The organism is Pantoea folii (assembly GCF_056678875.1).
Genome location: NZ_JBWXON010000011.1, coordinates 1 through 114269 on the forward strand (window position 1 = coordinate 1; position 114269 = coordinate 114269).

Here is a 114269-nt window from a genome sequence, read left to right on the forward strand (position 1 = left end):
TCCCTGAGAGATTACGGATTCTTGCAGAACTGCCGGATCGTTCAACCGATCATTTTTGTCTTAACTGATCGGCATTACGCGCAAGCGGCCTTTTTTATTGCCTGAACACCGCCCTTCACCCGACCATTCAATACCCTTACTGCGATCGCGGTTGCAATCAATTCTCTGCAGGTTCATACTATTGTTATATTATAACATTACATGAGAGTGCAGCTATGAAAGCCAATATCCATCCGCAATACCGTCCCGTGGTGTTCCATGACACCTCTGTCGATGAGTATTTCAAAATCGGTTCCACCATTAAAACCGAACGCACCATTGAGTTCGAAGGTGAAGTGCTGCCGTACGTGACGCTGGATGTCTCGTCTAAATCCCACGTCCACTACACCGGCAAGCAAAAAGATCTCACCAAAGAAGGCAGCGCCGCACGCTTCAACAAGCGTTTCGGCAGCTTCCTGACGCGCGGCAATTAATCAGGAGTTAACGCATGCAGGTTTTAAGTTCATTACGGTCTGCCAAGACCCGTCATAAGGATTGCAAAGTCGTGCGTCGTAAAGGTCGCATTTACGTGATCTGCAAAACGAATCCGCGCTTTAAGGCGGTTCAGGGAAGAAAAAAGAAAAGGTAGGAAAGTGTCGTGATAATTGGCCGGGATGCTCCCCGGCCTTTTTTTTACTTCATGCTCTGCAACATGATATCGACGTTGTGCTTGAAGGCAGCCACATAAGTCGCAGCAGGACCGTTCGCTTCGGACAACGCTTCAGGATAGAGTTCACCACCTGGCTGTGCGCCGGTTTCGCTGGCAATCTGTTTCACCAAACGCGGATCGGTCTGATTCTCCATGAAGTAAGTCTTGATGTGCTCAGCCTTCAGCTGCTTGATAATCGATGCCACATCGCTGGCACTGGCTTCGGCTTCCGTGGAGAAACCGACTGGCGCAAGGAAACTCACACCGTAACGCTGGCCAAAGTAACCAAAGGCATCATGGCTGGTCAGCACTTTACGTTTGCTCTTCGGCACTGCAGCGAATTCTGTTTTCGCCCAGCTATCCAGTTTTTCCAACTGCTGAATGTAGCTTTCACCGCTCTTGCGGATATCCGCCGCATCTTCCGGGTCGGCTTTAATCAGCGCATTCATCACGTTGGTGGCATAAATCACGCCATTGTGCATGCTATTCCACGCGTGTGGGTCAGTCACGGTTTTGCCGTCTTCTTCCATTTTGCGTGTGTTGACGCCGTTGGAGGCGACCACAATCGTGCCTTTATAACCGGAGGCGCTGATCAGGCGATCCATCCACCCTTCCATCCCCAAACCACTCACAAATACCACATTGGCTTTAGCCAATGCCTGGCTATCCTGTGGCGTCGGTTCGAAGGTATGAGGATCGCCGTTAGGCTGCACCAGCGACTTCACGTTAACGTGATCGCCGCCCACTTGCTTAACGATATCCGCCAGCACGGTGAAACTCGCTACCACATCCACGGTTTTCGCCATGGTCAGTGGGCTAATCAACATGGCGCCAATCGCCAGACTCAACGGTAACTTCTTCATTCGTATCCCCTAATTGTATAGTTATCGACGGCGCAACAGGCCGCCACACGGTCCTGTTAAAACAGAAAGCAAAAACAGTACGGCCGCACTCAGCACCACCGCCGGTCCGGCTGGCAGTGAGAAGTGCCAGGAAAGAATTAAACCTACCAGCGCGGCGATCATCGCCAGCAGCATGGCGATGCCGAGCATGCAGGCGAGATGGCGACTCCAGAAACGCGCGCTGGTCGCCGGTAACATCATCAATCCCACCGACATCAACGTGCCGAGCACCTGAAAACCCGCCACCAGATTCAGCACGACCAACATCAGGAAGATGCCGTGGACGATCGGCGCGCTCCACTTGCCTTGCGCACGCAGAAAATCCGGGTCGAACGCATCGATCACCAGCGGACGGAAAATCACTGCCAGCATCAGCAAAGTGAAAGCCGCGATGCCGCCCACCAGCAGGATGGCCGCGTTATCGACGGCCAGCAGTGAACCGAACAGCACGTGCAGCAGATCGACGCTCGATCCGCGCAATGACACCAGCGTCACGCCCAGCGCCAGCGAGCCGAGATAAAAGCCAGAGAAACTGGCGTCCTCTTTTAAGGGGGTGTATCGACTGACGGCACCAGAAAGCAGCGCAACGGCTAACCCCGCAATCAATCCGCCGATGCCCATCGCCACCAGCGATAAGCCGGAAACCAGATAGCCAATCGCCGCGCCAGGCAGCACCGCGTGGGAGAGCGCATCGCCCACCAGACTCATACGACGCAGTGAAAGGAATACACCCAGCGGCGTGGCGCTCAGCGCTAATGCCACACAAGCCACTAATGCACGGCGCATAAAACCAAATTCGATAAACGGTTGAATCAATGTCACGAAGCCACCCTGCGCAGCAGTGGAGTTTGAGCGGAGTCAGCATCATCAAGTGACAACACATCTTTGAAGTAACGCGCGACCAGTGGGCGATCGTGCAACACCACTAATAAGGTGGTGCCCGCCTGCTGCTGCTGCTCAAGGATTGACATCAACAGCGTGACGGTTTGCGTATCGATGCCATTAAAGGGTTCATCCAGCAGCCAGACTTTACTTTGCTGCAGCATCAGGCGCGCAAACAGCACCCGCTGCAACTGGCCGCCGGAAAGCATTGAAGGCTGCGCATCGGCGAAATCACGCATCTGCACGGCATCCAGTGCGGCATCGATCTCCTGTCGCATCGCACGATTGATGCCACCAAACCAGCCGCAGCGCGGCCAGCATCCCATCGCAACCAGCTCATAAACGGTAAGCGGGAAACGGGTTTCTAGCTCACTACGCTGCGGTAACCAGCCAAGCGCCTTAGGCGAAATCTTTAATTCGCAAGTCCCTGCAATCGGCGGCAACAGACCGGCGATGGTTTTCAGTAGCGTGGATTTTCCGGTGCCGTTCGCGCCGATTAATGCCGTCATGCTGCCTGCCGCCAGTTCTCCGGTAACTATCGGCGTCACTGCTTGTCCCTGATAGCCGCCCTGCAAGCGCTTGAAATGCATCATTTCTGCATTCCCCAATAGATAGCGAGCGCCAGGAACGCGATAAGCAGCAGCGCGACCAGCAGGCGGCCGCTAAGTGAAAGGAGTAAACCACTGTGATTCATGGAGGGAGACCAAAACGTTATAACATAACAATTATACTACCTGATTTTCCCCGCGCGATACCCGAGAGAAAGTGTTTCAAAAGTTAACCATTTGGCGCTTACTCTATGGCTATCACTGGATCTGAAGCGATTGAGCGATAAATCCCATCGCAACGATTACGTATTCTGCACAGAGTTAACTTGCAATATTTGGCCAGAACCCCAATGATAGATTCATCCTCCTTTTTTACCGGAAGCGAAATGCAGTCTATTATTCATTGTGATATTGCTGTGGATGAGGACGATTGCGAGAAGTTGCAGGCTATTATCCAGGGGAATATTCTCAAAATAGCCGAAGCCCTGGCAGGTGATTTACAGTGGTATTCTCAAAACGCGCAATTAGTTCCCGACAGTTTTAAGATTATTTCCATTCAACCGCACGATAACAATCGATTTAAAATGCTTTACGATTTTAAGTGGGATTTATTTAATCCTTGCCTGGATTTAAATGAAACATCTACCCAGCATGAAGAGGTTTTGTTCCAGATAGTACCGGGCGCACTGGTGTTTTCAGTGATAGACAATACCCGCCCCTCGCCAGCTGACGAATTGTAATATTTGGTAATCGAGGTGAGCAAAGCTAATGAATGTGGATTATATTTAAAGAGTCGCTGAATTCTTAATATTCGTGATCGCTTCCTGATAGCTTTTCCAAATCTCGCCGCGCTGCGGTCACTGTGCAAGCTCTGGAGGGGAAAAAGATGGACGAATACTCACCAAAACGGCATGATATTGCCCAGCTTAAATTCCTGTGTGAGAACCTGTTTGACGAAAGTATGGCGACACTGACTGACAGCCATCACGGCTGGGTGAATGACCCTACTGCGGAAAGCAATTTACAGCTCAACGATTTGATTGAGCATATCGCGTCTTTCACGATGAATTACAAAATTAAGCACGTTGAAGATGAAGCGCTGATTACGCAAATCGATGAATATCTTGACGATACCTTTATGCTGTTTAGCAGTTATGGAATCAATACTCAGGATCTTCAACGGTGGCAACGTTCAGCAAGACGCTTATTTAATCTGTTTGCCGAAGAGTGCGCTTTTCTCCAACAACCCAGCCATTCCTTTTAGCATCAGAGTGAGACCGGTTTATTTATGAGCAACCAAGCCTTAACCAAAACAGACTATTTGATGCGACTGCGTCGTTGTCGCTCAATTGACACCCTTGAACGGGTGATTGAAAAGAACAAGTACGAATTATCTGACAACGAACTCGCGGTATTTTATTCTGCTGCCGATCATCGTCTCGCTGAACTGACGATGAATAAGCTTTACGACAAAGTACCGGTTTCTGTCTGGAAGTTCGTCCGCTAACTATTTTTACCCGCTGTTCGTTACGCCATCTTTTCCCTTCAGGGAATGATTCACAGGCAAAGGAGTGCCAGCGTTTCGCTGTGTACTGATTTCTTGAGGATTTTTTCTGGGAGTAGAAATGGTGGAGGCCCTGCCAGCTACATCCCGGCACACGCGTCGCCTGCTGCGGCTGCTTCCTTCCGGACCTGACCGAGTTCACAAGTTAGCGTTGCGGGAGAACCAACAGGGCCCCCATTGACGAGCTCTCTTTCGAGAGCGCAGGCATTATCAAGTAACCCCCTGGCAATTGCAAGCGCAGGCCGGGTGACCGTTGTTTTCTTGAACAGCTTGCCAGTAAAACCCTGATTCTCGCCCTCCCGGCATGTTAAAGTCGCCATTTATTCGCTGAATCCGGTGCGTGTATGAATGACACAAGCAATTTCTCCGAGCGCGTCTGGCAAATCATTGCCGCGATCCCCAGAGGCAAAGTCACCACCTACGGCGATATCGCCCTTCTTGCCGGTTCACCGCGCGCAGCCCGACAAGTCGGCGGCGTATTACGTCGCTTACCCGAGGGCAGCAAATTACCGTGGTTCCGCGTCATCAATCGCCATGGCCGCATTTCTCTGCAGGGCGATGATCTCTTCCGCCAGCGCGATGCGCTGGAAGCCGAAGGCATCGAAGTCAGTGATGCCGGTGAGATTGAATTAGAGAAGTATCGCTGGGAGTACTAAGCGCCCCCCTGCTGAGGTGCGGGCAGGCAACACTGTGGAGTAAAGCATCCCCGCCAAAGATGAAAGTGACGAGTAATCAGAGGCAGTCCGCTAATTCCATGGAACAACTCGCCCCAACACACCCATGCTGAGGTGCGGGTAGGCAACACTGTGGAGTAAAGCGTCACACGCCAGGGATGGCGTGTGCCGAGCGATCAGGGACGAGACAGCGACTTTACGCAACAGTGTTGCCTACCCGCACACTCCCCCGTCCCAGTTTTTTACATGCTTCCCAGGCAGTGCGCCCAGACTAGCACCGAGTGATTTTCACATACTCGTCGGCGCAGGCACCGAAGCAGAAGGCACCACCTGCGTTGGCGACGTTGACGGCACCGTTGTCGCCGCGCCTGGCGTGGTCTGCATCGCCATATTGGTCACAGGTACCAACAGCAGTTCCGCTTTCGTACCGCCCTGATTGATCACCGGCTTCACAGTATCGGTAATGAACGCCAGTTTGCCGTCAATAGCGATAGCCGCACTTAACAGAATACGCGCATTCGGCTGAATATCGGCCGGGTTAAACGGCAGCACAAACTGGAACGGCGCCTGTTTCCCTTCAGTGCGCACCACATGCTGCGCCAGCACTTTCGATGGTGCATCGGCCAGTGAAGCGTCGGACAGCGTAACGGTCAGCACCGCATCCGGCGGCAACGCAATGCGCTGACGAATGTACACCGAACCACTAACATTAGGCTGCGTAATCGCGGCCTGCTGTCCTGCAACCGCGGAGCCCAGCGTTGGGGTGGCTACCGGCTTACTGTGATCGGCACAGCCAGCCAATGCTGCCGCCAGCGTCACACCGCTAATAACATGCCAGAGTTTCATCGATGTCGTCTCCTTATGAACACTATGATTGTCGGCGGACAAATTGTTGGGTAGCTTTTCAACCGCCGAATGCCCTTAATTCTGGCACAAAAAACCGGATTGCGCCCAAAAGCGCTGCCAGCTCGCTGAAATCACGGCAAAATCATTGACGGAAACTGGTCGGATCTTTCACACTGACGCGATTGCCCCCCAGAGGAATCTGCTATGAGCCAGGCACTGCAAAACCTGCTTAATTTACTCGATCTCGAAAAACTCGAAGAAGGCCTGTTTCGCGGCCAAAGTGAAGATCTCGGCCTGCGCCAGGTGTTTGGCGGCCAGGTCGTCGGTCAGGCGTTATACGCAGCAAAACAAACCGTGCCGGAACAGCGCATCATCCACTCGTTCCACAGCTACTTCCTGCGTCCTGGTGATAGCGAAAAAGCCATCATTTACGATGTCGAAACCCTGCGCGATGGCAAAAGCTTCAGCGCGCGTCGTGTCAGCGCGGTGCAAAATGGTCACCCCATTTTCTACATGACAGCCTCATTCCAGGCACCCGAAAGCGGATTTGAGCACCAGAACCGCATGCCGTCGGTGCCAGGCCCGGACAATCTCCCCTCGGAGCAGGACCTGGCACAAAAACTGGCAGCCCATTTGCCGCTCAAACTCAAAGAAAAGTTTCTCGCTGAACGTCCACTGGATATCCGGCCGGTGCAAATCCATAACCCGCTCAAGGGCCGTGTTGATGAGCCGATGCGCCAGGTGTGGATTCGTGCCAACGGCAAGCTGCCGGACGATCGCCGCATTCATCAATACCTGCTGGGTTACGCCTCGGATCTCAACTTCCTGCCTGTGGCACTACAGCCGCACGGTAAAGGATTTTTAGAGCCTGACATGCAGGTGGCGACGATTGACCACTCCATGTGGTTCCACCGCCCGTTCGACCTCTCAGAGTGGTTGCTATACAGCGTGGTGAGCACCTCAGCTTCAGGTGCACGTGGGTTTGTACGTGGGGAGTTCTACACGCAGGATGGGACACTGGTCGCAACCACCGTTCAGGAAGGCGTCATGCGCCAACGCGACGCATAAAAAAAGGGGCGATATTATCGCCCCCTCGTCTTTTTATAATTTTAGCGCACTGCTCTTCTACTGCGCATTTCTTACTGGTTGTAAGCGTTCTCGCCGTGGCTGTTCACATCCAGACCTTCACGTTCCTGATCTTCTGGAACACGCAGGCCAACGATCATATCCGCCAGTTTGAAGCCGATGAAGGCGACAACACCTGACCAGACAATGGTCACGCCGCAGCTGAACAGCTGAACCCAAACCTGATGGCCCATGGTCACGCCTTCTGCGTAGCCCACGCCGCCCAGTGAAGAGGAGGCGAACACACCGGTCAGAATACAACCCAGGATACCGCACACGCCGTGCACACCGAACACATCACACGGGTCATCCACACGCAGCCATTTCTTCAGGGTGGTCACACCCCAGATACCTGCCAGGCCACCGGCCAGACCGATAATCAGCGCGCCGCCGACACCGACATAACCACAAGCCGGGGTGATAGCAACCAAACCGGCGATAAAGCCAGAACACGCACCCAGCAGAGAAGGTTTGCCACGCATTGCCCACTCACCGAACACCCATGACAGCACCGCACCTGCAGTCGCCACAACAGTATTCAGGAAAGCCAATGCTGCGATTTCGTTAGCTGAAGAAGCAGAACCGGCGTTGAAACCGAACCAGCCCACATACAGAATCGCAGTACCGGTGAAGACCATTGGCAGGTTGTGCGGCTTGAACGCTTCTTTACCGAAGCCAGCACGTTTGCCCACCAGATAAGCACCCACCAGACCCGCAACGGCTGCGTTGATATGAACAACGGTACCGCCAGCGAAGTCCAGCGCGCCGTCTTGCGCCAGCAGACCGCCAGCCCACACCATGTGTGCGATTGGCAGATAAGAGAGCGTCAACCAGACCACCACAAAAATCAGTACTGCTGAGAAGCGAATACGTTCAGCAATCGCGCCCACAATCAGGCCCACGGTGATACAGGCGAAGGAAGCCTGGAACGCGACGTGAATATACTGATAGAAGCTGCCCATCACCGCTTTCAGCTCGATATTTTTCAGCATCGCCCACTGGAAGTTACCGAAGAAGGCGTTGCCCTCGCTGAAGGCCAGTGAATAACCGTAAATCACCCACAGCACGCAGACTAATGCGAAAGTCACGGCAACCTGGGTCAGCATCGACAGGACGTTTTTGCCGCGAATCAAACCGCCGTAAAACAGGGCGATGCCCGGAATCGTCATAAACAGTACCAGAGCGGTACAGATCATCATAAAGGCGTTATCCGCTTTGTCCGCAACGGCAGGTGCTGCCGCCATGGCCAGAGACGGTAACAGTGCCAGGCTGGTGAGGCCCAACTTAGTCATCATTTTATTCATTTCTTTCCATCCCATCACAATTCAGAGCCCCAGTTACAGTGCTGCTTCGTCGGTCTCGCCGGTACGAATACGAATAACGCGCTGCAGTTCTGCGACGAAGATTTTGCCGTCGCCAATTTTGCCGGTGTAAGCGGCTTTGCTGATGACATCCACCACTTCATCGAGTTGATCGTCCGCAATCGCGATATCAATTTTAACTTTTGGCAGGAAGTTCACGCTGTACTCGGCACCGCGGTAAAGCTCTGCGTGACCTTTCTGGCGACCAAACCCCTTCACTTCGGTAACAGTCAGTCCCTGAATGCCAATGGAGGATAAGGCTTCACGCACGTCCTCCAGCTTAAATGGTTTGATTACCACGGTAACCAGCTTCATACGTTCCCCTCCAGATAATAAATTGAGTGAGTCTCGCGGACACGAGGAGATATAAGCAAACGCTGTGCCACAAATTAAAAAAGGGGAGAAGTCAGCGGCATAGACGCGCTGTATCGCGCTTCGTTATGTGATGGGTAGCTCAGTTTGGGGATAGGGCAAAAGAAAGGTGTTGCAATATTGCACTCCTTTGGTGCTTCAAGCCTCAAAGGAGTGCATCAATACAGAACAATCCGATAAATCTGCGCAAAAAAGGTGCAATTCACCCTTCTGCTTGTGCGGGGATGCTCGCCGCGAGTTCATCACCCGCCTGCTGCAGCTGATACATCTGCCAGTAACGACCCTGTTGAGCCAGCAACTGCGCATGCGTGCCGCGCTCGGCAACCTGACCACGGTGCAATACCAAAATCTGATCCGCTTCGGTGATGGTAGAAAGACGGTGTGCAATCACCACCAGCGTGCTGTGCTGGCGTAGTGCACGCAGCGCATGCTGAATCGCTTGCTCGGTGCCGGAATCGATATTGGCGGTCGCTTCGTCAAGAATCAAAATCTGTGGCAGCGAAACCAGCACCCGCGCCAGCGCCAGTAACTGTTTTTGCCCGACCGACAAATTGTTGCCCTGCTCACCCAATCGCGTGTGGATGCCCTCCGACATTGAGCGAGCCAGCGGAGCGAGCTGCACCTTTTCCAGTGCCTGCCACACCTGCTCTTCCGGGATGTCACGCCCGAGCCGCACGTTGGCTAACAGGGTATCCGCCAGCACCACCGGATCCTGCTGCACCATCGCGACGCTTTGCCGCAACGCTTCATGCGTCAGCTGCGGTAAAGGGCGACCATCCAGCTCGATGCTACCGCGTGTCACCGGGTAATATCCCATCAGTAAATTCGCCAGCGTACTTTTGCCACTGCCTGTATGCCCCACCAGCGCCACAAAACCGCGCGCCGGCACTTCGAGGCTGATATGGCTCAGTACATCCCGATTGTCGCGGTAGGCAAAACTGACATCGTGCAAGGTAATACGCCCTGAGGCCAACGGCAGGTTATCCGTGCCGTATCCCTGTTGAGTGGCATCCATCAGTTCGAAGATACGCTCGCCGGAAACCACCGCCTGCTGCAGCATCGATTGCTGCGTGGTGAGCTCAATCAACGGTTCATTCAGGCGTCCCAGATAGGTAATGAAGGCGTAAAGCACGCCAACCTCAAACACACCGGGTGTGGCAAAGCTGAACAGCATCAGCAGCCCGCAGAGAATCATCGTCGAAAACAGACTTAGCAACGGACGCAGCAGGAAGCCATCCAGCCGCAAGGTTTCCATGCGCGCCAGATAGTGTGAGCGGCTGGCCTCGCCCATGCGTTCACCAAAGCGCGCCTGCTGGCGAAACTGCTGGATCACGCTCATGCCGTTGATCACTTCATTGAAACCATTATTGATATCCGCCAGATAGCTACGCACACGACGTGCAATCGGCGTGCTGTAACGCTGATAAATCAGCATCACCGTGAGTACCAGCGGGAAGATGACAATCGCCACCAGCGCCATGCGCCAGTCGAGCGAGAACATCGCCACCAGCATTGCGCCAATCAGTGCCGCACTGCGCAGCACGGTGGCTACCACCGTGACGTAGAGATCTTTAATCACTTCAGTATCATTGGTGACGCGCGAGATAATCTGCCCCACCGGCTGGGTATCAAAGGCGCTAAGCGGCTGACGCAGTGCTGCGTTCATCACGTCCACGCGTAACTGTTGCACCACACCAATCGCCGCGCGATTAAACAGCAGCGCCTGGAAATAGTGCAAACCTGCAGCCAGCAGTTGCAGCAAAATAAAGCACACCAGCAGCCCGATGGCGATGGCCCAAGGCATTTGGTGTTTCGCCACCAAATTATCAATGAAGTAGCTCACCAGCACCGGGCCGGTGACTTCCGCCGCCGCCGCGATCCACAGCATGCCAACCGCCACCCACAACGATTTTCGCCAGGGTTTACCGTATGACAGCAGGCGTTTCAGGGTTGGCCACAAACGTTGCGATTTAGCCATGATTCGCCTCCTCTGCGATTTCATCTTCATCCAGCGCCGCTTCGAGTTGCTGATAGCGGTACATATCGCGATACCATCCCTCTTTCGCTAGCAGGCTGTCATGATCGCCGCGCTGAGTCACCGCACCTTGTTGCAGCACCAGAATTTCACTGGCCTCGGTCAACGCCGATAAACGATGCGCACTGATGATCAATGTGCGGCCTTTGCCCCACTGCCGCAGGTTGTGCAGGATTTCATGCTCTGTGCGACCGTCCACCGCGGATAGTGCATCGTCGAGGATCAGGATTTCCGCATTCAGCAACAGCGCGCGGGCAATGGCAATACGCTGTTTTTGACCGCCAGAAAGCATCACACCGCGCTCACCCACTTCAGTGTCATATCCCTGCGGCAGACGCAGAATGTCATCGTGTACACAGGCCATGCGCGCCACACGCTCAATTTCTTCCTGAGACGCATTCGGACGCCCCAGTGCCAGGTTATTGGCCACGGTATCGGAGAACAAAAATGGCGTCTGGCTCACCACCGCCAGCCGACTGCGCCAGCTATCAAGTCGCAGCTGCGTGAGCGGCAGGTTATGGTAGCGAATGTCACCCTGGTCGATGTCGAAATGACGTTGAATCAGACTCAACAGCGTGCTTTTACCACAGCCGGTTGGACCGCACAGCCCCAGCATTTGCCCTGGTTTCAGTTGAAAATTAACATGGCTCAGCGCCGCGCCTGCGTTGGCGGGATAATGGAATTCACGAATAGCGACCTGTAAATCTCCAGCGTCGGCGGGCAGGACTTTCTGCCCATCCTCCACCGCCGGCGCTTCCGCCAACAGCGCGCGAATGCGGCTCCATGCCGCGCTCCCACGTTCAACGATGTTGATCATCCACGCCAGCGCCAGCATCGGCCAAATCATCAGTCCCAGATACATCACGAAGCTGGTGAGCTGACCCAGCGTCAAACTACCGTGCCACACCATCCAGCCACCACCCGCAATCGCCAGCAGGTTAGAGAAACCCACGGCGATATAAATGATGGGATCGAAACGTGCATCAACTCGCGCAACATGCAGGTTTTTCTTGCCGGTGTCGCGCGCAATGTCAGCAAACTGTTGCGATTGATGATCCTCCAGGCCAAAGGCTTTGATCATGCGAATGCTGGTGAGGCTCTCCTGTGTTTGGTCGTTCAGGCTGGAGAAGGCGGCCTGCGCCACTTTGAAGCGCTGGTGCAGACGAGAACCATCTTTCTGAATGGCAATCGCCATCAGCGGCATCGGGATCAACGCCAGCAGCGTCAATTCCCAGCTGATTTGCACGCTCATCACCACCAGCACCACTAAGCCCATCACCAGCGAATCCACCAGCGTCAGGACGCCTTCACCGGCGGCAAACACTACGCGATCGACATCATTGGTGGCGCGTGCAATCAAATCACCAGTGCGATGGCGCAAGTAGAACGCCGGATGCTGGCGACTCAGCTGGCGATAGAAATCTTCGCGTAATTCAACCGCGAGCTGGTAGGACGCACCGAACAGCAGCACGCGCCAGACATAGCGCAGCAGATAGACGATGACTGCCGTCACCAGCATCACGCCGATCCACATGAAAATTTTGCCGCTGCTTAAAGTGTGTTGCGTCACGCCATCAACAATCACGCCGACCACATGCGGCGGCAGCAGTTGCAATAACGCAATCACAATCAGCAAGCTGACGGCCCCCAGATATCGCCGCCACTCGCGCAGGAAATACCAACTTAATTGGCTGAATAATCGCACAAGACGCTCTCTTTATGTGCCCGTTCAGGGCGCTACCGGCAACGCGGTGGTGTATTTAATCTCTTCCATGGCGAAACTGGAGGTCACATCAATCAGGCCTGGCACGCCATTCACCAGACGTTTATAAAATGCATCGTAACTTTTCATATCGGCCACCTGGATGCGCAGCAGATAATCGTACTCTCCGGCCATGCGATAGAATGCCATCACTTCAGGCATCTGCTGCACCACGGCAACAAATTGCTGAAACCAGTCGCTGCTGTGCTGTTGTGTTTTAACAAACATGAAAGCGGTGAGAGAAAGGCCCATCTTCTCCCCATCCAGCAAAGCCACGCGCGCACGAATAATGCCATCATCTTCCAGCTTTTTCAGGCGTTTCCAGCACGGCGTGGTAGTGAGATTCACCGCATCCGCCAAGGCCTGCAGTGATAACGTGCAATCCTGTTGCAGTATCGCCAGCAAAGTGCGGTCAGTTTTATCTAGCATTCGGCGCTCCGGGAGAAAAATTTTCTCTTATTCGGGCATTATACCCGGATTAAAGCAACCTTATTTTCCTGCCAGTGCCTTACACTGTGCACAATAATGATTACGGATTCGTCACATGCAAACGCCCTGGGTTCGCCATGCCATCAATGAAATTAACGCCGATTTTCAACGCTCTGCGGATACGCATCTTATTCGCTTTGCGCTGGAGGATTTTCCGGGCATCAGCTTTTACCTCAAAGATGAAAGCACCCATCCGAGTGGCAGCCTGAAGCATCGCCTGGCGCGGTCGCTGTTCCTGTATGGGTTGGCCAATGGCTGGATCCGCGAAAATACGCCTATCATTGAGGCGTCATCCGGTAGCACGGCGGTGTCAGAAGCCTATTTTGCGCGTTTGTTGGGTCTGCCATTTATTGCCGTGATGCCCGCCAGCACGGCGAAACGCAAAATTGAAATGATCCGTTTTTACGGCGGCGAGTGCCATTTCGTTGCCGATCCTTGTCAGCTATATAGCGAATCGGAACGTCTGGCGCGTGAACTCAACGGTCATTTTATGGATCAGTTCACCTATGCCGAGCGCGCGACTGACTGGCGCGGCAACAACAACATCGCAGAAAGTATTTTCCGTCAGATGGCGCATGAGCCTTTCCCGGTGCCGCATACCGTGGTGATGAGCGCGGGAACCGGCGGGACTTCGGCCACACTGGGCCGCTATATCCGTTATCAAGGGCACGATACGCGTCTGCTGGTGGTGGATCCGCAGCACTCCGTGTTCTTTGATTTCTGGCATAGTCGTGACAGCGCGCTGCGCAGCGATCGCGGCAGCATGATTGAAGGCATCGGACGTCCGCGTGTGGAGCCGTCGTTTTTACCGGATGTGATCGACGAAATGATCAAAGTACCCGATGGCGCGACAGTGGCTGCGATGCTTCATCTGGAGAAAATTCTGGGTCGTCGCCCTGGCGCTTCAACCGGCACCAACTTCTGGGGCATGCTGCAGGTGGCGAAACGCATGCGGGAAAATGGCGAGCAAGGTTCGCTGGTGACACTACTGTGCGACAGTGGTGAGCGTTATCCGGACACCTATTACAACCCAGAGTGGGTCGCGCAGCATATCGGGGATATTCAGCCGTGGCTGCGTGAGTTTTACCCTAAATAATTCGAATTGCAGGAAGGCGGCAAACGAGAGCATCCCGATGAGCTTACTGGAGTAAGTGATTCGGGTAAACGAGTGCAGCCAACGCACCTGCAATTCGAAGTATGACGGGTATGCAATAAAAAACCGGACATCCTGTCCGGTTCACTGTAAGCCTCAGCATTCGGGGGAATAATCGAGGTGTGGTGTGGTCATCCAGTGATTTAAGTAATGAGACACCGCCTGTGTCTCGCAATGTCCAATAATCGGTAAGTGCGGCAGCGACGATTTCAATTGATGCATGGCGTTGCCCATGATGAACCCGCTGCCAACGCGCTCCAGCATTTCGCGATCATTCATCGCATCACCAAACGCCATACAATCCGCCATTGATAGCGACAGATGCTGGCACAGATGCGCCAGCGCCGCGCCTTTGTGGCAGTCCAGCGGCAGAACTTCCAGACAATCCCATGCGGAAAAACAGATATTGGCGCGCTCGCCCAGGGCTTGCTGCAACTCTACTTTTAACGCCTGCAGCATCTCATGCGGCGCAATAAAGCAAATTTTGGTCACCTCATGCGCCGACATCTGACGCAAATCGCGCAGCTGATAATGGAAGCCGCTCATCACGTGTGCTTCCAATGCTCCCAGCAACGGTTTATCGGTGAACCAGCCCTCATCGTTGAAAATATGAATCGATGCAGGCGTTTGCCAATGCGTGTGGATCACCTCTTCGGCTACAGAAGAGGACAGATCACAGCCAAACAGCTGCTGACCTTCCAGATCGTGAATGCGTGTGCCATTGCCGGTGATCAACCAGGCCGGCAGGGTGAGCTGTTCACGTACCACCTGCACATCCATCAGATGGCGGCCCGTGGCAAAGGCAATGGTGATATCGCGCTGATGCAAGGCATGCAGGGTGTCGATGGTTTCATTCCCTAACCGATGCGTCGGCAGTAACAACGTGCCATCCATATCAAATGCCGCGAGGCGAGCCATGCAATGTCTCCTGTCTGAGTGAGGAATCTACTATCGCCTGGTAATTACGGAACTAATAGTGAATACTTTCAGGAAACTGTTCCGGGTTTAGCCATGCGCCAACTTCATCGGGTTAATCAATTTCAGCGCCTGTGGCAACTCAGCCAGGGCGAGCCTCTGCGTTTGAGCGTAGCCGCCATGGCACAACACTGTTTTTGCAGTGAGCGCCATGTACGTACCTTATTACGCCAGTGGCAGGATGCTGGCTGGCTGCACTGGCGCGGCGAGTCCGGTCGAGGAAAACAAGGCGAACTGACATTTAGGATCTCACCTGAACAACTTCGCCAACAGCTGCTAACCCAGCAACTGGAAGCGGGCGAAGCGATACAAGCGTTGCAGGTACTGGATCTTCATCCTGAGCGGCTGGTGAAAATGCTGCGGCCGCTGATGGGCGGCCAATGGCAGAACCAGGCACCGGTGCTGCGTATTCCCTATTATCGCGCGATGGAGCCGCTGCGGCCGCTGCGTCTGACCGGAAGGGCTGAGCAGCACCTGGTGCGGCAGATTTTCTCTGGCCTGACGCGCTTTAATGGCGACGATGTAGAAGGCGATCTTGCGCATCACTGGCAACATGATGGCAGCGGCTGTGACTGGTATTTCTGGTTACGACCTCAGCTCAGCTGGCACAACGATGAGCCAATTCAAGCTGCGCAGCTGGTTGCTCAGTTACAGCAGATTATGCAAACCGTGCGCGGCAGCCGCCTGCTGGCCTCTATCGAACGCATCGAGGCGCCACATCCGCTGGCTCTGCGTATTCAATTGCGTCAGAGCGACTACTGGCTGCCGCAGCGTCTGGCACATCAATACTGCCTGCTGCCACATCCTGATGCAGTGGATATAGGCAGTGGCCCCTGGAAGCTGACCCATTTCACTGATGACTTGGTTCGCCTGGAAAGTCATGCCCGCTGGCATCTGCAACGACCGCTGATTCAGCTGGTGGAATACTGGATTACTCCACAGCTGTTTGCCCATGGTCTCGGCACCAGCTGTCGCCACCCGGTGCAAATCGCCATTGGTGATCCTGACGAGCTGGACGCATTGCGCCCGGTCGATCACAGCATCAGCCTTGGCTTCTGTTATCTGGCACCGCGCATTTCCGCCAATTTCACTGCTGCTCAGGCAACAACACTGATTGCATTAATACAACACAGTGGCGTGATTCAGCAGTTACCGTTGGATGAAGGCTTGATTACCGCGAGCAAGGAGTTGCTGCCCGGTTGGCCCGTTCCCTCTGCCGGGATGACCACCGTCAAACTACCTGAGAGACTGACACTGCACTACCATCTCCCTATCGAACTGCATGTGATGGCGCAGGCGCTGGTGCCTTTGCTGGCCCAACAGGGCTGCGAATTAACCTGCGTTTTTCATGATGTGAAAAACTGGCGTGACGATATCGACCTGAGCGATGCCGATGTGGTGATGGGTGACCGTTTAATTGGCGATGCGCCGCTGTTTACCCTGGTGAACTGGCTGGAGAACGATCCCGTATGGACTCCCTTACGTGCCCCGGTACTACAAGCGCCACTCATCGCTATCGCCCATCAGCCCGACCCAGAGCAACGCGCAGCATTAACACAGCAATTGTTCCAGCAGCTGATGGGTGACGGACATCTGTTGCCGCTGTTTAACTATCGCTATCAGGTATTTGCCCCGCCCGGCGTTGAAGGCATCCAGCTCAATACATTGGGCTGGTTTGATTTCACCCGCGCCTGGATTCCACCGCCCGCAACCGCAGGGACTGTTCAGCCCGCGCCCGAGCCAGTACCATAGACGCACTGATTTTTGGGGAAATTGAGATGAAACGAGCCGTTGTCGTATTCAGTGGCGGACAAGATTCCACCACCTGCTTGATTCAGGCACTGCAGCAGTATGATGAAGTGCACTGTGTCACCTTCGATTATGGTCAGCGCCATCGCGAAGAGATTGAAGTCGCGGCAGAACTGGCGCACAAACTGGGGGCGCGTGCACACAAAGTACTGGATGTGACGCTGCTCAATGAGCTGGCAGTCAGCAGCCTGACGCGCGATAACATTCCAGTGCCCACTTACGATCCTGACGCCAGCGGGTTGCCGAGCACTTTTGTGCCGGGCCGCAATATTCTGTTCCTGACCTTAGCCTCTATCTACGCCTATCAGGTGGAAGCCGAGGCGGTGATTACCGGTGTCTGCGAAACAGATTTCTCCGGCTACCCTGATTGCCGTGATGAGTTCGTTAAAGCGCTCAACAATGCCGTGAGTCTCGGTATGGCGCGCAACGTTCGCTTCGAAACGCCACTGATGTGGCTGAATAAAGCGGAAACCTGGGCGCTGGCCGATTACTGGCAGCAGTTGCCACTGGTGCGGGCGGAAACCCTGACCTGTTATAACGGCGTGAAAGGCGATGGCTGTGGTGAATGCGCGGCTTGCCATCTGCGCGCGCGCGGGTTGGCGGATTATCAGGCTAATGCTTCAGCCGTCATGGCAGCGATGAAACAAAAAAGCGGCCTTAACTGATTGCGCTAAATCGGTGGCTCGAAGTGATTGCGCGGCCTGGCTGGTTGGGAGGGTTTAGCTGATTCGCTAGCCGGAACTGATTGAGCGTCTTCGTTCGCTGCAACTCATTGGGCTACTTAACTAGCTGGAACTTATTAAGCGGCTTCGCTGGCTGGCGTCAGAAACGCCAGCTCGCTCCGCTGTTAATGGCTTTCTACCATCAATGCCGACAAACGGTCGCGCAACTCCCCTTCCATCGGTACCGCTTTTTGCGTACGCAAATCGATGCAGACGAAAGTTAACGCGGCGTCTGCCACCACGGTGTTATCACCCGCCAGCAGCACGCGCTGCGAAATAATGCCGCTTTTGCCATTCAACTGTGACACTTCGCTCTCAATATGTAATACGTCGCCCAGCACCGCCGGACGACGATAGTTAATATTGATATTGACCACCACAAACGCCAGCTTCTGATCCATCAGCCAGTGAAAAGCATCGACATCCTCCAGCCATTGCCAGCGCGCCTCTTCCAGAAACTCGAGATAACGTGCGTTGTTCACATGCTGATAAACGTCCAGATGATAGCCGCGTACTTTGATGGTGGTTTGCATTGTTGCTCCTGTTCAGACTGTGAATACCAACTGGTATGACCTGTTGAGCATAGCACAGCCTGATTGGGTGCTTTATCAATCCTTCAAAGTCGCGACCCGCCTCACAGTTTCAGGCGATCGCTGTTACGTTCGACCAGCGCATTGCCGATGCCCGGTATTTCCTTAAGCTGATCGATGGCGGTAAACGGACCATATTGCTCGCGGTAACTGACAATCGCCTGAGCTTTCTTCAGGCCGATGCCGTTCATTGCGGCTGCGAGCTGTTCAGCGCTGGCTTGATTGATGCTGACCTGTCCCTCTTGCGGCGAGGATACTTGCGTCGCCTGCGTTTCGCTGGGGCTTTCGGCCGCGGACAGTCCGGTGGTATAGAGTGCGCCACCCAGCGCCAGCGTGATACATAGAGCGCGAAAAGTTGATTTCACCATGCTGTGTTTCTCCTTGTGTTTGACAGCCACAGCAGAGTGTCACAGCGTGTTTTCAGGCTCAAAAGGGCAATTCCTGAAATGGAAAAGGCCGCAGAAGCAGCCTTTGAGTGTTGCAGCGGATTCACATTTTTTGTGAGGCTTACTGGTTTTGTGCAGCCGCGCCGTATTTGATTTTCGCGTCTTTGCGCAGGTTTTCCAGCAGCGCTTCAAACGCAATCTGTGCGTTATTCTGCGTCACGCCTTTAACCATCTCATCAATCTGCGCCTGCGGCATATTACCCGGGCTGACTTTATCCAGTGCGACCAGCACCACGTTGCCCTGCATATCTTCGCTCACGCCCCAGGACGGTTTGTTGTCCGCGGGTTGTGGCAAGTTAAAGGCAGACTGCGCAACCGGATCCTGTGCATTACGATCAAAGGATTTGCTGGCGCTCAGGGTCAAGCCTGCCGCTTTCAGCGCATCTTCTTTACCGGCTTTCAAATCAACCAGCAGCTTATCGGCCTGCGCTTTAGCCTGCTGTGTGGCTTTGTCATGCTTCAGCGTGTCGGCAATCTGCGCTTTCACCTGGTCCAGCGGTTTCACGGCTTCAGGCTTGTGCTCACTGATGCGCAGCACGAAGGCACGATCGCCATCGACGCTGATGATGTCAGAGTTATTACCCGGCGCACCGTTTTGGCCCACCAGTCCACCGTTGAAGATCGCCTGCTTGACCTGATCGAAATCGAGTTCAGCCGGAACATTATCGCGCGTGATCCAGCCGGTTTCCGTGACTTTCAAACCGGAAGCCTGTGCAGCACCCGCCAACGACTCGTTGTCATTGCTGGCCGCTTCACTGACTTTCTGCTGCAGCTTGTAAAAGGCGTCGACTGCTTTTTCCTGCTTCACCTTGTCAGCAACGGCGTCATGGATCTCAGCCAGCGGCTTAATCTGCTCGGCCTGGATATCATCCAGACGCACCACCAGGAAACCGACTGAAGATTTGATCACGCCAGACAGTTGGCCTTTCTGCGTCAGGTTGGCCTTTTTCAGCTCATCCGGCGTGGTGCCCGGCTCCAGCCAACCCATATTGCCGCCTTTACGTGCCGAAATCGGGTCAATGGATTTGCTTTTTGCCAGCGTGGCGAAGTCTTCACCCTTCTTCAGTGCTTCCAGAACGGCATTGGCATCCGCTTCAGTTTTGGTCTGAATCACGCTGTAGCGATTGCGCTGCGGCTGTGAGTAGTCAGCTTTGTGTTGATCGAACCAACTCTGAATGTCCGCTTCGCTCACGGTTTCCTGCATGCTGGCAGCATCCATTTTGATGTAGCTGACGCGGAACTGCTCAGGTGCCATGAAGCTGTTCTGATGCTGCTGGTAATACTGATTGATCTCATCATCACTGGCCGTTTGTTTCGCTGCCAGCGCGTTAACATCAATCACCGCCTGACGAATTTCACGCTGCTGCGAGACCAGGTCTACCAGCTTGCTGGTTTCACCTTTCAGCATGAAATCGGTATTAGCGATCGCATTGATCAACTGCTGCGTAGCTAACTGCTTGCGCAGTGCTGCCGCGTACTGATCCGGCGTAAAGCCCATCTGAGTGATTAAGCCGTTGTATTTCGCGTTATCAAACTTGCCGTTAGTCTGGAAAGCTTTTTGATTGAAGATCGCCTGCTTGATCTGATCATCGCTAATGCCAATCTTCAGATCTTTGATGTATTGATCAAGCAACGCCTGATCAATCAACTGAGACAGCGCCTGCTGACGCATCTGCTGCATGTAACCTTCGTTGCTGGCCAGCTGCGAGAATTGATCGCCCAGCATCTGCTGCTGACGATTACGCTCGTTGTTAAAGCCCTGCTCAAGCTCTGCACGGCTAATTTCATGGCCATTAACTTTGGCGGCATAATCGCTGCCACCGCCGATCAGGTAGTTGCCCACCCCGGTCAGTACGAAAGACAGGATGATCAATCCCAGAATGATCTTGAGCACGACATGATTCGACGCCGCGCGTAAATTGTCCATCATGGTATGACAACACTCCGCTGTAGTGTGAATGTAAAGCTCTGACACGATGTCATCATCGTGCAACTGCTGTTCAGGCTGGCAGTTGGCAACCATGCGGAGACAATAGCCTGTGGCCATCGCCGCGCATCAAGAATAAAAAAGGCACATCAAAAATGATGTGCCCGTATGTTACATGAGAACGGCTTTTTCGTCCTCAATCCATAGAAGAAAATGCTTCAATGGATGTGTCAGCGGTCATTAATTGACTGAGTCTTTCAGTGCTTTACCTGCACGGAAGCCCGGAACTTTACCAGCCGGGATGGTGATCTCTTTACCGGTTTGCGGGTTACGGCCTGTACGAGCAGCACGCTCACGTACAGAGAAAGTACCGAAACCAACCAGTGCCACTTCATCACCGCCTTTCAGCGCGTCAGAAACGGAGCCCATGAATGCATCTAACACACGTCCCGCTGCTGCTTTAGAAATGTCAGCGTCTGCAGCAATTTTGTCGATCAACTGTGACTTATTCACTCTATTCATCCCCTCTTTTATTATTCACATCGCACCCGCGCTTCCCGCCCGGTGCGAACGCGCAGCCAGTTATATCAAGCCTGTGGAGCTGAAACAACGGTATTCATCTTAATCGTTGATTCAACAGCCCCCTAAATTAGCGGCACAAAAAAAAGCTGGCAAGCACCATTTGGCCTGCCAGCTTCGCTTTTTAACGGTTTTTGCCGTTAATCACTATTTTGCCGTCGCAACCTGCATGCCGTAAGGCGCATTTTCCAGTGCCAGGTTCAGCACTTCTTCAATACGCTTCACAGGATGGATGGTCAGATCGGCAATCACGTTCTGTGGAATCTCTTCCAGATCGCGCTTATTTTCATCCGGGATTAACACGGTTTTGATGCCACCGCGATGCGCGGCCAGCAGCTTCTCTTTCAGACCACCAATCGGCAACACCTGACCGCGCAGAGTGATCTCACCTGTCATCGCCACATCAGAGCGCACCGGGTTACCGGTCAGACAAGAAACCAGTGCCGTACACATGGCTATACCGGCACTTGGACCATCTTTCGGCGTTGCCCCTTCCGGCACGTGCACGTGGATGTCACGTTTCTCGTGGAAATCCCCGTTGATGCCGAGTTTCTCCGCACGTGCGCGAACCACTGTCAGCGCCGCCTGGATAGACTCCTGCATCACTTCACCCAGTGAGCCGGTGTAAGTCAGTTTTCCTTTACCTGGTACGCAGGCGGTTTCAATGGTCAGCAAATCGCCCCCCACTTCCGTCCATGCCAGACCGGTGACCTGACCAACGCGGTTTTCAGTGTCCGCTCGACCATAATCAAAGCGCTGCACGCCCAGGAAGTCGTGAAGGTTTTCACCATTAATCTTGATGCTCTTCTTACTTTTGTCCATCAACAGCGTTTTCACTGCTTTACGGCACAGCTTGGAGAGTTCACGTTCCAGACTACGCACGCCCGCTTCACGGGTGTAGTAACGAATAATGCCGATGATGGCGCTATCGTCAACACTGATCTCTTTTTCTTTCAGTGCATTACGCTCAATCTGTTTCGGCAGTAAGTGCTGTTTGGCGATATTCAGTTTTTCATCTTCGGTATAACCCGAGAGACGAATCACTTCCATACGATCCAGCAGCGGTGCCGGGATGTTCATGGAGTTAGAGGTCGCCACAAACATCACATCGGAGAGATCGTAATCCACTTCCAGATAGTGATCGTTGAACGCAATGTTCTGCTCTGGATCCAGCACTTCCAGCAGTGCCGAAGCCGGATCGCCACGCATATCGGACGACATCTTATCGATCTCATCCAGCAGGAACAGCGGGTTCTTCACGCCAACTTTCGCCATTTTCTGGATCAGTTTGCCCGGCATAGAACCGATGTAAGTACGGCGATGTCCACGGATTTCCGCTTCATCACGTACACCGCCCAACGCCATACGCACATATTTACGGCCGGTGGCTTTCGCGATCGACTGACCCAGCGAGGTTTTACCCACGCCTGGCGGTCCGACGAGGCACAGAATTGGGCCCTTAATTTTGCTAACACGACTCTGCACCGCAAGATACTCAAGAATGCGGTCTTTCACGCGTTCCAGACCGTAATGATCGGTATCCAACGTTTCCTGCGCCTTCAGCAGGTCTTTTTTCACTTTGCTGCGCGCGACCCACGGAACCTGAACCATCCAGTCGATATAACCGCGTACCACGGTGGCTTCTGCAGACATCGGCGACATCATTTTCAGCTTCTGCAGTTCTGCTTCGGCTTTTTCGCGCGCTTCAGTCGGCATTTTTGCCGCTTCAATTTTACGTTTCAGCGCTTCGTATTCGTCCGGCGCATCATCCATTTCGCCCAGCTCTTTCTGAATGGCTTTCATTTGCTCATTCAGATAGTACTCACGCTGGCTTTTCTCCATCTGCTTTTTCACGCGATTACGAATGCGCTTCTCAACCTGCAGCAGATCGATTTCGGATTCCATCATCGCCATCAGATATTCAAGACGTTCGTTGATGTCGGACATTTCCAGCACTGACTGCTTATCAGCCAGCTTCAGCGGCATATGCGCTGCCACGGTGTCGGCGAGACGCGCCGCATCGTCGATGCTGTTCAGTGAGGTCAAAACCTCAGGAGGAATTTTTTTATTCAGTTTGATGTAGCCTTCAAACTGATTAATCGCCGTACGCACCAGCACTTCCTGCTCACGCTCTTCAATTTCCGGCGAGATCAGGTATTCGGCCTGGGCAACAAAATGGTCGCCATTGTCGGCCAGTGTGGTGATGTGCGCACGCTGCAAGCCTTCAACCAGCACTTTCACCGTGCCATCGGGCAGCTTGAGCATCTGCAATACGGAAGCGACGGTCCCTACAGAGAAGAGATCGTTAATACCAGGTTCATCCGTTGAAGCCTCTTTCTGGGCAACCAGCATGATCTTCTTGTCATGATCCATTGCCGCTTCGAGGCAACGAATCGATTTTTCCCGACCAACAAACAACGGAATTACCATGTGCGGATAAACCACCACGTCGCGCAAAGGCAACACGGGGATTTCAATGCGTTCAGAACGCTCAGGATTCATAGAGCTCTCTCTTAGTTTAATGTCCGCCAGGTGATGGGTACCGCGTAAAAGAAGTTTGCAGTTCAACCCACAGGATATTGAGTATATGGGGATGCTTGGTCGACATTCAATGTCAGGGGAGTGAGAAAAACAAAAGGGGAAACATTTTCCCCTTTTTTAAGATAACAACATGGTTAGATTGTTTATTTATTCGCCAGAAGCCTGAGCTTCGTGCTTACCATAAATCAACATCGGCTCGGATTGACCGTCAATCACTGACTCATCAATCACCACTTTTTCCACGTCATCCATCGATGGCAGATCGTACATGGTTTCCAGCAGCGCACCTTCTACGATAGAACGCAGACCACGCGCGCCGGTTTTGCGTGACATCGCTTTCTTAGCGATCGCCGTCAGCGCTTCATCACGGAACTCCAGCTCCACACCTTCAAGGTTAAACAGAGCCTGGTACTGTTTGGTCAACGCATTCTTCGGTTCGCGCAGAATCTGAATCAGGGCTTCTTCACTCAATTCACTCAGCGTCGCCACCACCGGCAGACGACCAATGAATTCTGGAATCAGACCAAATTTGATCAGATCTTCTGGCTCAACCTGCGACAGCAACTCGCCTTCGCTGGCTTTTTGCGATTTACCTTTCACCGTAGCGCCGAAGCCGATACCGGATCCGGTTTCCACGCGCTGGGAAATCACTTTGTCGAGGCCAGCAAAAGCACCACCGCAAATGAACAGGATCTTAGACGTATCAACCTGCAGGAACTCCTGCTGTGGATGCTTACGTCCACCCTGCGGCGGAACCGCGGCAACGGTACCTTCGATAAGCTTCAGCAACGCCTGCTGTACGCCTTCACCGGAAACGTCACGCGTGATTGACGGGTTATCTGACTTACGAGAAATCTTATCGATTTCATCGATATAAACGATACCGCGCTGTGCTTTCTGCACATCGTAATCACACTTCTGCAGCAATTTCTGGATGATGTTTTCCACATCCTCACCCACATAACCGGCTTCGGTCAGGGTGGTAGCATCCGCCATGGTGAACGGAACATCCAGCAAACGCGCCAGGGTTTCAGCCAGCAAGGTTTTACCGCTACCGGTTGGACCGATCAGCAGAATGTTACTTTTGCCCAGTTCGATTCCATTACTGGTATCGCCGTTGCGCAGACGTTTGTAGTGGTTATAGACCGCTACCGCCAGCACTTTTTTCGCCCTTTCCTGACCGATGACGTAATCATCTAAATGATGACGGATTTCATGCGGTGTCGGCAGTGCACTGCGCTCACGGTGCGGAGCCACTTCTTTAATCTCTTCGCGAATGATGTCGTTGCATAAATCAACACATTCGTCGCAAATATACACTGACGGCCCGGCAATCAGCTTACGGACTTCATGCTGGCTTTTGCCGCAGAAAGAGCAGTACAGCAACTTACCTGAACCGTCTTTGCGCTTATCTGTCATCAGCTAACCTCTTTTCGTTCTCAGACCCAATTTGGTGTACGGCACTGGCCGCACATCAACGGCCGATATTCATGCAACTCATCGTGCTGCCCCGTTAACTATAGCGTAAGGGGCAGCCAGATGTGTCTTATTGGCGATGCGTCAGGATGGAATCGACCAAGCCATACTCTACCGCTTCGCTGGCAGAGAGGAAACGATCGCGCTCAGTGTCGCGTTCGATCTCTTCCAGTGATTTGCCGGTATGTTCAGCCATCAACTCATTCATACGCTGCTTCACTTTCAGAATTTCACGCGCATGGATTTCAATATCCGTCGCCTGGCCCTGATAACCGCCCAGCGGCTGGTGAATCATGACGCGGGAATTCGGCAGGCAGAAGCGCTTACCTTTGGTACCTGCAGTCAGCAGGAACGCACCCATCGAACAAGCCTGACCCATACAAATGGTGCTGACGTCCGGTTTGATAAATTTCATAGTGTCATAAATCGACATCCCGGCAGTAATCACGCCGCCTGGCGAGTTAATGTAGAGATAAATGTCTTTTTCAGGATTCTCAGCTTCCAGAAACAGCATCTGCGCCACAATCAGGTTGGCCATATGATCTTCAACCTGGCCGGTCAGGAAGATCACACGCTCTTTGAGCAGGCGGGAGTAAATGTCGTATGAACGCTCGCCGCGCGAGGTTTGTTCGACCACCATTGGCACCAGCGCCATGTGCGGTGCAGTAAATTCACGATCGCCACTGTATGACATTACCGTCTCCTGATAAATTTCATTGGCAACATTCTGTACCGATATTACGTGAGGCGCGTCGGGAAAACTATGCGCTGCCTTCTCACTCCGACATAACAGGACGGTTAATCAGCCAGTCTCACTGTTTTCATGCATTCTCCCTGTATCTGGGGATGCTGCCCAGTTGTTTCAAGCATAACAACCTTTTGCCCATTCGCTAACACGGAAAAAGAGCTTAGCGAACAATTTGCCGAATAATTAGGCAAATAGAGGACAAATCTGTGCGGTTAGCGCCTTAAAACGAAAAAGCCCGCGACTTTTCAGTCGCGGGCTTCGCACTTTCGGTTAACTAACGAATCAGGCCGCTGAGGTCTGGTTCATCAGTTCCTGGAAGTTGGTTGCTTTATCGGTCACTTTAGCTTTCGCCAGAACCGCTTCAACAGCCTGCTCTTCCAGTGCAACGTTGCGCATGTTGTTCATTAGCTCGTTGTTCTTGCTGTAGAACTCGATCACTTCCTGCGGATCTTCGTACGCAGAAGCCATCTCTTCGATCAGCGCTTTAACGCGATCTTCGTCTGCTTTCAGCTCGTTGATGCGAATCACTTCGCCCAGCAGCAGACCAACAACAACGCGACGTTTAGCCTGCTCTTCGAACAGCTCACGTGGCAGCTCGAAAGCTTGCTTCTCGTTGCCACCAAAACGCTGAGCAGCCTGGCGACGCAGCACGTCGATTTCGCTGTCGATCAGTGCCACTGGCACGTCGATGTCGTTGGCTTCAACCAGACCATCAATCGCCTGAGATTTCACGCGGTTACGGATAGCGCCTTTCAGCTCGCGATCCATGTTCTTACGCACTTCTGCACGCAGACCGGCAACGGAACCATCTTCAACGCCAAAGCGCTTGATGAACTCTTCAGTCAGTTCTGGCAGCTCGCGAGTTTCCACTTTTTTCAGCACGATTTCGAACTTCGCGTCTTTCCCTTTCAGGGTTTCAGCGTGGTAATCGTCCGGGAATTTCACGTCGATAGTGAAGGTTTCGCCCGCTTTGTGGCCAACAACACCTTCTTCGAAGCCTGGGATCATACGACCCTGGCCCATCGCCAGTACGAAGTCAGACGCTTTGCCGCCTTCGAACTCTTCGCCGTCTACTGAACCGGAGAAGTCGATGGTTGCGCGATCTTCAGCAGTGGCTGCTGCATCGCTCTCTTTCCAGGTCGCCTGCTGCTTCTGCAGGGTTTCCAGCATGGTATCAACGTCAGCATCGGTGACTTCAACCACTGGCTTCTCGACTTCGATAGCATCCAGGCCTTTCAGCTCAACTTCAGGATACACTTCGAACTCAACCGCGTAGGTGAAATCTTCACCTTCTTTGTACTCACCTGGCACGTAGTTTGGTGCGCCAGCTGGGTTGATTTTCTCTTTGATGATGGCGTCAACGAAGTTGCGCGTCATCAGCTCGCCCAGCACGTCCTGGCGAACAGAAGCACCGTAGCGCTGAGAAATGATGTTTGCCGGCACTTTGCCTTTACGGAAACCGTCGATACGGACTTTCTTAGCCACTTCCACCAGTTCTTTCTTCACTGCGCTTTCGATGCTGTCAGCTGCAACAGTAATCGAAATGCGACGGCCCAGACCCTGAGTGGTTTCTACTGAAACTGTCATCTTGTTACCTCAAAAAATCACGTGCTCGGTCAACTTCAGACACCACACATTAAATGCGCCGTATCCAACAATCGGGACGGCCTCTGCAGGCAGAACCTAATCCCTGTCACCAGAAGCGTCCCGAAGACATTCCGGAAAAATAGACGCCGCATTATAGCGGCATCGCTGGAATGAGTCGAGGCTGCAAACTCACCACTTTTTAGCGGTTTTGCTGCTTTTTTGCGCCATGGATCGCGTTTGAGGGTAATAGATGAAAAGAAAACGGCCCGCAGGCCGTTTTGAGAGAGGATGAAGTGTGAACTCAGGCTAGGGTACCCGCTCCACGACAGTTCGGTGACGCCAGCACGGTATCTTGCAAGCCACCCCACTCTTTTTGCGTGTAAGTGTGAAGTGCCAGTGCGTGCACGCTCCCTGCTAACTCTTCGGTCAATTCGCCATAAATGGCGCGATGACGCTGCAGGAATCGCTGGCCGGTAAACACATCGCTGACAATCACCACTTTAAAGTGACTTTCAGAACCAGCGGGCACGTTATGACGGTAGCTCTCATCATGCACTTCGAGATGTGCAGGTTCGAACGCCTTACGCAGCTTTTCTTCTATTTGTTCGCGAATCATTGTTTACACTCCTCAACGGCGAGCGCTGTGCCCATCTGTTTAAATATTAGTAGGTTTTTTGCCCAACCCGCAGGCGCGCCGGAAATAATTCCTGATCTGCTGCGCATCTTAACGAGCTTATTCTTCAGGTCAACGCTGTTGGATGACCACCTGTCCGAAAAAAGCCTTTACAATCAATTTCCACTGGCACGGGGCTTTTTTCGCCGTCGCGCAATGCTATGATGGCCGCAGTTTTGCAAACCAACCCATATGCTAACGAGAATGAGTATGTTGAAAAAACTGTTATTCCCTCTGCTGGCTGCGTTTATTTTGGCCGGCTGTGCCAGCAATAACACCACCCTGAACATTCAGCCAAAGATCCAGCTGCCACAGCAAGATCCCGGTCTGATGGGTGCCACCATCAGCGTTAACGGTGCCGATCAGCGTTCCGATCAGGCACTGGCAAAAGTGAATCGTGATGGTCAGTTAGTCACCTTAACACCATCGCGCGATCTGCGTTTCCTGTTACAGGAAGTGCTGGAGAAGCAGATGACAGCACGCGGTTATATGATCGGACCAAACGGTGCGGTTGACCTGCAGATTGTCGTCAATGGTCTTTACGCTGATGTGACACAAGGTAACGTGCGTTACAGCATTACCACCAAAGCTGACATTTCCATCATTGCAACCGCGAAAAACGGCAACAAGCAGGTTAAAAACTATCGTCAGACTTACAGCGTAGAAGGCGCATTCACCGCCACTAACGCGAAGATCACCAACGCGGTCAACTCTACCCTGAGCGACGTGATTGCTGATATGGCGCAGGACACCAGCGTTCACGAATTTATTAAACAGAACGCCCGCTAATTCCTCAGCTATTCTGCCCGGTCATCTTTGCCCGGGCATCATTTCAGGTTGGTTATGACTTCTCACTATCTGCGCATTTTCACCCAACGTAATGCAGCCATATTACTGCTGCTCGGTTTTGCTTCCGGACTGCCTTTAGCACTCACGGCCGGGACCCTACAGGCGTGGATGACCGTAGAGAATGTCGATCTGAAAACCATCGGTTTCTTCTCCCTTGTCGGCCAGGCATACGTGTTTAAGTTCCTGTGGTCGCCGATGATGGATCGCTATACCCCGCCGTTTCTTGGCCGTCGCCGTGGCTGGCTACTGGTCACTCAACTCGCACTAATCGCCGGTATTATCGCCATGGGCTTTATGCAGCCTTCGCGCGATCTGACGCTGCTGGCTGCCCTGGCCGTGCTGGTGGCCTTCTGTTCTGCATCGCAGGATATCGTGTTTGATGCCTGGAAAACCGATGTGCTACCGCCAGAAGAACGGGGCAGCGGAGCCGCGATTACTGTGTTGGGTTATCGCCTGGCGATGCTGATTTCAGGCGGACTGGCGCTGTGGCTGGCCGATCGCTATCTGGGATGGCAGGCGACTTACTGGTTAATGGCACTGTTGATGTTGCCAGGTTTGATTGCGACATTGCTGGCCAAAGAGCCCGCAGCACCCGCGCGCGAGCCGCACACCCTGCGTCAGGCCGTTTCGTTCCCGCTCAAAGACTTCTTCCTGCGTAACAATGCCTGGCTGCTGATCACCTTAATCATCCTTTATAAGCTGGGTGATGCTTTTGCTGCGTCGCTCACCACCACCTTCCTGATTCGCGGCGTAGGTTTCAGCGCCGGCGATGTCGGACTGGTGAATAAAACGCTGGGATTGCTGGCAACCATCATTGGTGCGCTGTACGGCGGTGTGCTGATGCAACGCCTGAGCCTGTTCCGTGCCCTGATGATTTTCGGCATTCTTCAGGCCGTTTCCAACTTCGCTTACTGGCTATTGGCCGTGACGCCGCCTCATTTATGGAGCATGGCGAGCGCAGTGTTCATAGAAAATCTTTGCGGCGGGATGGGCACCGCCGCGTTTGTGGCGCTGCTGATGACATTGTGCAATAAGTCGTTTTCCGCAACGCAGTTCGCGCTGCTCTCTGCCCTTTCCGCCGTCGGGCGTGTTTACGTCGGACCCGCAGCGGGATGGCTGGTCGAGTTGTGGGGCTGGCCGACCTTCTATGCTTTCACCGTGTTTGCAGGCGTGCCCGGTTTATTGCTGCTGTGGATTAGCCGCAGCACCCTGCAAGCCATTCAGCAGAGCGGGGAGTTTATGATACGAACCCGCTGGTCGCAGGGCTATCGCTGGACAGTGCGTCTGTTCAGCTTCGGAAGTGGCCTGTTGGCACTCTGGTTAGTGATGCTAGCCCTGAATGCAGCGGGCATCTGGCATGTCAATGCGCTGCTGACACCACTTTTTAAGATGGGCATGGCACTGGCGCTGGTGGCCGTGGCGCTAGGTGTGATTCTGGATTGTCTGGCGTTAAGAAAAATGCCGGGAAAAAATCTGAGTTAAGTAATGATAATTTGCCAGCGGCTAAATATTTGGCTAAAAAAATAACAACGAACTCATTTTAACGAATAGCATTTTTTTCATCGCGAAAAAGAAACATTAAATTAACAACTCTGGATTATATTTAAATCCGGTGCGCAATTACTTTGTAGAAAACTCATCACCCAAATGCTACATAATTGTTAAATAAATGAGCATTAATAGTACGGTTTATGCTTTCCCTGATTTTTCTGCGGTTTCTATCATTGTTTTTTGTTATATTGACGCCAACTGCTTGTCGCAATTAATAATTTGTCACCCTGCGCAACATCTGTGACACCCTTAGCAAAAGGTGTCAACAGCCTTCTGACACATCCTTAAGCTGGTTTACACTGCATAAACCTTCCCGTAAAATGCGCGCACACTTAAACGACAATAGAGCCCTTTGTCATTGAGGTCGTTAAATGAGACTCAGGAAATACAATAAAAGTTTGGGGATTTTGTCATTAATTGCAGGCGCTGTATTACTCAGTGGCTGCGATAGTGCGTTGTTAAATCCCAAAGGACAGATTGCACTGGAGCAACGTTCGCTGATTCTGACAGCTTTTGGCTTGATGATGATCGTGGTTATCCCGGCAGTCTTCATGGCAGTATTCTTTGCCTGGAAATATCGGGCAACCAATACTAATGCGACTTATAGCCCTAACTGGTCACACTCTAACAAAGTGGAAGCCGTGGTCTGGACGATTCCAATCCTGATCATTATCTTCCTCGGCGTGCTGACCTGGAAATCAACCCACGCACTTGAGCCAAGCAAACCGCTGGTCTCTGATGTGAAGCCGGTTGAGATCGATGTGGTTGCGCTGGACTGGAAATGGCTGTTTATCTACCCGGAACAGGGTATTGCAACCGTGAACCAGATTGCCTTCCCGGCAAATACTCCGGTGAACTTCAAGATCACCTCCAACTCCGTAATGAACTCCTTCTTTATTCCTACGCTCGGTAGCCAGATCTACGCCATGGCGGGCATGCAGACTAAACTGCACCTGATCGCCAATGAGCCAGGAACATTCGACGGTATCTCTGCGAACTTCAGTGGTCGCGGTTTCTCTGGCATGAAGTTCAAAGCCATTGCAACCAAAGACGATGCGGAATTCCAGCAGTGGGTGGCTAAAGTTAAAGCAGCACCTAACGCGCTGACCACCATGGATGATTTCGAGAAACTGGCTGCGCCAAGCGAAAATCACCCGGTGGAATATTTCTCAACTGCGAATCCAGAACTGTTCAAGCAGGTTATTGATAAGTTCATGATGAGCCACGGGAAGATGGACATGCCAGAGCATAAAGGCATGGACATGAATCACGCCGCTGCTGCGGGAGCCGAGGAATAATACGATGTTCGGAAAATTAACACTGGATGCAGTGCCATACCACGAACCCATTATCGTGGTAACGGTAGCCGCAATCATCTTAGGTGGTCTGGCACTGGTTGCCGCGATTACTTATTTTGGTAAGTGGCAATATCTGTGGTCAGAATGGTTCACCTCCATTGACCACAAAAAACTGGGTATCATGTACATCATCATGGCTTTCGTCATGCTGCTGCGCGGCTTTGCCGATGCAGTAATGATGCGTACCCAACAAGTGATGGCTTCCGCAGGTGAAGCCGGCATATTACCACCGCACCACTACGACCAGATCTTCACCGCGCACGGCGTGATCATGATCTTCTTCGTGGCGATGCCTTTCGTGGTAGGTCTGATGAACATCGCGGTACCGCTGCAAATCGGTGCACGTGACGTTGCCTTCCCGTTCCTGAACAACCTGAGCTTCTGGTTTACCGCGATCGGTGTGATCCTGGTGAACATTTCTCTGGGTGTGGGCGAGTTCGCACAGACTGGCTGGTTGGCTTATCCACCGCTTTCGGGCGCGGAATATAGTCCTGGCGTCGGGGTCGATTATTGGATCTGGAGTCTCCAGCTATCCGGTATCGGTACGACACTGACCGGTATCAACTTCTTCGTGACCATTCTGAAGATGCGTGCACCGGGTATGGACCTGTTCAAGATGCCTGTATTCACCTGGGCATCACTGTGTACCAACGTCCTGATCATCGCTGCGTTCCCGGTTCTGACCGTCACGCTGGCACTGTTGACGCTTGACCGTTACCTCGGCTTCCATTTCTTCACCAATGAAATGGGCGGTAACATGATGATGTACGTCAACCTGATTTGGGTCTGGGGTCACCCGGAAGTATACATCCTCGTTCTGCCGGTATTCGGTGTGTTCGCGGAAGTCACTGCAACCTTCTCCAAAAAGCGTCTGTTCGGTTACACCTCTCTGGTGTGGGCGACCATCGCAATTACCGTTCTGTCGTTCATCGTTTGGCTGCACCACTTCTTCACCATGGGTGCCGGCGCCAACGTTAACGCCTTCTTCGGTATTATGACGATGATCATCGCCATTCCGACCGGCGTGAAAATCTTCAACTGGCTGTTCACCATGTATCAGGGTCGCGTTGAGTTCCACTCAGCGATGCTGTGGACAATCGGCTTCCTGGTCACCTTCTCTATTGGTGGTATGACCGGTGTTCTGCTGGCCGTTCCAGGTGCGGACTTCATTCTGCACAACAGCTTGTTCCTGATTGCACACTTCCATAACGTGATTATCGGTGGTGTGGTGTTCGGTTGTATGGCTGGCGTGACCTACTGGTTCCCGAAAGCATTCGGCTTCACCCTGAACGAAAAATGGGGTATCCGTGCATTCTGGTTCTGGATTATTGGTTTCTTCGTTGCCTTCATGCCGCTGTACGCACTGGGCTTCATGGGTATGACCCGTCGTATCAGCCAGGACATCGATCCTCAGTTCCACTCACTGCTGGTTGTTGCAGCAGGCGGTGCGGCACTGATTGCATGCGGTATCCTGTGCCAGCTGACTCAGTTCTACGTTTCTGTGCGTGACCGCGACCAGAACCGCGATCTGACCGGTGACCCGTGGGGTGGTCGTACGCTGGAGTGGGCAACCTCTTCACCGCCTCCGTTCTATAACTTTGCTGTTATCCCTGAAATCCACGAGCGCGATGCGTTCTGGGAAATGAAAGAGAAAGGCGAAGCCTATAAGCAACCAGAAAAATATGAAGAAATTCATATGCCGAAAAACAGCGGCGCAGCCCTGATTATCGCAGCCTTCATGACTGTGTTTGGTTTCGCGATGATCTGGCATATCTGGTGGCTGGCTGGCCTTACCTTCCTGGCCACAATTGTGACCTGGATTGTGAAGAGCTTCGATGAAGACGTGGATTACTACGTTCCGGTTGCTGAAGTCGAGCAGATCGAGAAGAAGCACTTTGACGAAATCAGCAAAGCAGGTCTGAAATAATGTCAACTGAAACTGCAAAACACCACCACGACGCCCATGCGGAGCATGGGCATCACGATGCAGGAGCCAATAAAGTCTTTGGCTTCTGGATCTACCTGATGAGTGACTGCATTATCTTCGCAACCCTGTTTGCGACCTATGCAGTTATGGTCAATAACACTGCCGGTGGTCCGGCAGGTAAAGACATCTTTGAACTGCCGTTTGTGCTGGTTGAAACCGCGCTGCTGCTGCTCAGCTCCATTACTTATGGAATGGCAGTGATCGCGATGAACAACCAGAACAAAGGTTCAGTCATCAGCTGGTTGGCTCTGACCTTCCTGTTTGGTGCTGGATTCATCGGCATGGAAATCTATGAATTCCATCACCTGATCCTGGAAGGCTTCGGTCCTGACCGCAGTGGTTTCCTGTCCGCGTTCTTTACGCTGGTCGGTACCCACGGTCTGCACGTGACCTCAGGCCTGATCTGGATGGCAGTGATGATGTTCCAGATTTCTAAACGTGGTCTGACTGCAACCAACCGCACCCGCATCATGTGCCTGAGCTTGTTCTGGCACTTCCTGGATGTGGTTTGGATCTGCGTATTCACCGTTGTCTATTTGATGGGAGCCATGTAATGAGTCATTCAGTTAACGAACATGGCGCTTCTCACGGTAGCGTGAAGTCTTACATGATCGGCTTCATCCTCTCTATCATCCTGACCGGTATTCCGTTCTGGATGGTAATGGATGGCGGCGCATCACACGGCACGATTCTGGGTGTGGTTCTGGTGTGTGCGGTGGTTCAGGTGTTAGTGCACCTGGTCTACTTCCTGCACTTGGACAGCAAGTCAGAGGGTGGCTGGAACATGGTGGCGATTGTCTTCTCAGCACTCATTATTTTGATTGTTGTCGTCGGATCACTGTGGATCATGTGGAACCTCAACTACAACATGATGGCCGACTAAAGAGTCACACGTAATGATTAAGCAATACCTGCAAGTAACAAAACCAGGAATTATTTTCGGCAACTTAATTTCTGTGATCGGTGGATTCTTGCTGGCTTCGAAAGGCAGCATTGATTACCCCCTGTTTCTCTATTCACTGGTGGGCGTTTCGCTGGTTGTCGCATCGGGTTGTGTATTCAACAACGTGATTGACCGCGATATCGATATCAAAATGGAGAGAACGCGGAACCGTGTTCTGGTCAAAGGCCTGATCTCGGCGAAAGTAAGCCTGGTTTATGCAACCGCATTGGGTATTGCTGGCTTTGCGTTGCTGTATTTCGGCGCTAACCCGCTGGCCATGTGGCTGGCGGTGATGGGCTTCGTTGTCTATGTGGGCATTTATAGCCTGTATATGAAACGCAACTCCGTGTATGGCACGCTGATCGGTAGCCTCTCTGGTGCAGCACCGCCAGTGATTGGCTACTGCGCAGTGACCAACCAGTTTGATGCTGGCGCCCTGATCTTATTGGCTATCTTTAGCCTGTGGCAGATGCCGCACTCGTACGCGATTGCGATTTTCCGCTTCAAGGATTATCAGGCGGCTAACATCCCGGTTCTGCCTGTCGTGAAAGGTATCTCGGTAGCCAAAAATCATATTACGCTATACATCCTGGCGTTCATGATTGCTACGCTGATGCTGACACTCGGCGGTTACGCGGGTTACAAGTATCTGGTGGTCGCCGCGGCAGTGAGTGTATGGTGGTTGGGCATGGCGCTTTCAGGTTACAAAACCTCAAACGATAAAGTTTGGGCGCGTAAACTGTTTGTGTTCTCGATTGTCGCTATCACAGCATTGAGCGTGATGATGTCGGTTGATTTTATGACGCCGGCCTCTAAAGACCTGCTGACTTACGTCTGGTAATACAGCTCCGCAACACCAGAAAGGGCGCGAATTTCGCGCCCTTTCTTTTTGTTACCACTGCTTAACAACAATTGTTTTACCCGCCCTGCCCTGCTCCCTAAAATGAGAGCTAAATGCCCGAAATAATTCGAGATGCAGGAAGGCGGCAAGTGCATGAATCCCTGGGAGCTGACTAAAGTAAGTGACCTGGGTGAACGTGCGCAGCCAACGCATCTGCGGCTTGAAGTATAAAGGGCATAAACTTACAGAGGTTGGAATGAACGACAATAAAATGACGCCAGTAGAGCTTCGGGCTACATGGGGTTTAGGCACAGTTTTTTCCCTGCGCATGCTGGGAATGTTTATGGTCCTGCCGGTACTCACCACGTACGGTATGGCGTTGCAGGGAGCCAGTGAAACCTTAATTGGTCTGGCAATTGGCATCTATGGTCTGGCGCAAGCCGTATTCCAGATTCCGTTTGGTCTGCTGTCCGATCGCGTCGGTCGCAAACCGCTCATTGTTGGCGGGCTGTTAGTGTTCGTGCTGGGCAGTATTATCGCGGCGATGACCACCTCAATCTGGGGTGTGATCCTGGGTCGTGCTTTGCAAGGCTCTGGCGCAATTGCCGCTGCAGTCATGGCGTTACTCTCAGATCTCACTCGCGAACAAAACCGCACTAAAGCAATGGCGTTTATTGGCATCAGTTTCGGTGTAACCTTTGCTATTGCGATGGTGGTAGGCCCAATTGTCACCCATGCTCTGGGTTTGCATGCACTGTTCTGGATGATCGCTATTCTGGCCTCGCTGGGCATTGTTATCACGCTATTGGTGGTGCCGAGCGCACCGAATCACGTGCTTAACCGTGAGTCCGGCATGGTAAAAGCCAGCATTCGTGAAGTGTTAGCCAACCCTAAGCTCCTCAAATTAAACATCGGTATTCTTTGCCTGCATATCCTGCTGATGTCGAGTTTTGTGGCTTTGCCAGGCCAGTTTGAACAAGCGGGCTTCCCGGCATCTGAACACTGGAAAGTCTATCTGGTCACCATGCTGGTCGCTTTCGTTCTGGTGGTGCCTTTCATCATCTATGCCGAAGTGAAACGCCGCATGAAGCGCGTTTTTGTTACCTGCGTGGCACTGATCATTATCGCGGAAATCGTACTGTGGGGTGCGGCTGGTCATTTCTGGACGCTGGTGATTGGCGTGCAGCTATTCTTCCTCGCCTTCAACCTGATGGAAGCCATTCTGCCTTCGCTGATCAGTAAAGAATCACCGCCGGGCTACAAAGGTACAGCGATGGGCATTTACTCCACCAGCCAGTTCATTGGCGTGGCGATTGGCGGCAGCATGGGCGGTTGGATCTTCGGTCACTTTGATGCGCAGACGGTGTTTCTGGTGGGTGCGATTGTCGCGGCAGCCTGGTTGTTTGTGGCGATGTCGATGCAGGAGCCGCCTTACGTCAGCAGCCTGCGCATGGTACTCAGTGATGCCGTATTAGCGGTGCCTAACCTTGAGAAGCGTTTAAAAGCGCAGCCGGGTGTCTCTTCAGTATTTATCGTGCCGGAAGAGAAAAGTGCTTACATCAAGATCGACAGTAAAGTGACGAGCCGCGTCGAAATCGAAGCGCTGCTCGCCAGCTGTTAGTTAGTAGTCACACACTCTGTGGCGGCGCGATTAACCGCACCGCCACAAACCATCACGCTAATTAAAGCGACATATCCACCACGATACGCCCTTCAATTTTTCCCGCATGCATACGCGCAAAAATGTCATTAATGTTGGTTAGCGGTTCAACCGCCACGTTGGCTTTCACTTTGTGACGACCGGCGAAATCCAACGCTTCCTGGAGATCTTTACGCGTGCCCACAATTGAACCGCGCACCGTAATCCCGTCCAGCACCATATCGAAAATCGACAAATCAAATTTGCCCGGTGGCAGACCGTTCAGCACCATGGTGCCGCCACGGCGCATGGTGCCAATCGCCTGCTCAAACGCTTTCGGTGATACGGCCGTAACCAGCACGCCATGCGCACCACCAAAACTTTCCTGGAACACTTTTGCGGGATCGACGTTCTTCGCATTCGCTACCACACTGGCACCAAGCCGCTTAGCAAACGCCAGCTTCTCATCGTCGATATCCACCGCAGCCACATTCAGTCCCATCGCCACCGCGTACTGCACCGCCATATGACCTAAACCTCCAATACCGGACACCACTACCCAATCGCCTGGCTTGGTATCGGTCATTTTCAGGCCTTTGTACACCGTCACACCGGCACACAGAATTGGTGCGATTTCGTTGTAATCGATGTTTTCCGGGATGATGCCGACATAGTTCGCATCCGCGAGGCAATATTCTGCGAAACTGCCGTTCACCGAATAACCGGCATTCTGCTGTGACAGACACAGGGTTTCCCAGCTATCCAGACAGTGTTCGCAGTGACCGCATGCGGAATAGAGCCACGGCACGCCCACACGATCGCCCAATTTCAAATGCTTCACACCTTCACCGATCGCCACCACCTGCCCCACGCCCTCGTGGCCGGGAATAAACGGGGGATTGGGCTTAATCGGCCAGTCGCCTTCGGCGGCATGTAAGTCGGTATGGCACACGCCGGTCGCGGCGATTTTCACCAGAATCTGGCCCGGTCCCACTTGCGGTACTGGCACCTGCTCAATCACTAACGGTTCACCAAAGGCTTTAACAACGGCGGCTTTCATGGTGGTTTTGATTTGCATATTCATCTTTCACTCTCCATTTGATCGGATGCAGACTCAGAACAGGCCCAAAGGGGCGGTGCCATAGCTGACCAGCAGATTTTTGGTTTGTTGGTAGGCGCTAAGCGCCATCTTGTGCGTCTCGCGTCCCACGCCCGATTGCTTGTAGCCACCGAAAGCCGCGTGTGCGGGATAGATGTGATAGCAGTTGGTCCAGACACGACCGGCTTTGATGCCACGTCCCATGCGATACGCCAGATTGGTATCACGCGTCCACACGCCCGCCCCGAGACCAAACTGGGTTTCGTTGGCAATCGACAAGGCTTCCGCTTCATCTTTAAAGGTGGTGATGCCGATAACCGGCCCAAAAATCTCTTCCTGGAAACACCGCATCTGGTTGGTGCCTTTAATCAGGGTTGGCTGGATATAGAATCCGTTATCCAGTTCGGCAGCGACGCTGGCGCGATCGCCTCCGGTTAGAATTTGCCCCCCTTCGTCGCGCGCGATGTTGATGTAAGACAGGATTTTGTCGAATTGCTGACGGGAAGCCTGAGCACCGATCATGGTGTCGGTATCCAGCGGATCGCCCCGGCGGATGTTTGCCACTTTCTCCATCACCCGCGCCATAAACGGCTCATAGATAGATTCATGGATCAACGCACGTGATGGACAAGTACAGACCTCGCCCTGGTTGAAGAAACCGAGCACCAGCCCTTCCACCGCTTTTTCGATAAAGTCCGATTCACCCTCCATCACATCGGCAAAGTAGATGTTCGGCGACTTGCCGCCCAGCTCGACGGTGCAAGGAATGATGTTTTCAGCCGCGCAGGCCATGATATGACGGCCCACTGGCGTAGAACCCGTGAACGCGATTTTGGCGATACGCTTGCTGGTGGCCAGCGCTTCACCGGCTTCCCGGCCAAAGCCCTGCACCACGTTAAGCACGCCGGCCGGGAACAGATCGCCGATCAGCTCCATCAGCAAGGTGATCGCCAGCGGGGTTTGCTCAGCCGGTTTCAGCACCACGCAGTTACCCGCCGCCAGCGCCGGAGCCAGTTTCCATGCCGCCATTAACAGCGGGAAGTTCCACGGGATGATTTGCCCAACCACGCCCAGCGGTTCGTGGAAGTGATAAGCAACGGTGGTTTCATCAATCTCAGCGGTGCTGCCTTCCTGTGCACGCAGACAACCGGCAAAGTAGCGGAAATGATCCACCGCCAGCGGTAGATCGGCGTTGAGGGTTTCACGGATCGGCTTGCCGTTGTCCCAGCTCTCCGCCACAGACAACATTTCGAGGTTTTGTTCAATGCAGTCGGCCACCTGCAGCAGCAGATTGGCCCGATGTTGCACGCTGGTTTTTCCCCAGGCGTCAGCGGCCTGATGAGCAGCGTCCAGTGCTAAATCGATATCCCGCGCGTCAGAACGCGGAAACTGCGCAATATCGCTGCCATCAACAGGCGAGGTGTTCGTAAAATACTGGCCGCTGAGCGGCTCTGTGAATTTGCCCGCAATAAAATTGCCGTAGGTCGCTTTAAAAGTGACCAAAGCGCCGGGCGTGCCGGGATGTGCATAACGCATCGCAAACTCCTTCGTGTAGGGTCGTTTATTGTTAGCTGGCAGCGGCAACCTGTGGGTCAACAGATTGAACAGCCCGCTGCCGTACATACCTATTGCAGCGGGCGTGCCAGTTTTTTTCAGCTTGCGAATTTTCGAAAAATCGTTTTATCTATCATCAATTTATAAAACCAATAGCCCTTTTAAACGCACGGTTTCTGCCACCAAAATCTTCATCTGTGTTGCGTATCGCAACACCGTAGAAACCAAGCCGCTACAATGCTGCAACACTTTCGCTTAGGCATGAGGTTACCAATGCAGGGAAATTCAGCCGCGTCTGCCGTTAATACCAACCCGCTGTTAAGCGACTCCTGGTTTCGTAGCCAGCTGTATGGTCTCGACCGCACCGCCGATGATTTTCCTCGCGTCCGCCAGGGTGAGCTGGCTGATGTGCTGGCCAGTAATGCCGGGCTACAACAATTCGCCCAGCCAGTGATCAAACAGCTGGCGCAGAAACTGGCGGAAAAACAATCTGTGGTAATCCTTTCTGATGCCACCGGTTTGGTACTGAACACCTTTGGCGATATGCAATCGATGGAGAAAGCGCAGCGATTCGCCCTCGCCCCTGGCAATTTGTGGAGCGAATGCGGGCGCGGCACCAATGCGATTGGCACCGCGCTAGCGATTGACGATGGCTGTGAAATTGAAGGCCAGCAACATTTTCTCACCTTGAATCAGGGGCTCTACTGCGCCGCCATGCCGTTGCAGATGCCCAACGGCCAGATTGCCGGCGTGCTGGATATCTCTGGCCCGGCACACTTTCCGCATCCGCAAACGTTTCAATGGGTCAAAGCCGCCGCTAAACAGATCGAGTATTTGTGGGTTAAGCAAAGCCTGCATCCCCAACAATGGTTGATGAGCCTGCACGTTGAGCCGCACGGCATTGATACCAGTGATGAGTTGCTGCTGGTGTTCTCCGATAATGTGCTCACCGCCGCAAACCGCCTGGCGATGCGTGAACTCAATCTCACCACCGGGCAGTTGGGCACCCTGACATTCCAGCAGCTGTTTGATCAGCTCGAACAGCAGGCCAACACCATTCCTTTACCGATTCATTTTGCACAACAGCGCTACTACTTCCGCCTGCGCGCTCCGCACCGCACGCATTTCGCCACACCGAGCGAACCCGCCGCCGATCTCCCCTTCTCGCTGGGTCGTGATGGCGAGAAAATGGTACGTCTGATGAATGCCGGTGTGTCATTGTGCATTCACGGTGAAACCGGCAGCGGTAAAGAGTATGTCAGCCGTGCGCTGCATCAGCAGAGTCGCTGGCGTGATGGGAAGTTTGTCGCCATCAACTGTGCTGCCATTCCGGAAGCGTTGATTGAATCAGAGCTATTTGGTTATCAGCCTGGCGCCTTTACCGGGGCCAGCAAAAATGGCTACATCGGTAAAATCCGCGAGGCGGATGGTGGCGTGCTGTTTCTTGATGAAATTGGAGATATGCCGCTGGCGCTACAAACCCGTTTGCTGCGCGTGCTGCAAGAAAAAGAGGTCGCGCCGCTCGGTTCCAGTCGCAGCTGGCCGGTGAATTTTGCCGTGATCTGCGCAACGCACCGTGATTTGGCGCAGCGTGTGGCCGAGGGCGAGTTCCGCGAGGATCTTCTCTATCGCTTGCAGGAATTTTCCATGACCATCCCGCCGTTGCGTGCCTGGCCTGATATCGAAGACTTTATTGGTCGGTTGTGGATTGAGCTGGGCGGCGCAGATCGCGATATCCAGCTTTCTCCCGCCTTGCTGGCATCGCTGGCACAATTGCCATGGCCGGGCAACGTGCGGCAATTACGCAGTCTGTTGCGCGTGCTGCTGGCGTTGGCGGACGAAGGGGAAGAAGTCACTGATGTGCATTTGCCAGCCGAATATCGTCGAGCAGCGGCGGTGCAAGCGGAAGATAAGCAGAGCCATGATGAGCGGCTGATTAGCGAAACGCTCCAACGCTTCAATGGCAATATCAGTAAAACGGCGGAGGCATTAGGTGTCGCGCGCAGCACGCTCTATCGTCGTGCCGCACGCGACAAACGCGATTAGTCGCGGAAGTTCTTGAACTGGAAGGGCTGACCAAGGTTGCCACCGCGCACCAGCGCCATCGCACCCTGCAAATCATCACGTGATTTACCGGTCACGCGCAGCTCTTCACCCTGAATCTGCGTTTGCACTTTCAGCTTGCTGTCTTTAATCAGCTTCACCAGCTTTTTAGCGATATCGCTTTCGATACCCTTTTTCAGCTTGGCTTCTACGCTCCAGCTTTTACCGCTGTGAATGATCTCTTCTGGCACTTCAATCGCTGCGCCTTCAATGCCGCGTTTCAGCAGCTTTTCACGCAAAATATCCACCAGCTGTTTAACCTGAAAATCAGATTCGCTGGTGATTTTGATGGTCTCATTCTTTTCGTTAAGCTCAATGCTGGCGCTCACGTTGCGGAAATCGAAACGGGTTGAGATTTCACGGCTGGCATTCTCCACCGCATTACGCACTTCCGGCAGTTCGACTTCGGAAACGATATCGAAAGATGGCATCTTTTCTTCTCCTGATACTAAAGTGACATGCATAATACGCGTCTTATGGCGCTAATTAAACACGATACGCGGAAAGCTATACTTAACGATGTCGTGAAATTGAGAACCCGTCAGCGGGAGGCAAAATGAAAATTACCGTGTTGGGTTGTGGCGCCCTGGGTCAAATTTGGCTCGCCGCGCTCGCACGTCAGGGACATGAGGTTCAGGGCTGGTTGCGCGTGCCGCAGCCCTATTGCTCGGTGAACGTGATTGACCCGCAAGGACAGGTCAGCAATCACACGTTTATCGCCAACGATCCGCTGTTTCTTGCCGAAAGCCAGCTGTTGCTGGTGACACTAAAAGCGCCACAGGTTTCCCCGGCGGTCAAAAACCTGCAAAGTATCCTGCCTGCTCATGCTGCCATTTTGTTATTGCACAATGGCATGGGCACGCTGGAAGAGCTGAAGGAGTTGCAGCAACCGCTGCTGCGCGGCATTACCACTCACGCGGCAATGCGTGATGGCACGGTGATCAAACACGTCGCGCAGGGCATCACGCATATCGGTCCCACCGGACGTGAAAGTGCCGCGATGAGCGATATCGCCGATATCCTGCACCAGGCGCTGCCGGACGTGGCCTGGCACGACAACATTGCATCTGCCAGCTGGCGCAAACTGGCGGTGAACTGCGTGATTAATCCGCTTACCGTTGAACACGATTGCCAGAACGGTGCCCTGCGCGCCTGGCCGCAGCAGATTGCCAAGCTCTGTGAAGAAATTGCCTGGGTGATGGAACGTGAAGGCCAGCACATTGCGGTCGATAACCTGCGCGACATCATCTATGACGTCATCGACAGCACCGCAGCGAACACCTCCTCAATGTTGCAGGATGTGCGCGCCCAGCGCCTGACAGAAATTGACTACATCACCGGCTACCTGCTGCGCCGCGCTCGCGCGCAGGGCATTGCGCTGCCGGAGAACACCCGTTTGTACGATCTGATTAAACGCAAGGAGTCCCAATATGAGCGCGACCGCATCGGTTCTGGTTTGCCTGGCACATGGCAGTGAAGAGATTGAAGCTGTCACCACTATCGATCTGCTGGTCCGCGCGGGCTTAAGCGTCACCACCGCCAGTGTCGAAAGCGATGGCACGCGCGAGATCGTCTGCTCACGCGGCGTGCGCCTGCTGGCCGATGCGCCACTGGTTGAGGTGGCGGATAACGATTATGACGCCGTGGTGCTGCCCGGCGGCCTCAAGGGCGCAGAGACCTTCCGTGACAGCCCACTGCTGGTGGAAACCGTACGCCAGTTTCATCTGGCAGGGAAAATCGTTGCCGCGATTTGTGCCGCACCTGGCACGGTGCTGATTCCGCACGATCTGTTCCCGGTGGGCAATATGACCGGCTTTCCTGGCTTGCGCGACACCATCCCTGACAAACACTGGATGGATCGCCGTGTGGTATGGGATCCGCGCGTCAACCTGCTATCCAGCCAGGGTCCAGGCACTTCGATTGATTTTGCACTGAAGCTGATTGATCTGCTGGTGGATAAAGAGAAAGCGCGTGAAGTGGCGTCACAGTTGGTATTAGCGGCGGGGATTTATAACTATCAGGAATTTGAAGAGCGTGAATAACCGCATTGTCATGCAGTAGAAAGCACTTAACGGTAGCGGCGCAATGTATTGCGCATGTCACAGTGGCAAGGTGCCGAGTGTGACACGCGCGATGAATCACGCCGTTACCAGGTTATCACCGTTACGGACGATAGACCTTCACGTTTTTAAAACCTTGCTCATGCAGATACAGCGCCTGCAAACGGCTCATCACGCCGCGATCGCAATACAGCAGCCAGGTTTTGTTCTGATCCAAATCGCCAAACTGTGTGCTCAATTTGTAGAACGGCAGAGATTTCACATCCACGCCTTCCAGCGCCAGCGGTGATGCCTCTTGCTCATCCACAGAACGGATATCCAGCACCACATCATCTGCGGTGAACGAGACCACCGTCTCCACTTCCACCACTTCTTCCTGTGCCTTCTCCGCAATCTCGCGGATATCGATGTTGCTGGCTTCCTGCACCATGCGATTGAGGATCTCGAAATCGAAGTTTTGCTCTTCCGCTTCGATCTTCGCTTTCACCGCTTTTACCGTTGGGCTTTTCGAAATCACACCGCAATATTCCGGCATAGTTTTGGCAAAGTCTTCGGTGCCGATATGGCGCGCCAAATCGATGATGTGCTCTTTATCATGCGAGATCAGCGGACGCAGGATCAGGGTATCCGAGGCGTTATCAATCAGACGCAGGTTGGTCAGTGTCTGGCTCGATACCTGCCCCAGCGCTTCACCGGTCACCAGCGCCTGTACGCCGTAGCGCTCAGCGACCATGGACGCTGCACGCACCATCATGCGCTTCAGCACCACGCCCATCTGGCCGTCGTCCACTTTCTCTAAGATCTCGCCCACCACCGGCTCGAAGTTGATCGCCACAAAGCGCACGCGATGCGAACGACCAAAACGTTGCCACAGATAATGCGCGACCTGACGGACGCCGATTTCATGCGCGGCACCGCCGAGGTTGAAGAAGCAGTAGTGCACGCGGCAACCACGACGCATCAGCATATAACTGGAGACGCCGGAGTCGAAGCCGCCAGAAATCAGCGACAGCACATCTTCTTGCGTCCCGATGGGGAAACCACCCAGCCCTTCATAACGGCCGGTGATCAGCAGCAGACGATCGTCTTCGATCTCAAGGTTGACCGTCACATCAGGATTTTTCAATTGCACGCGTGCAGTCTCAATGTGCTGATTGAGACCGCCACCCACGTAACGCTCAACCTCAATCGAGCTGAAGCTGTGTTTGCCACGACGCTTCACGCGCACGCAGAAACTTTTCCCTTCCAGACGTTCGCGATTCAGTGCCAACGCCTGCTCGAAGATATCGTGCATATCGGTGTAAGGCTGATCCTCAACCTCCAGTACATGGTGAATACCGGGAATACGCGTCAGTTCATCAATAACGACGGTACGCAGTGCTTCTTTTTTAGCGCGTACTTCAATATGGTCCCAGTGACGCACCACGGCGATTTCGTCGTCGACAGTACGCAGGGTATTGCGGATGTTACCGGTCAGGATCTTGATAAAGCGCAGACGCACCGACTGACTTTTGATGGTGATTTCAGGGAAGAGCTTAATGATAAACTTCATGGCGACACAGCTTCGTTGGGCAAATAAGTGCTAAAACCATCGGCACTTAACTGGTAAAATCATATAATTACGGGTAACGCAGAAGCGCCCGCATCCGAGGCGCAAAATTATACCACCTTTGTCAGATGACCGCTTCTGCAACCGCAATCACATTCATTATTTTGCTAATTAATCCTCGTCGGCTACCATGACCGATTGCAAGATGATTCCTAACCTGTGAGTCGACACTGATTATGCCGAAAAAAGCCGAAGCGCCAGCCAGTTTTGAAAGCGCATTACAGCAGCTGGAACAAATCGTCAGCCGTCTGGAAAGTGGTGAACTGCCGCTGGAAGAAGCGTTGAACGAATTTGAACGCGGCGTACAGCTGGCACGCACCGGTCAGCAAACCCTGCAGCAGGCTGAACAGCGCGTGCAGATCCTGCTCAGCGATGACAAAGATGCCGCGCTCGCGCCGTTCACGCCGGAAAGTGACTGATGGATTTCGCCAAATTACTCAACGCGTATCACGAACGCGTCAATCTGGCGTTGACACGCTTAATAGATCCACTTCCTTTTCAGAGTTCTCCTCTGGTGCAATCCATGCAATATGGGGCACTATTAGGCGGTAAGCGTCTGCGTCCATTTTTGGTTTACGCCACGGGCGAGATGTTAAAGGCCGATGCGGCCAGCCTGGATGCCCCGGCCGCTGCCGTAGAGTGCATTCATGCTTACTCTCTGATTCATGATGATCTGCCCGCGATGGATGACGATGCGTTACGTCGCGGACAGCCAACCTGCCATATAAAATATGGTGAAGACACAGCAATTCTCGCTGGTGATGCGTTGCAAACCCTGGCGTTTTCGATTCTGGCCGATGAGCCGATGCCCGGCGTCAGCCCGCAAGATCGCATTGCGATGATCTCCGAACTGGCTCATGCCAGCGGTGTGGCAGGCATGTGCGGTGGCCAGGCGCTGGATCTCGCCGCAGAAGGCAAGCACATCGACCTCGCCCAGCTCGAGCAGATTCATCGTCATAAAACTGGCGCTTTGATTCGCGCTGCAGTGCGTCTTGGCGCATTGACGGCGGGTGAACGTGGCCGTGCGGCACTTCCGGTCCTGGATACCTACGCCAACGCCATCGGACTGGCGTTTCAGGTGCAGGATGACATTCTTGATGTGGTGGGCGATACCGCGGTACTGGGCAAAACTCAGGGCGCGGATCAGGCATTGGGTAAGAGCACTTATCCGGCGCTGATGGGACTGGATAATGCCCGCAGTAAAGCGTGGGATCTTTATCAGGAAGCACTGGGCGCGTTAGAGATTCTGGCGGCGCAGTCCTACAACACCACCGCATTGCAAGCACTGGCAAGCTTCATAATTGAACGCGATAAATAACTTTCATAATGAGTCTCTGATGAGTTTTGATATTGCAAAATACCCGACACTGGCATTAGCGAGCACGGTTCAGGAATTACGTTTACTACCGAAAGAAAAACTTCCGGTACTGTGTGACGAGCTGCGTCAGTATCTGCTGGATAGCGTGAGCCGATCCTCCGGCCACTTTGCTTCGGGTCTGGGCGTCGTCGAACTAACAGTCGCGCTGCATTATGTTTATAACACCCCGTTTGACCATCTGGTGTGGGACGTTGGTCATCAGGCCTATCCGCACAAAATTCTGACCGGACGCCGCGATCGTATCGGCACTATCCGCCAGAAAAATGGCCTGCATCCCTTCCCGTGGCGCGGCGAAAGTGATTACGACGTATTGAGCGTCGGTCACTCATCGACCTCGATCAGCGCCGGATTGGGCATGGCGGTTGCCGCTGAGCGCGAAGGCAAAGGACGTCGTACTGCCTGTATTATTGGCGATGGCGCTATTACCGCGGGCATGGCGTTTGAAGCCATGAACCACGCAGGCGATATCAAACCTGACATGCTGGTGATCCTTAACGACAACGAGATGTCGATCTCAGAAAACGTTGGCGCACTCAACAATCGTCTGGCCCAGATTCTCTCTGGCAAAACCTACTCACGCCTGCGCGAAGGCGGCAAGCGTGTATTGGGCGGACTGCCGCCGATCAAAGAGCTGGTGAAGCGCACCGAAGAGCACCTGAAAGGCATGGTGGTGCCGGGCACGCTGTTTGAAGAGCTGGGCTTTAATTACATCGGTCCGGTTGATGGCCACGATGTGCTGACGCTGGTGAGCACGCTGAAGAATATGCGTGACCTGAAAGGCCCGCAGTTCCTGCACATCATGACCAAAAAGGGCAAAGGCTACGCGCCTGCCGAAAAGGATCCCATCGCCTGGCATGCGGTACCGAAGTTCGATCCGGCCAGCGGTTCCCTGCCGAAAAGCGCGCCAGGCCTGCCGAGCTACTCGAAGATTTTCGGTAGCTGGCTGAGCGAAATGGCGGCGGACGATACGCGTTTAATGGCGGTGACGCCGGCGATGCGTGAAGGTTCTGGCATGGTCAGCTACTCTCGTGATTATCCGCAACAGTACTTTGACGTGGCGATTGCTGAACAGCATGCGGTGACCTTTGCTGCAGGTATGGCGATTGGCGGTTATAAGCCGGTGGTGGCGATTTATTCCACCTTCCTGCAGCGCGCTTACGATCAGCTGATTCACGATGTGGCGATCCAGAAACTGCCGGTGCTGTTCGCTATCGATCGCGGCGGCATTGTTGGCGCTGATGGGCAAACGCATCAGGGCGCATTTGATATCGCCTTCCTGCGCTGTGTGCCCGAAATGGTGATCATGACGCCAAGCGATGAAAACGAATGCCGCCAGATGCTTTACACTGGCTATCACTATCAGGCGGGTCCAAGTGCAGTACGCTATCCGCGCGGCACGGGCACTGGTGCCACGCTGGAGCCGTTGGCCAGTCTGCCGCTGGGCAAAGGCATTGTGAAGCGCCGTGGTGAAAAGCTGGCGATCCTCAACTTCGGTACGCTGTTGCCTGAAGCACAGGCTGCCGCTGAAGCGCTGAACGCCACGCTGGTAGATATGCGTTTTGTGAAGCCACTGGATGAAGCCTTGATTGCCGAACTGTCCACCAGCCATGATTCGCTGGTGACGCTGGAAGAAGGCGCGATCAAAGGCGGAGCCGGTAGCGGCGTCAACGAATACGTGATGGCGAAACGTCTGCGCGTGCATGTGCTGAACCTCGGCCTGCCAGATGAATTTATTCCGCAGGGCACGCAGGAAGAAGTTCGTCAGGATTATCAGCTGGATGCCGCCGGTATTCAGCAGCAAATCACTGACTGGCTGGCACAGTAATCCCCTCCCCGCTCCTGCTGCTATGCTTAGGGCATTCCTAACGCATAAGAGCAGGAGCTCCCATGAAAACCATTCGTTTAGGCCAAACCGACTTACAGGTTTCGCGTCTCTGTTTAGGCTGCATGACTTACGGCGATCCGATGCGCGGCAATCACGCATGGACCCTGCCCGAAGAGAGTAGTCGACCGCTGATCAAACAGGCGCTGGACGCTGGCATTAACTTTTTCGACACCGCCAACAGCTACTCCGATGGCAGCAGTGAAGAGATTGTCGGACGTGCGCTGAAAGATTTCGCCCAGCGCGATCAGGTTGTTGTCGCCACCAAAGTCTATTTCCCGCTCAGCAACCTTTCTCAGGGCCTGTCACGTCAAAACATCCTGCAATCCATCGACGATAGCCTGACGCGTCTCGGCATGGAGTATGTCGACCTGCTGCAGATTCACCGCTGGGATTACGACACGCCGATCGAAGAGACGCTTGAGGCGCTGAATGAGGTGGTGAAATCGGGTAAAGCGCGCTACATCGGCGCTTCTTCGATGCATGCTGCACAGTTCGCTCAGGCGCTGGATCTGCAAAAGCAGAATGGCTGGGCACGTTTTGTCAGTATGCAGGATCAATACAACCTGATTCAGCGTGAAGAAGAGAACGAGATGCACCCGCTGTGTGAACGTGAAGGCATCGCGGTACTGCCGTGGAGCCCGCTGGCGCGCGGCAAATTGACACGTCCATGGGGCGAAACCACCGCACGTTCGGTATCGGATAACGTGATGGAAAAACTCTATACCGGCACCGAAGAGAACGATGCGGCGATTGCAGAGCGTCTGGCGACCATTGCCGCCGATAAAGGCGTGACGCGTGCACAGGTGGCACTGGCGTGGCTGCTGCATAAACCGGTGGTCACAGCCCCGATTATCGGTGCATCGCGCGAGCAGCAGTTTGCAGAGTTGGTTAAAGCAGTGGATGTGGAGCTGAGTTCAACGGATATCGCCGAGCTGGAGACGGTATATCAACCGCATCCGGTTGTAGGATTCGAGTAATGATTTAACAGCCCGCATCCTGCGGGCTATCCTGGCAGACTCGTTCCGTTCAGCGCTGCGGATTGCCAGCCCCTGAACGGCACCAGCTTGCTCTGAAGCTTTGGTGCGCATTATGACAGAGGGCACGTGAGTTAGGCGCATCTGCCGAATTAAAGCACCAGCCCCAATCCATACAAAATCACGGCGGAAATCACGCCCGCGATAATGTCATCGACCATAATGCCCATGCCGCCATGCACGTTCTGATCGAACCAGCGAATCGGCCAGGGTTTCCACATATCAAAGATGCGGAAGATGACAAACCCGGCCAGCACCCACTGCCAGCTCATCGCTGGGATCGCCATCAGCGTAATCCACATGCCGATAAACTCATCCCAGACGATGCTGCCGTGGTCGTGCACACCCATGTCTTTCGCTGTGCGATGGCACAGATAAACGCCCACGCTAATGCCAATCAGTACCAGCAGCGAATAGATCTGCAACGGCAGAAAGGTCATCAACCACCAAAAGGGAATCGCGGCAATCGAACCGGCAGTACCCGGCATGATCGGGCTCAGGCCACTGCCAAAACCGATTGCCAGAAGATGCCATGGATTGCTCAGGCGCAGGCGGCTTTTCGCCACATCTTTACTTCGCATTAAAGTGATCAAATCCCTTGTGATTAAAGCTCCGCGGCTTGCCGTTTTCCAGCAGCGTCAACCCATCAGCTTCAGGCGCAATCTGCCCGATGCAGGTGTAAGACACGCCAAGATGAGCCAGCGCCACGTCCAGCGCACCACGATTCACTTCCGGCACGGTAAAGCACAGCTCGTAATCTTCGCCGCCGCTTAAGGCCCAGGTCAGCACCTGTTCCGGCTCAAAATGATCGCGCAAGGCCGCGGACAGCGGCAACGCTTCCAGATTGAGGCGCGCACCGACACGGCTCGCCGTGAGAATATGGCCGAGATCGGCAATCAAACCATCGGAGATATCGATCGCCGAGGTCGCCAGATTGCGCAGCGCCTGGCCCTGCAATACACGTGGCATCGGGCGCAGATGGCGCTTGATCAACACTTCATGGACAGCCGGATCGTTCAGGCGATGACGATGTTGCAGTAGCGACAGGCCAGCCGCGCTGTCACCCAGCGTCCCGGTAACAAAGATCCAGTCACCCGGTTTAGCACCCGAACGCTTCAGTGCGCGTCCTGTCGGCACCAGACCGTGAATACCCAGCGTCAGGCTCAGCGGTCCGCGCGTGGTATCACCACCAATCAGCTGCATATCGTAATAATCCAGCAGCTCAAACAGGCTATCGCTGAATGCGGCCAGCCAGCTTTCATTCACTTCAGGCAAGGTAATCGCCAGCGTCAACCACGCCGGATCGGCACCCATTGCCGCCAAATCACTGAGATTCACGGCCAGCGCTTTGTAACCCAGATCGGCAGGATGGATATCACGCAGGAAGTGCACGCCTGCCACCAGCGTATCGGTGCTAATGGCCAGCGTCTGTTTTTCGGGCACGTTCAGTAACGCACAGTCGTCACCAATTCCCTTCTCCACATCGCGGCGGGAGCTGGTAACGCGGTTAAAATAACGTGCGATCAGTTCGAATTCACCACAGGACATAAGTCAGGTCTCAATGAGAAAAAGGCCGGTAAACCGGCCTTTCGCATTTATTTTTTATTGGGTCGAATTTGTGGGGCTGCTTTATCCAGCACGCCGTTGACAAACTTGTGGCTGTCTTCAGCACCAAATACTTTGGCCAGTTCGATGCCTTCGTTGATGGCCACTTTATAAGGCACATCAGAGCGCTTGCTCAGCTCATACAGCGAAAGTCGCAGGATGGCTTTTTCTACCTGGCCCAGCTCTTCCAGCTGACGTGACAGGTAAGGCTTCATCAGACCGTCCAGGTACGCGCTGTTAGTCGCCACACCGGCCAGCAATTCGCGGAAATAGCTAATATCGACGTCTTTGACGTCTTGTTCCGCCAGAAACTGGTATTCCACATCGGCAATGTCGTTCTGGGACAGCTGCCAGGAGTAAAGCGCCTGGACAGCGCACTCACGGGCGCGACGACGAGCAGCAGGTTTCACAAAATTCCCCTTCCAAAAATCAGGCTTTGATGGCTTTCAATACGTTAATCATTTCGAGTGCAGTCAGGGCCGCTTCGGCGCCTTTATTACCTGCTTTAGTGCCGGCGCGTTCAATCGCCTGCTCGATGTTTTCGGTGGTTAACACGCCGAAAGTCACCGGAATTTCGCTGGTCATCGCCACGTTGGCAATGCCAGAACTGGCTTCACCTGCCACATATTCGAAGTGGGCGGTGCCGCCACGGATCACGGTTCCCAGCGCCACGATCGCGTCGTGCTTACCGGCTTTCGCCAGTGCGCGCGCTGCCAATGGCAGTTCGTAAGCGCCTGGAACCCAAACCACAGTGATGTTTTCTGCTTTGACCTGGCCAATACGCTTCAGCGCATCAACCGCGCCATCCAGCAGGCTGTCATTAATGAAGTTGTTAAAACGCGCAATAACGATGGCAATGTGAGCATCAGGCGTGGCAACAGGAGCTTCGATAACTTTCATACATATCCTTTGGGTGTTTGATTTATGGCCCCGCAGAAGGGGGCGGATTCTATCATACTCTTCGGCGACGCGCTCAGGCTTTTCAGTCGGTGCTTAAGCGGGCGTCAGGGTCAGTCGCAGGTCCGCGCCAACCTTGCGTACGTCACTAAACTTCAGCTCTGGCGCATCGGACAATTGTTCCAGTCCAGGCAGTTCACACAGGCCGCGCGCCGCATTGCCCAGCAGCTTTGGCGCCACGTAGACAATCAGCTCGTCAACCAGTCCAGCCTGTAACAGTGCCCCCGCCAGACTGGCGCCAGCTTCAACCCACACCGAGTTAATCTGACGCTGGCCGAGTATCATCATCATCGCTACCAGATCCAGTTGCTCTCCGCGCAGCGGCACCGCAATCTGGCTGACGCTGTCCGGCCAGGCATGCTGATCGGCTTCAGTACGCATCAGCCAGGTTTCGCCAGGTTGTGCGATCAGACGGTGTTGTGGCGTGACACGCTGCTGGCTGTCGATCACTACTCGCACCGGTTGGCGCAGCGTGGCTTCATCGAGTTGCTGACGCACATCCGCGTTAAGCTCATTCCAGCGCACGGTCAGTGAGGGATCATCCGCCAGCACAGTGGCACTGGAGGTAAGAATAGCCGAACTCTGGGCACGTAATTGTTGCACATCGCGCCTTGCCGCCGCCGAGGTGATCCATTGACTTTCGCCACTGGCCATCGCGGTGCGCCCATCAAGGGATGCGCCGAGTTTGAGCTGAATCCACGGGAAGCCAGTGCGCATACGTTTCAGAAAACCACGATTCAATGCTTCAGCTTCGCTCATCATTAAGCCGTGGCTGACTTCAATCCCAGCCTGCTGCAAACGATACAATCCACGCCCCGCCACTTGCGGGTTTGGGTCCTGCATTGCCGCCACCACGCGACTGACGCCCGCAGTGATCAACGCATCGCAACACGGCGGCGTGCGGCCATGATGGCTGCAGGGTTCCAGCGTGACATAAGCCGTCGCGCCTTTAGCTTTTTCACCCGCCATACGCAGCGCGTGCACTTCCGCATGCGGCTCACCGGCACGGTGATGCCAGCCTTCGCCGACAATCTCGCCGTCGCGCACAATCAAGCAGCCAACATTAGGATTGGGTGTGGTGGTAAAACGTCCGCGACGCGCCAGTTCCAGCGCACGCGCCATGTAGCGTTCGTCAGTCATGGCTTAGTCCTGTAAGCGGGCGATCTCTTCGCCAAAATCACGGATATCTTCGAAGCTGCGGTACACCGAAGCAAAGCGGATGTAAGCGACCTTATCGAGTTTCTTCAGCTCTTCCATCACCAGATTACCGACCAGCTTGCTGGGAATTTCGCGTTCGCCGGTGGCACGCAGTTGCGTTTTAATGTGGTTGACGGCGTTATCCACCGCATCGGCGCTCACCGGGCGCTTCTCCAGCGCCTTCATCATGCCGCTGGCGAGCTTATCTTCGTTAAAGGGTTCACGCACATCGTTGCTTTTCACCACGCGCGGCATCACCAGCTCAGCCACTTCAAAGGTGGTAAAACGCTCATGGCACACCAGACACTGGCGGCGGCGACGCACCGATGAACCTTCACTGACCAGGCGAGAATCAATCACTTTGGTATCTACAGCGGAGCAGAAGGGGCAATGCATGACGTTTCCTGTCGCGAGATAAATAGGCCACACAGTGTAGCGCGATCTTCAAAGCAACTGAATACACGCGACCGAATCACCGCCCGGCTCACAGACGCAGGATGTCACGCTCTGTAAACAAGAAAAGCCACTAAGCTTAAACAGCCAATCCGGCACATTTGCAGGAGGTCACATGGGTCTGTTCAATTTCGTGAAAGAAGCAGGTGAAAAGTTATGGGATGCCGTCACCGGCGCTGACGATCCCAGCAAAAAACTACAGGATCATATTAATCAACTCGGCTTACCTGACAGCGATAAAGTCAAAGTCGATGTGCAAGGCGACACCGTTACCGTGAGCGGTGATGGCATTTCACAGGAGCTGAAGGAGAAAATCCTGGTGGCCGCAGGTAACGTGGCAGGGATTACCAAGGTCGATGACAAGGTCACCGTCACCGACAGTGCGCCAGAAGCCGATTTCTATACGGTGAAAAAAGGAGACACCCTGAGTGCGATTTCCAAACAGGTCTACGGGAATCCCAATGAATACAACAAGATTTTCGCAGCAAACAAGCCAATGCTGACGCATCCTGATAAGATCTACCCCGGCCAGGTATTACGTATTCCGAAATAACAGAAAGGACAATGCATGACGATCAGGACGTTTTGGGCGCCCGCCGCACTTTCGCTGCTGGTGCTCAGTGGTTGTAGTTCAACGCCGACTTCACCGCAGGTCAAAGAGTTACATCAGGAAGTCAGCCAGCTTAACCAGCAGATGCGCAAGCTCACCAATCAGGCAACGGCGCTGGAAATTCAGGGTCAACTCAATGGGCAATCGACCCAGGGGGCATGGCTGTTGCCGCAAGCCAACACTCCCGTCGAGTTACAGACGCAGGTGGGCAAATTGCGCCTGTCACTGTCTCGCGTCGAGGGGGAAGCCAGTGGTAGTCGCGCCAACCTGAATATCCGTTCCACCGATGACCAGCCGGTCCCTGCCCTAACCGCCACGGTGGTGTGGGGTGAACTGGATCCGGCGAGTGGCAAACCGCTGAATGTGGAGAGTCTGAGCCAGACCATTCAGGTTGAGGCGAGTCTGATGCCACGCAGTTCGGTAACAGTGCCGCTGCGCCTGAGCGGACTGACGCCGGAGCAACTCGGCTTTGTGCGCGTGCATGATGTGCAGAGCACAGCAGCCACCAAAACCGCGCCCTGATCAGCAGGCATAAAAAAACGGGCTGCCCTTAGGCAGCCCGTTTCATTTCATCAGCAGAATTAAGGCAGGATCGAAGGCTGATCTGCGCCCTCTTTCTCCACTTTCTGCACCAGCATGTGTTCACGCTTCATACCCAGTTTCAATGCCAGAGCAGAAGAAACATAGATAGATGAAACGGTACCGATGGTGACACCGATCAGCATGGTCAGCGAGAAGCCTTTCAGCAGCGCACCACCAAAGATGAACAGAATCAGAATCATCGCCAGCGTGGTCAGCGAGGTGATCAGGGTACGGCTCAACGTCTGGGTCAGCGACACGTTAGTAATATCGTAGGAAGAACCGCGACGAATTTTGCGGAAGTTCTCACGAATACGGTCGGAAACCACGATTTTATCGTTAAGCGAGTAACCAATCACCGACATCAGTGACGCGACAATCGTCAGGTCGATCTCGATGTGTGACAACGCCAGAATGCCGCAGGTGATGATGACGTCATGCGCCAGTGCCAGCACGGTACCCAGCGCCAGACGCCACTCAAAGCGGAAGCCGATATAGATCAGAATCGCAATCAGTGCCGACAGCAGCGCCATCGCACCGGCTTGCGCCAGGTCGCTACCCACGCTTGGGCCGACGAACTCAATGCGCTTCACGGTCGCGTTCTGCTGCGTCGTCTCATTGATGGAGGTCACGACTTTGTTGCCGAGCTCCTGACCTGCTGCACCGGTGGCTGGCGGCATACGCACCATCACGTCGCGGCTGCTGCCAAAGTTCTGCACCAGCGGCTCCTGGAAGCCCGCTTTCACCAAACCTTCACGCAGTGCGTCCAGATCGGCCGGTTTTTCCAGGTTAATCTCAATCACCGTTCCGCCGGTAAAGTCGAGGCCCCAGTTGAAGCCTCGCACACCGATAATGGCGATAGACGCCACAATCAGCAGACCGGAGATGATGAATGCCAGCGTATCCCAGCGCATAAAGTCGACGACCTTACGCCCGTGGTTCAGCTGCTCAATACTATAGTCCTGTGCCACAACGCACTCCTCAGATGGACAGCTTGTTGATGCGTTTGCCGCCGTAAACCAGGTTAACGATGGCACGGGTGCCGACGATAGCGGTGAACATTGAAGTCGCGATACCGATAGCGGTGGTGATCGCAAAGCCTTTAATGGAGCCGGTACCGACCGCATAAAGAATGATAACTTTGATCAGCGTGGTGACGTTGGCATCGACGATACTGGAGAAGGCGCCTTTGTAGCCCTCATGAATCGCCTGCTGTACCGAGCGTCCGTTACGCAGTTCTTCTTTAATACGTTCGTTAATCAACACGTTGGCATCGACAGCAACCGCCAGCGTCAACACGATACCGGCAATCCCCGGCATGGTGAGGGTCGCACCCGGCAGCAGTGACATGATGCCGACAATCAGCACCAGGTTGCACAGCAGCGCGCTGGTCGCAATCAAACCAAATTTCTTATAGAACACCACCATAAACAGAATGGACGCGATCAGACCCCACAAGCAGGCTTCGAGACCCTGAGTGATGTTCTGCTGGCCCATTGTTGGACCAATGGTACGCTCTTCCACAATCTGAATTGGCGCGATCAACGCACCGGCACGCAGCAGCAGCGACAGCTGACGCGCTTCGTTCGGGTTGTTGATACCGGTGATGCGGAAGCTGTTACCGAGGCGCGACTGAATGTTCGCCACGTTAATCACTTGCTCCTGTTTCACCAGGATTGCACGACCGTTGGCGTCTTTCTTACCGCTGTCCTTGTACTCCACAAACAGGGTCGCCATCGCTTTACCGATGTTGTCCTTGGTGAAGTTCGACATCATGTTACCGCCCGCGCCATCCAGTGAAATGTTCACCTGCGGCTGGTTGTACTCGTCCATGCTGGACGTCGAATCGGTAATATGGTCACCGGTCAGAATCACACGCTTGTACAGCACCACTGGCTGGCCTTCACGCGTCTCTTTCACTTCCGAATCACCCGGCACACGGCCACTCGCCGCGGCAGTTGGATCAACGGTGGTGTTTACCAGACGGAATTCCAGGGTCGCAGTGGCACCCAGAATCTCTTTGGCACGCGCCGTGTCCTGAATACCCGGCAGTTCCACCACGATGCGGTCAGAACCCTGACGCTGCACCAGTGGCTCGGCAACGCCAAGCTGGTTCACACGGTTACGCAAGATATTGATGTTCTGCTGAACCGCATACTCACGGGCTTCGCTCAGACGCGCATCGGTCATCACCGCACGCAGCGTATCGCTGCCGACGCTGGAGATCACCAGATCGCGATGACGCGGTGACAGGTAGCTGATCGCCGCATCACGGCTGGCGCCGTCGCGGAAACGCACTTCTACACCGTAGTTAGCGATTTTATTGACGTTGGTATACGGGATGCTTTTGTCGCGCAGGTCACTGCGCAGGCCATCGGCATTCTGCTCTTGCAGCTTGCCCAGAGCGGTATCCATATCCACTTCCATCAGGAAGTGTACGCCGCCACGCAGATCAAGACCGAGTTTCATCGGCTGTGCAGCCAGCAGGGTCAGCCAGCGCGGGGTTGCCGGCGCGAGGTTGAGTGCCACAACATAGTTGTCGCCCAACGCGGTAGTGATGGCATCACGCGCGCGCAGCTGTGCATCCTGATTGTCAAAACGGGCCAGAATGGCGCCATTTTCCAGAGCGAGGGATTTGCTCTGGATATTATCTTGTTTTAATAAAGTCTGGACCTGATCCAACGTCTGTTCACTGGCGGCGCCACCGCGCGCACCAGTGATCTGAACGGCCGGATCCTCTCCATAAAGGTTAGGAAGCGCATAGAGCAGGCCGACGAGAATCACGACGACCAGCATGATGTACTTCCACAAAGGATAACGGTTTAACACGGCAGTTCCCTTCGGGAAGAAAAAATTACAGCGCCTTCATAGTACCTTTCGGCAGAACGGCGGCCACGAAATCACGTTTTACAACTACTTCAGTGGTGTCGTTCAGGGCGATAGAAACGTAGCCGTTGTCAGCCACTTTGGTCACACGACCTACCAGGCCACCGCTGGTCAATACTTCATCACCTTTAGAGATGGAATCCATCAGCTTCTTGTGATCTTTAGAACGTTTCTGCTGCGGGCGCAGAATCATGAAATAGAAGATCAGACCAAACACCACCAGCATGATCACCAGAGAATAAGGACTTCCCTGAGACGGAGCGCCTGCTGCGGCAACGGCGTCAGAAATGAAAAAGCTCATTAAATTTCCCTCATTGATAGAATTATCAGACGTTTAACGGTGGAACCGCTTTACCCGTCCGTTGGTAGAACTCGCTAACAAAGTGCTCTAATTTACCCTCTTCGATGGCCTTACGTAAACCCGCCATCAGACGCTGGTAATAGCGCAGATTGTGAATCGTATTCAGACGTGCGCCCAGTATTTCGTTACAACGATCAAGATGATACAAGTAGGCGCGACTGTAATTGCGACAGGTGTAACAATCACACTCCGCATCCAGCGTTGTCGTGTCATCTTTATACCGGGCGTTACGGATTTTCACCACGCCATCGGTCACAAACAGGTGACCATTACGCGCATTACGCGTTGGCATGACGCAGTCAAACATATCGATACCGCGGCGAACGCCTTCCACCAGATCTTCTGGCTTGCCGACGCCCATCAAATAACGCGGTTTATCTTGCGGAATTTGCGGACAGACGTGTTCCAGGATACGGTGCATGTCCTCTTTAGGTTCACCCACCGCCAGGCCGCCCACAGCGTACCCATCAAAGCCGATATCTACCAGACCTTTAACCGAGACATCACGTAAATCTTCGTAAACACCGCCCTGAATAATGCCGAACAGCGCATTTTTATTACCGAGTGAATCAAAGCGATCGCGGCTACGCTGCGCCCAGCGCAGTGACATCTCCATCGAACGTTTGGCGTAATCCCAGTCTGCTGGATACGGCGTACACTCGTCGAAAATCATTACCACGTCTGAACCGAGGTCGTACTGAATTTCCATCGATTTTTCCGGATCGAGGAAAATCGGATCGCCGTTGATCGGGTTACGGAAATGCACACCCGCTTCGGTGATCTTACGAATGTCACCGAGGCTGAACACCTGGAAGCCGCCGGAGTCAGTGAGGATCGGTCCCTGCCAGTTCATGAAATCGTGCAGGTCACCGTGCAGTTTCATGATCTCCTGGCCCGGGCGCAGCCACAGGTGGAAGGTATTACCGAGCAGGATCTGCGCACCGGTGTCTTTCACTTCTTCCGGCGTCATGCCCTTTACGGTGCCGTAGGTGCCCACAGGCATGAATGCCGGGGTTTCCACCACACCACGATCGAACACCAAACGGCCACGGCGCGCGCGCCCGTCGGTGGTATCTAATTCAAATTTCACATTGACCTCATTAGATAATCAGAGAAACAGTCTGATTATTAAGCTCCAACCACTTCGTCAGGAGCCTGTGGATTACGGGTGATGTACATGGCATCCCCGTAGCTAAAGAAACGGTACTGCTCTGCCACTGCGCTTTGATAAGCCGCCATGGTATTTTTGTAACCGGCAAATGCTGACACCAGCATAATCAGCGTCGATTCCGGCAGATGGAAGTTGGTGATCAGCGCATCAATCACCTGATAGTGATAGCCGGGATAGATGAAGATCTGCGTGTCGTCGAAGAAGGGTGCAATCAGCGCATCCTGAGCCGCCTGCGCCGCGCTCTCCAGAGAACGCACGGAGGTGGTGCCCACCGCGACCACTTTGTTGCCACGCGCTTTACACGCCAGCACCGCATCCACCACATCCTGCGGCACTTCGGCATACTCAGAGTGCATGATGTGGTCATTGATGTTCTCGACGCGCACCGGCTGGAAGGTACCTGCGCCAACGTGCAGCGTGACAAATGCCATTTCGATGCCTTTCGCGCGCAGCGCGTCCAGCAACGGTTCATCAAAGTGCAAACCGGCGGTCGGCGCGGCTACCGCACCCGGACGCGCACTGTAAACGGTTTGATAAAGTTCGCGATCCGCTTCTTCGTCCGGACGATCAATATACGGCGGCAACGGCATATGGCCGACGCTGTTAAGGATATCCAGCACTGCGCGGTCATCCGCAAATTCGATTTCAAACAGCGTATCGTGGCGCGCGACCATGGTGGCTTTGACGCTTTCGTCATCGCCCAGCAGCAGCTCTGCACCCGGCTTCGGCGCTTTCGAGGCACGCACATGCGCCAGCACGCGTTTGTCATCCAGCATGCGCTCTACCAGCATCTCAATTTTGCCGCCACTGGCTTTTCGGCCGAAGACACGCGCCGGAATAACGCGGGTATTGTTAAACACCAGCAGGTCGCCCGGATCGAGTTTATCCAGTACGTCGGTAAACACTTCATGGCTTAACGCCCCACTTGGGCCATCCAGCGCCAGCAAGCGGCAACCGCTGCGCTGCGCCTGCGGATAGTGGGCGATCAAAGATTCTGGCAACTCAAAAGCAAAATCGGCTACACGCATGCATCACTTCTTTCAGGACTCAAAAAACAGGCGGCATAGTTTAGCGGAAAAGCGGCAAATTCTGAACAACTGGCTGCATATCTGTGATTCTGCCTATAATGCGCCATGAACTTTCTCGCTCACCTTCACCTCGCACAGCTGGCAGACAGCTCCCTGCTGGGCAATCTGATGGCCGACTTCGTGCGCGGCAATGTGCAATCGCAATGGCCGGAACCGGTTGTGGCGGGCATCGCTATGCATCGCCGACTGGATGTTTTGACGGATAACCTGCCGGAAGTGCGTGAAGCGCGGCAATTCTTTCGCGCTGAAACTCGTCGCGTTGCGCCCATCACGTTGGATGTCATCTGGGATCACTTCCTCGCGCTGCACTGGGACCAGCTGCACCCTTCCCAATCGCTGGTCGCGTTCACGGCGGCAGCCGAGCGTGAAATCATGCCGCAACTGCCCGGCACGCCAGAAGGATTCATCGAACTCAATTCGGTGATGTGGCGTGAACGCTGGTTTGAGCACTATGCCGAACCCGCGCGTTTGGCTCGCGTGCTTAATGGTATGGCACACCGCCGCCCGCGTCTGGCAGCCCTGCGCGACTCCTATCAGGATTTCGTCGATCATTATCAACAACTTGAACCGCTGTTCTTCCAGTTCTATCCGCGCCTGATGGACGCTGCGCGCCACCAGCAACTCTAAACCGCTTTTTTTCACAATCCCTGCATTTCCGCCTCTTGCCAGCCGCAGTCATCTGCGGCTTAATGAAACCTTTCTTTACTTTTGTTAAGTAGGTCACACCGCCAGGTCGCCTGTTTCGGCGTTTTTTGTCACTTCGTTTGCCAGAAAATGATAAGAGGGAAAGATGTCATCAGCTACGCTAACCGAACTTGACGCGCGTTATCACTTTGCCTGTGATGTCGCTAAAACTGCAGCCAGCCGTGCTTTATCCTGGTATCAGCAGCGTCATCAACTGGTGATTGAGCATAAAAAGGATTTACAGGATGTGGTCAGCGAAGCCGATCGCAACGTGGAAGAATTGGTCAAGCACCTGATTTACGAACGCTTTCCCGATGACGCTGTATTGGGTGAAGAGAGTGGTGGTGAAACTACCGGTGCGCGCTTTGTCTGGGTCATTGACCCGATTGATGGCACCAGTAACTTCCTGAATGGATTACATAACTGGTGCGTGTCACTGGCGATTGTCTGTGAAAATGAGCCGGTAATTGGCGTGGTCTGCGATCCCAACCATCATGAGACCTTCCATGCCTGTCGCGGTAAAGGTGCCTGGGTCAATGAAAAGCGCATTCAGGCGCACCGCGCTCAGCATCTCAATCAGGGCGTGCTCGGCATTAGTAGTTCCAACAGCCAACCGGTGGAACCGTTGACAGCCTTTATTGGTGGCTTGCTGTCACAGGGCGGGATGTTCATCCGTAATGGCTCTGGCGCATTAATGAGTGCCTGGGCCGCAGCTGGTCGTTTAATTGGTTATTACGAAGCGCATATGAATCCTTGGGACGGTTTACCCGGTATTGTATTGATGCGTGAGGCCGGCGGCATAACCAATGATTACCTTGGTCACAACGGTCTGCAGCAGGGCAATCCTGTGCTGCTCGCCAATAGCGTTATCTACCCTCAGCTCAAAGCACTGTTACCCGCGCATATCAGCCTGTAGCCGATTCACCACATCATGAAAGATAAGCCTGAAGGATAATCCGGGCTTATCTTTTCGCTATTTATGCTTCAGCGGTGTAAATACAAATACCACCTTAATCTGCGATTATTCTAATTTTCTTCCGCCCTGATATTTAGCGGCTAAAAGCGCGTATTCTGTCAGCGTCAATCATCCCTTGTAATACCCATTTTTCTCCTTTGTAACTTTTTTCGGCGACAGGATGCGCCGATTTATTTTTTCTGGAACGCATAACCATTCTTATTCTAACTTCTGGGTTAAATTATGACTGCGAATGCCTCTCACCGTTATCGGGCGGATATTGACGGCCTGCGCGCCGTCGCCATCATTCTGGTGGTGCTCTTTCACTCCGGCGTCACCTCGCTGCAGGGCGGCTTTATTGGTGTCGACCTCTTCTTTGTTATTTCCGGCTTTCTGATCGGCGGTATTATCAGCAAGGAAATATCCGAGGGTCGCTTCTCATTTTATCAATTCTATTTACGCCGCATTAAACGTATCGCTCCCGCGTTATTTTTCATGATGACGATATTGCTGCTACTGGGCTTCATCCTGCTCTCACCGCTAGAGTTCAGCCAGCTGGCCAAATACAGCCTGGCGGTATTTATCGCCGTACCCAATATGCTGCTACTCAAGAGCGGTGACTATTTCAGTACCGATTCCGATTTAAATCCCCTGCTCATGACCTGGTCATTGGGAATAGAAGAACAGTTCTATATTGTGCTGCCATTCATTCTGCTTTTGGCCGTACGACTCAAACGTTCGATGCGCTCTGTGGTACTGATACTGAGTGTGATCTCTTTGGTGGCCTGTATCGGGATCACACCGTTTGCCACCACCCATGCCTTTTATCTGTTGCCAACCCGCGCCTGGGAACTCGGTGCCGGTGTGCTGCTGGCGCTGTGGAAACCACAACCCCTCACCGGCCGAGCGGCCAGCCTGCTCCATCTGCTGGGCTGGGTGATGATTATCTCCGCCAGCCTGTTGCTCAGTAGCCATAGCCAATTTCCGGGCTGGTTGGCGATCATTCCCGTGCTGGCGGGTTGCCTGATGATCGGTGCGCGCAGCGAGCTTAACCAGTTACTGTTAGAAAATCCGCTGATGCGCTTTATCGGCAAGATCTCTTATTCCTGGTACCTGTGGCACTGGCCGCTGCTAAGCCTGGCGCGCATCTGTAGCGATCACCCCCTTACCGTCTGGCAAGGTTTGATGATCTGCGGCGCAGCGCTGGGTCTGGCCTGGTTTTCGTGGCGCTTTGTCGAGCAGCCCTTCCGCCAGACGCGCATGGGCACGCGTTGGGTGATCCCCGGCTACTGTGCCTCATCCCTGATTGCGACGGGTGCGATGCTGCTGTTGTGGCAAACCGGGGGCATGAAATCGCGGGTTAGTGAACTCGTCGTGAATGCGGACAGCTGGAAAATTTCGGCGCAGCGTAATCCGTGCTTGCTTGATTACGGGGCAAACCTGCCCTCCGGGCATGAGGAGTGTCATCCAAACACCGATCGCCCCGGTATCGCCTTAATTGGCGACAGTCACGCTGCCGCACTGCGTGCTTCGGTGTCGGGCTATGCACAACGTCAGCATAAACCGCTGTATCAACTCACCAAAGCCTCCTGTCCGTTCCTGATTGGTGCCACACGCGTGGTGAGCCAAATGCCACATCATGCGCAACAATGCATCACCTTTAATCAGGAAGTGCTGAAGATGGTGCTGAGCGACAAGGTGGACGAAGTGGTAATCAGCGCCTATTGGGCATCAGGTATGAGCCTGTTGCCCGGTGCCGGTTTCCGCGAAACCGATCATCCTGAAAAGAGTAATCTTGAGGCGCTGCAAGCGGGTATGGATCGCGTGGTGGCTCAGCTGACTCAGGCGGGCAAAAAGGTCACGGTAATAGAGGATGCGCCTTCAGTGGACGTTGACCCGCTGCGCTACAGCAATAACCGTAACATTCCGATTCGTCGCGAACTGAGCGCCTGGCTGAGCAAGTGGGAAGCTCCGCCGCTGCTCTCTGAGCGCACCAGATTGTTCCAGTTCCCGGAAGAGGCCGTGGAGAAATTATTGCAGCGCTATAAGCAACAAGGCGTACGCGTGTTATCGCTGCGAGAGAATCTGTGTAATGAGCAGGGTTGTTTGATCACCAGCGGAGGATTGCCGCTCTATTATGATGACAATCACCTGAGCCCGGCGGGCGGTGAGATTGCGTTGGGGAGCAACTGGTAGTTGCGCTACAGCCTGAAATATTGAGCACTTTTCATCATACTTAAAAGCTCAGGGCGGGAATCTCTCCCGCCCTGAACACAACCTATCCTTCCACGCTTAACGGGCAAACATTCCACCCGTTATGCGCATCAGAATGATCAGGCTTTCCGCTTTTTCGCCAGCGGCCAGGCCAGCAACAGCAGCACAATCCACGCGAAGCCAACATACAGCGACACGCGCGTGTCAGGGAAATAACCGATCAAGGCAATGATGAATACCAGGAAAGCCACGCCAACCCAGGCGGTTTTGCTGCCGCCTGGCAGAGCGAATTGCAGCTTGCCCGCCTGCTCTTTGCCAATTTTGCGGCGAAACGCGATTTGCGACAGCAGAATCATGATCCACACCCACACCGTGGCGAAGGTCGCCAGCGACGCGATCACCAGGAACACTTTTTCCGGCATCAGGTAGTTGAGATACACGGCGATCAGCATCGCTACCATCATCACCAGCACGGTGACCCACGGAATCCCGCGATCCGAGACCTTCTGGAACATCTTCGGCGCATGGCCCTGCTGCGCCATGCCGTGCAGCATACGCCCGACGCCAAACACGTCGCTGTTGATCGCCGACAGTGAAGCCGTCAGCACCACGAAGTTAAGAATCGATGCCGCCGCTGCAATGCCCAGATGCTGGAAAGTCAGCACAAAGGGGCTGCCGGAGGTGCCGACCTGGTTCCACGGATAGATCGACATAATGACAAACAGCGTGCCGACATAGAACACCAGAATGCGCAGCGGAACCGAGTTGATGGCGCGCGGAATCGACTTCTCAGGCTCTTCCGCTTCACCGGCGGTGATACCGATAATTTCAATGCCGCCATAGGCAAACATCACCATTTGCAGTGACAGCAGCATGCCGACAATGCCGTGAGCGAAGAAGCCGCCGTTGGTCCACAGGTTATGGATACCCGTAGGCTGACCGCCGTTACCAATGCCCCAGAAAATCATGCCAAAACCGGCGATGATCATGATGATGATGGTGGCGACTTTGAAGAAAGAGAACCAGAACTCAACTTCACCAAACACCTTCACGCTCATCAGGTTAATGGCACCGATAATCAGCACCACCGACAGCACCCAAATCCAGTGCGGTACTTCCGGGAACCACACGCCCATGTAGATACCAAAAGCCGTCACGTCGGCAATCGCCACAATCAGGATTTCAAAACAGTAGGTCCAGCCGGTGATGTAACCTGCTAACGGCCCCAGATAGTCCTGCGCGTAGCGCGAAAACGAGCTGGCCTGCGGGTTATTCACTGACATCTCACCCAAAGCACGCATGATGATGTACGCCACCGCACCGCCGATGATGTACGCCAGCAGCACGCTGGGCCCTGCCATTTTGATCGCATCCGCCGAGCCGTAAAACAGCCCGGTACCGATTGCCGATCCCAGCGCCATAAAACGGATGTGGCGCGTGCTCAGTCCGCGTTTGAGCTTGTTGGTTTCTTGCATAACACCAATACCTTGTAAATGAAAAAACCACGGGCAAGCCCGTGGTTGAAATTAACAGCAATGTCGATTACGAGTGGGCAGCGACCTGTTCGCGTCCTTTTGCCCGATCGACCACCGCGGCAATCACCAGCATCACCAGCGATGGCGGCAACCAGGAAAGTCCCTGATCGGCCAGCGGCAGATGCTGGCTAAACAGCGGCAGCACATCTTTAAAGTTGGTAGTTTTGATGGCATCAACGATGCCAAACAGCAGGCTCACCAGCATGGTTGGCGCGATGATACGCGAGCTTTTATTCCACCATTTCAGGGTGAAGCTCAGCACCACCAGCACGATGCACGGTGGATAAATCGCCGTCAGCACCGGAATCGAGATCTGAATCAGGTGGCTCAGGCCGAGATTCGACACCACCATCGAGAACAGACCCAGAATAAAGACCAGCGCCTTATACGACAACGGCAGGTATTGCGCAAAGAATTCTGCACAGGCGCAGGTCAGGCCAACCGCCGTGACCATGCAAGCCACGAAGATCAGTGCTGCCAGGAAGAAGCTGCCCATGCCGCCAAAGGTCTGCTGCACATACGCATGCAGAATCGCTGCACCATTGGCATTCTGATCAACCAGGCCAGCACTGCCAGAACCGAGTTTGAACAGGCTCAGGTACACCAGCGTCAAGCCAACACCGGCAATCACGCCCGCCAGCATGGTGTAACGGGTCAGCAGTTTAGCATCTTCAACACCGCGAGAACGCGCCGCATTGACGATAACAATACCGAACACCAGCGCCCCCAGCGTATCCATCGTCAGATAGCCGTTAACGAAGCCACTGGAGAAGGCCGCACGCTGGTAATCAGCCGTGGCAGGCGCGATACCCCCCGCAGGCCACAGCAGTGCTGCCACACCCAGAACGGTCAGCGCCACGATTTTCAGCGGAGCGAGAAAGTGGCCGACGGTGTCCAGCAATTTGCCAGGATACAGGGAAATGCCAATCACCAGCGCAAAGTAAATCAGGCTGTAGATAAACAGCGGCAGCGCGCCATCACCGGTCAGCGGAGCAATCCCCACTTCAAACGACACGGTCGCCGTACGCGGCGTGGCGAACAGTGGGCCCACTGCCAGATAGCAAACCGTTGCCAGCAGCAGACCTGCGGCTTTACCAATTGGCGAGCTGAGGGCATCAATGCCGCCGCCCACGCGCGCCAGGGCGATAACGGTCATCACCGGCAAGCCAACGGCCGTAATCAGAAAGCCGAAAGCGGCAACCCAGACGTGTTCGCCAGACTGAATCCCCACCATCGGTGGAAAGATAATGTTTCCTGCGCCTACGAACAGGGCAAACGTCATGAAGCCCAGCGCCAGGATATCCCTGGAGGTTAAACGATGTGTCATAAACTTCTGTACTGCCTGTAGCTGATGTTGCGGTGGAAGTTGAGTGCGTGTTGTCCTCTGCATGCACAAAAACAAAGGCTTATCTGATGAGTTCAGAGCGTTATGCGGGCCTAATCGTTAAAGCGCAGGTGATTTAATCTACTTTTCTTCTGTTCGCAGAGGGATAAATCGACAACGGCGCAAATTAAAACGTTTATAGCGAAGAAAGGCAATACGAGATCGGAAAACCAGAAGGATATAACAAGAAAGTGACGCAAAGCAGTGTATCAGCGGGGAATAGCGTGAAAACACCTCAGATGATTTGCTTAAAGTTTCCGCATCACGGGAGATCTCCTCGCAAAACCGGGCTTTAAAATGCACAAAAGGCGCGATTTACGCGCCTGTTTGCACAAGTTTACAGCATCACCACACCTGATTGGCGATATCGACCACCAGACGAATCTTCTGCCACTGTTGCGCTTCCGTCAGGCTGTTGCCCTCTTCCGTTGAAGCAAAGCCACACTGTGGGCTGAGGCAAATCTGGTTCAGGCTCACAAACTGAGAAGCTTCCTGCAGGCGCGCTTTCACCTGCTCCGGATCTTCCAGTTCACCGTTCTTAGTCGTGATCAGACCCAATACCACTTGCTGATGGCCGGGTTTGATAAAGCGCAGCGGCTCAAAACCACCGGAACGCTCGTTGTCATATTCGAGGAAGTAAGCATCAATATTCACCTGACCAAACAGAATCTCGGCCACCGGCTCATAGCCACCTTCGGAAATCCAGGTTGAGCGGAAGTTGCCGCGGCACACATGCAGACCAATGGTCAGGTCAGCCGGTTTATCTTCCAGCGCTTTGTTCAGCACCTCAGCGTAAATACGCGCCAGTTCCTGCGGATCTTCACCGCGCTCACGGATCTGCTGCTGCTGATCCGAAGAGCACAGGTAAGCCCAAACAGTGTCATCCAGCTGCAGAAAACGGCAGCCCGCCGCGTAGAAAGCCGCGATCGCATCTTTGTATGTCTGCGCCAGGTCAGCAAAGTACTCTTTCAGATCGGGATAGACGGTGGCATCGATCACTTTACGGCCACCACGGAAGTGCAGCACGCTTGGGCTTGGGATGGTCATTTTCGCCACGGCGTCGCCCGCAATGCTTTTCAGGAAGCGGAAGTGATCCAGCATCGGGTGATGTGGATTAAAGGCCACCTTGCCGGTGACTTTCACGCCGTGCGCTTTGGTTTGCACGCCGTTGAACTGGATGCCCTGCTCCGCTTCAAATAGCTCAACGCCTTGCAGATCGCCAAAGAAGTCAAAGTGCCACCAGGCGCGACGGAACTCGCCGTCGGTGACCACTTGCAGGCCGTTAGCGCGCTGCTGCTCGACCACGTGGCGGATTTCTTTATCTTCTACCTGACGCAGCTGCTCAGCCGTGATCTCGCCATTGGCAAACTGCACGCGCGCTTGCTTGATCGCCGCAGGGCGCAGAAAACTGCCGACGGTATCGGCACGGAACGGTTGTTGTTGTGGCATGTTCACTCCTGGCTAAACGCATAATTGCGTCAGGGTATAATTTCACCCGGTTATTTATAGCCATCTGGATGGCTAAATGTCCAGAAAGAGTGACATGCTGAAACAAATTGGGCAATGGAAGAAAATTCAGGTGACGTGAATAAAATTCATGATCGGGTGCTCGTTCTTCCATTTTACTCAATGGCGGCACGTGCCTGAGCCATCTGGCTTTCGGAAAGTGGCAAATACCCGGCTTCAGTTACCCGGCGCTGCCCTTCAGGTGATAACACCTGATGCAGGAACGCATTCACCAGCGGCGGCAGCGGTTTGCCCGGCGCTTTATTGACGTAAATATAGAGCGGACGCGACCACGGATAGCGGCCGCTGCGAATGGTTTCGGCGTCCGGCATCACGCTATCGCCGCTGGCAGTGACGATGGGCACCATCTTCACGCCGCTTAAGTGAAAACCAAAACTGGCATAACCAATGCTGTTGGGTGTTGCCGCGACGGCCTGCACCACCGCCGCCGAGCCGGGAAACTCCGCGACGTCCGAGCGGAAATCCCCTTTACACAGCGCCTGCTGTTTGAAGAAGCCCCAGGTACCTGATGCCGAATTACGGCCAAAACGCTGAATACTGCGTCGCGCCCAATCTCCCTGGTTGAGGCCAAGATCGCCCCAGTGCTGCGGCACCAAGTGCGCACCACACAGACGAGTGACAGAGAAAAGGGCATCGAGTTGCGGTTGATCGATACGCTTTAGCGGGTTGTCCTGATTGACCACCACCACCAGCGCATCCATCGCCACCGGCACCGCCAGCGGGGGATAGCCGTAGCGCGTGGTAAACAGTTGGCGTTCATCAATTTGCATCGGGCGGCTCATCGCCCCGAGCTGGGCAGCGCCTGCCGCCAGCGCGGTGGGTGCGGTTGAGGATCCAGCCGCCTGTACCTGAACGTTAACGCCCGGTGACTGGCGGCTGAAATCCTCGCCCCATAAGGTCATCAGATAGCCGAGGGTGTCGGAACCGACGCTGCTCAAATTGCCGGTGAGCATGGTTTGTTGGCTTTGTGCCAGCGTAGAGCACAGCAGCAACGTGAACAGCAACAGCGATCTCATCAGGTCTTCCGCAAATCAGGTCAGGAACATTGAACTGCACATTCTGTCGCGCCGCGATTCATCACGCAATCAATTGCGCCACTTCATCGTGCTTAACTGACCTTACTGTGCACGCTCTTCGCCACAATCAAGCGTGGCGGCAGCACGAAACTAAAACAGGTTTCCTGATGCGGAATACTGGTGATTTCCAGCCGTGCATTATGGTGGCTCAATGCATGCTTAACGATCGCCAACCCTAAGCCACTGCCCCCGGTGGCGCGCGATCGGGCTTTATCCACCCGATAGAAACGCTCGGTGAGGCGCGGCAAATGCTCCTCGCTGATCCCCGGTCCGTTATCGCACACTTTGAACTCCGCGCCCTCTTTGTTACGCAGCCAGCTAATATCGAGGCGCGTCCCTTCCGGCGTGTGATTCACCGCGTTGTACACCAGATTGGAAATGGCGCTGCGCAGCTGTTCATCATTACCGAAGACTTTGAGGTGCGGATCGGTGCGGAAATGAATGCTGTGTCGGCCCTGGCTGAGCGTTTCCGCCTCGCGCTGCAGCAGTTGCAGCATGCCTGGCACATCCACCGTCTCTTTGAGATCGATAGCCGGTGCGGCCTCGATACGCGACAAAGTCAGCAGCTGTTTCACCAGGCTATCCATGCGACGCGTTTGCTCCTGCATGGTGTGCAACGCCTTGCCGCGCGTGCGCTCGTTCATCGTCGCATCGTCCATCATCTCCAGATAGCCCTGCAGCACCGTTAACGGCGTACGCAGTTCATGACTGACGTTGGCAAAGAAGTTGCGCCGCGCCCCTTCCAGCTGGTGCATTTGGGTGACATCGCGCGCCACCATCAACCACTGCCCTTCGCTATAGGGCATCACACGGAATTCCATATGATGTTGATTGTTCAGCACCAGCGTCAGCGGCTTGTCAAAATCGCGTTGGCGAATATAGCGGGAAAACTCAGGATAGCGCAGCAAGTTGAGGATGTTCTGGCCATTATCTTCCGGCCAGCGCAGCCCGAGATGCTGTTGTGCCAGCCCGTTGCACCAGAAAATGGTGCCCTCTTCGGTGGTCAGGATCACTGCATCCGGCAGGGATTCCGCGCCGCTACGAAAGCGCTTAATCAGGTTACCCAGCTCGCGACGACGACGACGGTTACGCAGTTGCATCTGGTAGAGGCCGTAGAACAAGGGTTCCCAGCTACCGCGTCCGGCGGGCGGCGTCATGGAACGATCGACCCACAGCCAGTGCGACAGACGCATCAGATATCTAAAGTGCCAAAACATCACACCCGACACCGCGATCAGCAGTAGCCAGGGCAGATAACCGAACAACAGACCAAGCACCAGCGCGGGCAAACAGACCAGCGCCAGCTCAGTCAATAGTCTCTTCCAGGAGAGTCGTTCCAGCACGGTAAAAGACTCCGTTTAGTAGCGGGCAGAGAAACGATACCCTGTTCCGCGTACGGTTTGAACCATGCGATCGTGGCCAGATACTTCCAGTGCTTTACGTAAACGACGGATATGCACATCAACGGTACGATCTTCCACGTAGACGTTGGTGCCCCATACATGGTTCAGCAGCTGTTCGCGGCTGTAAACACGCTCCGGGTGCGTCATAAAGAAGTGCAGCAATTTATATTCGGTCGGTCCCATTTCCAGCGGGGTACTTTCCGACATCACGCGATGTGAGGACGGATCGAGGCTCAGGCCCTGCATCTCAATCACCTCTTCCACCGCCATCGGTGAAATACGGCGCATCACCGCTTTAATACGTGCCATCAGCTCTTTCGGTGAGAAAGGCTTGGTGATGTAGTCATCCGCGCCCACTTCCAGACCGCGCACGCGATCTTCTTCTTCACCGCGCGCCGTCAGCATCATCACCGGGATGTCGCGCGTCATGGCTTCACGTTTCAAATGTTTAATAAACTGAATACCGCTGCCGCCAGGCAACATCCAATCCAGCAGAATTAAATCAGGCCAGGGTTCGATTAGCTTACCAATCGCGCTGTCATAGTCTTCTGCCTCAATAGGCTGGTAATCATTCTGTTCCAGCACGAAACATAACATTTCACGGATGGGAGCTTCGTCTTCCACAACCAAAATGCGCTTAGCCATTATAACTCCTGCTTTTGTGACAATAGGTCACTGGGATTTGCGGCGCCATTATGCGTCAGTTTTATGACACTTTTATGAAAAACCCTCCCTATGATAGATAGTGATAAAACAGAAATGTGACAACGATTATCGCTTTTTTTTCTTTGCGATCTGAAGAGGTTATAATTCGCCTTCGCTTAACGAAGCAGGGAGTATTCATGCGCATCATTCACACCGCGGATTGGCATCTCGGTCAGTTCTTTTACAGCAAAAGCCGGGCGGCCGAGCATCAGGCCTTCCTGGACTGGCTGCTGGCACAGATTACCCAGCATCAGGTGGATGCTTTAATCATCGCGGGAGACCTGTTTGATACCGGTTCGCCACCGAGCTATGCGCGTGAAATGTTTAACCGCTTCGTGGTGGCGCTACAGCCGACGCACTGTGAACTGATTGTGCTGGCGGGCAACCATGATTCCGTCGCGACCCTGAATGAATCACGCGAGTTACTCGCCTGTTTAAATACGCGAGTGATCACCAGCGCCACACCAGAGGGCGAACAGCAGGTGCTGACGCTGCATCAACGCGATGGCACGCCGGGCGCACTGCTGTGCGCGATTCCCTATTTACGTTCGCGCGATATTTTGCGCAGCCAGGCGGGGCAATCCGGGCGCGAGAAGCAGATCTCACTGCTGGAAGCGATTGAGCAGCATTATCAGCAGTGTTATGCCGCAGCGCTGGCCGAGCGGGCAAATCGCGCACTTCCCATCATTGCCACCGGTCATCTCACCACCGTTGGCGTGACGAAAAGCGACTCGGTGCGCGATATCTATATCGGCACGCTGGATGCCTTCCCGGCGCAGGCGTTTCCCGCCGCGGATTACATTGCCCTTGGCCATATTCACCGTGCGCAGCGCATTGCCGATAGCGATCATATTCGCTACAGCGGCTCACCGATTCCGCTCAGTTTTGACGAACTGGGCCGCGAAAAGAGCGTGTTCCTGCTGGAGTTCAGCGCTCAGCTGGATAGCGTCACTCCCCTCCCGATCCCGCAGTTCCAGCCGATGCAGATGTTAAAAGGCTCAATGGCGGAGATCGAACAACAGTTGGGCGAGTTTAGCGAGGGAGATCGCGAGCAGCCCGTCTGGCTCGATATTGAAATCACCACGCAAGAATATCTCAGCGATTTGCAGCGCCGCGTTGAGCAACTGACCGAAGCCCTGCCGGTGGAAGTGCTGCTGGTGCGCCGCAGCCGTGAACAGCGTCAGCGCAGCCTGGCGCGCATGGATAATGAAACGCTAAGCGAATTGAAAGTCGAAGAGGTGTTCGCCCGCCGTCTGGCGCAGGAAGAGCAGTTGGATGCCGAACAAGCCGAACAGCTCACGCAACTGTTCCGCACCACCCTCGCCGCGCTGGAGAACCCGTCCGCATGAAAATCCTGACGTTACGTTTTAAAAACCTCAATGCGCTGCGCGGTGAATGGTTTATCGATTTCCGCCGTGAACCCTTTGCCAGCAACGGATTGTTTGCCATTACCGGCGCGACCGGCGCGGGGAAAACCACCTTGCTGGATGCCATTTGCCTGGCGCTTTATCACCAGACGCCGCGCCTTGGCGTGCTGTCACAGACACAAAACGAACTGATCACCCGCGACACCGCCGAATGTCTGGCAGAAGTGGAATTTGAGATCAAAGGCGAAGCCTGGCGCGCCTTCTGGAGCCAGAACCGCGCACGCGGCCAGGCGGATGGCAAATTGCAGGCACCGCGTGTCGAGCTGGCGCGCGTGGCGGATAACCAGATTGTGGCCGATAAGGTGGGTGACAAACTCAAGCTCATCGAAACCCTTTCTGGCCTCGATTTTGACCGTTTCACCCGTTCAATGATGCTGTCGCAAGGCCAGTTCGCTGCCTTCCTCAACGCCAAGCCGGGCGAACGCGCCGAACTGCTGGAAGAACTCACCGGCACCGAAATTTACGGCCAAATCTCGATGCAGATTTACGAGCGCTGGCGCACCGCACGCAGCGATCTGGAGACACTGCGCGCCCGCGCTGGCGGCATGATGCTGCTGGATGAGACGCGTCGCACAGAGCTGATGCAGCAGGTTGAAGCCTTAACGGCGCAGGAAAAAACGCTGAGCGAGCAGCTTGAGCAAGTGCAACAGCAACAACAGTGGCTGACGCACTCGCAACAGCTGGCGCAGGAGCAGCAGCAAGCCGCACAGGCGTACCAGGATGCCGAACAGGCATGGCAGCAGGCGGAGAGCGATCGCCAACGCCTGGCGCGCGCGGAACCGGCTGAAAAGCTGCGAGAAAAACTTCAGCAGCGTGAGCAGTTGCAACAAGATTACCAGCTCGCAACCCAGCAGGCGCAGCAGCTCCACACGCAGCAGCAAAATGCACAAACCGCGCTGCAGCAGGGTGAAAAAAGTTATCAGGCGGCACAACAGGCGCGTGAGCAGGCACTCGCCGATCAGCAGCAGCTGGAAACCTTGCTTACCGAACAGGTGATTCCGCTCGACCAACAGCTCGCCAGCCTCGCACAGCAGTTGGCGGAGCAGCAGCGCCTGCATGCGCAACAGTCACAGACATTGCAGCAAAGCCAGATCGCGCTCAGTCAGCATCTGCTAACACGTGAGCGCTTACAACAGCAGCTGGCAGAGCAGCAGACATTTCGCAGCCGTGAAGCGGCGGTAGCAGACTGGGGGCCAGAACTGACGCGCTGGCAAGCTGATATCGCCCGTTTCGATGAACGCGAGCAGGCGCTGACACAACTTCGTGCGCAACAGCAGCAGCAAAACGCGCAGCTGACCCAGCAGCAGCAGGCGATTGCTGAAGGTGATCGCAGGTTACAACCTCTGCAGCAGGCTGAGACGCAGGCCAGCCAGCAACGTCAGCAAGCGGAGCAGGTACTCACTTCACTTGAGACTGAAATCAGCAGCACCTCACTGCGTGACGCGCTGACACAGCATCAACAGCAGCGCGCGGCACGCCACCAGCTCAGCTTACTGGCGGCACGCTGGCAGTCGCTGCAGCCGCAGTTGCAGCAGCGGCAACAAAAACTCACGCTGTTACAGCAACAGCATCAGCAAGACGAACGCGCTTTGCAGGCACTGCGCGACGATTACAAACGTGAGAACCAGACGCTGCTCGATCTGCGCAAAATCTGCGAGCTGGAGCGCACCATTGCACAGTTGGCTGATGAACGCGCCCGGCTGCAGCCCGATCAGCCCTGCCCGCTGTGCGGTTCGTGCCAGCATCCGGCTATTGCGCAGTATCAGCAATTACAACCGGGTGAAAACCAGCAGCGGCTGGCGGCACAGGAAGCGCGGGTTAACAGGCTCAAAGAATCAGGCACGGCGAAAAGTGAACAGCACAAGCTGTCGCTGCAACAGCAGCAGGTGCTGCAACAGGAGATTGCCGAATTCGAACAGCAACTCGCGGTGGCGCGCGAGCAGTGGCAAGCTTTCAGCAGTGAGCTGGCACTTACCTGCACGTTAGATCAGCAGGAAGTCTTTACGGCGTGGCAACAGCAGCAGGATGCGCAGGAAGCCACGCAGCAGCAGCAACTGCAGCAGCGCGAAAATGCGGCGCGAGCGTTACAACAGGCTAAAGACGCGCATCTGGTACAGCAACAACAGTGGCAGCAGCAGCATAGCGCCCAACTGCTGGCACAACAGCAACTGAACAACCTGCAGCAAACGCTGGATGAACTTAATCAGCGGGAAACTCAGGAACACAGCGCCTGGCAGCAGTTAGCGCAGCAACTGGAACAGCAGCTTACGGCACATCAGTTTGCGCTGCCCGAACGCGATGCCCGTGCCAGTTGGCTGGCTACGTTGCAGCAGCGCTGGCAAGCCTGGCAGCAGAGTGAGCGCTTGCTGGCCGAGTTACAGCCGCAACTGGCTAAAGCCGACAGCGAGCAGAACAACCTGCAAAGCAACCTGATGCGCGAGCAGCAGCAGCTGGAGACATTGCAGCACGCGCTCAGCAGCCTTCAACAGCAGCACGCAGAACAGCAGCAGCAACGTCAGAAACTGTTTGGCGATCGTCAGGTGAGCGTTGCGCGTCAGCAGCAGCAGGCCTTGCTGCAACAGTGCGAACAGGCGCTGGCGCAGCAGTTACAACTGTGGCAGCAGGCACAAAGTCAGCTGCACAGCCTGAATGGTCAGTGTGAGCAAATTGATAGCCAACTTCAGGCCATGCATCTGCGTATGCAGGCGGCAGAAACGGCGTTTAACAGCGCACTCCAGCAGAGCGACTTCGCCGACGAGCAGACATTGCGCAGCGCGTTGCTGGACGAACAGGACATTCAGCATCTGCGCCAGCATCTGCAAGCCCTGGAGCAACAGCGTCAGCAGCAGATCGCGCTGCGCCAACAGCTGGCGCAGCGCGTCACTGCCCATCAGCAACAGCGCCCTGCCACGCTGAGTGACGAAGTGGCGGCGGGTATCGCTGAACAGCTGGAATCCCTGCGTCTGGCCCTGCGCGACAATGCCCGCCAGCAAGGTGAAGCACAGCAGCAGTTGCACAGCGACGCCCAACAGCGTCAGCAGCAGCAATCATTACTGACGCAGATTGCCAACGACGAGGTGGAGCTGACGCAACTGGGTCGCCTGAATGATTTAATCGGTTCAGCCAAAGGCGACAAATTCCGCCGCTTCGCCCAGGGATTAACGCTCGATCATCTGGTATGGCTGGCGAACCGTCAGCTGGATCGCTTACACGGACGCTACCTGTTGCAACGCCGTGTCACCGATGAGCTGGAGCTGGAAGTGGTCGATACCTGGCAGGCCGATGCCACGCGCGATACCCGCACGCTGTCCGGCGGCGAAAGCTTCCTGGTGAGTCTGGCACTGGCGCTGGCGCTGTCTGATTTGGTCAGCCACAAAACGCGCATTGAATCGCTGTTCCTTGATGAAGGCTTCGGCACGCTGGACGCCGAAACACTCGACACCGCGCTGGATGCCCTCGACGCATTGAACGCCAGCGGTAAAACCATCGGCGTGATCAGCCACGTTGAAGCGATGAAAGAGCGGATTCCGGTGCAGATCAGGGTGCGGAAGATGAATGGACTTGGTTACAGCAAGCTGGAGTTGCCGGGGGAATAAACGTCCGGCCCGCCATCAAATGAGCCTCTTTTCACAGGGTGCGGCTGTCTGGCCGCACCTGACATTCAGCTGTGCGTCGTGCGAGCCATTGAGCGAAAAATTCTGGATCTAATCAGAGTCAGAGAAATGCCATAGCAATCCCCTTACTGCTCGGTAAACTGGCCACCATGTTTTGCAAATCTGGGCAAATAGATGAACGCATTTCGCCGTGTTGCTGGCACATTGTTGTTGAGTACCCTACTCAGCGCCTGCCAGCATGCCCCATCGCATCCCATGGAAAGTATGACCAACCTGTGCCAGCCACAGAGCGAACCGGGCAGCGCATCCTGCAAATGGGCTGATGAGATGCAGCGACAGCTCAACCGGAAATTCACCGACGCGGTACATTACGCAGGACAGCAATGCATGGTGCGACTGGAGTGGCAAAACAGCGGGCGCTATGCAGTCACGCAGACGCAAGGTGATGAAACCCTGTGTCTGCGCGCCTGGCGGTTAATTGGTCAGTCGAAAGGATTACCGCCGCCGCCGGATCGTACCCAGCCCGCGTGGTTCGGCTTTGCACCGCATCAGGCTAACTCGCCAGCCCATCCTGTCGCCACTGGCGCGGGCTAATGCCAAACCAGCGCCGGAATGCGCGTGAAAACGCACTGACTTCGGAATAGCCCAGCAGCAGCGCCATCTCCGAGATGGGTAGCTGCTTCTGTTGCAGATAATGCGTGGCCATTTCGCAACGCACTTTATCCACCAGCGCGGTGAAGCTGATGCCCTCTTCGCGCAGCCGCCGTTGCAGCGACCAGCTCGACAGCCCCATTTTATCCGCGATCTCTTCCAGCACCGGTTCGCCCTGCATCAACGATAAGTTGACCTGCGAACGCGCCTGCTCCACCACGCTTTGCAGTGAAGCGCTGCTATTCAGACGGCGGATGGCATCCTGCATCACCATTAACAACATCGGATCCTGCTCTGGCATGGTGCGCAGCAGATCGCGTTTAGGGATCAGCAGTGAGTTGAACGGTTGATCGAACCATACCGGCGCATCAAACACTTTGCAGTGCTCGTGCCACTGCTCCGGCCGGGGATGCTCAAAATGCACCTCGCGCGGCGCCCAGTTTTTGCCGGCCACGTGACGGATCAGATTGAGGAACATGCCGAGCGTCAATTCCGCATCCTGCCGACGCGACAGGATCGCCCCGTGTCGCACCTGATAATCCAGCCGCCAGCAGTCGCCTTTATCGACCAGGCGCGTCAGCGTATCGTGCTGATGCCAGGGGAAAGCATTCACCACGTTGTGCAGCGCCTGCTCCAGCGTCGGTGAGCATAAGCCGATATAGCCAATCAGCCCTAATGACTGCGGTTTGAACTGCTTGCCGTAATGCAAACCGAAGTTATCAAAACCAGAGTGGCGCGCCGCTTCTTCCATCACTCGGCAATAGTTGACCAGACCAAGGCTGAGCGTCGGGCTGGCCAGCAGTTCGGAATCAATGCCGCTGATACCAAAAATACGATCAACATCGCCGCCTTTGTCGGTGATAAAGGTGCTTAAGCCGGTTGCAGCTGCTGCCAGCACGCCACGGTTGTTGGCCTGGGCCGAGAGCGAACTGTACGCTTCAGAAGGAGTCATCAGTGATTGCATCGGAACCTCACAGGGATCGCGCGAGTGAAACTAATGGTGGGATCCAGCAAGATTCGTACCATGACGCTTGAAGAGGCCGCCATCAATGATGACCCGACTAGATTCGGTATCCTTTATCAGCGTGCGCGTTGATGCGCACCTTGCTAAAGGTCCGGTGTCATGCCGAAGCCTGTGCAGTGATGCGCATCTGGCTAAGCGCAGCTCAAGGATACGGAGGCATTCCGTTGCGCCCCGCTCACGCTCAGCACACAACATCAAGGAGCGATTGATGGCGCAACGGCGTGAAAGTCACCCCCAGAGATCGCAATAAATTGCGCCGCTACGACGCACTGCTGCCCGCTACTGGTGCAACTCAAACGCCAACCGGCAGCTGATTGGTTTCCAGATAGCGACGGCATAGACGCACCGAGTGATCGGCCCAACGCGGCCCCAGGCTCAGCGCCATCTCGGTGTCTGCATGGGTGCCCATCCATGCGGTCATCTGGATACGACGTTGAATCAACAGCGTCGGCACCAGCGCCATCTCCTCATCAGTGATGTGCGCCACACGCTCGTAGCCCTGGATCCAGTTATCCACCCATTCGGCGGCACGCGGATGATGCTCAACAAAACTGATCGCCGCCGCCAGATCGTGCAGATACCAGCCCATGCCGCAGTCATCAAAATCGATCACCCGGGTTTCACCTTTGTGCAGCAGCAAATTGGTGAGGCGCAGATCAGCGTGGATCAAGCCATAACGATCCTGTCCTTTACCAAAGCCCTGCAACTCTTGCCCGACCCGCGCTACCGCTTCAGCGACAATGCCATGATCGGCAGGATTGAGATTGGGCGCATCCTGCCAGCGGCCCCAGTGGCTGTGATCGCTGACCATGGTGTGATGATCCCAAATGATACGCTGGAAGCCAGCCGGTTTTTGCCAGCTGCGACTGTGCTGATGCAGGCGCGCAGTGATGTGCCCGAGCTGCTGGAACGCTTTGGGATCGACCTCGGTGGTGGGCATCTCGCCCTCGATCCAGTGGAACAGTACTGCGTGTCGCACGCCGCCATCGGGCATGCCTATTGTCAGCACCGTTTCGCCATCACTGGCCGGGATCGCCTGCGGCACCATAATGCCAATCTCACGCAGCGCGTCGAGCCACAGCAGCTCGCTCTGGATATCCGCTTTGCTGTGATAGTCAGGTCGATGCAGGCGCAACGCATAACGCTTACCGCCCGCCAGCAACAGGAAGGTGGCGTTCTCCGAGCGACAAAGTAGCTTCAGCTCGCCCTGCAAGGGCGCGGGATAACAGGCCAGCGCCTGCTGTGCCAGTACGGTGGTTTCCGCATCAGTAAGGGTATCGGATTGTTTGGCGCTCATTCATCTGTCTCCAGCATCAATCTTAAAGGAAGCAAGTGTTATCAGCATGGGATGACAGCGTTCTGACTGCTTGACCGCAGATAACCCAAAGTTGACCGCAGCGTACATCTGGCACTTTTCTTGCCTCAGAGTTGACCGTGGAGGACAAAACTCACTGCGCCTGCGTCAAGTTTTCCCGCTGCAGGCGGCGGCATTATCACTTCACTGTAGTGCATAGAACAAAACAGCGCGGTGCAGCCGCCGCACAACAATCACGACGGGGAGACGATTATGACGAGTAAGCTCAAACCCACGCTGGGCACTCTGCATTTGTGGGGTATCGCGGTTGGACTGGTAATTTCCGGGGAGTATTTTGGCTGGAGTTATGGCTGGGGCGTAGCGGGCACGTTGGGGTTCCTGATCACTACCGCACTGATCGCCACCATGTACACCTGCTTTATTTTTAGCTTTACCGAGCTGACCACCGCCATTCCACACGCCGGTGGCCCGTTTGCTTACAGTCGCCGCGCCTTTGGTGAAACCGGTGGTTTGATTGCCGGTCTGGCGACGCTGATTGAGTTTGTGTTCGCCCCACCGGCGATTGCCATGGCGATCGGTGCTTATCTCAACGTGCAGTACCCGGATCTCAACCCGAAAACCGCTGCGGTCGGCGCTTATCTGGTTTTCATGACCCTCAATATCCTCGGCGTGAAGCTGGCAGCGATGTTTGAACTGGTGGTGACGGTGCTGGCGGTGCTGGAACTGCTGGTGTTTATGGGCGTAGTGTCGCCGGGCTTCAGTATCGCCAATTTTGCCGCTAACGGTTGGGCGGGAAGCGATCATTTCGGTATGCCAGCCCTTTCCGGCATCTTCGCGGCTATTCCTTTTGCCATCTGGTTCTTCCTCGCCATTGAAGGCGCCGCCATGGCCGCCGAAGAGGCCAAAGATCCGAAGCGCACCATTCCCAAAGCTTACATCACCGGGATTCTGACGCTGGTGGTACTGGCGATTGGCGTGATGCTGTTGGCGGGCGGCGCAGGCGACTGGCGTAAACTGTCTGACATCAACGATCCGTTGCCGCAGGCGATGAAGATGATCGTCGGCGAGCATTCAAACTGGATGCATATGCTGGTGTGGATTGGCTTATTCGGACTGGTCGCCAGCTTCCACGGCATTATCCTCGGCTATTCACGTCAGCTCTTTGCCCTGGCGCGCGCCGGTTATCTGCCGCAGGGTCTGGCGAAACTGTCACGTTTCCAGACGCCGCATCGCGCCATTATTGCCGGTGGCGTAATTGGTATCGCGGCAATCTACAGTGATGGTCTGATCAACCTGCAGGGCATGACGCTGACGGCGGCGATGATCACCATGGCAGTATTTGGCGCCATCGTGATGTACCTGATGAGTATGCTGAGCCTGTTCAAATTGCGCCGCACCGCACCCGACATGGAACGCAGCTTTCGCGCACCGGGTTATCCGATTATTCCCGGTATCGCGCTGGTGCTGTCACTGGTGTGTCTGATTGCCATGCTGTGGTTCAACCCGGTGATTGGCGGCCTGTTCGTGGGGATTATGGTGGTGGGATATATTTACTTCCTCGCGACCAAAACTCAGCGTCAGAATGCGCCGCAGGATGCGATGTTGATGGGTGAGTAATCGCGGGACCAGAGGGCGCAAAACTGCGCCCCTGTCCAAAGGTCGCTATTGAGGCGACCTTTTTTCTAGGATTTCAGCGGCCACAACCATGCCGCACCGCGCACACCGCTTGAATCGCCGTGCACCGCTTTCAGCACTGGCGTTTCGCACTCGCGGCCAAACACCCACTGCTTCATCAGGGCTGGCACTGTCTGATACAGGCGATCGTTATTACTCATCCCGCCGCCCAGCACGATCACATCCGGATCGAGCAAATTCACTACCTGCGCCAGCGACTTAGCTAAGCGCATTTCGTAACGGCTCATCGCCAGCTCTGCTACCGGATCCTGCTGCTCAATCAGTTTGATGATCTCTGCGCCCTTCAATGCTTTACCGCTCAAACGCTGATAATCGATGGCAAAGCCGGTACCCGATACAAAGGTTTCAATACAGCCCTGCAAACCGCAATAGCAAGGTACTTCTTCGCGATGGCGAAGTTCATCTTCATCCATCCACGGCAAAGGATTGTGGCCCCACTCGCCCGCATTACCATTGCCGCCAATGCGCGATTCACCGCCAATCGCCACGCCCGCGCCCGAACCGGTGCCGATGATCACCGCGAACACCAACGGCTGACCCGCGCCTGCACCATCCACCGCTTCGGAAACCGCTAAACAATTCGCGTCATTGGCGATGCGCACGTCACGATTCAGCGCCTGCGCCAAATCCTTGTCCAGCGGCTGTCCATTCAGCCAGGTGGAGTTGGCGTTTTTTACCCGCTGGGTGTACGGCGAAATCGTGCCGGGAATGCCAATGCCCACCGTGCCTTTTTCCCCGGTTTTCTCCTCTGCCAGCAGCACTAAATCCACAATCGCCTGGACTGTGGCGGCATAGTCATCGCGCGGGGTATTGACGCGGTGACGGAACAGCTCTTGCCCCTGATCGGAGAGCGCAATCACTTCAATCTTGGTACCGCCTAAATCAATCCCAATACGCACGATTTATTCCTCATTATTCGTTCAGGTGACAGATACAGTAGAAGGCTGAATCGGGAAAGGCAATGAAACCAATCCGATGTTTCGCTATCATGCGCGCTGACTTTGAGACTTGTGCGCCCGATCGCACCCACGGTAAGGAATCCCGATGTTGTGGTTTAAAAATATGATGGTTTATCGTCTGAATCGTGACATCCCGCTGTCCGCAGACGATCTGGAAAAACAGCTCGACGCCTTCACGTTTTCGCCGTGCGGCAGCCAGGATATGGCGAAAACCGGCTGGGTGTCACCGATGGGCAACCGCGGCGAAGCGCTGACGCATGAAATCAACGGCCAGATCGTGATTTGCGCCCGCACTGAGCAGAAGATCCTGCCTTCGCCGGTGGTGAAGCAGGCGCTGGAAGCGAAGATCGACAAGCTGGAAGCGGAACAGAGCCGCAAGCTGAAGAAGACCGAGAAAGACTCGCTTAAAGATGAAGTGCTGCATAGCCTGCTGCCACGCGCGTTTAGCCGTTTCAGTCAGACGTTTATGTGGATCGACACCGTGAACAACCTGATCATTGTCGATTGCGCCAGCGCTAAAAAAGCAGAAGACACCCTGGCGCTGTTGCGTAAAAGCATCGGTTCGCTGCCGGTGGTGCCGCTAACGCTGGAAACCCCGATTGAGCTGACGCTGACCGAATGGGTGCGTTCTGGTGAATTGCCGGCCGGTTTCGCGCTGATGGATGAAGCAGAGCTGAAAGCGATTCTGGAAGACGGCGGCGTGATCCGGTGTAAGAAACAGGATCTGATCTCCGATGAGATCGCCACCCACATCGAAGCTGGCAAAGTGGTGACCAAACTGGCTCTGGACTGGCAGGAGCGTATTCAGCTGGTGATTGCCGACGATGCCTCGATCAAGCGTCTGAAGTTCAGCGACACGTTGCGTGAGCAGAATGACGACATCGACCGCGATGATTTTGCCCAGCGTTTTGATGCCGATTTCACCCTGATGACCGGCGAACTGGCCGCGTTGATCAGTAATCTGGTGGAAGCGTTAGGCGGCGAAGCCAAGCGCTGAAGCCTTTATTGATCACCCCCCGCTGTAGCGTAGTGCTTGTCCGTTAAGCGACGGTTGATAACGCAGTCTGGTGCCGTTCAGGGGCTGGCGGTCCTCGCGCCGCTAACGCGGTACCTTCACTTCATTCATCTGCCTGACGGACCGGCGGGGATGGCACATCGTGTGCCGCCCCGCCTTTCGCCCGCATCCATGCGTGCTCTCCTGGCATCCTCATTACGTTCCGCGCTGCGGATTGCCAGCCCCTGAACGGCACCAGCCTGCTCTGAAGCTTCAGTGCGTGTTGTTAAAGAGGGCACGATAGTGAAGGTCAGAGCACCTCTGCTGCTGCAAGGGCTATCCGCAGCGCTGAGGCTGCAACGTTGTGCCAGGAGACTGGCGCATGGATGCGCCAGGCAGTTCGGGTCGGCCATGGATGGCCATACCCGAACGATCCGCCCGGCACGACGTTGCAGCCGAAGGCACCGCGAAGCGGCGTGAGGACGGCCCGGCAGCAACAGAGGTGCACTGGCCCGCACTTCCGCACAAAAGAAAACACGGCAATTTACCGATGTCTCGTTCTGGCAATGCGTAATTTCGCCAGAGCTTCCCTCAATGTCATTCCCTGATCGTTTGCGATTTCATGTTTTGCGATTATTGCCAATTCAAACAATGCGTTCTTCTGGCGTTCATCTTCAGGCTGTTCAGGACTAACCAAACGTTCAAGCGCGGCTTTATTGAATATGATCTGTACCATGGGAAAACATCCTTTCCTATTCTCATGAAGATAGCTTTACCAGACTCAACATAGACACACCTCAGTTTGATTCCTGGCTATGCTGAAGCCAAAAAGAAACCGGGAATGCTAAAAGCATTCCCGGCTTAATAATGACTCATGCTGAAAGTCAGCGTTTACAAGTAGCGGCACAGATAAGACGTTGGCTCAGCCACCTGCAAGTGGAATTCGCTGTGGCCCGGCACGTTGAAAACCGAACCGGCTTCGTACCATTTCCACTCGGTTTCACCTGGCAGCAGCACCTTCAGTGCGCCGCTCACGACCGTCATCTCTTCCGGCTGTCCTGTACCGAAGGTATATTCACCTTCTGCCATCACGCCAACGCTGGCACGGCCAATGGTCACGCTGTCGAAACCAATGGATTTCACTTTCCCGTCGAAATACTCACTTACGTTGAGCATGTTACTTCCTCACAGCACATTATGGTGTCTGGCAGATTACAAGGGAACTCGCTGATCTGTCACGCGAAAAAGCAATACAGATCGCGACTTGTGATCGGCCTCAGTCAGACGATCAACTCTGCCGCTAACTTCGCCACCAGCACGTTGGATAACAGTACCGGAATGCCCAGCATTTTCTGCAGGAAATCCCGGTGCTTCTGGTGATAGCCAATACAGTCGAGCACCACCACATCCGCCCCCTGCTCTTGCAGCGACAGGCCCGCCTCGATCAAATCATTTTGCTGTGCCAGATAAGGGCTGGCGACGGCAAAGCATGGCGCGCTGTTCAGATTCCGCCATTTACTGGCCTGCTCAGCGATCTGCTCTTCTACCGGCACGACAATCCCCACTTTATGTTCCTGCACGATGGCCTTGACCAGTGGTGGGATAATGCGGTCCGGCTCCAGCAACAGCGCCTTTTCGGTTTTCAGCGTGCCAAATTCACCGGTACACAGCAGCAAAATCGTATCGTAGCCCTGCTGTTCCAGCGCCGTAATCTTGCGTTGCAGTCCCTGCTCAACTTTTGGCCCCGACAGGCGCACCTGCTCGCCGGTGGTCATACGCGAAACCAGCACTTTCTCACCCGCTTCAGGCGAGAAGAACTGCTCCACCTCAGCGAGTGTCAGCCCGTCGAGTAATCCGGCATGAGCGACTTGCTCTTCCGGTAAGTGATCCTGCAGCAGCGGCAGAATATCGCTACGCGGGGATTGACCAATCGTTAAGGTAACCAGGGACTGTTTCATCATTAAGCTTTCCGCGTACGCAGGTGACTGAGACTACCATACAAAGAGTGTAGTAATGCGTACTCTTGTTTGTCATAGAACTGACAGGTTTCACGGCCAAACTCTTTCGCCACTTCCACCGCAAACTTCACGGTCGCCGCTATATCGACTTCATGGCTGGCACCGGTGCCGCAACCTGGCACGACCGATTCCGCGCAGATCGCCACGCCAACCACTGGCACATCGGTGGCGGTTGACGGCTGCAGGATGCTGTTAAGGTGATACACACCATTGCCATAAGGCGTGATGTCCTGCGTAGTGATCGGGAAGGTCACAGCAGGAAGACCGCTGGTCATCTCCATAATGCGCAGCAGATCTTCTGATACGCGCAGGATGTAACCCTCTTTCACTGTCGGCGAAATCGCGTAGCCTTTATGATTCAGGATACGGTTACCTTTGGTGGTATCGATGGAGAGAATCGCGTCCACGCCGTCGATCACTTCGTTGTCATTCATGGTGATGTCATCGCATGGCGAGTCCATGAAATCCACCGGCTCATGCGGACGGGTTGGCGCATCCGGACAGATGTGAGTAGTGATAATCACGTCACCCGCCAGCACATCGCCTTTGGTCTGCATCTGTGCCAGCTTCAGCGCACTGCTCACCGCCGCCACTGCGCCATCTGCATCCGACACCATACCGATACGCGTTGGACGCGCACCGATGCCACCTAAACGACCGACAATGCCCAGCGTGGGTGCGGTGCCGCCTTTGCTCTTGCCCTGCGCACCAGGAATATCAATGCGCACGAAATCAGTACGCCCTTTCGGGCCGGTGACGCGCTTGAAGCTGGCGGTCACGCCTGGGTAACTGGCAAAAAGATCCACCACCTGCTGGCCATCCACGTAGGCGCTATCGAGTAACTCAAAAACCTGCAGTGTCTGCTGTAAACTCATATTGAATTCCCTGGGTTATTTCTTGGTGCTACTGGCAAAAAGAGAATGGAAGAAGCTGTACAGCGCGTCGCCCGCAATAAACCCTGCGGCCATCACCTCCATCGGTGAACGTCCACGCTCGCCCCACACTCGAATGATCAGGATACGTAGTGCGATCCCCACCATCACCGCCCAACCTGCTGCGGCGTTGTTGATTAACAAACCGGTCGCCAGCAATACGCCTAACTGACGCTTCGGCCCACCGATAAACTGAATAATCGCCCCCGGAATCGCCCACATCAGCAAACTTCCGGCAATGCCTGGCTCGGCACCGGCCTGAATGGTTTTGGCGTAAACGCGTGCCACTGGCGGCAGCAGGTTTTCGGCGAAGAACAGGTTGTGTGCGTACCACACCACTGGAATACAGATCACAAAGGCGATCATCGCGGCGATTAACTGGATACGGCGGCCCCACAGCTCTTGCTGCAGATCGGCACCGTTACCGCGCAGGATAAAACCGGCTTTCAGGTCGTAGCCCATATCAGCAAAGGCAGGTCCTGTTGCGGCGGTGAAGCCACACAACAGGCAGAGCGCCAGCGGCGGGAAGCCGAGCAGAATACCGAGGATCAGGGTTATCAGCGCTACGGCAAAGGCCGGGAACCAGCCTGAGTGCATCGCGGCGATGCCGACAATCAATTCATGCACGAAGGCAGCAAACGCGGCATACACGATAAACAGCACCAGCATCGGCAAGCCCATCTGGCTCCACAAACCGCCCGCCAGTGCCAGCAGCGTGGAGATGATGATGTAGCCAACGGTGCCGAAGCCGAGAGAACGCTTCACTTCGCTGTCGCTGCGGCTGACATTCAGCTGATCGTTGCGACGGCTGACAATCACCTGCACGACCTGAATCAGCGCCACCAATCCTGCGCCGACCATCATGCCGTGTGGGATATACAACGCATTGATATCGATACCAGCAACCGGTTGCGCATAAGCACGCAACAGAAAACCAATACCCAACATGCTCAGCGCCCAGATATTGCCAATAAAAGCAGTACCGAAGGCCGACATGGGGATTTTCAACATCGAACCGGCAATGCCGCCGACAATACCCACCACCAGCAACCACGCCTGACGGCCGCCTTTATCGCCGGCTTTGATCGCTTCCGCGGCTGCTACGCCCGGTGGCCACGCATTGCTGGCCGGGAACACGCGGGTATCGAACAAGCGGTATAGCAGATAGGCATCCAGCAGCATCGCCGCACTGACACCGACAAACAGCGGCAGTACCAGCTGCGGTTCACCCAGCGCCCACGGCACGGCAATCGGCATCAGCAGACTGTTCGCCGCACCAAAGGTGGCAGAAGAGATGGCGGTTTGCGCAAGGTTCTGTACTTCGATGGAGCGATAACGACGGAACCATTGCAGAGGAATGCGCGCCAGCAACATGGCAAACAGCGCACCGATAATAGAGGTATTGGGTGTCACCCCAATGGTGGTAATCAGCTGAACCCCGATGATGGCACCTGCTACAGACAGCAGAACCAGCATTAAGCCCACGCCGATACTTTTTATTGGATTATGTTGACGCATATTATCCCCGTATTTTCACCCTGTAGAAAACGCGTAATACGTTTTATGCCCGACACGCGGGACATCAACGCTTTTAATAAATCGTTCCCTGATTTTTGAAATAGGCAGGTCCGAAGACCTGCTATTTCCCTGGTGTGGCGCGAATAAACGCCTTTAAATCGAAAATAAGGTTATGCGCCGTATTTCTCGGCCATCAATGCAGCCGTTGCGCGCAGTTCGCTGAGCAGCGCGTCCGGATAACCCGGGGCCGCTTCTTGCGAGAGAAACGAGAGACACAGTGCGGCACTTTCGCCGCGATGCTTATTGGTGACCGCCACCGCCAGTGAGCTGATGCCTGGCAACGTCTCATTGCGTGCCAGTGCCCAGCCCTGCTGGCGAATCACCGCTAATTCTTTACAGAGTGCATCAATGTTCAGCGGCGAGTTTGCGGATGCGGCTTGCCAGTCATCGGCAAAACGCGCACGCACTTCGTCATCACTCAACTGTGCCAGCAGCACGCGCCCGGTAGAGGTACCAGAAAGGGAAACACGCGTACCTGGCGGCGTGACGAGTTGGGTGAAAAAACGGCCGTGATACATGCGCATCACCAGAACGTCTTGCCCATCCAGCACGGAGATGTACCCCATACAACCACTGCTAGCCGCCAACTGCGCCATTGGCGCAGAAGCGCTATCCACCAACGGCGTAGATAAGTAGTGCCCCGCAACTGAAAGCAACACACGACCAATCTGGAAACAGCGACTATCGGGATCACGCTCAAGCAATCCTTCACTTTCCATGGTCGCCAGCAGGCGAGAAACGGTACTTTTCGGCAATCCCAACGCGTCAACCACCTCGGTGAAGGTCAGGCCCGGATGGCCCTGCGTCACGCCAAAGCGCTGGAAAAGCTTAAGTACGGCAGCGGCGTTTTCGAGTGTGGTCATGGCGTCGGTTTCACTATGTGGAACTGAGTTCCTATATCAATACAGTGAAAGTAATTCGCTCTGCTGATCGGGTCAAGCGCAAATTTTGAACCGGCTATATTTGCGTCGATTTAACGCAGCATAAAATACGGCGCAAACTGAAAATAAAGTAACGTTATCAGGCAAGCAGGAATAACAGCAAAAAAGATGGCGGTTCTGGCGGGCATATTAGTCATTTTAAGGCAGTTGAAAATAACTGTTTAGCCACGGAAAGTAATCACTGATTAACAGGCGTCCCTGCCCGCGAGATTTACTCTTTATCCGCGTCTTCATAACGCGCTTTGGCATCCTGCGCTTCGGCTTCAGTTTTGTGCTCACTGATCAGTGAATCGGGCTTCGGATGGTCAGCGCGTAACTCATACCAGGTCACGGTATTGTCTGCCGCGCCTTTCTCTACGGCAACGATGCGCGCTTCTCGCGGGTACGGTGGTTTGGTTGGCATAGATTTCCCTCTTATGTCTGGTTTCCACACAGACAGCGGCGATCCCCCTGTCTCTAATAAAGTATAGACAATGGAGGATCGCGAGAAAAAAGAGGGATAAATCTGAAGGGGTTAGCTGGCGCGGGCGAGCGAGAGGGATTGCAGAATTTGATCAACAACCTGTTCTGGCGCCTGCATGGCATTCACTTCATGGTGCGCGGTCTGCCGGTAAAGATGCGCGCGCTCGCGCAGAATATCGCTCATCTCCTCGGCAATCGGACGACCGGTTAGCGTCGGGCGCTGTGCGGCTTCGGGCTGACGTTCAAGACGATCGGCCAGTACCGTTGACGGGGCATTTAACCAAATCACCTGCCCATGTTCGCGCATAAAGCGACGATTCACCTCAGCCAACACCATCCCGCCGCCGGTGGCAATCACCGTTGCCGGCGCTGTGACCGCCCGCAGCGATTCAGTTTCGCGCGCACGGAAGCTGTCCCAGCCTTCAGCCGCGACGATTTCCGCCACGGTGCGTTGCGTCGTGAGCTGCAGGTTATGATCGGTATCGCTAAAGGCATAACCAAGCGCCTGAGAAAGGGCCTGGCCGATGGTGGTTTTACCGCAACCGCGTGCGCCGATCAGATAGATGGGTAATGACATCCGGGCTCATCCTCCGCCGTATTTATGCCGCACGGGCAAGGTCATCAGGTCAATATTGCGTCGCATGATACCTGGATTTTATTTTATCAGCCACCCGCGAAGCACGATTTACGCGTATTTACGGCCCTGAATTCATTATCAACATGATTAATAAAGATAAAATGATGCGCGTTTCGTGCATCAACCTATTTGTAAGCACGGGCAACATTTCCTTACCAGGCCACTGATTTACTTTCTGTCACGTTGACCACATATAAGGAGGTACGAATCATTGGAGGTTCACACCATGCAGAACGAAGAACAACAGTTAATTGACAATCTCTTTAGCCGACTGAAACAGGCTGAAACCCAGAGCGGGCCGCGTGATGCCGGTGCCGAGCAGCTGATTAAACAGCACTTGCAGAGCCAGCCTGGTGCGCCTTATTACATGTCACAGGCAATCCTGATTCAGGAAGCAGCGCTGAAAAAACTCAACGCTCAGGTGGCCGATCTGGAGAATCGCCTGGCACAGGCTCAGCAACAACAACAGCAAGCACCGCAGCAGAGCAGCGGTGGTTTCCTGTCGAGTCTGTTTGGCGGCGGTTCTCGCCAGTCTGCGCCGCAGCAGCAACAGCCAGTGTGGGGCAGCGCGCCGCAGCAGCCTCAGCAGCAATACGCGCAGCCCCAACAGCAATATGCGGCTCCGCCTGCGCGCGGCACGGGTTTCCTCGGTGGTGCATTACAGACAGCTGTAGGTGTGGCCGGGGGTGTGGTGATGGCCGATATGCTCACCAGCATGTTCCATCATTCTCAGCCGGAAGAGATTGTGAATATCATCAACGAACCGGCGCTGCCGCAGGTGGATAACAGCCTCGATACCTTTAACGGTAATGACAGCAACAATGCCTTCCTGAACGACAACGCCAGCTGGGATAACAACAGCTTTGCGGATAACAACGACTTCAGTGACTTTGGTGGCGGCGACTACGACGACGATGACAGCTTCGTCTGATTAGCGCTGGCGTAACCACTTATCCAATTCGTTAGCAAACAGCTGGCGGTCACGTTGGTTTAGCGCCGACGGGCCGCCACTTTGCACGCCACTCGCTCGCATTGTTTCCATAAAATCACGCATGGTCAGACGCTGACGAATGGTATCCGGTGAGTAGCGCTCGCCGCGCGGATTCAACGCCGCAGCGCCCTTCTCCAGCACTTCTGCCGCTAAGGGAATATCCCCGGTGATCACCAGCTCGCCCGGCTGCACACGCTTCACTATCTCGTTATCAGCCACATCAAATCCCGCCGCGACCTGCAGCGTTTTCAGCCACGGTGATGGCGGTACGCGCAGCGGCTGATTCGCCACGAAAGTCACGGTGATTTTGGCGCGTTCGGCGGCTCGGTACAGCACTTCTTTGATGACATTGGGGCAGGCATCGGCATCAACCCAAATCGACATGTGTTTTCCTTTTTCCTACAGAATTGCAGGCGATCTTGCCCGCTTGCGGCAGAATGGCAAATATTTTTAAGCGGCTTGTTATTCAGCACAGCTGTCGTAAGCTAACTCGCACGAGAAAATGAACACTTAAAGGATAGAGCGATGCTGGAGAAGAAAATCGGGTTTATCGGCTGCGGCAATATGGCGAAGGCCATTATCAGCGGACTGGTCAACAGCGGGCTGATTGCCCCGGCTAACATCTGGGTTTGCGACCGCAAACCGGCCACCAATCAGGCGATGGCAGAGCAATATGGCGTGACAGCGGCTGAAAGCCCAGAGAGTCTGGCACGTGAAGTCGATATCCTGTTTGGTGCCGTGAAACCGAATGTGATTCTCAAAGTGCTGAAAGATCTCGCGGGTCAATTGAAGAAGGATTCGCTGGTGGTGTCGATCGCCGCAGGCGTCACCCTCGATTCACTGGCCGCCGTGCTGGGGCACGACCGCAAAATCATCCGCGTGATGCCGAATACACCGTCGCTGGTGAACGAAGGCATGACTTCGATTACCCCTAACGTACTGGTGGAACCGCATGAAGTCGACGAAGTGGTTGGCATCTTCGAGAGCTTCGGCAAAGCGGCGGTGGTAAATGAATATCTGATTCATGCCGTGGTCGGTGTGAGTGGTTCGGCTCCGGCCTACATATTTATGTTTATCGAAGCAATGGCAGATGCTGCCGTGCTTGGCGGTATGCCGCGTGCGCAGGCTTATCAATTTGCCGCGCAGGCGGTAAAAGGTTCTGCGCAGATGGTACTGGAAACCGGTAAACACCCTGGCGAATTGAAAGATATGGTGTGCTCACCTGGCGGTACCACCATCGAAGCGGTGAAAGTGCTGGAGGAGAAAGGCTTCCGCGCGGCGGTGATCAACGCGATGCAGCAGTGCATGGCCAAGTCCGAAGCATTAAGTAAGCAGTAACCTATTGGGTTTCATCAGGTGCGTCTGTCCGCGCACCTGATCCCGCCCAGTCTTGCCCCCCTTTACGCGCCCTGTCCCTGATAGGCTTCAAATAGCGCCAGCCCTTGCGCCAGCGTCATCGGTTGCTGCATGGCTTCCACCAGCGTCGCGGTCAGCGTGTACATCCCAGCTGAACACACCGCCGCGATGATGCCCTGACGACAGTAAAAGGCGATAAAGCTTTTGTCCTGAAGCGATCCCAGCAGTCGGTAGTCGTCCCACTCTTCGGCATGGCCCAGATATTCGTAGCGCGTGCCGTAGTGCGCAGTCCAGAAAAACGGCACGCGATCATACATCACTCCTTTACCCAGCATATTGAGTGCCGCGATACGTCCCTGCTGATGTGCCACACGATAGTGTTCAATGCGCTGCGGGCCACGCGGCGTGAGATAACTGGCAATATCACCCGCGACCCAGATATTTTCAGCAACACGTAGCTGCCCATCGGCGAGCAGGCTGCCATCGTCCTGCAGTGGCAAATCGTGGATGAAATCTGTCGCCGGTTTCACGCCAGTGGCAAACAGCACCTGACTTGCTGGCACGGATTTACCCCCTTTTAGGCGCACCGCACGCACCTGCTCATCCCCTTCCAGCGCTTCCGGCTTACCCTCAACAAATTTCACCCCATTGCTGCGATGCAGTTCGTAAAAATGGCGTCCAATCTCTTCACCAAACTGCTTTGCAAACGGCAGTGGATGACGGGCAATCACCGTGACATCCACATCCCGATTGCGCAGCGCGCCCGCCATCTCCATACCGATAAAGCTATTGCCGATTATCACCAGCTGCTCTGTTTGATCCACCTGTTTGAGCAGTTCATCCGCCTGATTTAGCGAACGTAACAGATGCACCCCCTGCAAATCCTTACCGGGGATGTTAAGCGGCTGCGGCACGCCGCCGCTGGCAATAAGTAGCTGGTCAAATTTCACTGTCTGACCATCCGCAAGAATCAACGTCTGATCCTGCGCCTTGAGTTGCGCGACCTCACCCTGAATGCGCTGTAGCGAACCCAGCACATCCGGCTTAAGCAGTTTAGGCACATCCTCGATCGCCATTTTTCCCGAGGGCACAAATTTGCTCAGCGCGGTGCGATCGTAAGGGGCGGCAGATTCGCGCTCCACCAGCACAATGCGGCCACTAAAACCTTCATCACGTAGCGTCCAGATCGCCGCACTGCCTGCGGCTCCAGAACCTAAAATCACGCACACCGGCGATTCGCCCTGAGCGGCGGGGGCGCTGGCAGGCGACATCGCCTGCGGATTGACCAGCACCTTGCCCTGTTCAACACGCACCGGATAGCGTTTAAGATTGGCCAATGCCAGCGGCTCACACATTTTGCCATCACGCAGTTGAAATACCGCCTTGTGCCACGGACACACCAGCTTATCGCCGCAGATTGCGCCCTGCTCTAACGGCGCTCCCGCATGGGGACACTTTGCCTGCAACGCCTGCACCCGTTCGCCATCGCGAACCAGCACCATATCGATATCACCCACGGTGAATTTGGTGGGTTTGCGCTGCGCCAGCGACTTGAGTTCCACGACAGATTGATAGCTCACGATTAGCCTCCTGCGTTGTTATTGGATTTGACGACATTACATCCCTACAAACAGTAAGCCTGGCAAAGCAGGAGGATTTCGCTGGAGAAACAAAGCGTAACGGCGGATAAGCTATTACTTATCACACCGTTAGTGAGGAAAATAAAATCGCGCTTCAGGCTAAGCCGCTTGCCACACCTTTTTGCCCTGTTTGATACACGCAACTAACGCCACGCTCCCATCTGGCTGGGGTTTCAGCAACAACACATCCGCCGGCGCGCCGGGTGCCAACCCATGCTGCTGTGGCAAATCTAACTGCCGTGCCGGACGAATCGATGCCATCTCAATCGCCTGCGGCAAAGAGGCTAATTGTTGCCGCAGCAGAAAATTGACGCCATCCAGCAGCCCACGCGCGGAACCGGCCAGCAGCTGGGGCGCATCCGCCATGCTGAGCCGCCCTTCCACGCTCAACTGCACACGTCCACCTATTGCCGAATCGTAAATCCCTGGCGGCTGCCCGGCAAAGCAGGTCACATCACTCACCAGCAGCGCCTGCTCGCCTTTTGCCCGCATAAAGACTTTCAACACCTCTGCGGGCAGATGATTACCATCGGCAATCAGCGTGGCCGCCAGCGCATCTTCCGCCAGCTGCTGCCAGATGTAATTGGGATGGCGCGGCAGTTGCAGGTGCGCACCATTGCCCAGATGAGTTGAAAGCGAAGCGCCTGCCAGCACCGCATCATGAATCTGCGCGGCAGAGGCCGAAGTGTGCCCAATCGCCACCCGAACCTGCTGCGCCACGCAATGTCGGATGAGCTCGCCGCTTTGCGGCCATTCCGGTGAGAGCGTCAGCAAACCAATGCGCTGCTGCGCGGCCCGTTGCCAGCTTTCAAACAGGAACATATCCGGCGCACAGATCGCCTCCCGTGGATGCGCACCACGCGGGCCGTCCTCCGGTGACAAAAATGGCCCTTCCAGATGAAAACCCGGCACCGCCAGCGCGACGTCCGAATAGTGCTCACAGGCGCTGGCCAGCTGCTGCAACGCTTGCGCAATCTCCCCGGGCTGAGCGGTGATCACCGTCGGCATAAAGCTGGTGACCCCTTGTTGCCACAACGCGCGCGTGGCATCCAGCACATCCTGTTCGCTAAAAGGAAAGTGATTAAAGTCCACGCCCTGAAAGCCGTTAACTTGCAAATCCACCAGCCCCGGCGCCAGAATCAGATCGTTGTCGGGCTCTGGCAACGATCGCACCTCTGCCAGCAGGCCTTCACACATGTAGAGCTCAATCGGATCCAGCGTGCGGTAATCGCGACCGCGTAATAGCATTTCAGTCAAAAATCACCTCCGCGCAGGCATCGGCGTCGGTATATAGCGTGCAGTTGGGATGCTGGCGCAATCGGGTTGCCGGGCAAGCCGTGGATATCGCGTCGTGCAATGTTGCCTGCACCGCTGCCCGTTTGGTCGCACCCGGCACCATGCAGAACAACCTGGTGCCACGCATCAAAGCGGGAATGGTCAGCGTCACCGCGTGCGTCGGCACCTGCTCGAGTGTGGGGAAACAGCCGTCGTTGACCTGCTGCTGACGGCAGGCGTGATCCAGTTGCACTGTCTTGACGCTAAGCGGATCGCTGAAATCCGCTACCGGCGGATCGTTAAAGGCCAGATGGCCATTTTCACCAATGCCCAGACAGACCACATCGATCGGTGCCGCCTCCAACTTGCGCGCATATTCGCGACACACTCCCGCAGGATCGCCACCTGAAGGGATGAGATACACTTCGCCAGGTTGTACCCGGTCAAACAGATGTTCACGCAGGAAATGGCTAAAGCGCTGCGGCGCATCTTCATTCAACCCAATGTATTCATCCATATGGAACGCGTGAATACGCGACCAGTCGAGATTCGGCGCGGCAGCCAGCGCGGCAAGAAACTCATGTTGTGAGGGGGCGGCAGCAAATACCATCCGCACCACCGCCTGCTGTTGCAGTAATTGCTGCAAATGGGCGATGGCATCCTCTGCCGCCGCGATACCTAATGCATCACGATGGGCGAAGCGCTTGACCCACAAGCGGTCGCGCTTTCCCTGTTGTAAAAGCGTCATTCTTATCCCTCCTGAGAAGCGTTGTGACTTTTCGGCCAGTGCGCACTGGCGGGCATATCCTGATCCTGATTGAGTGCCGCGAGCAGCGCGTCGACTTCCGGACTGACCGGTGCACGACGCAGCCATCCCATCACCACAAACAGCATCAGCGATGACATCACGGGGGCGGCCACCTGAGTGGCAGTGCTGACATCAGTAAAGATAAATTTCACGCAGAAAAAGGTGCCCACGCCCACGGCCCAACTCATCAGCGCCGCGGCACTGCCGCTACGACGAAATGCGGGCAGTAAGCCTAAAAGCATCGGAATCGAAATGGGCCCCACTAATCCACCGAACCAGATAATCAGCAGAGACAGCACACCGCCGAAACGGCTGGCATTCATGGCGATAATCAACGTGGTGATGATGAAGAGAAAAGCCGTCAGACGCGCGACGAGCAGCGAGCTTTTACCGCGCTGAAAATGGCGCGGCAGCATGCCGGGCAGAATGTCACGCGTAACCACCGCCGTGATGGCATTGGCATCTGATGAAGTCATCGACAGTGTGTGAGTGAACATCGCCACCAGCACTAATCCTATTAACCCATTCGGCAGTAATTCCATCGCCATCACAGAGTATGAACGTGAGGGATCGCTAAGATTGGGGAACAGCAGCGGTGCCGCCCACATCGGCCAGAACAGTATCAGCGGCCAGATCAGGTAAAGTGCGGCCGAGAGCAACGCCGCTTTACGTGCATCGCGACCCGCCGGTGCGGCGATGAAGCGCTGTGCCAGATTCCAGGTGCCGCCGTTGTAGCTCAGGGTGTAAATCACAAAGTAGGCGAGGATAAAGCCGAGCGTATACGGCTCCTGAACGATGTCGGTGTGGGTGGCAGGCAGGTGTTGCCAGATGGTGAGTAGCTCGCCGAAACCGCCCAGATGCATCGCCACGGCCACCACCATGACCATCGCGGCGACAAACTGCACCACAAACTGGCCGAAATCATTGCAGGCATCGGCCCATAAACCGCCCATCACGGTATAAAACAGGCTAAGCGCCCCGGAGATACAGATGCCAATCAACGGATCTAACCCGGTAAAGACATTGATGATTACGGCAATGGCGGCCCATTTGGCGCCGACGTCGAAGGTTTTCAGCAGCACCCCACTCCACGCCAGCACCATTTGCGTTGGCAGGTTATAACGCGTGGCGAGGTACTCCATCGGCGATTCGATATTCATATGGATTCGCAGTCTGGCCCAGCGTGGAGCAAACAACCGCGACCCGATTAATACCGCAACGGAGATGGGAAACGCCCACCAGAAATAGATGGTGATGCCCATGTTATAAGCCACTGCCGCATAGGCCACGAACACGGCCGCACTGTAGCCGGACATATGATGCGAGACGCCCGACAACCACCAGGGCATTTTCCCGCCTGCCGCAAAGAAATCACGCGTACTGCCGACTTTACGCATCGCCCAGAGCGTAATGGCCACTATCATCAGCGCATAGAGCGCCATCACAGCATAATCAAGCACATTCATAGCCGTCTCCACAGGTCAAATCTGCCCGACGAAAGCATCCGGTTCGAGGGGAAGGATAGATTATTTTTTAATTAGTCCTTATTTATGATTAATGCATCCTGGCAGCATTACCGCGTTTAAAATGTGACGACGCTCCGGCTATTACTTTTTCTTCTGACCGATGAATGGGAGCGAGTGAGAAGCAATAAAAAAGGGCTCATACACAGTATGAACCCTTAAATCAGGTGCAATTCGATTAGGCTTTTTTCAGGCAGGAACTCATAAAGGTCTTACGTGCATCGCCGCTGAGTTTTTTATCAGCCGCGTCGGTATTACAGGTTTTCATCTTCATTTGCTGCGGCGTCATGCTGCCCATCTTGCTGTCTTTTTTCAGACAGTCGCTCATGAAGGATTTACGCGCATCCCCTTTTAAATCCTGAGAAGATGCGTGTTGATTACACATGGTCATTTTATTTTGTTGGGCGGTTTTCTCTGCTGCACCCGCATTGCCCGCCAACAGCAGGCCTGCTGCTATCATTGCCAAAAGACACGATTTCATTGCCGGAATCTCCATAGAATTATTGCCTCTTAATCATGGCAGGAAATAAGCAATGCAGAAAAAAATATATTCCCTCGTCCAGAGCTTGCTGCGAGCACGCTAACAGCAAAATCGGTTCTTCAGCGTGGCGTGACGCTTACACGCGGGGATGATTCAGCAGCTTTTCAACGTAGTTACGCAGCAGAGTGGTATCTGGGGTTTCTGCCGCAGGGGCAAGTGGAGGCATCGCGGTGGCGATACCGGCCGCAATCTCGTTGAATTGTTCAGGATCCAGCTTACGCAGCATGGCCGTCAGCACAATTTCTAATGCCTCTACCTGGACCACTAATTCTTTTGACTCTTCTTCTTTCTCAGCCAGTTTTAGCAGAAGTTCCGCGATAAGGTTTTTCATGCGACAGGCTCAATAAGAGATGGAAAACAGACGTTAGCATTGAGGGGGTTAAAACAACAGGGATTTTTGGCGGTTTGCTTAAATTTTAGAATAAGCGCAGCGTTAAAAAAGAAACGGAATTTCAATATGTAACGGCGAAACGTTTCACTTCATTGGTCATGCTTCTTCGAAACGTTTCGCGCGTAATCATGCATTAACGTCTGGCGCTAATTAATGGGGTCCCATAAAGCCATGCCCTGGACCGCCACCGCCGCCAGGACCACCCCAACCGCCTCCGCCACCCGGCGGTGGGAAGATACAACCGCTCAGCGCGGCCACCAATGCCACAACGGCAGCGATTTTAATAATACGGACCATAATTACCTCTGGATGGTGAAATCGGGCTGAGTGTATGAGGCGGTAACGGGCACGACAATACAGAATTCTCTGCAACCCGGCGCTATTCATCTCTGCTCACCACGCTTAACAAATTACTGGCACTACGCCCGCAAAAAAACCACAGAGGCATCATCATATTGAAGAAAATTTCAACCATTGCGGGCGGTCGATCACTTTACACGCCGCGCGAAATGACGCAATGTGAGCGCATTACAATCAATGAGATCTTACCATGACCCTGCCCACCCTTTCTCTCAGTGATATCCTGGCGCGTCGCGACTGGGAAAATCCGGTGATCACTAGCCTGAACCGTCTGGGTGCCCATCCGCCGTTTTCCAGCTGGCGCGATGAAGTCAGTGCGCGCGACGATGCCCCTTCTCCATCACACCAGTTACTGAATGGACACTGGAGTTTCAGCTATTTCTCACAGCCTGAAGCGGTGCCACAAAGCTGGTTGCTGCAGGATTTGCCTGGCGCGCACTCCCTGCCCGTGCCTGCAAACTGGCAGCTGCATGGCTTTGACGCGCCAATCTACACTAACGTGCAATATCCGATTCCTGTGAACCCGCCGTTTGTTCCTCAGGAAAACCCCACCGGATGTTATTCGCTCACATTCAATGTCGATGAGAGTTGGCTGACGCAAGGACAAACGCGCATTGTGTTTGACGGCGTTAACTCGGCCTTTTTCCTGTGGTGTAACGGCCAGTGGATCGGCTATTCACAGGACAGCCGCCTGCCCGCCGAGTTTGATCTCAGTCAGGCATTACAGCGTGGCCAGAACCGACTGGCAGTGATGGTGTTGCGCTGGAGCGATGGCAGCTATTTAGAAGATCAGGACATGTGGCGCATGAGCGGGATTTTCCGCGACGTCAGCCTGCTGCATAAGCCATCGACTCAACTGGCCGATGTGCAAATCGAAACGGCGCTGAGCCCGGAATATATCCGTGGCGATCTGCGCGTGAGTGTCAAAATTCACGCCGGCGAACACCCGCTTAATCAGTGCCGTCTGCGTGTGAGCCTGTGGCAGGACGAAACCTGCATCGGCAGTGAAGAACAAGCGCCGGGCAGTGCGGTGATTGACGAACGTGGGCATTACCCAGAGCGCGCGCTGCTGGTGCTGCCGATAAAAAATCCCCTGCTGTGGAGTGCGGAAACGCCCCATCTCTATCGTGCCGTGGTGACGCTATTGGATGACAACGGGCAGGTGATTGAAGCCGAAGCCTACGATGTCGGCTTCCGGCGTGTCAGCATTGAAAACGGTCAACTGTGCGTCAACGGCAAGGCCCTGCTGATTCGCGGCGTTAACCGTCATGAACATCATCCGGAAAATGGCCAGGTGGTGGATGAAGCCAGCATGCGGCGCGATATTGAATTAATGAAACGCCACAACTTCAACGCCGTTCGCTGTGCGCATTATCCCAACCATCCGCTGTGGTATCGCCTGTGCGATGAATATGGCCTGTATGTCGTCGATGAGGCCAATATTGAAACCCACGGCATGCAGCCCATGAACCGTTTATCGGCCGATCCACGCTGGTTCGCCGCCTATAGCGAGCGCGTCACGCGCATGTTGCAGCGCGATCGTAACCACGCTTGTATCATCATCTGGTCACTCGGCAATGAGTCCGGCCATGGCAGTACCCATGATGCGCTCTATCAATGGGTGAAAAGCAGCGATCCGACCCGTCCGGTGCAATATGAAGGCGGTGGCGCCAATACTGCCGCCACCGATATTGTCTGCCCAATGTATGCGCGCGTTGATCAAGATCAGCCCTTCCCTGCCGTACCGAAGTGGTCATTGAAAAAATGGATTGGCCTGCCGGGTGAAACGCGTCCGCTGATCCTCTGCGAGTATGCGCACGCCATGGGCAATAGCTTCGGTGGCTTCGCCAAATACTGGCAGGCTTTCCGTCAGTTCCCGCGCCTGCAGGGCGGTTTTGTCTGGGATTGGGTCGATCAAAGCCTGACGCGTTATGACGAACAAGGCCAGCCATGGCAGGCTTACGGCGGCGATTTTGGCGACACGCCTAACGACCGCCAGTTCTGTATGAACGGTCTGGTGTTTGCCGATCGAACGCCGCATCCGGCTTTGTTTGAAGCGCAGCGTGCACAGCAATTCTTCCAGTTCCAGCGCGATGCCAGTAATGCCTGGCGTTTCACGATCTCCAGCGAGTACCTGTTCCGCAGCAGCGATAATGAAGTGCTGCGCTGGTCGATTGAACAGGATGGCGTTTCCGTCGCGCAGGGCGAACTGCCGCTGCATCTCGTCGCGCAGGGCAGCCAGACGATTGATATTCCAGCCGCTGAACATTTACAAGGGAATGCGTGGCTGAATCTCGCGGTACATCAGATCGCTGCCACCGCATGGTCGGAAGCCGATGCCCGCGTGGCCTGGGATCAGTGGCCGCTGCCCGCCGCGTTAATGCCTCGTGTGATTGATGCCACGCCCACCGCGCCAGAGCTGATAGCCAATCACGATTTGGTTGCCGTGCAACTGCCGCAACAGCGTTGGCACTTCTCGCGCCGCAGTGGGGAATTGGTGCAGTGGTTTGTTAACGATGAAGAGACAATGCTGACGTCATTGCAGGAGTGCTTTGTACGCGCGCCGATTGATAACGATATCGGCACCAGTGAAGCCGCCAATGTCGATCCCAATGCCTGGGTGGAGCGCTGGAAACACGCGGGCTATAACCAGCTGGAAGCAGTGCTGCAGGATATGCAGGTCGATAGTCTGAAACACAGCGTGCTGATTGAAACCTGGCATCAGTGGCAGGCCAATGGGCAGGTGATCTTTACCAGCCACAAGCGTTATCAGATCGGTGGCAACGGTGAGTTGAGCGTCAGTGTCGAGGTGCAACAGGCGCCGGGCTTGCCTGCTCCCGCGCGCATCGGGTTGCGTTGTCAGTTGAGGAGCGCGCCGCAGAGTGTGAGCTGGCTCGGCCTGGGCCCGCATGAAAACTATCCGGATCGTCAGCTGGCGGCGCAGTTTTCACACTGGCAGCAGCCGCTGACTTCGCTGAGTACCGCCTATGTGTTTCCCGGTGAAAATGGATTGCGCTGCGGTACGCGCCAGCTTGATACCGGCAGCTGGCAGGCGAGCGGCGATTTTGCGTTCTCGCTCAGCCGCTTCAGCCTCGAACAGCTGCGTGATACCTCGCATCGCCATCTGTTGCGGGAAGAAGAAGGCTGTTGGCTGCACCTTGATGGCTTCCATATGGGCGTGGGCGGTGACGATTCCTGGAGCCCCAGCGTCAGCCCGGAGTTTTTGCTTTCTCAGCAGCAGTGGCACTACGCGCTGACGCTGCGCCAGTAGACTTCTTCGCCGCCTCACCTTGCTGGCTCAGCGGTGGAGTCAGCTCGGTTTTCGGGCGGCGATAGAAGCGGCGCAGAAGCAGGACATTCAACAGCACCACCACGGCGGTAGCGAAGAAGACCCAGCGATAGCCGGTCGCAGCAGACACCGCCGCACCCAATAGCGGGCCGGCCACGTTGCCGAGATACATAAAGGATTGGTTGTAGCCAAAGATGCGTCCGGTGACATTATCGCGCGAGTGGCGTACCAGCAGCGTTTGTACTGCAGGCATCATCGCGCCATCGGCAAAGCCCAGCAGGAAACGCAGCACGCCTAACTGAGTGGCGCTGGTAACGAATGACATCGCCATCAGCAACACCAGAGAAAACAGCATGGTGCCCATCAGAATGCGCTGCGTGCCAATGCGATCGCCCAGCTTACCCAAACGAGGGGCGGAGATCAGCGCCGAAACGCCCGGCAGTGCGGCAATCACTCCACTGAGGAAGGCCAGATTCTGCGCATCGGGCGCCAGCTCACGCACGAACAGCGTCAGGATCGGGTTCACCGAGCCGTTACACATCTGGATCACCATGGTGGTGACGAAAAGACACATCATCAGGCGAGGATTGTCGAGGCTGCGGAACACCTCGCGTCCGCTCATTTTGTCCTGCTTGCTCACTGGCGTGTAGCCGGTCTCTTTGATCAGGAACAACGTGACAAGGAAGCTCACCATCAACAGCACTGCCGTGACAATAAACACCATGCGCAGTCCCAGCCAGTCAGCCAGAAGCCCGCCAATCATCGGCCCCAGAATCACGCCGCCAATTTGTCCGGTGGAGACACAGCTCAATGCCCAGCCGCTGCGCTCACGCGGAACCTGAGCGGCCACCAGCGCCATCGCATTAGGAATATAACCGGATGTCAGGCCCATTAGCGCACGCAGCAGCAGCAGTTGCCATGCTTCGGTCACAAACGCCTGCAGCAGAATCACCGCGCCCATGCCAAAGGATGCGCGTAACAGCATCAGCTTGCGCCCTTTGCGGTCAGCCAGACTGCCCCACAGCGGTGCCACCGCAGCAGATACGATGAAGGTGATACTGAAGGTGAGACCCGACCAGACGCTCAGTGCATTGGTGCCATGGATACCGAGTTCCTCAACGTAGAGCGGCAGGAAGGGAATGATCTGGCTGATGGCCAATCCAGTGAAAAAGCAGCCAAACCAGACCGAAATCAGATTGACCTTCCAGGACTCGATGGAGCGTAGCATGGGCATCTACATCAGAAAAAATGAAATGAGGGTTCAGTCTAACAACCTCATAACATCGCTGGACGGCAAAACATGGCATCGGGTTAAAAACGCAGTTTTCCGCTGCCGTGCGTGATTCTGCTCACAGCAAATAGTGTAAGGGGCACGATTTTTAGTGTCTTTATGTGCTGAAACAAACAACTCAGCAAGATAAGCGCATCGCGATAGAGAGCAAACGTGAAAAAATATGTCTATCCATTACTGACAATATTCGACGCCGCATCTATGTTTAAAAAATCACCGGCCATCGCTGGCGAGGCGCTGCCCGTTCTGGACAGTTCCCATGCTTAACCCATGTTTCCCAATGCTGCCAATAAACGGCGGTGGGCATCGTTGTCTCTGCGGAGGTCAGCCATGAGAGCACATCCTAACAGCGCCAGCCGGGCGATTACCGACTACTTCAACAGTCCTGCCTGGCATGCGCCGCACGAGAGCGATCTGCTGGCAGCGATCATGCGCGAATTGATGGATGATGGTCAGCCCGCGACCAGTAAAGCGATCATTGCGCGGGTGATTGCCAAACTGGAGTTTGAAGGGGATGAGCAGCAGCTCCAAAGCTATCGCAATCTGTTGGCGCAGTTGCTGGAAGACAGGCAACAAAAGCCGTAAGGTGCCGTCATTAAACCACCGAAGAAATCGCCTTGTGTGCGGCGGATTTAAAGGACATTTACAGCGTTCAGGGATTTCAAGACGCGCCGTAAGCGGGCGCGCCTCCATATCGTGTTACTTCACTGCGCGCAGGTGATCGGCCTCGCTGACCACCGCTTTTCCGCTTGTACGCTGGTACAGGCACAGCTCACGCCCAATCTGATTTTTCATGTGCTTCTGCGGATAACGCCCTTCCAGCAGTACCGCGTCGTAGCCGACGCTGTCGTCATACTGAATCGGTTTCCCCACCACCTTCACCCCTTTCAGGCCGCTGGCTTTCAGACAGGCTTGCTGCCGGGTTTGGCTGTTTTGCTGCCAGGCGGCTTCGCTCGAGGCGTGCGCCAGTGGACTTAATAGCAGGGTGATTAGCAGAATTTTTTTGGTGTGTCTCATCGTCGCTCCTCATCAATCCAGTACGGATTAATAGATAAAAAAATTCCCGCCGAGGCGGGAAGAAACAAGACGAGCATTGCATATTCGAGAGTGACGAGGAAATCTCCGTAATGCGCAGCTATCCTCGCCCGGCGCCATGACAGCCCGATGACAATGCGATGTCCGTTTGAATTTATCCGCAATAAACCCGCGAAATTTTACCACTCTGATCAGCAGTAAAATTCAGGCGGCGCAGGTTGAAGTCCATGGTGACGGCACCGTTCCACGGAATGGCGCGCACCGGCACCGCAAAGCGTTGGGTATCAAGGCTACTCAGTGGCTGGCCGATATAATTCTGATATTGCGATGCGCCACACTGATCGGTTTCGGGATCGTGGCTGACGGCAGCGGTGCTGTCTGGTTTGCTGGCGGACTGACAGGCGGTTAAGGCAAAAAAGGCCGTGGCCAGTAACGCTTTTCCATAATGGGTCACAAGTTTCTCCTCCTGGATAGAAAACGAACCGTTCCCGAGAGTAACAAAGCAAGCCGCTGATGTGAAAATAATGCCAGTGGATTAATCGAAGAATTGTGCTCTAACACGAGATTTCCCTCTCACTTCCCAGGATTAATCGCACGTCGTGTCTAAAATTTATGCGCTCAGACACTACAATTAACTAAGAATTATCTGAGGAGACGATAATGGAACTCGCCATTTTTATCGGTTTTGCCATCCTGATGACCGTGATTGCGGTGCGGGTGCGTTAAGCCCTGATGATACTGGCGGCTAAACGGCCGCCACGACGGAGAAGCCGCACTTATTGAGCGGCTTCTTTTTCATCCTGCAAGCGCACTTTAAACGCCCCAAGTGGCATTGGCTTGCCGAGAAAATAGCCCTGCCCCTCTTCACAGGAAAGCGCCTTCAGCTCATTGAGCTGCGCTTCGGTTTCAATCCCTTCTGCCGTGATGGTGAGTGCAAATGCCCGCGCCAATCCGACAATCCCCGCCACCACTGATTGCGCCTGCCTGGATTCCGGGAACTCTTTCATCCATGATCGATCGATTTTCAAGCCATTGAACGGGAAGGTTTTGAGATAGCCTAAGGCAGCATAGCCAGTACCAAAATCATCCACCGTCAGCCGCACGCCCAGCGCACGCAACCCCTGCATGATTTCCAGCGCACGATCGGGATGCTCGAAGGTCACGTTTTCAGTGATCTCCAGTTCCAGCCGTGTGGCCGGTAAACCGCTCACCGCCAGCGCGTGTGCGACACGATCCACCAGATCGCTGTTACGGAATTCCACCGGAGAGATGTTCACGGATACGTAACGCTGGTCGCCCCAATCGCTGGCATCATGGCAGGCGCGCATTAGCACCCAGTCACTGATGGCAGCGATCAACCCATTCTCTTCCGCCAGCGGAATAAAGCGGTCAGGGGTAATCCATTGATCCTCAGCCACTTGCCAGCGAATCAGCGCTTCTGCGCCAGCCAGCTGTCCACTTTGCAGCTGGTAACGCGGCTGATAGTGCAGGGAAAACGTATTGTTGCGGAGTGCCTCTTCAATCGCCTGCACCATATCGCGTTTCGATTGAATATGGTTGGCCATATCGTTGGAGTACCACACCCAGCGATCGCGTCCAGCCGTGCGTGCCTGACCGAGTGCAATGTCCGCCAGTCGCAGCAAGGCTTCCGGCTGGCTGGCATCCTGCGGTGCGCTGACAATCCCCATGCTGGCGGTAAGGCTCAGTTGGTGTGATCCGGTGATAATTGGCTGATGGACGGCGCGCTGCAGCGCACGGCAACGATACTCCAGCCCGGCACGCGAGCTTTCGCGCAGCAACAGAATAAACTCATCCCCGCCCAGCCGTGCCGCCAGTTCATCGGGACCAATCAGATTTTTCAGCCGCTGAGAAATCTCATTCAGCACCACATCGCCCACCGCATGGCCCCATGAATCGTTGATCGGTTTGAACTGATCCAGATCGAAGCTGATCACAAACAGCGGTGACGCTTGCGTGGCGTGTTCCAGATGCGTGGTCAGAAATTCCTGCAGTTGCATGCGGTTGGCGAGGCCAGTGAGCAGATCGTGGCGTGACAGGAACTGGATGCGCGCTTCCGCATCCACTTCATGGGTGATATCAGATACTGCACCGCGAAAGCCGGTACGCAAGCCGTTGCGGCGAATAGTTTTCGCCATCAGTTCACCGATACGACGCTCACCATTGGCGGCCATAAACTGGCAGCGCAGCGGCACATGCTGCATTTCATCGCCCTGACGCAGCAGCCAGGCCACCAGTGAATGGCTAGGATGGCTAAGGAGTTGATCCAGCGGGCGTCCAATCCAGCTTTTAATATCGTGTCCGGTGACTGCCGCAAAGCGCGAGGAGAGATAGCAAAGGCGCCCCTGATCGTCCACTTCCCAAATCCAGTCCGAAGCGGCTTCAGCCAGGTCGCGGAAACGCTCTTCACTGTTGGCCAGTTCACGCTGGCTGATGGCCAGCATTTCAAAGCGACGATCGGAAATGACGGCGTTATGCAGCGCATGGCGAATGACACGGCGTGTCACCAGCGCAACTGCCAGCGCCGTAAACAGCAACAGTGGCATCATCAGCCAGATCACGCCAAAACCGGGATTTTTGGCCTGCCAGCGCAATACCAGCGGCTCGCCCTGAATCACCGGTTCGGCCAGCCGCGGTTCATACAACGCATCGTTTAAGCCATTGGCGATGCGCGGCGCAATAACATTGAGTGCCTTGCCAAAGGCCTGCAATTTTTCCGGGGTCATGATGTTGACGAACACCATCACCGAAGCTGGGCCCGGAATAGTGGGAAGATCGGGTACCTTGCCTGGCGTGATCGGCGCGGCTACCACCAATGCCGGCTGTTGATTGATTATCGCATTGCGCGTAATGCCATCGTCAGGCTGGTGACGCGCGGCGGCCAACAACAGTGCAGTTTGCCCGCCCAGCCAACTCTCCAGCGAAGCCTCTGACAATTTGCCATCTACTACCGCATAGCGCGTTTTGCCGGCACCATCGATGACAAACACGCCGTCATAGTGATACTCCTTATACAGTCCCGGCCCTAAGTTCTCCTCGTCCCACGCCCAGACTTTATTTACCGTCAGGTGCAGATTCTTCCAGCCTTCACCCCAGTTGGCGTAATCACGTACATCGGTGATCATCTTCTCCTGCTGCTGTTGCCAGGCCTGGCGCATCAGGTTGACATCCTGCTGGATGGAGTCAGTGTTTTGTCGATGGGCAATCACCAGCACCATTACGACAGAAAGCAATAGCACGCCAAAGAGTAGCGACGTTAAGGTGCGCAGACTGCGTCGCGTCACCCGTACCGTGTGTGCTTCCATATTAGCCCTGGCAGGCAAGGTCGCGTGCCGGTGATACTCAGAATTCATGCAATGTGCTCGCAAACAGAGGCAGCAAAAAAGAAGACAGGGTGCGCTTTCGATGCGCCTCCGTCCTGTAATGGTTTTTTTGGTTATCGGCGCAGGCCGCTGCAGATTTAGTCCTCGCGGCGGAATTTTTGAGCAGTGCAATTCTGTGTGGGGCCATCTCGACAGCAATGATCGCCATTGCTACTATGCGTTTTCCTCTGCCCATTGAGCTGACTATGGACACCCAATCCGACAAAGTGACGCTGACGCTGTTCTACGCCGCGAGCTTTGTGGTGTATTACGTTGTGACCATGCTGATTACGCTGTTTCCCAACTACGGGGCGCTGCGCAATAACGGTTTACTGGTGCCGGTGCTCTGCTTGTTTGAATTCGCGGTGATCTACCCGCTGTATCGTTTTTACTGCCAACGCCGGACTGACATTCCACTGGGATATCTGCGTCCCGGCCAGGCGTTGCTGTTTGTGGGTGCGCTGGTGGCGCTGATGGTGGCGCAGACGCAATTCCTGCAACCGGAAGGCTGGTTGATTGCGCAGAGTCAACAGGGACGCAGTTCGATGCTGATCCTGCTGCTGACTGCGGTGCTGCTGGCACCGGTGTTTGAAGAGGTGTTGTTCCGCGGTTTTCTGTTACAAGGATTTTTGTTGTGGGCACCGAAGAGTCGCTTCGCCTGCATGCTGCTCACCTCGCTGCTGTTCGCCGCGATGCACACGCAATACGTGCATTGGGAAACCATCGTGGCCCTGACGCTGTTTTCACTGTTGCTGTGTTACGCCCGTCTGCGCAGTAATAGCCTCGCGCTGCCCATCTTCCTGCATACGCTGAATAACCTGATCGCGATTCTGCCCGCCTGGTTTTACGCATAAAAAAACAGCGCAATCTCTTGCGCTGTTTTCAGAATTAAAGCATCAGGAAATCGCCGAGTCTTTGTGTTTGTCCGCCTCAAAATGGGCTTTGAACTGCTCGTAGATAGAAATCATGTTTGAAGCATCGCCTTGCATTGGGCTGAGTTTGCCTGCACGCACCAGTTCAATCACCAGTTGCAGTGCGGCTTGTTTAGGGCTGCTAGCCGGATGGGCAATTTCGTTCAACATTGGTCACTCACTCATCATTTTTGTCAGGGCCGCACAGTTTAGCCCAGATTGTACTGCTGTTGTGCGTCGGTCTGGTTATAATCTCGCCGTTCGCACCACAAGGCCGCTCGGGGTGATCATTGACTCTGCTGCCGTTTGGCTATACTGGATTAAAAAAAGGAACGAACAGCCACTGCTTCCGTATCATCAGGAACGTGTTTAAGGAGTCCAATCATGCTGATTGGTTTTGTGTTGTTAGTGAGCGCGTGTGGACATGATGCCTGTGACGCCTTACCGGTGTCAGAACGTATCTACCCAACCAAAGTGGCCTGTGAGCAAATGGCCGACCGCATCCATAAAGTTCGACCGAATGTGGTCCTGCTGTGCGGGGAAGTGCACCGTTAATTCGGTGCCAGTTTTATTTAAGCTGTACAAAAATAAGCCAGACGGCATTGCAAGATCGGCGCATAGCGTCCAAAATATAAGCTGCTTTACACTATTACCGTTGTGAATCCCATGAAGAAAACTCGCCCCCGTCGTCCAAACGGACGCTGGGTTTATTACATTTTGTATGATGGCATTCTCTGGCCCTGCCCGGTGCGCTGGGAGTGGGAGAGCAGCTTTGAAGGCTGGTTGCCATTCTACTACTCGCCGACTTTTGAGTTTGTGGCGGGCGACCCACGCAAGGCCTATCGCATTGCGCGCAGCAGTGTGCGTAATGTTCGCCATCCGGACAGCGAGTACGCCTGAATCAACCAAGTTGCCATGGCAACCAGGAGGCGGTCAGCAGATAGTGCACCCCTTCCAGCACCAGAATCACCATCACTAGCACGCCGAGCTTATGGCGGCAGATCCAGTCTTTCAACCCCATATCATCGCCGCCCAGCGAATCAGCATCAGCGCGCCGCAGATGCACAGCAGCACCACAATCATTTTCCAGTGTTTAGTTGCAGCCAGTTTTTTCCCCACGCATCCTCCAGACGGCAGAAAGCAACGATGCGCCCTGAGGCGCATCGTTATTCTACCGCTGGTAAAGCGTAAGGGCGATTAATTATTCAGCGTATAGTCCAGGCTAATTTCAGCATTCAGGACTTGTGACACCGGGCAGCCAGCTTTAGCTTTCTGAATAATCTCATCAAATTTGGCGCTATCGATGCCCGGCAGCGCGATGGTGCTGGTGAGGGCGATTTTAGTGATAGCAAAACCTTCACCTTTTTTGTCCAGCGACACATCCGCCGTGGTGTCGATACTTTTTGGCGGATGGCCAGCCTGACCCAGCATCAGCGACAGCGCCATGGAGAAGCATGCCGCATGTGCTGCACCGATCAGCTCTTCCGGATTGGTGCCCTTCTCACCCTCAAAGCGGGTATTGAAGCCATAAGGCTGGTTGCTCAGCACACCACTTTCGGTGCTCACGGTACCCTTGCCTTTGATGTCGCCTTCCCAATGGGCCGATCCTTTCTTATGAATGGTCATGTCATTCCTCCTGTTAGTCAGACAGCAGTCAGTATAGACAACGCCTCTCATTTTGCTTTCCGCAACTCAGCTCACGGCACGTGGTCGAGCCGGATGTAAACCCGCTTCGCTCAGCAGCGCATTCGCCTGCACCAGCGAGTCCTGGGTGATCTCGGCAATGGTTTTGGCCCCGGTCAGCGTCATCGCCACTTTCATCTCTTTTTCGATCAAATTCAGCAAATTCTCAACGCCACGCTGACCACGGGTCGCCAGTGCGTAGATAAAGGCGCGGCCCAGCAGTACCGTGTCTGCACCCAGTGCGATCATGCGCACCACATCCAATCCATTGCGGATACCGCTGTCGGCCAGAATGGCAATATCGCCTTTCACCGCGTCTGCAATGGCGGGCAGAGCGCGCGCCGATGACAGCACGCCATCCAGCTGGCGTCCACCGTGGTTCGACACCACAATACCGTCCGCACCGAAGCGCACCGCATCTCGCGCATCTTCGGGATCCAGAATACCTTTGATCACCATCGGGCCATCCCAGAATTCACGAATCCACTCCAGATCTTTCCATGAAATCGACGGGTCAAAGTTGTTCGCCAGCCAGCCAATGTAATCTTCCAGTCCGGTAGGTTTACCGAGATAGGCTGAGATATTACCGAGATCGTGCGGACGGCCATGCAGACCCACATCCCACGCCCACTGCGGATGCGTTACCGCCTGCCAGTAGCGACGCATCGCCGCGTTTGGCCCGCTCATGCCCGAATGCGCATCGCGATAGCGTGCGCCCGGTGTCGGCATATCCACGGTAAAGACCAGTGTCGAGCAGCCCGCCGCTTTCGCGCGTTCCAGTGCGTTACGCATGAAGCCACGATCGCGCAGCACATACAGCTGGAACCACATCGGACGATTAATGGCTGGCGCCACCTCTTCAATCGGACACAGCGATACCGTGGAGAGCGTGAACGGAATACCTTTCAGTGCCGCTGCTCGCGCGGCCTGCACTTCCCCGCGTCGCGCGTACATGCCGCACAAACCCACGGGCGCTAACGCGACCGGCATCGACAGCGTTTCGTTGAACAGTTTGGTTTCCAGACTGAGATCGGACATGTTCTTCAGCACCCGCTGACGCAGCGCCACGTCCGACAGATCGGACACATTGCGCTTCAGGGTGTGTTCGGCATACGCGCCGCCGTCAAGATAGTGGAACAGGAACGGGGGCAGGATGCGTTGCGCCGCGGCGCGATAGTCACTGGCTGCAGAGATGATCATCAGTTTTTTTCCTTACGATTATCCAGGGATTCGCCTGGCAAGCGGGTAATGCGCGCCTGCCGGGCTTCATCTTCATGGAGCGATTTCAAGGTGGTATGTACAAAGCCGAGGTGATCCATCGCCGCCTGGCGTGCCGCCTCGGCATCACCGGCCATCACCGCATCGAACATCGCCTGGTGCTGTTCATTCAGGCGATTAAAGATCACCGGCTGGGTGTACATGCGCTGACGGCTGTGCAGTACCGAGGACTGCAGCAAATCGAAGAAACCACGCATGGTTTGCAGCAGCACCACATTGTGCGAGGCCTCAGCGATGGCGAGATGGAAGCGCAGGTCGGCTTGTGCCGCGATATCGGGATCATCACAGTCGTGCATCTTGAGCAGGGCATCAAAAGCGAGGCGCAGCTTCTCTTTATCCGCTTCAGTGGCACGCAAGGCGGCGTGCCAGGCGGTGCTGGCTTCGATAGCGTGGCGCGCTTCCAAAATATCCCAGCGATAATCGGGATCGTCCGCCAGCAGTTGGCGAATCGGCTCAACAATACGCTGTTCCGACCAGGGCTCCTGCGGCTCACACAGCCAGGTACCGCCGCCGCGTTTACTGATTAACACGCCGCTACTGATCAGCTGCTGAATCGCCTCACGCAATGATGAGCGTGACACACCGAACTCAGCGGCCAGCTGGCGCTCGGCCGGTAAGCGCATACCCGGCTCCAGCTGGTGTTCCTCAATCCAGGCGAGCAATCGCGCCCGTAGCGTTTCCGCTAATCGCGGCGTGTTTTCTGTCATGGAATCATCCAGGTTAAGACATAAGCTTGCAGCGTAGTGATCAGCCCCACCATACAGGTGAAGATCAGACTGTGTTTAACGGTAAAGCGGAACAGATCCGACTCTTTACCCACCAGCCCCACGGCGGCGCAGGCGATGGCGATCGACTGAGGTGAAATCATCTTACCCGTCACGCCACCCGTGGTGTTGGCGGCCACCAGCAGCACATCCGACACACCAATCTGCTGCGCGGTGGTGGCCTGCAACGCCGCGAACAACGCATTTGAAGAGGTATCAGATCCTGTCAGAAACACGCCAAGCCAGCCAAGGAACGGCGAGAAGAAAGTAAAGGCATTGCCGGTGTGCGCCAGCGCTAAGGCCAGTGTGGCAGACAATCCGGAGTAGTTGGAGATAAAGGCGAAGGCCAGCACCATACCGATGGAGTAGATGGGCAGTGCCAGTTCTTTCAGCGTCTCACCGAAGGTCTGGATCGCCGCAGCGGGCTTCATACGCAGCCAGATCACGGACAGCACCGCCGCCACGATAATCGCCGTACCGGTGGCTGACAGCACATCAAACTTGAAGATGGCCGCATAAGGCGTTGCCGCACTCACCACCGGCGGCATACGTGCCACCAGCTCATGCAGCAGCGGTACCGGAACGCTGAACACCCAGTCATACATCACGCCACCTTTAGCAAACAGCGCCTTGAACGGCGGAATGCTCCACAGGGTGACGGTAGCCGTGAGGAACAGGAATGGCATCCACGCGCGCACAATCTGGCCCAGCGTATAGCGCTGAGAGGTTTGCGTCGGGTCAACGGCGGTTTT

General features: G+C 54.7%; 111 protein-coding genes and 1 other RNA gene (1 of these 112 running past the window's edge). 42 read left to right on the plus strand and 70 right to left on the minus strand.

Annotated elements, in window-relative coordinates; genetic code table 11:
* Positions 1-215: 215 nt before the first annotated feature.
* Positions 216-473: a type B 50S ribosomal protein L31 gene (locus tag AC1MDE_RS13750; RefSeq protein ID WP_038648520.1), complete on the plus strand. Its 258-nt coding sequence runs from the start codon at positions 216-218 to the stop codon at positions 471-473.
* A 14-nt stretch (positions 474-487) separates the two neighbouring features.
* Complete coding sequence (gene ykgO, locus AC1MDE_RS13755; protein ID WP_008103894.1) at positions 488-628, plus strand: type B 50S ribosomal protein L36; 141 nt, start codon at positions 488-490, stop codon at positions 626-628.
* Positions 629-672: 44 nt separating this feature from the next.
* Here ykgO and AC1MDE_RS13760 read toward each other — a convergent pair whose 3' ends face one another.
* From AC1MDE_RS13760 to AC1MDE_RS13770, 3 genes are read right to left on the minus strand one after another with little or no spacing between them, the layout of a single operon-like run.
* Positions 673-1551: a metal ABC transporter substrate-binding protein gene (locus AC1MDE_RS13760; protein WP_058962373.1), complete on the minus strand. Its 879-nt coding sequence runs from the start codon at positions 1549-1551 to the stop codon at positions 673-675.
* 21 nt (positions 1552-1572) lie between these two features.
* The gene (locus AC1MDE_RS13765; protein WP_045816335.1) at positions 1573-2412 is read right to left on the minus strand and encodes a metal ABC transporter permease; all 840 of its coding nucleotides are present in this window, start codon (positions 2410-2412) and stop codon (positions 1573-1575) included.
* Entirely contained in the window at positions 2409-3065 is a 657-nt protein-coding gene (locus tag AC1MDE_RS13770; RefSeq protein ID WP_058962374.1) for a metal ABC transporter ATP-binding protein, read from the minus strand. Before AC1MDE_RS13770 ends, AC1MDE_RS13765 begins: the two co-directional genes overlap by 4 nt.
* A 341-nt stretch (positions 3066-3406) precedes the next feature.
* Between AC1MDE_RS13770 and AC1MDE_RS13775 the strand changes: the two genes are divergently transcribed.
* From AC1MDE_RS13775 to AC1MDE_RS13785, 3 genes are all read left to right on the plus strand, one after another.
* Entirely contained in the window at positions 3407-3760 is a 354-nt protein-coding gene (locus tag AC1MDE_RS13775; protein ID WP_034828141.1) for a hypothetical protein, read from the plus strand.
* A gap of 146 nt (positions 3761-3906) precedes the next feature.
* Positions 3907-4284 carry an Hha toxicity modulator TomB gene (gene tomB, locus AC1MDE_RS13780; protein ID WP_034828139.1) on the plus strand — a complete coding sequence of 126 codons (378 nt, stop codon included), beginning with the start codon at positions 3907-3909 and terminating at the stop codon, positions 4282-4284.
* 24 nt (positions 4285-4308) lie between these two features.
* Positions 4309-4527: an HHA domain-containing protein gene (locus AC1MDE_RS13785; protein WP_034828137.1), complete on the plus strand. Its 219-nt coding sequence runs from the start codon at positions 4309-4311 to the stop codon at positions 4525-4527.
* 128 nt (positions 4528-4655) lie between these two features.
* On the opposite strand, the gene ffs is transcribed toward AC1MDE_RS13785, so the two are convergent.
* An RNA gene (gene ffs, locus AC1MDE_RS13790) (signal recognition particle sRNA small type) lies at positions 4656-4752 on the minus strand.
* Positions 4753-4928: 176 nt separating this feature from the next.
* Here ffs and AC1MDE_RS13795 point away from each other — a divergent pair.
* Positions 4929-5240, plus strand: a complete 312-nt coding sequence (locus tag AC1MDE_RS13795; RefSeq protein WP_097117484.1) for an MGMT family protein — start codon at positions 4929-4931, stop codon at positions 5238-5240.
* A 306-nt stretch (positions 5241-5546) separates the two neighbouring features.
* Here AC1MDE_RS13795 and AC1MDE_RS13800 read toward each other — a convergent pair whose 3' ends face one another.
* Entirely contained in the window at positions 5547-6104 is a 558-nt protein-coding gene (locus AC1MDE_RS13800; protein WP_034828134.1) for a YbaY family lipoprotein, read from the minus strand.
* A gap of 204 nt (positions 6105-6308) precedes the next feature.
* Between AC1MDE_RS13800 and tesB the strand changes: the two genes are divergently transcribed.
* Positions 6309-7172 carry an acyl-CoA thioesterase II gene (gene tesB / locus AC1MDE_RS13805; RefSeq protein WP_479398089.1) on the plus strand — a complete coding sequence of 288 codons (864 nt, stop codon included), beginning with the start codon at positions 6309-6311 and terminating at the stop codon, positions 7170-7172.
* A gap of 71 nt (positions 7173-7243) precedes the next feature.
* On the opposite strand, the gene amtB is transcribed toward tesB, so the two are convergent.
* The 5 genes from amtB to AC1MDE_RS13830 form a co-directional block, all read right to left on the minus strand.
* Complete coding sequence (gene amtB / locus AC1MDE_RS13810; RefSeq protein ID WP_038648536.1) at positions 7244-8533, minus strand: ammonium transporter AmtB; 1290 nt, start codon at positions 8531-8533, stop codon at positions 7244-7246.
* 33 nt (positions 8534-8566) lie between these two features.
* Positions 8567-8905 (minus strand): P-II family nitrogen regulator, encoded by a 339-nt coding sequence (gene glnK, locus AC1MDE_RS13815; RefSeq protein WP_007886947.1) that lies wholly within the window; start codon positions 8903-8905, stop codon positions 8567-8569.
* 259 nt (positions 8906-9164) lie between these two features.
* A complete protein-coding gene (locus tag AC1MDE_RS13820; protein WP_480344744.1) occupies positions 9165-10940 on the minus strand; it encodes a SmdB family multidrug efflux ABC transporter permease/ATP-binding protein in 1776 nt (591 codons plus the stop codon).
* Positions 10933-12702, minus strand: coding sequence for a SmdA family multidrug ABC transporter permease/ATP-binding protein (locus AC1MDE_RS13825; RefSeq protein ID WP_058962379.1), 1770 nt, complete (start codon positions 12700-12702; stop codon positions 10933-10935). Before AC1MDE_RS13825 ends, AC1MDE_RS13820 begins: the two co-directional genes overlap by 8 nt.
* 24 nt (positions 12703-12726) lie before the next feature.
* On the minus strand, positions 12727-13188 hold the full coding sequence (locus AC1MDE_RS13830) for an Lrp/AsnC family transcriptional regulator (RefSeq protein ID WP_034828126.1): 462 nt from the start codon (positions 13186-13188) through the stop codon (positions 12727-12729).
* Positions 13189-13303: 115 nt separating this feature from the next.
* On the opposite strand from AC1MDE_RS13830, the gene AC1MDE_RS13835 reads away from it, so the two are divergent.
* Positions 13304-14344 (plus strand): PLP-dependent cysteine synthase family protein, encoded by a 1041-nt coding sequence (locus AC1MDE_RS13835; RefSeq protein ID WP_480344745.1) that lies wholly within the window; start codon positions 13304-13306, stop codon positions 14342-14344.
* A gap of 153 nt (positions 14345-14497) precedes the next feature.
* Here the strand turns inward: AC1MDE_RS13835 and cof are convergent, their stop codons facing one another.
* Positions 14498-15319 carry an HMP-PP phosphatase gene (gene cof, locus AC1MDE_RS13840; RefSeq protein WP_058962236.1) on the minus strand — a complete coding sequence of 274 codons (822 nt, stop codon included), beginning with the start codon at positions 15317-15319 and terminating at the stop codon, positions 14498-14500.
* A gap of 93 nt (positions 15320-15412) precedes the next feature.
* On the opposite strand from cof, the gene AC1MDE_RS13845 reads away from it, so the two are divergent.
* Positions 15413-17128, plus strand: a complete 1716-nt coding sequence (locus tag AC1MDE_RS13845; RefSeq protein WP_480344746.1) for an SgrR family transcriptional regulator — start codon at positions 15413-15415, stop codon at positions 17126-17128.
* A gap of 26 nt (positions 17129-17154) precedes the next feature.
* The gene (queC, locus tag AC1MDE_RS13850) at positions 17155-17850 is read left to right on the plus strand and encodes a 7-cyano-7-deazaguanine synthase QueC (protein WP_058962234.1); all 696 of its coding nucleotides are present in this window, start codon (positions 17155-17157) and stop codon (positions 17848-17850) included.
* Positions 17851-18032: 182 nt separating this feature from the next.
* Here queC and AC1MDE_RS13855 read toward each other — a convergent pair whose 3' ends face one another.
* The 9 genes from AC1MDE_RS13855 to bolA all read right to left on the minus strand — a co-directional run bounded on the left by AC1MDE_RS13855 (position 18033) and on the right by bolA (position 28417).
* Complete coding sequence (locus AC1MDE_RS13855; RefSeq protein WP_058962233.1) at positions 18033-18440, minus strand: acyl-CoA thioesterase; 408 nt, start codon at positions 18438-18440, stop codon at positions 18033-18035.
* Between the two features lie 101 nt (positions 18441-18541).
* Positions 18542-18865, minus strand: a complete 324-nt coding sequence (locus AC1MDE_RS13860; RefSeq protein ID WP_034828115.1) for a ComEA family DNA-binding protein — start codon at positions 18863-18865, stop codon at positions 18542-18544.
* 139 nt (positions 18866-19004) lie between these two features.
* Positions 19005-20873, minus strand: a complete 1869-nt coding sequence (gene ppiD / locus AC1MDE_RS13865) for a peptidylprolyl isomerase (RefSeq protein WP_058962237.1) — start codon at positions 20871-20873, stop codon at positions 19005-19007.
* Between the two features lie 237 nt (positions 20874-21110).
* Positions 21111-21383, minus strand: a complete 273-nt coding sequence (hupB, locus tag AC1MDE_RS13870) for a nucleoid-associated protein HU-beta (protein ID WP_034828113.1) — start codon at positions 21381-21383, stop codon at positions 21111-21113.
* A 213-nt stretch (positions 21384-21596) separates the two neighbouring features.
* The gene (gene lon / locus AC1MDE_RS13875; RefSeq protein WP_034828111.1) at positions 21597-23951 is read right to left on the minus strand and encodes an endopeptidase La; all 2355 of its coding nucleotides are present in this window, start codon (positions 23949-23951) and stop codon (positions 21597-21599) included.
* A gap of 186 nt (positions 23952-24137) precedes the next feature.
* Complete coding sequence (clpX, locus tag AC1MDE_RS13880) at positions 24138-25409, minus strand: ATP-dependent protease ATP-binding subunit ClpX (protein ID WP_034828109.1); 1272 nt, start codon at positions 25407-25409, stop codon at positions 24138-24140.
* A gap of 127 nt (positions 25410-25536) precedes the next feature.
* Positions 25537-26160, minus strand: coding sequence for an ATP-dependent Clp endopeptidase proteolytic subunit ClpP (gene clpP, locus AC1MDE_RS13885; protein ID WP_008103933.1), 624 nt, complete (start codon positions 26158-26160; stop codon positions 25537-25539).
* A 336-nt stretch (positions 26161-26496) separates the two neighbouring features.
* Positions 26497-27801, minus strand: coding sequence for a trigger factor (gene tig, locus AC1MDE_RS13890; protein WP_045833927.1), 1305 nt, complete (start codon positions 27799-27801; stop codon positions 26497-26499).
* 301 nt (positions 27802-28102) lie between these two features.
* A complete protein-coding gene (bolA, locus tag AC1MDE_RS13895; protein WP_058962232.1) occupies positions 28103-28417 on the minus strand; it encodes a transcriptional regulator BolA in 315 nt (104 codons plus the stop codon).
* 267 nt (positions 28418-28684) lie between these two features.
* Here bolA and AC1MDE_RS13900 point away from each other — a divergent pair, with 267 nt between their 5' ends.
* The 8 genes from AC1MDE_RS13900 (at position 28685) to AC1MDE_RS13935 (ending at position 37624) form a co-directional block, all read left to right on the plus strand.
* Positions 28685-29263 (plus strand): lipoprotein, encoded by a 579-nt coding sequence (locus AC1MDE_RS13900; RefSeq protein ID WP_034828101.1) that lies wholly within the window; start codon positions 28685-28687, stop codon positions 29261-29263.
* Positions 29264-29317: 54 nt separating this feature from the next.
* Complete coding sequence (gene ampG, locus AC1MDE_RS13905; RefSeq protein WP_058962231.1) at positions 29318-30805, plus strand: muropeptide MFS transporter AmpG; 1488 nt, start codon at positions 29318-29320, stop codon at positions 30803-30805.
* Positions 30806-31245: 440 nt separating this feature from the next.
* On the plus strand, positions 31246-32172 hold the full coding sequence (gene cyoA, locus AC1MDE_RS13910; RefSeq protein WP_034828097.1) for a cytochrome o ubiquinol oxidase subunit II: 927 nt from the start codon (positions 31246-31248) through the stop codon (positions 32170-32172).
* Between the two features lie 4 nt (positions 32173-32176).
* Complete coding sequence (gene cyoB, locus AC1MDE_RS13915; RefSeq protein WP_034828096.1) at positions 32177-34159, plus strand: cytochrome o ubiquinol oxidase subunit I; 1983 nt, start codon at positions 32177-32179, stop codon at positions 34157-34159.
* Positions 34159-34773, plus strand: a complete 615-nt coding sequence (locus AC1MDE_RS13920; RefSeq protein WP_038648564.1) for a cytochrome o ubiquinol oxidase subunit III — start codon at positions 34159-34161, stop codon at positions 34771-34773. The genes cyoB and AC1MDE_RS13920 overlap by 1 nt, the downstream gene beginning before the upstream one ends.
* Positions 34773-35102, plus strand: a complete 330-nt coding sequence (locus tag AC1MDE_RS13925) for a cytochrome o ubiquinol oxidase subunit IV (RefSeq protein WP_034828092.1) — start codon at positions 34773-34775, stop codon at positions 35100-35102. Before AC1MDE_RS13920 ends, AC1MDE_RS13925 begins: the two co-directional genes overlap by 1 nt.
* A gap of 13 nt (positions 35103-35115) precedes the next feature.
* Positions 35116-36003, plus strand: a complete 888-nt coding sequence (gene cyoE / locus AC1MDE_RS13930; protein WP_034828090.1) for a heme o synthase — start codon at positions 35116-35118, stop codon at positions 36001-36003.
* A gap of 256 nt (positions 36004-36259) precedes the next feature.
* On the plus strand, positions 36260-37624 hold the full coding sequence (locus AC1MDE_RS13935; protein ID WP_034828088.1) for an MFS transporter: 1365 nt from the start codon (positions 36260-36262) through the stop codon (positions 37622-37624).
* 61 nt (positions 37625-37685) lie between these two features.
* Here AC1MDE_RS13935 and adhP read toward each other — a convergent pair whose 3' ends face one another.
* Together adhP and exaC are read right to left on the minus strand one after the other, a co-directional pair.
* On the minus strand, positions 37686-38726 hold the full coding sequence (adhP, locus tag AC1MDE_RS13940; protein ID WP_058962230.1) for an alcohol dehydrogenase AdhP: 1041 nt from the start codon (positions 38724-38726) through the stop codon (positions 37686-37688).
* Between the two features lie 30 nt (positions 38727-38756).
* Positions 38757-40277 (minus strand): acetaldehyde dehydrogenase ExaC, encoded by a 1521-nt coding sequence (gene exaC / locus AC1MDE_RS13945; RefSeq protein ID WP_313373830.1) that lies wholly within the window; start codon positions 40275-40277, stop codon positions 38757-38759.
* Positions 40278-40568: 291 nt separating this feature from the next.
* Between exaC and AC1MDE_RS13950 the strand changes: the two genes are divergently transcribed.
* A complete protein-coding gene (locus AC1MDE_RS13950) occupies positions 40569-42341 on the plus strand; it encodes a sigma-54-dependent Fis family transcriptional regulator (protein ID WP_479401103.1) in 1773 nt (590 codons plus the stop codon).
* Here AC1MDE_RS13950 and AC1MDE_RS13955 read toward each other — a convergent pair.
* On the minus strand, positions 42338-42829 hold the full coding sequence (locus tag AC1MDE_RS13955) for a YajQ family cyclic di-GMP-binding protein (RefSeq protein ID WP_034831052.1): 492 nt from the start codon (positions 42827-42829) through the stop codon (positions 42338-42340). The two genes, AC1MDE_RS13950 and AC1MDE_RS13955, sit on opposite strands and share 4 nt — an antisense overlap.
* A gap of 125 nt (positions 42830-42954) precedes the next feature.
* Between AC1MDE_RS13955 and panE the strand changes: the two genes are divergently transcribed.
* Together panE and yajL are read left to right on the plus strand one after the other, a co-directional pair.
* Complete coding sequence (panE, locus tag AC1MDE_RS13960; RefSeq protein ID WP_479398082.1) at positions 42955-43875, plus strand: 2-dehydropantoate 2-reductase; 921 nt, start codon at positions 42955-42957, stop codon at positions 43873-43875.
* Positions 43829-44440: a protein deglycase YajL gene (gene yajL / locus AC1MDE_RS13965; protein ID WP_097117495.1), complete on the plus strand. Its 612-nt coding sequence runs from the start codon at positions 43829-43831 to the stop codon at positions 44438-44440. Before panE ends, yajL begins: the two co-directional genes overlap by 47 nt.
* A 121-nt stretch (positions 44441-44561) precedes the next feature.
* Here the strand turns inward: yajL and thiI are convergent, their stop codons facing one another.
* Positions 44562-46010 (minus strand): tRNA uracil 4-sulfurtransferase ThiI, encoded by a 1449-nt coding sequence (gene thiI, locus AC1MDE_RS13970; protein ID WP_058961438.1) that lies wholly within the window; start codon positions 46008-46010, stop codon positions 44562-44564.
* A 233-nt stretch (positions 46011-46243) separates the two neighbouring features.
* On the opposite strand from thiI, the gene xseB reads away from it, so the two are divergent.
* The 4 genes from xseB to AC1MDE_RS13990 all read left to right on the plus strand — a co-directional run bounded on the left by xseB (position 46244) and on the right by AC1MDE_RS13990 (position 50307).
* A complete protein-coding gene (xseB, locus tag AC1MDE_RS13975) occupies positions 46244-46486 on the plus strand; it encodes an exodeoxyribonuclease VII small subunit (RefSeq protein WP_479398081.1) in 243 nt (80 codons plus the stop codon).
* Complete coding sequence (ispA, locus tag AC1MDE_RS13980; RefSeq protein ID WP_058961439.1) at positions 46486-47385, plus strand: (2E,6E)-farnesyl diphosphate synthase; 900 nt, start codon at positions 46486-46488, stop codon at positions 47383-47385. Before xseB ends, ispA begins: the two co-directional genes overlap by 1 nt.
* 19 nt (positions 47386-47404) lie before the next feature.
* Entirely contained in the window at positions 47405-49270 is a 1866-nt protein-coding gene (dxs, locus tag AC1MDE_RS13985; protein ID WP_480344747.1) for a 1-deoxy-D-xylulose-5-phosphate synthase, read from the plus strand.
* A gap of 62 nt (positions 49271-49332) precedes the next feature.
* Positions 49333-50307 carry an aldo/keto reductase gene (locus AC1MDE_RS13990; RefSeq protein ID WP_058961441.1) on the plus strand — a complete coding sequence of 325 codons (975 nt, stop codon included), beginning with the start codon at positions 49333-49335 and terminating at the stop codon, positions 50305-50307.
* Between the two features lie 149 nt (positions 50308-50456).
* Here AC1MDE_RS13990 and pgpA read toward each other — a convergent pair whose 3' ends face one another.
* The 6 genes from pgpA to nrdR form a co-directional block, all read right to left on the minus strand.
* Complete coding sequence (gene pgpA / locus AC1MDE_RS13995) at positions 50457-50945, minus strand: phosphatidylglycerophosphatase A (RefSeq protein WP_058961442.1); 489 nt, start codon at positions 50943-50945, stop codon at positions 50457-50459.
* Positions 50935-51912 carry a thiamine-phosphate kinase gene (gene thiL, locus AC1MDE_RS14000; RefSeq protein WP_058961443.1) on the minus strand — a complete coding sequence of 326 codons (978 nt, stop codon included), beginning with the start codon at positions 51910-51912 and terminating at the stop codon, positions 50935-50937. The genes pgpA and thiL overlap by 11 nt, the downstream gene beginning before the upstream one ends.
* 47 nt (positions 51913-51959) lie before the next feature.
* Positions 51960-52379 (minus strand): transcription antitermination factor NusB, encoded by a 420-nt coding sequence (gene nusB, locus AC1MDE_RS14005; RefSeq protein ID WP_034831034.1) that lies wholly within the window; start codon positions 52377-52379, stop codon positions 51960-51962.
* Positions 52380-52398: 19 nt separating this feature from the next.
* Positions 52399-52869: a 6,7-dimethyl-8-ribityllumazine synthase gene (ribH, locus tag AC1MDE_RS14010; RefSeq protein ID WP_034831031.1), complete on the minus strand. Its 471-nt coding sequence runs from the start codon at positions 52867-52869 to the stop codon at positions 52399-52401.
* 93 nt (positions 52870-52962) lie between these two features.
* Positions 52963-54066 (minus strand): bifunctional diaminohydroxyphosphoribosylaminopyrimidine deaminase/5-amino-6-(5-phosphoribosylamino)uracil reductase RibD, encoded by a 1104-nt coding sequence (gene ribD / locus AC1MDE_RS14015; RefSeq protein WP_479401106.1) that lies wholly within the window; start codon positions 54064-54066, stop codon positions 52963-52965.
* A 3-nt stretch (positions 54067-54069) separates the two neighbouring features.
* Positions 54070-54519, minus strand: coding sequence for a transcriptional regulator NrdR (nrdR, locus tag AC1MDE_RS14020; RefSeq protein ID WP_034831027.1), 450 nt, complete (start codon positions 54517-54519; stop codon positions 54070-54072).
* Between the two features lie 172 nt (positions 54520-54691).
* Between nrdR and lysM the strand changes: the two genes are divergently transcribed.
* Both lysM and AC1MDE_RS14030 read left to right on the plus strand, forming a co-directional pair.
* The gene (lysM, locus tag AC1MDE_RS14025) at positions 54692-55129 is read left to right on the plus strand and encodes a peptidoglycan-binding protein LysM (RefSeq protein ID WP_045833917.1); all 438 of its coding nucleotides are present in this window, start codon (positions 54692-54694) and stop codon (positions 55127-55129) included.
* 15 nt (positions 55130-55144) lie between these two features.
* A complete protein-coding gene (locus AC1MDE_RS14030; protein ID WP_058961445.1) occupies positions 55145-55708 on the plus strand; it encodes a SadB/YajI family lipoprotein in 564 nt (187 codons plus the stop codon).
* 59 nt (positions 55709-55767) lie between these two features.
* On the opposite strand, the gene secF is transcribed toward AC1MDE_RS14030, so the two are convergent.
* From secF to queA, 5 genes are read right to left on the minus strand one after another with little or no spacing between them, the layout of a single operon-like run.
* Entirely contained in the window at positions 55768-56736 is a 969-nt protein-coding gene (gene secF / locus AC1MDE_RS14035; RefSeq protein ID WP_058961446.1) for a protein translocase subunit SecF, read from the minus strand.
* Between the two features lie 10 nt (positions 56737-56746).
* Entirely contained in the window at positions 56747-58594 is a 1848-nt protein-coding gene (gene secD / locus AC1MDE_RS14040) for a protein translocase subunit SecD (protein ID WP_072017072.1), read from the minus strand.
* Between the two features lie 25 nt (positions 58595-58619).
* Entirely contained in the window at positions 58620-58952 is a 333-nt protein-coding gene (yajC, locus tag AC1MDE_RS14045) for a preprotein translocase subunit YajC (RefSeq protein WP_034831018.1), read from the minus strand.
* A gap of 25 nt (positions 58953-58977) precedes the next feature.
* Positions 58978-60102: a tRNA guanosine(34) transglycosylase Tgt gene (gene tgt / locus AC1MDE_RS14050; protein WP_034831015.1), complete on the minus strand. Its 1125-nt coding sequence runs from the start codon at positions 60100-60102 to the stop codon at positions 58978-58980.
* Positions 60103-60140: 38 nt separating this feature from the next.
* Positions 60141-61211 carry a tRNA preQ1(34) S-adenosylmethionine ribosyltransferase-isomerase QueA gene (gene queA / locus AC1MDE_RS14055; protein WP_479414720.1) on the minus strand — a complete coding sequence of 357 codons (1071 nt, stop codon included), beginning with the start codon at positions 61209-61211 and terminating at the stop codon, positions 60141-60143.
* Between the two features lie 105 nt (positions 61212-61316).
* Here queA and AC1MDE_RS14060 point away from each other — a divergent pair, with 105 nt between their 5' ends.
* From AC1MDE_RS14060 to AC1MDE_RS14070, 3 genes are all read left to right on the plus strand, one after another.
* On the plus strand, positions 61317-61898 hold the full coding sequence (locus AC1MDE_RS14060) for an ACP phosphodiesterase (RefSeq protein ID WP_058961448.1): 582 nt from the start codon (positions 61317-61319) through the stop codon (positions 61896-61898).
* Between the two features lie 163 nt (positions 61899-62061).
* Complete coding sequence (locus tag AC1MDE_RS14065; RefSeq protein WP_058961449.1) at positions 62062-62871, plus strand: inositol monophosphatase family protein; 810 nt, start codon at positions 62062-62064, stop codon at positions 62869-62871.
* Between the two features lie 282 nt (positions 62872-63153).
* Positions 63154-65106 carry an acyltransferase family protein gene (locus tag AC1MDE_RS14070; protein WP_480344748.1) on the plus strand — a complete coding sequence of 651 codons (1953 nt, stop codon included), beginning with the start codon at positions 63154-63156 and terminating at the stop codon, positions 65104-65106.
* 137 nt (positions 65107-65243) lie between these two features.
* Here the strand turns inward: AC1MDE_RS14070 and proY are convergent, their stop codons facing one another.
* The 6 genes from proY to phoB form a co-directional block, all read right to left on the minus strand.
* Positions 65244-66599 (minus strand): proline-specific permease ProY, encoded by a 1356-nt coding sequence (proY, locus tag AC1MDE_RS14075; protein WP_038648624.1) that lies wholly within the window; start codon positions 66597-66599, stop codon positions 65244-65246.
* 67 nt (positions 66600-66666) lie between these two features.
* Positions 66667-67986, minus strand: a complete 1320-nt coding sequence (gene brnQ / locus AC1MDE_RS14080; RefSeq protein WP_058961452.1) for a branched-chain amino acid transporter carrier protein BrnQ — start codon at positions 67984-67986, stop codon at positions 66667-66669.
* Between the two features lie 402 nt (positions 67987-68388).
* Positions 68389-69492 (minus strand): cobalamin-independent methionine synthase II family protein, encoded by a 1104-nt coding sequence (locus tag AC1MDE_RS14085; protein WP_058961453.1) that lies wholly within the window; start codon positions 69490-69492, stop codon positions 68389-68391.
* Positions 69493-69665: 173 nt separating this feature from the next.
* Positions 69666-70586 (minus strand): PstS family phosphate ABC transporter substrate-binding protein, encoded by a 921-nt coding sequence (locus AC1MDE_RS14090; RefSeq protein ID WP_479398075.1) that lies wholly within the window; start codon positions 70584-70586, stop codon positions 69666-69668.
* Positions 70587-70678: 92 nt separating this feature from the next.
* Positions 70679-71989 carry a phosphate regulon sensor histidine kinase PhoR gene (gene phoR / locus AC1MDE_RS14095; protein WP_480344749.1) on the minus strand — a complete coding sequence of 437 codons (1311 nt, stop codon included), beginning with the start codon at positions 71987-71989 and terminating at the stop codon, positions 70679-70681.
* Positions 71990-72004: 15 nt separating this feature from the next.
* Positions 72005-72694, minus strand: coding sequence for a phosphate response regulator transcription factor PhoB (gene phoB / locus AC1MDE_RS14100; RefSeq protein ID WP_034830536.1), 690 nt, complete (start codon positions 72692-72694; stop codon positions 72005-72007).
* Positions 72695-72891: 197 nt separating this feature from the next.
* On the opposite strand from phoB, the gene sbcD reads away from it, so the two are divergent.
* From sbcD to AC1MDE_RS14115, 3 genes are all read left to right on the plus strand, one after another.
* Positions 72892-74103 (plus strand): exonuclease subunit SbcD, encoded by a 1212-nt coding sequence (gene sbcD / locus AC1MDE_RS14105; protein ID WP_480344750.1) that lies wholly within the window; start codon positions 72892-72894, stop codon positions 74101-74103.
* Positions 74100-77777 (plus strand): AAA family ATPase, encoded by a 3678-nt coding sequence (locus tag AC1MDE_RS14110; protein WP_479401110.1) that lies wholly within the window; start codon positions 74100-74102, stop codon positions 77775-77777. Before sbcD ends, AC1MDE_RS14110 begins: the two co-directional genes overlap by 4 nt.
* 192 nt (positions 77778-77969) lie before the next feature.
* Entirely contained in the window at positions 77970-78389 is a 420-nt protein-coding gene (locus AC1MDE_RS14115; protein ID WP_058961458.1) for a cell envelope integrity TolA C-terminal domain-containing protein, read from the plus strand.
* On the opposite strand, the gene qhpR is transcribed toward AC1MDE_RS14115, so the two are convergent.
* Together qhpR and AC1MDE_RS14125 are read right to left on the minus strand one after the other, a co-directional pair.
* Positions 78349-79410, minus strand: coding sequence for an AraC-like transcriptional regulator QhpR (qhpR, locus tag AC1MDE_RS14120; RefSeq protein ID WP_160834008.1), 1062 nt, complete (start codon positions 79408-79410; stop codon positions 78349-78351). The two genes, AC1MDE_RS14115 and qhpR, sit on opposite strands and share 41 nt — an antisense overlap.
* Before the next feature lie 352 nt (positions 79411-79762).
* Complete coding sequence (locus tag AC1MDE_RS14125) at positions 79763-80767, minus strand: phosphotransferase enzyme family protein (RefSeq protein ID WP_160834009.1); 1005 nt, start codon at positions 80765-80767, stop codon at positions 79763-79765.
* 270 nt (positions 80768-81037) lie between these two features.
* Between AC1MDE_RS14125 and eat the strand changes: the two genes are divergently transcribed.
* Positions 81038-82402, plus strand: coding sequence for an ethanolamine permease (gene eat, locus AC1MDE_RS14130; protein ID WP_479414723.1), 1365 nt, complete (start codon positions 81038-81040; stop codon positions 82400-82402).
* A gap of 65 nt (positions 82403-82467) precedes the next feature.
* Here eat and mak read toward each other — a convergent pair whose 3' ends face one another.
* Positions 82468-83379: a fructokinase gene (mak, locus tag AC1MDE_RS14135; RefSeq protein WP_058961461.1), complete on the minus strand. Its 912-nt coding sequence runs from the start codon at positions 83377-83379 to the stop codon at positions 82468-82470.
* Between the two features lie 145 nt (positions 83380-83524).
* Here mak and rdgC point away from each other — a divergent pair, with 145 nt between their 5' ends.
* A complete protein-coding gene (gene rdgC / locus AC1MDE_RS14140) occupies positions 83525-84436 on the plus strand; it encodes a recombination-associated protein RdgC (protein ID WP_034830523.1) in 912 nt (303 codons plus the stop codon).
* 541 nt (positions 84437-84977) lie between these two features.
* On the opposite strand, the gene AC1MDE_RS14145 is transcribed toward rdgC, so the two are convergent.
* The 8 genes from AC1MDE_RS14145 to aroL all read right to left on the minus strand — a co-directional run bounded on the left by AC1MDE_RS14145 (position 84978) and on the right by aroL (position 90941).
* A complete protein-coding gene (locus tag AC1MDE_RS14145; RefSeq protein WP_058961462.1) occupies positions 84978-85169 on the minus strand; it encodes a hypothetical protein in 192 nt (63 codons plus the stop codon).
* A 155-nt stretch (positions 85170-85324) separates the two neighbouring features.
* Entirely contained in the window at positions 85325-85609 is a 285-nt protein-coding gene (gene ppnP, locus AC1MDE_RS14150) for a pyrimidine/purine nucleoside phosphorylase (RefSeq protein ID WP_034830521.1), read from the minus strand.
* A 104-nt stretch (positions 85610-85713) separates the two neighbouring features.
* A complete protein-coding gene (locus tag AC1MDE_RS14155; protein WP_160834046.1) occupies positions 85714-86391 on the minus strand; it encodes an AroM family protein in 678 nt (225 codons plus the stop codon).
* Between the two features lie 2 nt (positions 86392-86393).
* Positions 86394-87326, minus strand: a complete 933-nt coding sequence (locus AC1MDE_RS14160) for a DUF1177 domain-containing protein (RefSeq protein ID WP_034830519.1) — start codon at positions 87324-87326, stop codon at positions 86394-86396.
* A 15-nt stretch (positions 87327-87341) separates the two neighbouring features.
* A complete protein-coding gene (locus AC1MDE_RS14165; RefSeq protein ID WP_058961463.1) occupies positions 87342-88901 on the minus strand; it encodes an OPT/YSL family transporter in 1560 nt (519 codons plus the stop codon).
* Between the two features lie 170 nt (positions 88902-89071).
* Positions 89072-89824 (minus strand): IclR family transcriptional regulator, encoded by a 753-nt coding sequence (locus AC1MDE_RS14170; protein WP_034830515.1) that lies wholly within the window; start codon positions 89822-89824, stop codon positions 89072-89074.
* A 289-nt stretch (positions 89825-90113) separates the two neighbouring features.
* Positions 90114-90305 (minus strand): YaiA family protein, encoded by a 192-nt coding sequence (locus AC1MDE_RS14175; RefSeq protein WP_058961464.1) that lies wholly within the window; start codon positions 90303-90305, stop codon positions 90114-90116.
* A 111-nt stretch (positions 90306-90416) separates the two neighbouring features.
* Positions 90417-90941, minus strand: coding sequence for a shikimate kinase AroL (gene aroL / locus AC1MDE_RS14180; protein ID WP_034830512.1), 525 nt, complete (start codon positions 90939-90941; stop codon positions 90417-90419).
* A 286-nt stretch (positions 90942-91227) separates the two neighbouring features.
* Here aroL and AC1MDE_RS14185 point away from each other — a divergent pair, with 286 nt between their 5' ends.
* A complete protein-coding gene (locus tag AC1MDE_RS14185) occupies positions 91228-91932 on the plus strand; it encodes a DUF2076 domain-containing protein (protein ID WP_058961466.1) in 705 nt (234 codons plus the stop codon).
* Here AC1MDE_RS14185 and AC1MDE_RS14190 read toward each other — a convergent pair whose 3' ends face one another.
* Positions 91933-92376, minus strand: a complete 444-nt coding sequence (locus AC1MDE_RS14190; RefSeq protein WP_034830508.1) for a YaiI/YqxD family protein — start codon at positions 92374-92376, stop codon at positions 91933-91935. It abuts the gene before it with no gap.
* Between the two features lie 141 nt (positions 92377-92517).
* Here AC1MDE_RS14190 and proC point away from each other — a divergent pair, with 141 nt between their 5' ends.
* Positions 92518-93330, plus strand: a complete 813-nt coding sequence (proC, locus tag AC1MDE_RS14195) for a pyrroline-5-carboxylate reductase (RefSeq protein WP_479398068.1) — start codon at positions 92518-92520, stop codon at positions 93328-93330.
* A 62-nt stretch (positions 93331-93392) separates the two neighbouring features.
* Here proC and AC1MDE_RS14200 read toward each other — a convergent pair whose 3' ends face one another.
* The 7 genes from AC1MDE_RS14200 to AC1MDE_RS14230 all read right to left on the minus strand — a co-directional run bounded on the left by AC1MDE_RS14200 (position 93393) and on the right by AC1MDE_RS14230 (position 99823).
* Positions 93393-94928, minus strand: coding sequence for an FAD-dependent oxidoreductase (locus AC1MDE_RS14200; RefSeq protein WP_479398067.1), 1536 nt, complete (start codon positions 94926-94928; stop codon positions 93393-93395).
* 159 nt (positions 94929-95087) lie between these two features.
* Positions 95088-96236, minus strand: coding sequence for an N-acetylglucosamine-6-phosphate deacetylase (locus tag AC1MDE_RS14205; protein ID WP_479399803.1), 1149 nt, complete (start codon positions 96234-96236; stop codon positions 95088-95090).
* A 1-nt stretch (position 96237) separates the two neighbouring features.
* Positions 96238-97011, minus strand: coding sequence for a 6-phosphogluconolactonase (locus tag AC1MDE_RS14210; protein WP_479398066.1), 774 nt, complete (start codon positions 97009-97011; stop codon positions 96238-96240).
* A 2-nt stretch (positions 97012-97013) separates the two neighbouring features.
* On the minus strand, positions 97014-98537 hold the full coding sequence (locus tag AC1MDE_RS14215; protein WP_479398065.1) for a sodium:solute symporter family protein: 1524 nt from the start codon (positions 98535-98537) through the stop codon (positions 97014-97016).
* A 235-nt stretch (positions 98538-98772) separates the two neighbouring features.
* Complete coding sequence (locus AC1MDE_RS14220) at positions 98773-99075, minus strand: PsiF family protein (RefSeq protein ID WP_034830548.1); 303 nt, start codon at positions 99073-99075, stop codon at positions 98773-98775.
* Between the two features lie 136 nt (positions 99076-99211).
* The gene (gene iraP, locus AC1MDE_RS14225; RefSeq protein ID WP_034830496.1) at positions 99212-99466 is read right to left on the minus strand and encodes an anti-adapter protein IraP; all 255 of its coding nucleotides are present in this window, start codon (positions 99464-99466) and stop codon (positions 99212-99214) included.
* 210 nt (positions 99467-99676) lie between these two features.
* Positions 99677-99823 (minus strand): hypothetical protein, encoded by a 147-nt coding sequence (locus tag AC1MDE_RS14230; RefSeq protein WP_167347131.1) that lies wholly within the window; start codon positions 99821-99823, stop codon positions 99677-99679.
* A 253-nt stretch (positions 99824-100076) separates the two neighbouring features.
* Between AC1MDE_RS14230 and AC1MDE_RS14235 the strand changes: the two genes are divergently transcribed.
* On the plus strand, positions 100077-103157 hold the full coding sequence (locus AC1MDE_RS14235) for a beta-galactosidase (RefSeq protein ID WP_479398064.1): 3081 nt from the start codon (positions 100077-100079) through the stop codon (positions 103155-103157).
* Here AC1MDE_RS14235 and AC1MDE_RS14240 read toward each other — a convergent pair.
* On the minus strand, positions 103096-104403 hold the full coding sequence (locus AC1MDE_RS14240; RefSeq protein WP_479398063.1) for a multidrug efflux MFS transporter: 1308 nt from the start codon (positions 104401-104403) through the stop codon (positions 103096-103098). The genes AC1MDE_RS14235 and AC1MDE_RS14240 overlap by 62 nt on opposite strands.
* A gap of 393 nt (positions 104404-104796) precedes the next feature.
* Between AC1MDE_RS14240 and AC1MDE_RS14245 the strand changes: the two genes are divergently transcribed.
* Complete coding sequence (locus tag AC1MDE_RS14245; RefSeq protein WP_034830488.1) at positions 104797-105051, plus strand: biofilm development regulator YmgB/AriR family protein; 255 nt, start codon at positions 104797-104799, stop codon at positions 105049-105051.
* Between the two features lie 114 nt (positions 105052-105165).
* Here the strand turns inward: AC1MDE_RS14245 and AC1MDE_RS14250 are convergent, their stop codons facing one another.
* The 3 genes from AC1MDE_RS14250 to AC1MDE_RS14260 form a co-directional block, all read right to left on the minus strand.
* Positions 105166-105483, minus strand: coding sequence for a hypothetical protein (locus tag AC1MDE_RS14250; protein WP_058961474.1), 318 nt, complete (start codon positions 105481-105483; stop codon positions 105166-105168).
* Positions 105484-105655: 172 nt separating this feature from the next.
* On the minus strand, positions 105656-105955 hold the full coding sequence (locus AC1MDE_RS14255; protein WP_045833892.1) for an I78 family peptidase inhibitor: 300 nt from the start codon (positions 105953-105955) through the stop codon (positions 105656-105658).
* 322 nt (positions 105956-106277) lie between these two features.
* Positions 106278-108872 carry a bifunctional diguanylate cyclase/phosphodiesterase gene (locus AC1MDE_RS14260; RefSeq protein ID WP_058961475.1) on the minus strand — a complete coding sequence of 865 codons (2595 nt, stop codon included), beginning with the start codon at positions 108870-108872 and terminating at the stop codon, positions 106278-106280.
* A gap of 215 nt (positions 108873-109087) precedes the next feature.
* Between AC1MDE_RS14260 and AC1MDE_RS14265 the strand changes: the two genes are divergently transcribed.
* Positions 109088-109735, plus strand: coding sequence for a CPBP family intramembrane glutamic endopeptidase (locus AC1MDE_RS14265; RefSeq protein ID WP_034830547.1), 648 nt, complete (start codon positions 109088-109090; stop codon positions 109733-109735).
* A gap of 42 nt (positions 109736-109777) precedes the next feature.
* Here the strand turns inward: AC1MDE_RS14265 and AC1MDE_RS14270 are convergent, their stop codons facing one another.
* Positions 109778-109963, minus strand: a complete 186-nt coding sequence (locus AC1MDE_RS14270) for a hypothetical protein (RefSeq protein ID WP_034830477.1) — start codon at positions 109961-109963, stop codon at positions 109778-109780.
* Between the two features lie 213 nt (positions 109964-110176).
* Here AC1MDE_RS14270 and AC1MDE_RS14275 point away from each other — a divergent pair, with 213 nt between their 5' ends.
* Both AC1MDE_RS14275 and AC1MDE_RS14280 read left to right on the plus strand, forming a co-directional pair.
* Positions 110177-110347, plus strand: coding sequence for a hypothetical protein (locus tag AC1MDE_RS14275; RefSeq protein ID WP_007887091.1), 171 nt, complete (start codon positions 110177-110179; stop codon positions 110345-110347).
* A 111-nt stretch (positions 110348-110458) separates the two neighbouring features.
* Positions 110459-110692, plus strand: a complete 234-nt coding sequence (locus tag AC1MDE_RS14280; protein ID WP_034830475.1) for a hypothetical protein — start codon at positions 110459-110461, stop codon at positions 110690-110692.
* Positions 110693-110803: 111 nt separating this feature from the next.
* On the opposite strand, the gene yniD is transcribed toward AC1MDE_RS14280, so the two are convergent.
* The 5 genes from yniD to lldP form a co-directional block, all read right to left on the minus strand.
* Positions 110804-110911, minus strand: coding sequence for a small membrane protein YniD (yniD, locus tag AC1MDE_RS14285; protein ID WP_097117533.1), 108 nt, complete (start codon positions 110909-110911; stop codon positions 110804-110806).
* A gap of 78 nt (positions 110912-110989) precedes the next feature.
* Entirely contained in the window at positions 110990-111418 is a 429-nt protein-coding gene (locus tag AC1MDE_RS14290; RefSeq protein WP_034830472.1) for an OsmC family protein, read from the minus strand.
* Positions 111419-111484: 66 nt separating this feature from the next.
* Positions 111485-112675, minus strand: coding sequence for an FMN-dependent L-lactate dehydrogenase LldD (gene lldD, locus AC1MDE_RS14295; RefSeq protein WP_479398062.1), 1191 nt, complete (start codon positions 112673-112675; stop codon positions 111485-111487).
* Positions 112675-113460, minus strand: coding sequence for a transcriptional regulator LldR (gene lldR / locus AC1MDE_RS14300; RefSeq protein WP_034830467.1), 786 nt, complete (start codon positions 113458-113460; stop codon positions 112675-112677). The genes lldD and lldR overlap by 1 nt, the downstream gene beginning before the upstream one ends.
* Positions 113457-114269 carry the end of an L-lactate permease gene (gene lldP / locus AC1MDE_RS14305; protein WP_058961477.1) on the minus strand. The gene runs 837 nt beyond the window's last position, so only the last 813 of its 1650 coding nucleotides appear in the window; the start codon falls outside the window, past its right edge; the stop codon is at positions 113457-113459. The genes lldR and lldP overlap by 4 nt, the downstream gene beginning before the upstream one ends.

What these genes read in the sequence shown, in the direction of transcription:
- AC1MDE_RS14240 (WP_479398063.1), bottom strand. Translation starts at nt 104,403, where the DNA reads ATGCTACGCTCCATCGAGTCCTGGAAGGTCAATCTGATTTCGGTCTGG.
- AC1MDE_RS13935 (WP_034828088.1), top strand. Translation starts at nt 36,260, where the DNA reads ATGAACGACAATAAAATGACGCCAGTAGAGCTTCGGGCTACATGGGGT.
- panE (WP_479398082.1), top strand. Translation starts at nt 42,955, where the DNA reads ATGAAAATTACCGTGTTGGGTTGTGGCGCCCTGGGTCAAATTTGGCTC.
- ppiD (WP_058962237.1), bottom strand. Translation starts at nt 20,873, where the DNA reads ATGATGGACAATTTACGCGCGGCGTCGAATCATGTCGTGCTCAAGATC.
- ykgO (WP_008103894.1), top strand. Translation starts at nt 488, where the DNA reads ATGCAGGTTTTAAGTTCATTACGGTCTGCCAAGACCCGTCATAAGGAT.
- adhP (WP_058962230.1), bottom strand. Translation starts at nt 38,726, where the DNA reads ATGAATATGCAAATCAAAACCACCATGAAAGCCGCCGTTGTTAAAGCC.
- sbcD (WP_480344750.1), top strand. Translation starts at nt 72,892, where the DNA reads ATGCGCATCATTCACACCGCGGATTGGCATCTCGGTCAGTTCTTTTAC.
- glnK (WP_007886947.1), bottom strand. Translation starts at nt 8,905, where the DNA reads ATGAAGCTGGTTACCGTGGTAATCAAACCATTTAAGCTGGAGGACGTG.
- AC1MDE_RS14270 (WP_034830477.1), bottom strand. Translation starts at nt 109,963, where the DNA reads ATGTTGAACGAAATTGCCCATCCGGCTAGCAGCCCTAAACAAGCCGCA.
- tesB (WP_479398089.1), top strand. Translation starts at nt 6,309, where the DNA reads ATGAGCCAGGCACTGCAAAACCTGCTTAATTTACTCGATCTCGAAAAA.
- ribD (WP_479401106.1), bottom strand. Translation starts at nt 54,066, where the DNA reads ATGACTGACGAACGCTACATGGCGCGTGCGCTGGAACTGGCGCGTCGC.
- tig (WP_045833927.1), bottom strand. Translation starts at nt 27,801, where the DNA reads ATGACAGTTTCAGTAGAAACCACTCAGGGTCTGGGCCGTCGCATTTCG.
- qhpR (WP_160834008.1), bottom strand. Translation starts at nt 79,410, where the DNA reads ATGCAATCACTGATGACTCCTTCTGAAGCGTACAGTTCGCTCTCGGCC.
- AC1MDE_RS14065 (WP_058961449.1), top strand. Translation starts at nt 62,062, where the DNA reads ATGTCATCAGCTACGCTAACCGAACTTGACGCGCGTTATCACTTTGCC.
- AC1MDE_RS13820 (WP_480344744.1), bottom strand. Translation starts at nt 10,940, where the DNA reads ATGGCTAAATCGCAACGTTTGTGGCCAACCCTGAAACGCCTGCTGTCA.
- yajL (WP_097117495.1), top strand. Translation starts at nt 43,829, where the DNA reads ATGAGCGCGACCGCATCGGTTCTGGTTTGCCTGGCACATGGCAGTGAA.
- AC1MDE_RS13835 (WP_480344745.1), top strand. Translation starts at nt 13,304, where the DNA reads ATGCAAACGCCCTGGGTTCGCCATGCCATCAATGAAATTAACGCCGAT.
- exaC (WP_313373830.1), bottom strand. Translation starts at nt 40,277, where the DNA reads ATGCGTTATGCACATCCCGGCACGCCCGGCGCTTTGGTCACTTTTAAA.
- lysM (WP_045833917.1), top strand. Translation starts at nt 54,692, where the DNA reads ATGGGTCTGTTCAATTTCGTGAAAGAAGCAGGTGAAAAGTTATGGGAT.
- AC1MDE_RS13770 (WP_058962374.1), bottom strand. Translation starts at nt 3,065, where the DNA reads ATGATGCATTTCAAGCGCTTGCAGGGCGGCTATCAGGGACAAGCAGTG.
- AC1MDE_RS14160 (WP_034830519.1), bottom strand. Translation starts at nt 87,326, where the DNA reads ATGAGTTTACAGCAGACACTGCAGGTTTTTGAGTTACTCGATAGCGCC.
- AC1MDE_RS14210 (WP_479398066.1), bottom strand. Translation starts at nt 97,011, where the DNA reads ATGACGCTTTTACAACAGGGAAAGCGCGACCGCTTGTGGGTCAAGCGC.
- AC1MDE_RS13950 (WP_479401103.1), top strand. Translation starts at nt 40,569, where the DNA reads ATGCAGGGAAATTCAGCCGCGTCTGCCGTTAATACCAACCCGCTGTTA.
- AC1MDE_RS14085 (WP_058961453.1), bottom strand. Translation starts at nt 69,492, where the DNA reads ATGCCACAACAACAACCGTTCCGTGCCGATACCGTCGGCAGTTTTCTG.
- AC1MDE_RS14280 (WP_034830475.1), top strand. Translation starts at nt 110,459, where the DNA reads ATGAAGAAAACTCGCCCCCGTCGTCCAAACGGACGCTGGGTTTATTAC.
- AC1MDE_RS13990 (WP_058961441.1), top strand. Translation starts at nt 49,333, where the DNA reads ATGAAAACCATTCGTTTAGGCCAAACCGACTTACAGGTTTCGCGTCTC.
- AC1MDE_RS14155 (WP_160834046.1), bottom strand. Translation starts at nt 86,391, where the DNA reads ATGAAACAGTCCCTGGTTACCTTAACGATTGGTCAATCCCCGCGTAGC.
- brnQ (WP_058961452.1), bottom strand. Translation starts at nt 67,986, where the DNA reads ATGACACATCGTTTAACCTCCAGGGATATCCTGGCGCTGGGCTTCATG.
- ppnP (WP_034830521.1), bottom strand. Translation starts at nt 85,609, where the DNA reads ATGCTCAACGTAAGTGAGTATTTCGACGGGAAAGTGAAATCCATTGGT.
- AC1MDE_RS14245 (WP_034830488.1), top strand. Translation starts at nt 104,797, where the DNA reads ATGAGAGCACATCCTAACAGCGCCAGCCGGGCGATTACCGACTACTTC.
- AC1MDE_RS14205 (WP_479399803.1), bottom strand. Translation starts at nt 96,236, where the DNA reads ATGCTATTACGCGGTCGCGATTACCGCACGCTGGATCCGATTGAGCTC.
- AC1MDE_RS13830 (WP_034828126.1), bottom strand. Translation starts at nt 13,188, where the DNA reads ATGCTAGATAAAACTGACCGCACTTTGCTGGCGATACTGCAACAGGAT.
- AC1MDE_RS13760 (WP_058962373.1), bottom strand. Translation starts at nt 1,551, where the DNA reads ATGAAGAAGTTACCGTTGAGTCTGGCGATTGGCGCCATGTTGATTAGC.
- AC1MDE_RS13845 (WP_480344746.1), top strand. Translation starts at nt 15,413, where the DNA reads ATGCGCCAACTTCATCGGGTTAATCAATTTCAGCGCCTGTGGCAACTC.
- yajC (WP_034831018.1), bottom strand. Translation starts at nt 58,952, where the DNA reads ATGAGCTTTTTCATTTCTGACGCCGTTGCCGCAGCAGGCGCTCCGTCT.
- pgpA (WP_058961442.1), bottom strand. Translation starts at nt 50,945, where the DNA reads ATGCGAAGTAAAGATGTGGCGAAAAGCCGCCTGCGCCTGAGCAATCCA.
- AC1MDE_RS14265 (WP_034830547.1), top strand. Translation starts at nt 109,088, where the DNA reads ATGGACACCCAATCCGACAAAGTGACGCTGACGCTGTTCTACGCCGCG.
- clpX (WP_034828109.1), bottom strand. Translation starts at nt 25,409, where the DNA reads ATGACAGATAAGCGCAAAGACGGTTCAGGTAAGTTGCTGTACTGCTCT.
- AC1MDE_RS14070 (WP_480344748.1), top strand. Translation starts at nt 63,154, where the DNA reads ATGACTGCGAATGCCTCTCACCGTTATCGGGCGGATATTGACGGCCTG.
- ispA (WP_058961439.1), top strand. Translation starts at nt 46,486, where the DNA reads ATGGATTTCGCCAAATTACTCAACGCGTATCACGAACGCGTCAATCTG.
- proY (WP_038648624.1), bottom strand. Translation starts at nt 66,599, where the DNA reads ATGCAAGAAACCAACAAGCTCAAACGCGGACTGAGCACGCGCCACATC.
- ampG (WP_058962231.1), top strand. Translation starts at nt 29,318, where the DNA reads ATGACTTCTCACTATCTGCGCATTTTCACCCAACGTAATGCAGCCATA.
- dxs (WP_480344747.1), top strand. Translation starts at nt 47,405, where the DNA reads ATGAGTTTTGATATTGCAAAATACCCGACACTGGCATTAGCGAGCACG.
- AC1MDE_RS14125 (WP_160834009.1), bottom strand. Translation starts at nt 80,767, where the DNA reads ATGAGCGCCAAACAATCCGATACCCTTACTGATGCGGAAACCACCGTA.
- AC1MDE_RS14260 (WP_058961475.1), bottom strand. Translation starts at nt 108,872, where the DNA reads ATGAATTCTGAGTATCACCGGCACGCGACCTTGCCTGCCAGGGCTAAT.
- AC1MDE_RS14090 (WP_479398075.1), bottom strand. Translation starts at nt 70,586, where the DNA reads ATGAGATCGCTGTTGCTGTTCACGTTGCTGCTGTGCTCTACGCTGGCA.
- aroL (WP_034830512.1), bottom strand. Translation starts at nt 90,941, where the DNA reads ATGTCATTACCCATCTATCTGATCGGCGCACGCGGTTGCGGTAAAACC.
- AC1MDE_RS14250 (WP_058961474.1), bottom strand. Translation starts at nt 105,483, where the DNA reads ATGAGACACACCAAAAAAATTCTGCTAATCACCCTGCTATTAAGTCCA.
- cyoE (WP_034828090.1), top strand. Translation starts at nt 35,116, where the DNA reads ATGATTAAGCAATACCTGCAAGTAACAAAACCAGGAATTATTTTCGGC.
- AC1MDE_RS13860 (WP_034828115.1), bottom strand. Translation starts at nt 18,865, where the DNA reads ATGGTGAAATCAACTTTTCGCGCTCTATGTATCACGCTGGCGCTGGGT.
- iraP (WP_034830496.1), bottom strand. Translation starts at nt 99,466, where the DNA reads ATGAAAAACCTTATCGCGGAACTTCTGCTAAAACTGGCTGAGAAAGAA.
- AC1MDE_RS13955 (WP_034831052.1), bottom strand. Translation starts at nt 42,829, where the DNA reads ATGCCATCTTTCGATATCGTTTCCGAAGTCGAACTGCCGGAAGTGCGT.
- AC1MDE_RS14110 (WP_479401110.1), top strand. Translation starts at nt 74,100, where the DNA reads ATGAAAATCCTGACGTTACGTTTTAAAAACCTCAATGCGCTGCGCGGT.
- AC1MDE_RS13920 (WP_038648564.1), top strand. Translation starts at nt 34,159, where the DNA reads ATGTCAACTGAAACTGCAAAACACCACCACGACGCCCATGCGGAGCAT.
- AC1MDE_RS14215 (WP_479398065.1), bottom strand. Translation starts at nt 98,537, where the DNA reads ATGAATGTGCTTGATTATGCTGTGATGGCGCTCTATGCGCTGATGATA.
- AC1MDE_RS13785 (WP_034828137.1), top strand. Translation starts at nt 4,309, where the DNA reads ATGAGCAACCAAGCCTTAACCAAAACAGACTATTTGATGCGACTGCGT.
- AC1MDE_RS13900 (WP_034828101.1), top strand. Translation starts at nt 28,685, where the DNA reads ATGTTGAAAAAACTGTTATTCCCTCTGCTGGCTGCGTTTATTTTGGCC.
- AC1MDE_RS14290 (WP_034830472.1), bottom strand. Translation starts at nt 111,418, where the DNA reads ATGACCATTCATAAGAAAGGATCGGCCCATTGGGAAGGCGACATCAAA.
- AC1MDE_RS13800 (WP_034828134.1), bottom strand. Translation starts at nt 6,104, where the DNA reads ATGAAACTCTGGCATGTTATTAGCGGTGTGACGCTGGCGGCAGCATTG.
- xseB (WP_479398081.1), top strand. Translation starts at nt 46,244, where the DNA reads ATGCCGAAAAAAGCCGAAGCGCCAGCCAGTTTTGAAAGCGCATTACAG.
- queC (WP_058962234.1), top strand. Translation starts at nt 17,155, where the DNA reads ATGAAACGAGCCGTTGTCGTATTCAGTGGCGGACAAGATTCCACCACC.
- AC1MDE_RS14275 (WP_007887091.1), top strand. Translation starts at nt 110,177, where the DNA reads ATGCTGATTGGTTTTGTGTTGTTAGTGAGCGCGTGTGGACATGATGCC.
- AC1MDE_RS14230 (WP_167347131.1), bottom strand. Translation starts at nt 99,823, where the DNA reads ATGGTCCGTATTATTAAAATCGCTGCCGTTGTGGCATTGGTGGCCGCG.
- thiL (WP_058961443.1), bottom strand. Translation starts at nt 51,912, where the DNA reads ATGTCCTGTGGTGAATTCGAACTGATCGCACGTTATTTTAACCGCGTT.
- AC1MDE_RS14175 (WP_058961464.1), bottom strand. Translation starts at nt 90,305, where the DNA reads ATGCCAACCAAACCACCGTACCCGCGAGAAGCGCGCATCGTTGCCGTA.
- AC1MDE_RS14235 (WP_479398064.1), top strand. Translation starts at nt 100,077, where the DNA reads ATGACCCTGCCCACCCTTTCTCTCAGTGATATCCTGGCGCGTCGCGAC.
- AC1MDE_RS13925 (WP_034828092.1), top strand. Translation starts at nt 34,773, where the DNA reads ATGAGTCATTCAGTTAACGAACATGGCGCTTCTCACGGTAGCGTGAAG.
- rdgC (WP_034830523.1), top strand. Translation starts at nt 83,525, where the DNA reads ATGTTGTGGTTTAAAAATATGATGGTTTATCGTCTGAATCGTGACATC.
- cof (WP_058962236.1), bottom strand. Translation starts at nt 15,319, where the DNA reads ATGGCTCGCCTCGCGGCATTTGATATGGATGGCACGTTGTTACTGCCG.
- ribH (WP_034831031.1), bottom strand. Translation starts at nt 52,869, where the DNA reads ATGAAAGTTATCGAAGCTCCTGTTGCCACGCCTGATGCTCACATTGCC.
- AC1MDE_RS14220 (WP_034830548.1), bottom strand. Translation starts at nt 99,075, where the DNA reads ATGAAATCGTGTCTTTTGGCAATGATAGCAGCAGGCCTGCTGTTGGCG.
- eat (WP_479414723.1), top strand. Translation starts at nt 81,038, where the DNA reads ATGACGAGTAAGCTCAAACCCACGCTGGGCACTCTGCATTTGTGGGGT.
- bolA (WP_058962232.1), bottom strand. Translation starts at nt 28,417, where the DNA reads ATGATTCGCGAACAAATAGAAGAAAAGCTGCGTAAGGCGTTCGAACCT.
- lldR (WP_034830467.1), bottom strand. Translation starts at nt 113,460, where the DNA reads ATGACAGAAAACACGCCGCGATTAGCGGAAACGCTACGGGCGCGATTG.
- AC1MDE_RS13750 (WP_038648520.1), top strand. Translation starts at nt 216, where the DNA reads ATGAAAGCCAATATCCATCCGCAATACCGTCCCGTGGTGTTCCATGAC.
- AC1MDE_RS14190 (WP_034830508.1), bottom strand. Translation starts at nt 92,376, where the DNA reads ATGTCGATTTGGGTTGATGCCGATGCCTGCCCCAATGTCATCAAAGAA.
- AC1MDE_RS14185 (WP_058961466.1), top strand. Translation starts at nt 91,228, where the DNA reads ATGCAGAACGAAGAACAACAGTTAATTGACAATCTCTTTAGCCGACTG.
- lldD (WP_479398062.1), bottom strand. Translation starts at nt 112,675, where the DNA reads ATGATCATCTCTGCAGCCAGTGACTATCGCGCCGCGGCGCAACGCATC.
- cyoB (WP_034828096.1), top strand. Translation starts at nt 32,177, where the DNA reads ATGTTCGGAAAATTAACACTGGATGCAGTGCCATACCACGAACCCATT.
- AC1MDE_RS14170 (WP_034830515.1), bottom strand. Translation starts at nt 89,824, where the DNA reads ATGACCACACTCGAAAACGCCGCTGCCGTACTTAAGCTTTTCCAGCGC.
- nrdR (WP_034831027.1), bottom strand. Translation starts at nt 54,519, where the DNA reads ATGCATTGCCCCTTCTGCTCCGCTGTAGATACCAAAGTGATTGATTCT.
- AC1MDE_RS13775 (WP_034828141.1), top strand. Translation starts at nt 3,407, where the DNA reads ATGCAGTCTATTATTCATTGTGATATTGCTGTGGATGAGGACGATTGC.
- AC1MDE_RS13855 (WP_058962233.1), bottom strand. Translation starts at nt 18,440, where the DNA reads ATGCAAACCACCATCAAAGTACGCGGCTATCATCTGGACGTTTATCAG.
- AC1MDE_RS14145 (WP_058961462.1), bottom strand. Translation starts at nt 85,169, where the DNA reads ATGGTACAGATCATATTCAATAAAGCCGCGCTTGAACGTTTGGTTAGT.
- AC1MDE_RS14060 (WP_058961448.1), top strand. Translation starts at nt 61,317, where the DNA reads ATGAACTTTCTCGCTCACCTTCACCTCGCACAGCTGGCAGACAGCTCC.
- amtB (WP_038648536.1), bottom strand. Translation starts at nt 8,533, where the DNA reads ATGAATAAAATGATGACTAAGTTGGGCCTCACCAGCCTGGCACTGTTA.
- queA (WP_479414720.1), bottom strand. Translation starts at nt 61,211, where the DNA reads ATGCGTGTAGCCGATTTTGCTTTTGAGTTGCCAGAATCTTTGATCGCC.
- AC1MDE_RS14115 (WP_058961458.1), top strand. Translation starts at nt 77,970, where the DNA reads ATGAACGCATTTCGCCGTGTTGCTGGCACATTGTTGTTGAGTACCCTA.
- cyoA (WP_034828097.1), top strand. Translation starts at nt 31,246, where the DNA reads ATGAGACTCAGGAAATACAATAAAAGTTTGGGGATTTTGTCATTAATT.
- AC1MDE_RS14030 (WP_058961445.1), top strand. Translation starts at nt 55,145, where the DNA reads ATGACGATCAGGACGTTTTGGGCGCCCGCCGCACTTTCGCTGCTGGTG.
- tomB (WP_034828139.1), top strand. Translation starts at nt 3,907, where the DNA reads ATGGACGAATACTCACCAAAACGGCATGATATTGCCCAGCTTAAATTC.
- AC1MDE_RS13795 (WP_097117484.1), top strand. Translation starts at nt 4,929, where the DNA reads ATGAATGACACAAGCAATTTCTCCGAGCGCGTCTGGCAAATCATTGCC.
- lon (WP_034828111.1), bottom strand. Translation starts at nt 23,951, where the DNA reads ATGAATCCTGAGCGTTCTGAACGCATTGAAATCCCCGTGTTGCCTTTG.
- AC1MDE_RS14165 (WP_058961463.1), bottom strand. Translation starts at nt 88,901, where the DNA reads ATGCGTCAACATAATCCAATAAAAAGTATCGGCGTGGGCTTAATGCTG.
- clpP (WP_008103933.1), bottom strand. Translation starts at nt 26,160, where the DNA reads ATGTCATACAGTGGCGATCGTGAATTTACTGCACCGCACATGGCGCTG.
- proC (WP_479398068.1), top strand. Translation starts at nt 92,518, where the DNA reads ATGCTGGAGAAGAAAATCGGGTTTATCGGCTGCGGCAATATGGCGAAG.
- thiI (WP_058961438.1), bottom strand. Translation starts at nt 46,010, where the DNA reads ATGAAGTTTATCATTAAGCTCTTCCCTGAAATCACCATCAAAAGTCAG.
- phoB (WP_034830536.1), bottom strand. Translation starts at nt 72,694, where the DNA reads ATGGCTAAGCGCATTTTGGTTGTGGAAGACGAAGCTCCCATCCGTGAA.